The organism is Pseudomonadota bacterium (assembly GCA_039033415.1).
GTDB lineage: Bacteria > Pseudomonadota > Gammaproteobacteria > Xanthomonadales > SZUA-38 > JANQOZ01.
Genome location: JBCCCR010000002.1, coordinates 115,344 through 230,686 on the forward strand (window position 1 = coordinate 115,344; position 115,343 = coordinate 230,686).

Consider the following 115,343-nt stretch of genomic DNA (forward strand, 5'->3'; position numbering starts at 1 on the left):
CCGGCGTTACCGCGGCAGCCACCCTCAGCGCCGTAGCAAGCCCAGCGGCCAGCTTTCTTCACGGCGTCGCAAGCGGTGATCCGACGCAAAGCGCTGTCATCATCTGGACCCGAGTCACGCCTCGATTTAACGAGCTGACGCAGGTCGAGTGGGAAGTGGCGAGCCGAGCTGACTTTGGAGAGGTGCTGCGCAGTGGCACTGTCATCACCAGCAGTGACCGTGACTTTACGGTCAAAGCAGACGTGACCGATTTGCCGGCCGGGCAATCTTTCTTTTACCGCTTCTCGGCGCTCGGCGCTCAATCGGAGGTGGGCCGCACGCGGACCCTTCCGACCGGCAAAGTCGAGGCCTTCACGCTGGCGGTCTGCTCGTGTTCAAACTACCCCGCGGGCTATTTCAACGCCTACCGGCACATGGCGGAGCGGGATGACATCGACCTGGTGCTGCACCTGGGTGACTACATTTATGAATACCCAAGGGGCGGCTACGCGTCCGAAAATGCCGGTGAGCTGCGGCGTGAGTCGCTGCCTGGGCACGAAACGGTCAGCCTAGACGACTACCGCGCCCGCCACGCCCAGTACAAAAGTGACCCGGATCTCCAGGCGGTCCACAGCCAGGTGCCGTTCATGACGAGCTGGGATGATCACGAGGTGGCAAATGACGGCTGGACGGGCGGCGCTCAGAATCACGGCGCAGGCGAAGGCCCGTGGTCACAACGCAAGGCCGCTGCCATGCGCGCTTACTTTGAATGGATGCCGGTACGCGAACCCGCCGGTAGACCGCCGGATCAGTTGTGGCGGGCCGCAGAGATTGGTGACCTGGCGACGATCACCATGATTGAAACCCGACTGAGCAGCCGGGACCGCCCCGTTGACATGGGGGAAGCGATGATTCAGCAGGCCGCCCCGTACGATTTTTCCGATCCCGCTAACCCGGTGCCGGCACGGGAGGGAAGCGATCCGGCACATGTCCGGGAAGTGACGCTGCCGTTCAACATCCAAACAGAGCCTCCGGAACCGATCACCGACTACGCCGAAATTGCCCGCCTGGCGGCCCTTCCCGCGCTTCCGGAAGGCCTGGCCTATTTGCCGGACGGTCGCCGTTTCCGTCGAGATGTCCTTGATAAACCTGGCCGTGAGCTGCTCGGCAATGCGCAGAAGACATTTATCCGCGAGCGGCTGAAACGCTCTAAGGCCAGCCAGAAACCCTGGCAGGTGATTGGCAATCAGACGCTGCTGTCGCCACTGCAGCACCCGAACGTGGCGAACGACTACGACGAGCAAACGCTGCAGCAGGTAGCGCCATGGATCCAGCCGAAGGTTGAGAACTCGCGCTACAACTTGCCGCTTGGAACCGACTCCTGGGACGGGTACGGCGCTGAGCGTCAGTGGTTGTTGAACGCACACGCGTCGGTTGGCAGCAACTTGTTGGTCGTCTCTGGTGATTCCCACGCCGCCTGGGGACTGGAGCTGGAAACCGCCAGCTATCCGGCTTGGCGCGGTGTAGAGCTTGGCACGACCTCGGTGAGCTCCCCAGGGTTCCCCGAAAATCTCGCATTGCCCGCCGAGCTGATCGAAGCTCGCCTAAAGCAAAGCAACCCCCGACTTCGATACAGCAACGTGGCTGATCGAGGCTACCTGACCGTCCGCCTTTCACCGGAAAAGGCGGAAGTCACTTTCGAGCGCCTTACGGGCGTGTCCAGCCGTCAATTCAGGCTGCGCGCGAGCGATGGCTTCACCCTGCGCCCGGGCACAGGTGAGGGCGTAGCCTGGAGCTGAACTTCCCCGATCAGTCGCTGGGCTTTTCGGCGTCCTGATCGATCGCCGGCCACGGCGACCGTGGCGGAGCGAAATGCCCGTTTAGGGCACCGGGCGCTACTGCCTTACAATCAAAGGGTTGTCACGCAAAAATCACTCGCCATACGGGACACTTCGGTGCCGGCGTAAGGCTGGCGGTTACGTGGAAAACGCCATGAGCAAACAAACCAAGCGATGGATTCTGACGGCGACGGTCTGGATCGGCGTGGTGGCGGTCCTGGGCTTCATCAAGTTCAGCCAGATCAGCGCCGCTATCGCTTATGGCGAATCTTTCCCCGAGCCCTCCGAAACCGTCATCTCGACCCAACCGGTCCGCGAAAGCTATGTGCCCCAGACCCGCGCGGTTGCCGAGGTGGTGCCGGTGCGGTCGGTGACCTTGAGCAACGAACTGGCAGGCGCGATTGTTGACGTCGGGTTTGCACCCGGTGACCGGGTCAGCGAAGGCCAGGTCATGATCCGGCAGGACACCTCCGAAGAGCTGGCCCTGCTGGCAGCCGCCAACGCCCGGGAGGCGCTCGCGGAACGCACCCTGGATCGCAACGAAAACCTGCTGGGGGGTAGTGCCGTTTCCCGCCAGGCGGTGGACGACGCGCTGGCGCAGCGCGATGCGGCGCGCGCCGAAGCGCAGCGCGTCCAGGCCATCATCGAGAAAAAGACGATTCGCGCGCCGTTTGCCGCTAGCTCCGGCCTGGAGCGCTGGGAACCAGGCGGCTATCTGGACGCCGGCAGCGTCATCACCATGCTGGTGGGTGAAGGTGACGAGGTTTGGGTAGATTTTTCCCTTCCGCAGCAGCACGCCGCCGTGGCGGTTGGAGACAACGTCACCGTACACAGCGACCACCTCGGTCGCGCCACCGCAACGTTGATTGCACGCGCGCCTCAGGTGGACACAAGCTCGCGGGCCGTCCGCTATCGCGCGGCGCTGGCCAGCCCGGCGCTGGCCGCCGTACCCGGCGCGATCGTCGCGGTGTTTGTGGACACCGGTGCCCCCAGGCCCGCGCTGAAGGTCCCGGCGGTAGCGGTGCGGGAAGATACCTTTGGACCCCACGTGTTTGTTCTGGTGCCCGCTGAGTCGGGCGCTGACGCCAGCTTTCGCGCATCGCGCCGGGCGGTTGAGGTGCTGCGCGTCGACGCCGAGTATGCGTTCCTCAGTTCCGGGGTGGAGCCAGGTGACACCATTGCTGCGCAGGGCTCCTTCAAGCTGCGGGACGGCCTGCTAGTGAACCAAAGCGCCGTTAGGTCAGGACCCGGGTCGTGACCGACACCACCGCCGCGAGGCGGCCCCGCATCACCGATATTTTTGTTGAACGCCCGGTGGTGTCGATTGTGGTGTCTCTGGCGCTGCTGATCCTGGGCGCGCGGGCCGCCCTCAGCCTGCCGATTTTGCAGTACCCAAAGATCGAAAGCGCTTCCCTCCAGGTCAGCACCCCTTACGTCGGGGCGTCCTCGGAAACCGTTGAGGGGTTTATCACCGAACCGATCGAGCGGATTGCCTCCACCATGCCGGGCGTTGACTACGTCGATTCGATCACCACCTCCGGCATGAGTACGGTCAGAGTCTGGCTGAACATGAACGAAGACAGCACGGGCGCGTTGGCCGAGCTGACCGCGCGGCTCAACCAGATTGCCTTCGAGCTGCCGGAGGGTGCCGAGGACCCCGCGGTGACGGTGGTCCGAGCTGACCGACCGTTTGCCGCTTTCTACCTCGACGTGGTGATCCAGCCGCCCTACACCCGCGGCTCCGTCACTGACTATCTGACGCGCGAGGTCAACCCGGTGATCGCGGCAATTCCCGGGGTGCAGCGCGTGGGTGTTGAGGGGGGACGCCAGCCCGCCATGCGCGTTTGGCTGGATCCCGACCGGCTGGCTCAGTACGACCTGAGTACGCTCGATATACAGACGGCGCTGACGCGCAACAACGTGATCTCAACGCTCGGCCGCAGCGAAAGCCGAGATCAGCGGATCAACCTGCTTTCTAACGCGACCCTCACCTCCAAAACGGATTTCGAAGCGTTGGTGGTGCGCGACAGTAACGGTGTACAGGTTCGTCTCGGGGACGTTGCGCGCGTCGAGCGAGGCGAAGAAGAGGGTACGGTCATCGCTCGCCTCACCGACCAGGAGTCGGTGTTTATCTCGATCTGGCCCCTGCCCGGCGCCAATGAAATTGAAATCGGCGATGCCCTTTACGAGGTGCTGGAGAACCTCAAGTCGCGCATGCCGTCCGATCTCACCATCGGTATCGGCTATGACGGCACCTATTACATGCGCAACGCGCTCCGCGAAATTTTTGTCACCCTCGGGGAAACCATCCTGCTGGTCGGCCTGGTGGTAGTGCTGTTTATGGGCTCGGTGCGGACGGCCCTGGTGCCGCTGGTCGCTATTCCCATTTCCCTGCTGGGCGCGATGGCCGCCATGTCGCTTTTTGGGTTCTCGCTGAATCTGCTGACGGTACTGGCGATTGTGCTTTCGGTCGGGCTGGTAGTGGACGACGCGATTGTGGTGGTGGAGAACGTCGCCCGCTACATGCGCGAAGGGAAAAGCCGGCGGGAAGCCGCGCTCGCCAGCTCCCGACAGCTGCTGACGCCCATCATTGGCATGACGCTAACGCTGGCGGCCGTCTACGCACCCATCGGATTTGTTTCGGGTCTGTCGGGTGTGCTCTTCCGCGAGTTCGCTTTTGCTCTGGCAACCGCCGTGCTGGTGTCGGGGGTTGTTGCCATCACCCTGTCCCCCCTCATGAGCGCAACGCTCGCCCCGGAAGGCGGCAAAGAGGGCGCGTTCACCCGGCGGGTCAACGGCATCTTTGACCGGATTCAGGCCGCTTACGTGCGGCTGCTGGATCGCTCGCTGGACGCAAGACCCCAGGTGCTGACGCTCGCTGTGTTGTTCACGCTGCTGGTGATCCCGTTTTACCTGTTCTCCCAAAAGGAGCTTGCGCCGATCGAAGACCAGAGCACCGTGAACGTCGTGCTCGAGTCGGCACCGGAATCCTCGCTTGCCTACACCCGGACCTACACCCGGGACGTAGTGTCCATCATGCAGCAGCTCCCAGGCGCGCAGGACATGTGGCACCTCGTGCAGACAGCTGGCGGCTTCGGCGGCCAGCAGCTGGTGCGGCCCGGCGAGCGTGAGCAAAACACCCAGCAGCTGTTGCAGCGGGCGTTCGGCGAGCTGTCTGGCATTGCGGGCATCAAGGCTTTTCCGTTTCTGCCCGCACCGCTGCCCACCGCCGGCCAGTTCGACACGGAGCTCGTGGTCCGCGCCCCGGAAGACGCCTTGGCGATGCTGCCACTCGCCCGTCAGCTGGTTGACGCGGCCACCCGGAGCGGTCGGTTTTTGTATGCCGACACCGACCTCAAAATTGACCTGCCGCAGTCTCGACTGACGTTCGATCGAGAGCGCATCAGCGACCTTGGCATGGATATGGCGGAGGTCAGCCAGCAGCTGGGCGTGATGCTTTCCGGGAATTTTGTGAATCGCTTTGACGACGACGGCAAAGCGTTTCGGGTGGTGCCCATGCTGGCCACGGTCGACCGGGCGGACCCCAACACGCTACTGGACCTGAAAGTCCGCACGCCCGACGGCGCTCTAGTGCCGGTTCGATCGTTTGCCACCGTCACCAGCGAGGTTGCGCCACGGGCCCGAACGCGATTCGGGCAGTCCAACTCGTTCCGCGTCTATGGCGCAACCATGCCGGGATCCACCAAGGAACAGTCGCTGGCGGCGCTGGAAGAGGCAGCGCAGGAGATCCTGCCACCCACCTACTCCATCGACTACGCCGGCGAGTCGCGCCAGCTCCGCAAGGAAGGCAACACCATGTTTGGGGTCCTGGCCATTTCGCTGCTGGTGGTCTTTCTGGTGCTGGCCCTGCAGTTCAACAGTTTCCGCGATCCGCTGGTGGTGCTTGTCGGATCGGTGCCGCTGGCGCTCTGTGGCGCCATGATGATTTCGTTTCTCGACCTGACCACCATCAATATCTATTCCCAGGTCGGCCTCATCACGCTGGTGGGTCTGGTAGCGAAAAATGGCATTCTCGTCGTTGAGTTTGCCCGCCAGCTCCGCGCTGACGGCGCCGATCGGCTGCAGGCCATTCGCGAGTCAGCCGCCACCCGGCTGCGGCCCGTCCTAATGACCACCGGCGCCACCGTCCTCGGCCACTTCCCGCTGGTGCTGGTGACCGGTGCCGGCGCTGAGGCGCGCAACAGCATCGGCATCATTCTGGTTGTCGGCATGCTGATCGGCACCTTCTTCACGCTCTTGGTTCTGCCGCACGTCTATCTGCTGCTGGCGCCAAAAGACGAGCCGGCTCCGCTCGGGGCTGACCCGCTGCCGGCTGCAGCCTGATCACGCGCACTGTCGGCGGGGCGTCGAGTCCCCCGGCGTTCAGCCTCGGTTCAGGAATGCGGGGGATACTGAATCCCGGCATAACGTCGGCCGTTGAGGCGCTATTCTCATGGTGTTAACCCATGACTTGAGTCACTTAACTTACCGGCGGCCTCCACCCAAAATGCGGGTCATACGATCAATGGGGAAAACCATGAAAACAACCTGGAAATTGGCTACCGCCGCAGCCGCAACGCTGCTGCTGTCCGGCTGCGTCATCGTGACCGATCCTGACGACGACTGGGATCGTTCCAGCAGTGCCTGGGAATATCGGCAAAAGGATAACCACGCTTACATCACCGATCTGCGCCTGGGCGCGCCGATGGAGCAGGTGCGCGCCGAGCTCGGCCGCCCAGACTTTTCCGAAGGCTTCAGCAGCAACGGCAGCGAGGTGATTGTGCTGCGGTATCGCACCCAGCATCGGCATTCTGACGGCGAAACGACCTACGACGAAACGACGCCGCTGGTATTTGTCGACGGCGCTCTGGCCGGCTGGGGTGAAACGGTCGTCCGCGATTATCCGGTGACCCGTTACAGCCAGAACTGACTGAATCTACACGCGTTTTTCGACCGGGCAGGGGCGTTGGTCCCTGCCCGGTTTTTTATGGTCGGCAGGTTCACGAATGTCGTGACACACCCTGCCAAAAGTAGGCTTCGACCAGTACGAATAGGCGCTTCGGGAAAATCTGTTTGTGATCAACGGTGTGCGCCCACATCCTACGGGTCATGAGCAGAGAAAAGCAGAGGGACGCAAACATCATGACGAAAAAACCTGATCTGGACCCAGCCCGCAAGGTGTCGTTGGTGGCGATTGCGGCCCTGCTGCTGGTGAGCCTGGCCCCAACCGCTGGAGCCGGAGCCCTGAAAGGGGTTGCCGAGGTGATCGACGGGGATTCCATGATGGTTCGTGGCGTTGAAGTCCGGCTGCACAGCCTGGACGCGCCTGAGCTGGAACAGACCTGCAAGGACGCCAACGGCAAAACCTGGGCCTGTGGCGAGGCCGCGCGCGACGCGCTCGCGGCCAAGGTGAACGGTCGCCAGGTGGTGTGTCAACGCGCGCTGCTGGCTAGCCTGTACATCGGCGACTGCAAGGTCGACGGCGAGCGCATCAGCGCGTGGCTGCTGGAACAGGGCTTAGCCGTTATCGATCGTCGGGGTTCCCGTCGGTATGCCGGCTTTGAGTCCAAGGCTCGGCGGGCAGGCCGGAACATGTGGGCCGGAGAATTCGAGTACCCCTGGCGCTGGCGCGACGAGCGCGGCGGCTCATCGGGCGTCACCCTGGTGCTGCAGGACCGGCGCACCGTGGCTCGCTAACCGCAGCTGCTCGGGTCACAGCCGCCGCTCAAGTGACAGACGCCTAAGCAGCCCTCGACCCGATCATCTGGAATTGGAATATGAAACGGCCTGGACCCTTCCAGGCCGTTTTTGTTTGCGCGTAGCTTTATTCGAAACTATTCGCGAAAACCACGATGCCGACCGCAATTTGTACCGTGGCCTGCACCGTATCCGTGCCGTCGGTCAGCTCATAGACAAAGCGATCGGTTCCCGAGAAGCCCGCGTTGGGCGTATAGGTAAACCCGCCGTCAGACCTTAAGTCGAGAACCCCGTTGGCGGTATCCGTCAGCACACTGTAGACCGCCGAAGGACCATCCGGATCCGAGTCGTTGCCCGCCACGCTTGCGGTCAGCGCCGTGTCGAGATCGGTAGCAAACTGATCGTCCAGCGCCACCGGCGACTGGTTGACGGAATTGATGGTGATGCTGACCGTCGCGTCGGCACACAGGCTGGGCGCGCCGTCGTCACACACTCGGTAGGTAAAGCTGTCGCTACTGGTCGCGGAACCGTTGTGGGTATAGCTGAAGGTGCCGGCCGGGTCGAGCGACACCGCCCCATTGGTGGGTCCGCTGACCGGCGTGGTCTCCAGCGCCAGATTGTCGCCATCCGGATCGGAGTCGTTGGCAAGCAGCGAGGTCACCCCACCGTTCAGCTGGCTGACCGTGCCACCGACGCTCGTGCTGGCGGTGTCTGACACGGCTACCGGCGCCTGATTCGGTACATCCGTGATCACCACCTGCAGCACCGCGTCGTCGCAGCGACTCGGGCTACCGTCATCGCAAACCCGATAGGTGATGTTATCGGTGCTACCGACCGACCCGGTGTGCGTGTAGCTGAAGGTGCCATTGGCATTGAGGGTGATGCTGCCGTCACTCGGTCCGCTGATGGGCGTGGTCTGGACGGTCAGCGTGTCGTTTTCGATGTCGCTGTCGTTGTCCAGCAGTGAAAGTTCTCCGCCGACCAGCGCCGTTACCGTGCCGCCGACGGTCACCGTCGCAAAGTCGGCGCCGGCGCTGGGCGCGTCGTTGACCGCCAGGATATTGAAGCTGACGGTTGCGATATCGAACTGCGGATCCGGAGCGCCGTTGGTGGTGCCGTTGTCGGTGGCCGTATATTGGAAGCCCGCTGGCCCGGAGAATTCGGGGGTCGGCGTGAACTCCACCGTGGTGCCGTTGATCACCACCGTGCCGCCGTTGGCGTTGCCTACGGCGCTGATCAAAAGCGTCTGCGAGGACTCATCGGTCCCCGCGCTGTCGTCACCTAGCAGCTCGCTAAAGGCGATGACCCGCACGCCGCTGTCCTCGTCGATATCGCTCAGCGTGTCATCGCTCGCAACCACCGGGTCGTTGACCTCGGTGACGGTGATGTTGAGCTGCGCCGACGCGCAGCGGACCGGAACGCCGTCGTCGCACACCTCGTAGACCACCAGATCGGAAGTGGTCTCGCCGCCGTTGTGGGTGTAGCTGAACGTGCCGTTAGCGGCGAGCATAAAGCTGGCGGCGTTGCTCGGCAGCGTTTGCGCTGGGGTGGTGACCGTCAGGTTATCCCCGTTGGTGTCGCTGTCGTTAGCCAGCACGCTGCCGACCGCACCGTCGAGAACCGTGGCGGTGGCGCCTTCGGCGACCGTCAGACTGTCATCGACGGCGGTCGGCGGATCGTTGGGGGCGAGGCCTAGCGTCGGCACCAGGCACCATCGGTTCAACGTGCCTGAGTCAAACCCTTCACCGTCGCTGACCCGAAGATCCCAGTCTCCCGCGAAGTCTTCGCCGATGAGAGCCGCCAGCAGCTCGGTGCCGCGCAGCGTGCCGCCAATCGCGGGTACGCTGGTGCTGCACTGGTCTTCGGCAAGATCGATGGCCGAATCGTCAAAGAGCGTCTGCACATCGTCCTGGTTACAGCCGAATGCACTCAGCGCCGGGCTGCCCGGTCGATCCAGCAGGGTCACGGCGGTTCCGGTGTCGCGATGGGTCAGGGTTACACCAAGATCACCGACAAACGTGTGGCTGATGTCCAGGTACACGTTCATGTCGGCCAGGAGGCTGCTGGTGGCGGTGCTGAGTGTGCTTGTCGTAAAGCCGGGGTCGGGTATGCCCTGTGCGGGCGCAAGACATACCGCGTCGCCCGTGTCGACGGTGATACTGACTGCGGCCGTTGCGCACTGGCTGGGAGTACCGTCATCGCAGACCCGGTAGGTGAAGCTGTCGGTGCCAGTGAAATTGCCGCTGTGGGTGTAGCTGAAGGTGCCGTTGGCATTGAGCGTCACCGACCCATTAGCTGGATCGCTGACCGGCGTGGTCTCCAGACTGAGCCCGTCACCATTCAGGTCACTGTCGTTAAACAGCAGCGATGTTTGGCCACTGTCCAGCACGGTGACGGTGCCGCCGTTAGCCACCGAGGCCGCGTCGGCCACAGCCGTCGGCGGCTGATTCACGGCGATCGACACCACCGCATCGTCACAGAGTGAGGGACTGCCGTTGTCACAGACCCGATAGGTAAAGCTGTCGCTCGTTGCGCTGTTGCCGTTGTGGGTATAGCTGAAGGTGCCCGCCGCGTTGAGAGTGACGCTGCCCGAAGACGGCGCTACCACCGGCGCCGTCTGCAGAGTCAGGCTGTTGCCGTTGGGGTCAGAGTCGTTGAACAGGAGCGACGCCTCACCGCTGTCGAGCGTGGTCACGGTGCCACCCGCCCCGACGCTGGCGGCGTCCGCAACGGCCACCGGCGCCTGATTGGGTACGCCGATCGCAATGTTGAGCACGGCCTGGGCGCACTGGCTCGGAGTCCCGTCGTCGCACACCTCATACGTGACGGCATCGCTCGTAGTTGCCGTGCCGTTGTGGGTGTAGCTGAAGGTCCCGTTGGCGTTCAGGGTGATGCTGCCCGAGCCAGGCCCGCTGACCGGGGATGTCTGGAGTGACAGGTTGTCACCGTTGAGATCGGAATCGTTGAACAGCAACGAGGTCTGGCCGCTGGAAAGCACGGTGACCGTTCCCGCGTTGTCTACGTCGGCGCTATCGTTAACTGCGGTTGGCGGCTGGTTGACGCTGATCGAAACCACCGCGTCGTTGCACGCACTTGGCGTGCCATCGTCGCAGACCCGGTAGGTAAAGCTGTCGGAGGTGGTGGCTGTCCCGTTGTGGGTGTAGCTGAACGTGCCGGCCGCATTGAGCGTGACGCTACCGGAACTCGGGCCGCTCACCGGTGAGGTCTGTAGGGTCAGATTATCGCCTTCCGGATCGGAGTCGTTGAATAGCAGGGACGTCTGTCCACTGTCGAGCGTGGTCACCGTGCCACCGGCCGCGACGCTCGCGCTATCAGCGACGGCGTCTGGCGCCTGGTTGCCGCTAAACGTGACCGCAAAAGCGCCTCGGCCAAGCGAGAACGCGACCAGCCGGTTCTGAGCGGGGTCGTAATCGATATCGTAGATTGGCACGACGGGTAGACCGCTGGCCGCTTCAGCCCACACCGAATAGCCGTCGCTGGCCAGCGCGAGGTAAACCCCCCGGTCGGTGCCCACCGCCAGCGCGTCCCCGCTGGGCCGCTCGAGGAATGCCAGAGTCCGAAGGGTGCCGGGCGTAAAGCCACTGATCAGGTTACCGGTGACGGTGCCAAAGGATGCGCCCCCCGTGGTGGAGCGCTCCACGCCATTGGACTGCAACACAAACGCCTGGCTGGCGTCGGAAGGATCTTGGACAACACCCTGGAGCGACTGAGTAGAGGGACAGTTATAGACGCAGCTCAACGACCCACCGCCGGTGTCTCGCCGGTACAGCCCCCCATCTGAGCCGGAAATGACGTAGAGCAGGTCGGCGTTGGTGGCAGTACCGTAGGCAATGCTGCGCCGACCGCCAGACAGCACCGGGACGGCCGGGGTGAGCTGGGCGATGTTGTCGCCCAGATCAAAAGATTCATACGCTGCGTTGCCGCCGCCGATGATCAAGCGCGAGCCGGCCGACTGATTCACCTCGATCGGCGTGGTGAACTGCGCCGTCAGCGGCGAACCGCTGGTCACGTTCAGCGCCAGGTTGGACGAGCCCAGAAATCCGTTGCTGCTGTTGTAGATGAGGCGCCGCACACCGCCCAGATTCTGCGAGCTGGCAAATCGAATCGACTGATTGGAGCCGGCGAGCGCCAGGATATCCACGGCCACGTCGCCGCCGTCACCGCCCTGGAAGGTCTGCCAGACGGTATTGGCAAAGGTCGACTGACGGGTGGTGCCATTGTCCTGGTTCCCGCTGAACGCAATTTGGGACGTGGCGTCGAAAGCGCCGCTGTGCTGTTCGGTAACCTGCAGGTTACCGTTGACGTCCTCCCAAGCGCCGGAGGCAGAACGAGGCAGCGTGCGCCGATAGATACCGCCATCATCCGTTTCCAGCAGGTTCCCGTCGGCGTCGAACACCATGTCGCGGGAATCGGGGTGGGGCGCTGAGCCGTTGCTGGTGCCGTTGTGGGTGATGGTGTCCCACTGGCTGCCGCTAGGCTGACTGATATCCCCACGAAACAGACGGCCGGAAAAGGACGACGCGCCGATGGCGTTGGGAAAGCCGCCGGTGTCGTTGTTGGCCCTGGGCTGGCGGTCGCCGCCGATGTAAACGATGTCCGAATCCACGGGGTCAGCCACGAGCGACGTATGCAGATTGCCCTGCGTGCCGGGATGGATCCCGGCGCCGCTATCGGTGGTCGGGATGTCCATTTGGGTCCAGCTGGTGCCGCTGTTGGTGGAGTAAAAAACCGCTGACAGCCGCCCGGTGTTGCCGGGCACGAAGGCCGCAAACACGGTGCCGGTGGGGCCAACCGTCAGCTCAACGTGGTCGCTGGTGTTGGCCGCGCCACTGAACTGCGCGTCCATGGTGGCGTTGCTGACTTTGTTCCAGGACGCTCCGCTGTCGGCGCTGCGGTAGATGCCGTCACCGGTGCTGCATGCGTTCCCGAAATCCACCACGCTGGCGTACAGCACCGCGCTGTTAGTCGGATCCTCGGCGAGCGCGTCAGAACCGCCGCTGGCGATGCCGTTGGTAACTCGATCCCAGTTGGTCCCACTGTCGGCGGTCCGCCAGATTCCGACATTGCCGCAGGTAAACGCATCGGCCACGTCCACGGCGGCCACCATCGTGCTGCCCCGACCGACAATCTTGGCGATGTTTTTGCCGATCATGTCGCTGCCCACCTGAGTCCAGGTGGTGCCCCCGTTGGTGGTGCGCAGCACACCCTGGCGAGAGCCACCTCGGCTGGCAAAGCTGCTGAAGCGACCGAAGCTCGCCACGAGCGTCTCGTTGGTGCCATCGGTCGGGTCAAACGCTACGTCACTTGCGGAGCTGCTCAGCTCGCTGTCGGTCTGCTGAACCCAGGTCGGCGAGGTTGCCGTGGCGTTGGTAGTCTTCCAGATGCCGCCATTGACGGCCGCCACATAAATAATGTCGGCGTCGGTGGGATGGGCGGCCACGCCGTGCACCGCGCCGCTGGCCGGATCATCGCCCGGCACGTTGTCCACGTTGCCGATGCCGCGGGTTTCGATGGCGGCCGGACCAATCGGCTGCCAGCTTTGCGGATTGGCCCCGAGCGGAATCAGTGCGGTGAGCAGCACAACGGCCGGATTGATGCGAATCCGACGGGTCCACATCCTGTGGAATGTGCGGCACTTATCCATATTTTGTCCCCAAGCCTGCTAAGCTCATTAAAGTTTTATCGGCATTGTGCGGATTTTCTTGGTGTTTTTTCGTTATCTCATTCTCATTACGGGTATCGCGACAGCGATTTCAGCGCAGGCCAACGACGCGGTGGAGCTGCGTAGCGGACTGCTGATCAATATGCCGGCCGCGCAGGTTTACCTGATGCAGCCAGCCGGGGGCGTGGAGGCGGTCGCCGTGGCAACCGGCGCCACCCAGTGGCGCAGCGACAGTGCCGACCAGCCGCTCTCGCTGCAGCAAAACCAGCTGCTGCTTCAGATCGATACCGAGCTCGAAGGTCGTATGGACCTGGCGTGGATCAACGTCGAAACTGGTCGGTTGGAAAGCACCGAGGCGGTCACTCTGCCCAAAGGCGTCACTCCGCGCGTAGACCAAGGCCTGGGTCAGGAGTTTGATCACCGCCTGACCGCCGCCGGCGACCTGGTGTGGGAGCACCGAAGCCGTCCGGTGCGGGGTATGCCCAGCGAGCAGCCGGCACCGGTGCAGCGTCAGGCAGGTGCCGTCAGCCTGAGCGGCGGCAGCATCGCTGCGCTGGCGCCGCCCGATCCGCAGACGGTATCGGCCCTGTGGCAGGCTCAATCGCCGGAAGTCCCCGCTTCGAGTGCGGGCCAGCGACGATTTCAGGCCGCTGGCGGCGACACGATCCTGGTTTCCCGCGAGGATGCCGATGCGTCGATCTGGGAACGCTACGAGTGGACGGTGCTCAGCGCAGACGGCAAGAGACTCGGGCAATTCCGCAGTCACATGGGTTATTCACCGTTTGTTGTGCTCGATGGCGTGCTGCTCTACGTCACGCAGCCGCTGAGCCGCCAGACTGCTGACCGGGGCCTGGTCAGCGAACCGCTGATGCTGCGGGCGATTGACCTGGCAACGGGTCAGCAGGTCTGGGCGCGCGAACTGCGTGACACCCGCTACCAGGGCCCCTATCCCGCCTGACCCCATTGGCCTTGGGATGATTGCCGTTCTTTGGGCTGAACGCGCCAAGCAGGCATCGTTCCGAGCCGGTTCTGAATCGCTATAATCGCCGTCTCTTAGCGGCGGAAAACCACTATGGATCTTGCTACTCCCGGGTCGACCCAGGCTGTTCGTATGATGCTGCTCGGTTCGGGCGAGCTCGGCAAAGAAGTGGTGATCGAAGCCCAGCGCCTCGGTGTTGAGGTGATCGCCGTTGACCGCTACGCCAGCGCGCCGGCGATGCAGGTGGCTCACCGCAGCCACGTGATCGATATGCTGGACCCGGCCGCGCTTCGCCAGGTGATCGAGGACGAGCGTCCGAGCCTCATCGTGCCGGAAATCGAGGCCATCCATACCCCGACCCTGCTGGAGCTGGAGCAGGAGGGCTTTCGGGTTATCCCCACAGCCCGTGCGGCGAGACTGACCATGGATCGCGAGGGCATCAGGCGGCTGGCCGCCGAAGAGCTGGGCCTGCCGACCTCACCCTATCGTTTTGTCGACACTCAGGCTGAGTACGAGCAGGCGATCCAAGAGCTTGGCTTCCCGTTTGTGATCAAACCCGTGATGAGCTCGTCGGGGAAAGGTCAGAGCACCGTGCGTGATGCCCAGCAGGCTCAGGAGGCCTGGGACTATGCGCAGAGCGGCGGACGCGCTGGTGCCGGGCGCTGTATCGTTGAGGGGTTCGTCCAGTTCGATTACGAGATCACCCTGCTGACTGTGCGCCATCGAGACGGTACCGCTTTCTGCGCGCCCATCGGGCATCGCCAGGAGCTGGGCGACTATCGCGAGTCCTGGCAGCCCCAACCGATGAGCGACCTCGCTCAGCACAAAGCGGAAGACATCGCTAGAACCATTACCGAGGCGCTGGGCGGCCACGGGCTGTTTGGCGTCGAGCTATTCATCCGCGGTGACGAGGTGCTGTTTTCTGAAGTCTCACCCCGACCGCATGATACGGGCCTGGTGACGCTCATCTCCCAGGACTTATCGGAGTTTGCGCTCCACGTCCGCGCCATCCTTGGCCTGCCGATCCCGGAGATCCGCCAGCTGGGGCCCTCAGCCTCGGCCGTGGTGCTGCTGGAGGGTGACGGCGAAGCCCCGGTCTACGGCGGTGTCGACGCAGCGCTGGCGGAGCCCGGCACCGACCTTCGCCTGTTCGGTAAACCGGAGGTCAAAGGTCGGCGGCGGATGGGCGTGTGCATGGCCATCGATAGCTCGATCGAGGCCGCTCGCGCCAAGGCCACCCGCTCCGCCGAAAAGATCAGGCCACTCACCCGTCAAGGTTCACCCTGGCCGCCCTGATGGGCTTCAGCCCGCCACGCTAAGCTCCTCTTCTTCTTCTGCCGCTGTCGTTTCCGGTCAGCAATTTCGCTTACCCGGGAAACCGACAGTGTTAACGGCGCCTTCGGGTCGTTCCATCGACCCCGCTGACGCCTGCAGAAGAAGGAGTCACCCCCATGAATCATCGAAAACTTATCCCCGTGCTCCGGGGCCTGCTGCTCGTTGTGGCCCTGCCGACGGCAGCAGCAGCACAATTCGCTACGGTCACCGCGCCCGACGGTGAGGCTGACGACAGCTTTGGCTACGCCGTGGCCGTCTCGGGTCCGACGTTGGTCAGCGGCGCCTGGCAAAACGACAGCGTGCGGGCCAATGCCGGCGCGGTGTACGTCTACGAGCAGAATGGTGACGGCAGCGCCTGGGAATTCTCGAGCAAACTGATCCCGGACGATGATGACTTTGCCGGCGACCAGTTCGGCGTTGCGGTGGCGATCGACGGCGACTGGCTGCTCGCCGGCGCGCCTTTCGACGACGAAGCGGGCAATGATCGGGGAGCGGCCTATGTTTTTCGCCGAGCGGCCGTCGGCCGCGCCGCCTGGACGCAAAGCTCAAAACTGTTCGCCGACGACGGCGCATTTCGCGACTTCTTTGGCAGCGCGGTGGCGATCTCCGGAAACTTGCTCGTCGTCGGGTCGCCCGAAGACGATGACCTGGGCACGCAGAGCGGCTCGGTCTACGTCTTTGAACGAAACCCCGGTACGGAACAATGGCTCCAAACCGCCAAGCTAACCGCAGGCAACGGCGAGCGGGGCGACCGCTTTGGCAGCGCGGTTGCCATCTCCGGGGACACGGTGCTGGTCGGTGCCGCGGAACACAACCACGAAGGCGTCAACAACCAGGGCGCCGCGTTTGTCTTCCGACGTACGGACAGCGGCTGGCTGGAGGTGGCGACGCTGGCGGCCAGCGACGGTGACGAGCTCGATCAGCTCGGGTTTTCGGTCGCGATCGACGGTGACCTGGCGCTGGTCGGCGCACCTTTCGACGATGACCCCGATCATACCGGCGGTGCCGCCTACGTCTTTCAACGCCAGCCGGGTAGCGATGTCTGGCTGGAAACCGACAAACTTAGCGCCCTCGATGCCGGTCTCGGCGACCAGTTTGGCTTTGCCGTGGCCCTGGGCGGTGGTGAGGCGCTGCTGGGCGCACTCAACGACGATGATAGCGGCGAAGACGCTGGCGCCGCCTACGTATTTCATCGTGAGCTTGGGGGCGATAGCTGGAATCAGGTGGACAAGCTCACGCCTATGGCGGGCACTGCGTTCGACGGCGCCGGGTTTGCTGTGGCCCTGGGCGATGGGCTCGGCGTGGTGGGTGCGCCGGACCACGATCCTGCAGCCGTCGATGAGGCGGGCGCAGCGTTCCTGTTCGCGCTACCTGCCCCCCCATCCGACGACATCTTTCACGATAGCTACGAGGACTAGCAGCACACTAAGAAGGCCAAGGATGGCCGTATGACTGGCTAGCGTTATCCGGTTCTAGCCGGCGATCTGTTACCCTTTGCCGCTGCGTTTGACCCTCCAGGAGTATCGCGTGATCCACCGAAGTGCCATCGCTCTCAGCCTGCTGCTGGTACTGCTGTTCATCGCCAGCTGTACCGACGATCAATCAACACAGACGACAGCTGACGCAGCCGACGCGGCGCCAAAGGCGCCAATGACGGAGTCGGGCTTTGAGCAGGACAGTGAGGCCAATGAGGCCAAGCCGCTGGACCCACGCGCCGATTACCACTCCTATGCCAGGACCCACGAATTCCTAATCCGGCATCTCGACCTCAACCTCGCGGTCGAATTTGGACGGCGGGTCCTGCAAGGCACCGCCACGCTTTCCGTGGAGCGACAGGGAGAGGACGGCACCGAGCTGGTACTCGATACCCGAGACCTGAGCGTGAGCGGGGTCCGAGCTGGGGGTATGGAAGGGCTCACTGAAGTGCCTTTTTCGGTCGGCAAAGCCGACCCGATACTCGGCTCAGCGCTTCGAATTGAGATGCCCGAGGGCGCAACGCTGGTGGAAATCGCCTACGAAACGTCGCCCCGCGCGTCCGGGCTGCAGTGGTTGACGCCGGCGCAAACCGCGGGCAAACGGCATCCTTTTTTGTTCACGCAGGCTCAAGCGATTCACGCGCGAAGCTTTGTCCCCCTGCAGGACACGCCCGCCGTACGCTTTACGTACAACGCCACCATCAGCGTGCCGGCAGCGCTGCTGGCCGTGATGAGCGCCAACAACAGTCCGGAGCGTTCGGCTGAGGGCGTCTACCGTTTTGCCATGCCGCAGCCCATTCCGTCCTACCTGCTGGCGCTGGCGGTGGGCGATCTGGAATTCCAGGCCATGGGCCAGCGGACAGGCGTCTATGCCGAGGCGGAAATCCTGCAGGCGGCCGCGGCTGAGTTCGCCGATACCGAAGCGATGCTGGAGGCCACCGAGGAGCGCTATGGTCCCTACCAGTGGGATCGATACGATCTGCTGATCCTGCCGCCCAGCTTTCCCTTTGGCGGCATGGAAAACCCGCGCTTGAGCTTCATCACCCCAACGGTCATCGCTGGCGACAAGAGTTTGGTTGCCCTGATCGCCCACGAGCTGGCGCACTCCTGGTCCGGCAACCTCGTCACCAACGCGAGCTGGCGCGACCTTTGGCTCAACGAGGGATTTACCACGTATCTGACCAACCGGATCATGCAGTTTGTCTACGGCGACGAGCGGTACCGCATGGAAATGGCGCTGGGTTACAGCGAGCTGGTCGCCGAAATGGCCGGTATGGAAACGCTCGATCAGCTGCTCGCTCTCGACGTTCGGGGCCGCGACCCGGATGAAGCCTTCTCGGGTATTCCCTATGAGAAGGGGGCGCTGATGCTCTATGAAATCGAACAGCAGATTGGACGCGAAGCCTTCGACCGTTTTCTGCTCGACTACTTCAACACCTTCCAATTTCAGAGCCTGAACACCGACGCTTTTCTCGCCCATCTGGACAAAACGCTGCTGGTGGATCACGCCGACCAGCTGGATCGCGAGCGCATCCGGGAGTGGATTTTCGAGCCGGGGTTGCCGGCGGGTTCGCCGGCTCCGGAATCGGATGCCTTCAACCCAATCGACGCCCAGCGCACCGCCTGGCTTGAGGGCAAGCAAAGCGCATCCCTGATCTCCAGCGACGGCTGGACCTATCATCAGTGGAAACACTTTCTGGATGGTATGCCCGAAACGTTGACGGAGTCCCAGCTCACCGAGCTGGACGAAACCTTTCTGCTGACCGAATCGAGCAACAACGAGATTGCTTTCAGCTGGCTGATGATCGCGGTTCGTAACGAGTATGCGCCCGCAGACGCGCGGCTGGAAAACTTCCTCACGACCATCGGGCGCAACAAGTTTTTGCGCCCGCTGTATCAGGCGCTGGTCGACGCTGGCAAGCGCGATGAGGCTGAACGGATCTTTGAAGCGGCCAAGGCCGGTTATCACCCGCTCACGGTGAAACGAAACAGTCAGATTATTAACGCGACGAACTGACCCTTCCCACGAGCACCACGAATGACGGGTGGCTGAGTTGATGCCGCCCGGCCCTCAAGCGCGCTCAACTTTCGACCATCCGCGCCGACATTTGTAAGGGAAATCACGCAAGTTGCTGTGCAGCAAGCAAATGTGAACCTATGTCAGCCGCTCTTGCGAAGCCCTCAAGCCCGGCGCTAGGATCGATGTCAATATGATGAAAACCCTATCGGGCGCCGTCTGACCGGACGCCCAACGAGGCTCGGGGGAGACTCTTGAATACAACAACCTCTGATAAAGATCAGCTGGATCTGGCTGATCGACGCGCCCTTGACGCCGTACATTGGAGCCGACGCTTTGCTCTCTTTCACCTGGCCGTGCTGCTCCCCGGCGTTGCGCTGGGTATCTACGTTGCGGTCACCGGAACGCCACTTTACGGCGGACTGGCGGCGGGCTACTTTTTGGCGCTCTGCGGCGCCGTGCTGGTGTTTCGGGAGCTCGCGAAACGTGACAAGACAGGCCTGCCCGACGTCGACCTCTGGCGCCAGCAGGTGCTCGGGTATGCAATTTGCGCAGGCGTCGGTTGGGGCGCGTGCGGCGCGCTGCTGGTCGAGCCGGGCAGCACGCAGTCGCTGTATCTCGTTTCGGTATTAACTCTCGCGGCCGTGGCCGGCGGCGTGGTGCTGTTGTCGTTCTCTTTCCTCGCCCAGCTGGCTTTTCTGCTTCCGGCCCTGCTGCCGCTGCTGATCCGGGTTTCTGTCGATGATCTGCTAACCAGCCTTGGCGCGGTCGCCACGCTGGCGGCCTTCGGCGTGGTCGCGGTTGTCACGAGCCGGGAGAACGGCCTGTTCGATGAGCGCACCGCATTCAGGCTGAAGACCGAGGACCAGGAGCAGAAGGTACAGACCGCTATGGACCAGATGGGTGAGGCTGAGGGTGCCCGTCATCGCATGGCCCGCGAGCGCGACGCAATTCGGGAGGAAATGGGTGAGCTCAATCGCCAGGCCCAGCAGGCGGCGCTCACCAAAGACGAATTTCTGGCCACTATGAGTCACGAGATTCGCACGCCGCTGAACGGCATTATTCCCCTGCTCGACCTCATGCGAGGCTCCAAGCTGGACGAGGAGCAGCGTGCGCACATGAGCACCATTCTCGCGTCCTCGCGCCACCTGCTGTCGATCATCGACAGCATGCTCGATTACTCCAAGATGCAGGCCGGCAAGCTTGAGCTCGAAACCGTCGGTTTTAATCTGAGCGATCTACTCGATTCCGTCACCAAATTGCTGTCCGGGTCAGCCCGGCGCAAACATGTGGCGCTGGAAAGTCAGCTTGAATCCAACGTTCGGGTGGCCGTACGAGGAGACCCGGTGAGGCTTCGCCAGGTTTTGACTAACCTGGTCAGCAACGCCGTCAAATTCACTGAAGAGGGCAGTGTCCGGATCACCGTGTCAGCGGTGGCCGAAACCGTTGCGGAGTATCGGCTGCGGTTCCGTATCGTCGATACCGGTATCGGCATGGACGAGGCGACGCTGGACAAGCTGTTCACGCCTTTCACTCAGGCGGACGCCTCGGTGACCAGAAACTTTGGCGGCAGTGGCCTGGGGCTGGTGATCTGCAAACAGATGGTGGAGCTCATGGGCGGCGAGATCGGCGTTAAGTCCGCCGTCGGTAAAGGCTCAAATTTCTGGTTTGAAATACCCCTGAAAAAGGCGGTCGGCGACATCGCGCCGGAAGCCCGGCAGCTCGCCGGCATGCGGATGCTGATGGTCTCGAGCGACGACACCTTCAAGGTACGCACCTCCCGCTTTGCCCAGAACAGCGGCTGCAACGTTGATCTTGCGACCAGCGCGAAAGAGGCCGTGGAGAAGGTCAAGAAAGGCCACAAGGATGGTGGCTACTGGGATTTCGATCTGTTGGCGATCGACGCCACATCAGTTGGCCCCCAGGGCTTGGTGCTGGCCAAAAAGCTTGGCACGCATCCCAAGATCGCCAAACCCTGTCTAATCATGAACGCCGGGGGAAAGGTGCCGCCGGCCCTGGAGGAGGTGCCGAAGATTGCGGCGGTCACCTCACACTGCTCCACCGAGGAGCTGGCCGAAGCGATTAGCGGCCTCGTCAAAGCCGCACCGGACAAGCCGGCGACGGCGGCTTCCAGAGCCCTGGAAACGGCTGAGTTCACCGAAGAAGAGCCCATTCGCGCCAAGGTGCTGGTGGTGGAGGACAACCACATCAACCTCAACGTTGCCAGCAGCCTGATGGAGTCGCTGGGGCTGAAGTTCGACGTTGCGCTGAACGGCCAGGAGGCGCTGGCCATGATGGAGAAAGGCGGCTTCGACGCGGTGTTGATGGACTGCATGATGCCCGTGATGGATGGCTATACGGCCGCCAGTAAGTGGCGTGAGATTGAGGAACGCAACGGGCTGAAGCGGATGCCGATTATCGCCATGACCGCCAACGCGATGTCCGGGGACATGGAAAAATGCCTTGGCGCTGGCATGGACGCCTATCTGTCCAAACCGCTGGATCGTCACCTGATCGCCGACACGCTGCGGCGACTACTGGCCGGTGAGGACAGCATGGGCGAGGCTCTAGCCACAAAAGCCCCAGCGACAAAAGCTGCCCCCAAGCCGGCGATACAGACATCTCCCAAGTCAAAGGCGGCGCCAGTCGCTCGGCCTGCGGACGAGCCCGACACCGACCTGGATGAAGGCATTCTGACCAAACTGGAAGAGGTGATGGGAAATCGGGTTGAGGAAGTCGTCCAGTCTTACATCGCCGACTCGCCGGATAACATCGAAAGGATTCGTGAGGCTTTGAGCGGAAGCACCATGGAAGCGGTGGGCGCGTGCGCCCACGAGCTTAAGTCGACCAGCGCGAGCCTGGGTGTGATCTCGGTCAAGAAGCTCTGCCAGTCTATCGAGCTGGCCGCGCGGGACAGCGACGTTGATCAGATCAATAAAATCCTCGAGCAGCTGCCCGAGGCGTTGGACCGAGCCATCCAGGCGCTGCGGGAGTTCAAGCCGGTTGCAGCCTAGCCTGAGCCTAGCCTGCCGCCTCAGACCACTCGTCGGTCAGCTGGATAGGAGCAACCTTCGGGGATACGTAACTGGCCGGCCAAACTTCCCGTGAGCGGCCGCCGGCAAAACTCAAACTCCCGCTCTAGCTCATCGGGCAGGAAACCTAGCCACGCCTGACCGTCAGCCAAAGCGCCGTCTAGCAAACCGCCCTCCGACATTGCCTGACGGTGACTGTGCCCCGCGCCGCTCATGGCACAAGGCTCGTGTTGGCCACCATAAAACCCATCAATGACGCGGCGGTCATGGGACGTGCGTAGCCAAACCCCTGTGCGAGATCACAGCCAAGCTGCCTCAGCAAAATCTGCTGCCGCGCCGATTCGACACCTTCAGCGACCACTTCCAGGCCTAGACTGCCCGCGAGCTGCATCACGCTCTGCAGCGTCTCTTGCTTGAGCGGGTTGGCTTCGATCTCCTGCAGCAGCGAAGGATCGAGCCTAATCGCGCTGAGGCGGAGTTGCCGAAGGACGTCGGTCGAGGTGTGTCCGACACTCACTTCATCCAGCGCAATTCGGCAGCCACGATCAGACAGCACTGTCAGCCGTTCCAAGGCGCCACCGGTCTTCAACAGATGCCTGCCGTCGGTCAGTTCAAGCTCCAGGTCAATGTGTCTCAGACCATTGCCGGCCAGTTCGGTCTGGATAAAGTCAGGCAGCCAGACATCCAGCTCCATCTGATTCGCCGTAACCTTGACGGCGACACGGTCGATCCGGATCCGGCGCTGTCGCATGTCGGCCATATCAGCAAAAGCCTGGCGCAGGACAGCTCGACCCAGCCACACAATCAGCCGGTCCTGTACCGCCTCCGGAAGGAACCGCTCGGGCATCACCAGTTCGCCCTGCTCGTCCAGCAGACGAATCAGCGCTTCCGCGGCAACCGGGCGGCCGGTCTCTACGTCGAATTGCGGCTGGTATTGCACGACCACGCGGTTGTCGTCGATCGCTCGCTTCACGTCCTCCATGCTCATCGAATACGACGATCTGGGCACGGAACGCAGTGCGGTGCTGGGTGATCGTAATGCGTTTACCGGGTTGGCAGCATCAGCCCGCAACAGGTCGGCACTCATATGACCGGCCTCAAAAGTGGTCGGCTTGGGAAACGGTAGGATGTTGTGTTGGTGAGCCATAGCGCTTACGCAGTTTTCTGCCTATCCAACAGGTAGCAAGCGCTATGCCAAAAGGGCCACATCGACCCGATAGCCCTAAAAAGACAAATATTTCAATAGGTTAATGATTTCTCTCGGGCGGCCAACGTAACGTCACACACCATTATTTTGGCTGCAGCAACATTTCGGCGCGGCTGCACCAAAATTCGGGTGTCTGGGAAAAACCGGCGGATGGATAGGCACGCGCGCGCAACGCTAACGAGTCGGAAAGCCTCAGGGTTCCAAGCAGGAGCCTCAATCAGTAGGACTGGCGGGCAGCCATCAGGCGACGGAAGTCATGCGGGCGACCGTTCGGTCCTCGAGGCTGAGCTCCGCCCCGGTAGAGCTGTCGAGAATAACCTTGCCGCTGTCGACCAAACGCGGCAGGTTTTCCTTCATGTCCACAAGGTCTTTTTGGGTGAGCAGCGAAGAGCCGCGGATGCTGACCCAGGCGTCTCGTCCGTTGTTTTTCGCCAGGTAAGCAGCGACATCCGAAGCGGCGACAACCTGTTCCCAACCCACGAGCTCTGGATCGCTTTCGACGAAAGGCATGGCCGTAGCGCCGACGGAGCCCGACAGTGTCGCCGTATCGCCGCTGGGCAGCAGATAGGGGGTATTACAAATCGTCGCTCGCACCTTTTCTGCCAGCGTCTCAATGCCCGCGAAGGTATCGGAATAGCCGAACAGGAGGAACTCATCGCCACCCCAGCGGACCGGCGCGTCGGACGCCCGGCAGCACGCGCTCAGGCGGTCGGATACGGCCTTGAGCACCTGGTCTCCGGCTTCGTGCCCGAAGCGATCGTTGATGGGCTTGAAGCCGTCGAGGTCTACCATGATGACAAAGAGCAGCCGCCCCTGCGTTGACGTGGACTCCGCTGCCGCCTCGTCATGCGGATGGTTCTGGCGCCTGAGCCGAGACAGATCCGTTTCGATGAACCGATGGACAAAGCGCCGGTTGCGCAGCCCGGTTAGCTGATCGGTAAAGCTCGCGTCTTCGATCTGCCGGTTGAGGGATATGAGCTCCTCGTTGCGTGCGGCCAGCTCGCTGGTGCGCTCGCTAACGATCTGTTCCAGGTGTAGTCGTCGCGAGACCTCCTGCTGTTTCTGACGCTTCTGGTTACGGATGAATAGCGCCAGAGTGAGGACTACGACGGTGACGTAGAGGGCATACGCCAGCGGGGTCAGCCAGGGCGGCGGACTGACGGTCAGCATGACCGACGCCCCCTCCTGATTCCAGATGCCGTTGCTGTTGGAGGCCTGCACCTGGAACGTATAGTTGCCCGGCGAGACGTTAGAGTAGATCGCGGTTCGCATCTCCGTCGATTCGTTCCACTCGTTGTCATAGCCTTGGAGCCGGTAGCGGTAGGCGTTCTTGTCGGGAGATACATAGTCGAGCGCCACAAAATCGAAGGCGACGAACGGGTCCCGATAGGATAGCTCGACCTGCGGCAGCTCGGCGGCGCCCGACCTTGCCAGCCGCTCGGTCCGCGAGCGTGCGACCAGATCAATCGCCGGTGGATGGGGGTTAAACGGCAGGTTGCGCGGTGAGAAGGCCACGAGGCCTGCGGTGCCGCCGAAGATCAGCCGGCCTGATTGACTGGCCAGGCGCGCGCCCTGGTTGAACTCGTTGTTGCGCAGACCGTTACTACGATCGAACTTCCGCACGCTCTGGCGTCTGGGGTCAAAGCCAAAGAGGCCACGGCTGCTGCTCAACCAGAGCCGGCCATCTCCGCCTTCGGCGATGCCGTAAATTCCCGACGCCAAACCGTCCGCCAGGCCAAAGCGCTGGAACTTCGGCAAACCCGCCGCCCGATCTCGGAGTGTCCAGCGAAGCAGGCCCTGCGCCATGGTGCCAATCCACATATCCCCGTCCGGGGAGAAATGGATAGCCCAGGGGGTTCCGCTGACGGGGTCGACACCCTCGTTGGTTGCGTATTCCTCGATATCGAAACGTTGGACCTGGCCGCTGGCCAGATCGAGACGGTTCAGGCCGTGGCTTTCCGTGCCCACCCAGAGCAAGCCCTCGGAATCCTGAGCCATGGTCAGCACCCGGTTGCTGCTGATCGATTGCGGGTCGTCGCTGGCATGCTGGAATCGCTCAAAGACGGGTTCGCCGGTTTCGATGCTCATGCGATTCAGACCGCCTTCCCAGATACCGATCCAGAGACTGCCGGCGCGATCGCTAAACAGGCTGGTCACCGCATTGCCGCTGAGTGACCGCGGGTTCTCCGGGTCCGAGCGGTAGCAGGTGAAAAAGTCATCACTCGTGAGCTCGCAAAGGCCGCCGGTGCGGGTTCCAGCCCACACGGTGCCGCTTCGATCGACGTGGACGGCCATCACCCGATCATCGCCGAGGCTGTTGGGATCATCGGGCCGGTGTCGATAGTGGCGAGCGTCACCGGTGTCGAGATTAATCCGGGAAAGACCGCCGCCATAGGTTGCGACCCACACCGTGCCGTCGACCTCCTCGGCGATGTTGGTCACGATGTCGGCATTGAGGAACCCGCCTTCGGTCCCGTACTGCGCAAACGTGTCGCTGACGTAGTTCCACACGCTCACGCCTCCGTGAGTTGCAACCCACAGAACACCGGACGCGTCCTGCATGATTGCGTTGATGCGATCGTTGGTGATGCTATACCGGTTCGCCGGGTCGCGTTTATAGGTCAGAAAAGCGGCCATCGACGGTCGCCATTCCGCCAGGCCAGACTCCGTACCCACCCAAAGCGTGCCGGCGCTGTCCTGGAAAATCGCCGGGACCTGGCCTGCACCGATGCTGTTAGGGTCGTTATCGTCGTGCTGGAAGCGATCGAACTGCTGAGTATCGGGGTTGAAGCGACTGATGCCGCGCTCGCTGGTGCCGACCCACAGCCGGCCTTCTGAGTCTTCAAACAGAGAACGAATCTCATTGTGACCAAGGCTCGTCGAATCCTCTGGGTCGTGGACAAACCGCGTGAACGACCCGGTGTCGCGATTCAGGCGAGCCAGTCCTCCGCCGTCGGTCCCCACCCAAAGGTATCCACGACGATCTTCCGCCATGGCTATCACCCTGTCGTCGGGCAGCGAATCGAAACGCTCGGGGTCGTTGCGGTAATAGCGAATGTCGCTCCCATCACGCTCGATGCCGACCAGCCCGATAGCGACCGTGCCGACCCAGATCCGTCCGTTGCTGTCCTCCATCACATCCCGGATCCGAGCAAAGGCGAGCTGTCCACCAAAAGGCGTTCGATCAAAGGAGTCGGTGGCCGAATCGTAGCGATTAAGGCCGCGCCCCGAGCCGACCCAGAGCTCACCGTCACTGTCCACCATCAGCGCCCGGAGAAAATTGTCGCTTAGAGATCGAGGGTCATCGGGCCGGTGTTCGTAAACCTTCACCTCGTGGCCGTCGTAGCGATTAAGACCCGACTGGGTCGCAAACCAGATGTAGCCCCGTCCATCCTGCACAACGTCGTTTACGAACTCGCTCGACAGCCCGTCTTCGGTAGACAGATTGGCAAACCGGATGTTGCGAGCCGCCGACTCGAGCGTCAGCGCCGCGCTGTAGCTGCTGACCAGCAGCGCAACCAAAGCAAGACCGGCACGAAGGCCGGCGCGGGAGGGAGCGTTCATGATCGATTCTCCTGATCGGCCAGCCAACGCTTGTAGGTCATGGGCGTCACGCCCATCAGCGAAGCGGCGGCGGCGGTGCGGCCACCCACCTTGGATCTGACACAGCGCAAGAGCGTGTGTCTTGAGCGATCCAGCAGGTTTCCGTCTTCCCCTTCTTTCTGACCCCCTTTCTCCACAACCTTACGGATCAGCGGTCTGACGGTTGCCCAGCTGTCCGAACGAACCTGAACACCGTTGGCGGCGTCAGCGCTCGCTTTCTCAAGCTGTCTTCGAAAGGTGGACTCGGGCACCTGAACCAGCTGCGCGGCCTGGCGGGCAACGCTGCCGCAGACCTCGTTCGCGTGCAGGATCAGGTCCTCGCTGAGCCACCGACCCAGCGGCGCCGGTCGACGTTCGTTGTTGGCCACCGCGAGCTCTACCTGACGCTCCAGCTCCTGCTGCAGCGAATGCCACGGGTCACCGGCCGGTATTGGAGCCGCGGCGGTTGGCGCTATGTGGGTCGGTGCGGGTTCGGCTGCTGGCTGGGCGGCCGCCAGGGCAGGCACTTTGGGAAGCACCACCGAGGGCTGTACCGGTAACGGCTCTGGTGAAGCGGAGGGGGCCGGCGCAACCGACAGCGTGCCGCTGGCCTGGAGGTCGATACTCGCTGCGTCCAGCGTGCCCGAATGGTGCGTCAGCACCGCGCGCAGGATGGTGTTCTGCAGCTCACGTACGTTCCCTGGCCAGTGGTGCTGGCGAAGCTTCTGCGCCACGTCTGCGGCCAGCTCGTGCACCGGTTTGCCGTTCTGCGCCGCAAACTTTTCCATGAAGTAATGCGCTAGGGGCAGGATGTCGTCCGGCCGCTCTCGGAGCGGCGGGGCGTCCACGGCGATCACCCGCAATCGGTAGTAGAGATCCGCGCGAAAACGCCCGGCCACCACCTCCTTGTCCAGCTCCCGGTTTGTCGCGGCGACGATACGAACATCGACGCTGCGGGTCTTGGCGCTACCGACCGGCGAGAATTGTTTTTCCTGTACAAATCGCAGGAGCTTGGCCTGAATGGCCAGGGGCAGCTCGCCAATTTCATCCAGGAACAGCGTGCCGCCTTCCGCGCGCGCTATGTGGCCTTCGGAGGCACGGTCTGCGCCCGTATAGGCACCCTTGGTGTGGCCAAACAGCTCCGCCTCCAGCAGCGATGCCGCCACGGCGCCGCAGTCAAACACGACAAACGGCTCATCCCGACGATTGCTCAGCTCGTGTACCGACTGTGCCAATACCTCTTTACCCGTGCCGCTTTCGCCGATGATCAGGACCGTTGCGTCGGTGGGCGCCACGCGGCTGAGCAGCTGGAGTATGTCGTGCATTGCATCCGACTGATAAACCAGCTTGCTGTGGTTCAACGCCTTGCGCAGACCCTGCACCTCCCGACGGAGGCTGCGGCTTTCGCGATCTTTTTCTTCGATCTGGCGCGACGCCAGCTCGGCACGGTCGATGGCCACCGCCATCTGGGAGGCGAGCGCATTGAGGAACACGACGTCGGAAGAATCGATTTTGAGCGTGTCCGCCCGGCCGTCCATAAACAGGCAGCCGAGATTTTGATTGTTGGATACCAGCGGTACCGCGTAGGCCGCCGCGCCGGATCCGTTGGGCAAAGAGCGGGCAACCTGACCGGTTTCGATCGCGTCGGCAACCAGCTTTACGCTGCGCTCGTTAAGCCGCAGCGGCCGACCGGCAACCCGATTATCCGGAGCCGTTTCGTCACGCAAACTGCTCGCCATGGTTTCGAACCCTTCTTCGCCACGTTGCAGCAGTCCGAGCCGGTCGGGCCGGAACGCCACCGCGAGCCGGTCGACAAAAGCAGCAGCAATCGCTGACGGTTCATTTTGGGTCGACACAAGGGCCACCGTGTCCCAAAGCAGCAGCATGTTGCGGTAGTCTTTTTCCGTGTCAGCCGCAAAGATCCCGGTCAAAGGATTCATGGCGGCACGCTCATGGTCCTCCAGCTTGAGACCGGTGACGCGGCTCTGGGCACCGCCGGACAGGCGCGCGCTGTTGAGCGCGGCGTCAGCGCCGTCACACAGCATACGTTCCAGGTCGTCGAAATTTTCCAGATCGTCAGGCAGCGCTACCGCCGCTCCCACGCTGAAGGTCAGCGGCAGGTCGTCATCGAGATAGCCGTGAGAGGAGAGCTCCCGCCGAACCTTTTCAGCGGTGACGCGCGACTGATCCAGGTCGGTCGCCGGCAGGACCGCGGCAAACACGGCGCCGCTGTAGCGGAACAGTCCATCGGTAGACCGGAGCGTCGATTCAAGGCTGCCGGCTATTTCCCGAATCGCTGCATCCCCACGGCCCCGGCCGTGCCGGCAGTTGATCATGGCAAAATCATCGGGGTTGATCAGCATCAGCGAGATCGCCCGGCTGCTGCTGCGCATAGCGCTGATCGCGCGGCGGAGAAAAACCTGCATGTGGGTGCGACCAGGTAAACGGCTCACCGGGTCCAACGTCAGGCTCGACAGGTAATAGACACTCCAGGCCATGCGAAAACACACGCCGGTCAACATCTCCAGCGCCGCCTCGGTACTCGCACCGTCCTCGATATCGTGCTTCAGCTCGGCCACCAGGCGAGCCACCTGCTTGGCGTCGCGCATGCCGATCCAGAGCGCGCCATCACAGGGTGGTGCGGTACGAACCACCGGATCCTGGCGACGCTCACCGCTTTCGCGGCGGGCCGAGATGGGCTGTGGTAGCAGACGTCGGAAAGAAACCCGCAGGAGCGTACCGCCGGCTTCGGCGCTCGCAAACTCCGTTACCGGGTTTTCGTCGGGCTCGGTGCTCAGATGGCTTGAGACAAATTGCCAGGCGGCATCCTCGTCGATCAGCTCCGGCAAGGCCTCCGCATCGCCGGCGTTTGCCAGAAATAGGGATCGGCGCTCCAGGGGCTCCAGGTGCAGCGCCAGCGTCGCCTGGCGGGCGCTGGCCAGGTGGCGGAAAACGTCGAGGAACTCGAGCAGTAGATCAGGTTGCTGCATCGCAGTCCCCTAGCCTTGGGCCGCCAGGCCGTCACGAGCCTCGATCCAGCTCGCCAGACTCTCGCGGGACACCTCACCCAGCGCGGGCGGCAACGCGTCCGGCTCCGGGCTACCGTTGCGGCTCAGCAGCCACTCGGCGGCCAGCACCGATCGCGAAACAATCGTAAGTGGTTCGTTGAACGACTCCGCATGGCTGGCGGCGACAGCGTCCACCACCGGGTCCGGCAAATTCCAGAGCGTCAGCACCATCGAACCCAGCTCACCGTGGGAGATACCAAAATTTTCGCGTTCCAGCCGAGCCAATTCACTTTCATCGCCCGCACAATCGGCCCACATGGGTTGGTAGGTGGCGGATTCATTCTGAAACAGGACGATCAGGCCGATGTCATGCAGCAGCCCAGCCAAAAAACTGTGGCTCGCGTTTGCGCTCGAGCCTTCCTCCAGCCGGCAAATGGCGCGAGCCAGCATGGATACTTCAAAAGAATGGTTCCACAGCATGTCCAGGCGCAGGCCCGGCGGCGGCATGCCGGAAAACAGGTGGGCCGCGAGGACAAGCCCGAGCAGCGTTTCAGCGCCCATCAGGGTGATCGCATCAGCCAGATCCCCTACGGTGCCTGGCCGGGCGTAAAAACCTGAGTTGGCAATTTTGAGCGTTCGGGCGACCAGCGCCGGGTCTCGACCAGCAATTTCCGCCATCTTGGCCGCCGTCCCAGCCGCGCTGTCCAGCTGCTCGCGGATATCGAAGTACAGTACCGGAGGCGAAGGCACTTCCTGGAACCGAGAGATGATGCGCTGCAGCTTTTTGTGTTGAGAGGAGTGCGAGGAAACCTTGGCTGCTGCGCGCAGGCTCATGTGGAGATCACCCAGATCAGCACCCCCCGCCAGAATCTGGTGGGCTCCTTTGACTCGGACGGCGGGCGATTCGGACAGCGCGAGTCGAATGGCGCCCGGCGTGGTGCTTCCCACCTCTGAGAACAGCGACTCACATTCGTCGACATCCCCGAGGCGAGCCAGAACAATATCGCTGGTGCGGTTTTTGAGCTGAGCGAGGGCACCGGACCCGTTGACGCTGTGGAGAATTGACCAGTCGGGCTCGCGCGCGCCGACAAACCGCTGAATGTTCAGCAGCGCCTCGTCGCGTTCTCCCACCAGCAGTAAGTCAGTCACTCCGATTCCCCACAATTTACTGCGCAGACCGAAATAACGGCGCGCGGTGGCAAAAGCTTTAGCCAGTAGCCAAAATTTTGGTTGATGGCGCTTTTGACAGCCGGTCAGGTCTCGATTGAGATTCCGGCGAGCAGTCCCGGTGGGCCGCAGTGACGTTGTTCACAACTTTGGGAGCCATCTTTGGCTAGGGTTCGGACTTTCGATTAAGCAGCAGAACCTTTGATGAGATTTCGTGTGTCATTTTTGGCGGCTGTCCTCTTTATGAGCGTTGCGGATAGCGTCAGCGCCCGGCAGGGAGCGCCGCCAATGAGCCAGAGACAGGCGTTGGCGCCGGCCGCAGAATATCGGCTGCCGGCGCTCGCCGAAGAGGTGCACGCATCGCAGGCGAAGACGCTGCTTAAGGTTCCCGATAAAGATGCTGAGCCGCTAGCATTTGCCGTTCCGGTTGCCACCGACATCTCGGTTGCGACCCATGGCACCTGGACCGCTACGCAGGGCGGCCGGCTCTGGCGCCTTACCTTTCGTTCCGATGGCGCCACCGACCTGAACTTTGGCTTCCGCCGCTTACACCTGCCTCCAGGCGCAACGCTGCACCTGCTGAGCGATACCGACGTGATGCCGGGGTACTACGACGGTGCGTACACGCATCGTGACAACCGTCAGCATGGCGAATTCTGGTCGGCACCGATCCCGGGGCCCGTCGCGACGCTGGAACTTTTTGTGCCCGACGGAGCGGAAGATAAGCTGGCGCTGAACCTCACCCAGGTTGGCGTCGGTTTCCGCGATGTGTTCAAACTCTATGGCGGGCCGGGCCTGCAGAAACAGGGAGCCTGCAACAATGACGTCGTGTGCCCGGAAGGAGAGCCCTGGCGCGACCCGATCCGCGCCGTGGCGGCTTACACCGTCCGGGGTATCGATACCTGCACCGGCACGCTGATCATGGACGCGGAGGGCACCTTTGCGCCGTTTTTTCTGACCGCGTTTCACTGCGGCGTGACGCCGGGCAACGCCGCCTCGGTGGTCACCATCTGGAATTATGAGTCGCCGAGCTGCGGACAGCTTGGCGGTGGCTCCCGACTACAAACGGTGTCCGGCGCCGAGTTCCGCGCCAGCCGGCGCGACACCGACGTGGCGCTGCTCGAGCTCAGCGCAGCGCCGCCACCGTCGTTCAATCCTTACTGGGCCGGCTGGGACCGATCGGAGGACATCCCGCAGGGGAGCGTGGCGATTCATCACCCGGGCGTCGATGAGAAGGCGATCAGTTTCAACACCGACCCGCTCAGCTACGGCAATAACTGTATCGCCAACGGCGACAACACCCACTGGGTTGTCGACAACTGGGAGGACGGAACCACCGAACGTGGCTCCTCGGGCTCGGCGCTGTTTCATCCAGACAATCAAGGTGTCATCGGCTTCTTGTCGGGTGGCACGGCGTCATGTTCGTCTATCACTTTTGACTGCTACGGACGTTTTGGGGCGAGCTGGCTTGGGGGGAGCGGGGACAATCAGCGCCTGCAGCCCTGGCTGGATCCGAACAACAGGGGACCGCTTCGCGTTGCTGGCGGAGATCCGGCGCGCGACGTGTTTCGCGATGGATTCGAAAACTGACCCGCCTCAGGTGGCGTTGACGAGCGCCTCCCAGCGCTTGAGCATTTCCTTCAGCAATTCCTCAAACGCGGGCCTCCCCCGAAGGGGCGCAAAAAACGGATCAAACGACGAGAGGTAGGGGTAGTTAGTAAAGCCCCGCTCCATGGCCGTCCGCAGCCATCGTTCAGCGCCGTCATAGTCTCCGGCCACGGCCAGTCCCTGGGCCAAGGTTCGCGCCAGCATTTCGTTTTCCGCGGCCGCAGCCTCGGTGTGGGGCGCCACCGGGCCTTTGCTTTTGCCGGCGAATAACGCAGCAACCTGCACCGCGGGGTGTCCCATCGCTTCCTCGGGGAACTCCGCAAAGGCCTCCGCCACCTGCTCATGCCTTTCGTTTAGCACGTAGGCCCAGATGCAAAAGAGCCGGGCAAACGGATTGGCAGGATCCATCGTCAGCATTTTCTCGTAGGGCTGGATGGCGGCGGAGAAACGGCCCTGCAGTACCGCTTTCCACCCCGGCATGCAGCTGGTGAGCGGCGTCAGCGGGTCGATCAACAGCAGACGCTCAACATGCGCCTCGCTTTCGTCCAGCATTCCTGCGATCAGCAGGCAGTTGACCAGCAGCGACAGCGAATCGACGTCGTCAGGCTCCGCGGCAATCGCCATGCGCAAGCAGTCGATTGCCTGGGCAACATTTCCGCGTGTGTAGGCCAGCCATCCTTTGAGCTGCAGACCCTCAACGGCAGCAGGGTCCTGATCGAGGATTCGACGGGCACAGGTCTCAGCTTCCGCCAGCGGTTTTTCGCTGAGATCAATGCCCGCCTCCCGGTACTGAAGCCAGGTTCGGCCGAGGGAGCCGAGCAGCTGCGGGTTATATCCGGCAATGTCGATCGCCCGGTGCAGCAACTCCACCGCTCGGTCGATCGCTTCGCGCCGCCAGCGGAAAGCCTCCTGTCGGGCCTGAAACATGAGTCGCCAAGCCACCGTGTCGTCCACAGAACGAGTGGACAGCGAGCGCTTCTGTTCCGGTGTCAGATGGAGTTCCAGCGCATCGACAATTCTTCGCGCGACCTTTTCCTGGATCGAGAAAATGTCTTCCAGCGTGCCGTCGAATGTGGCTGTCCATAGCTGCTCATCGCGGCGAGGCTCGATGAGCCGGGCGGACACCCGTAGCGCGTCACCCGCTACACGCGTTGTTCCTTCAAGAAGATGCGTCACCTTCAGCTGGCCGGCGATCGTCCGGGCCTCACGCTTCACGCCTTTGAACATCATGGAGGATGTCCGGGAGGTCACCCGAAGCTCCGGCAACCCCGACAGCTTGCTGATGATTTCGTCGGTCAGTCCGTCGGCAACGTATTCCTGCTGCTGCTCGCCGCCCACAAATTCAAAGGGCAGGACAGCGATGGATCGCTCGGTATCTTGGGCAACCGCCGTCGGTTCAATAGCGGCAGGGCGTTGATTCAGCTCCCCTCGTCGCTGCCAGGCGTCCAGCTCGCTTTCGTAGGCGTAAACGCTGGCGCGACTCACGTGCTGCTGGCGGTGCACCGGGAGCCCTTCGGTGGCTTCCCAGCGACGCGCGGTGCGCACGCTGCACCCCAGATAACGAGCGATCGCCTTCCAGGATTTGAGGCCGGGCTTTTCCGTTTTTTCTCGCACCGGAATAGTTTACCGGGGGCAGATCAGGACATTAAGGGTCAATAGGGGTCATGGCCGCTGGTGTCGATTGCTCCAGCGCCCCCCCGGAGCAAACCTAGGCCCCAAGCAACTTCGCTTTTGACTGGAGACATCGACATGCAAAACTCATTACTGCTCGGCCTGATCACCCTCACCGCTTGCGCCACAGCAAGCGCCGAACCCCGCCCGCCCTTTTTCTGGGAACAGGGTTGCGACAGCAATCTGGTGCAGTGCGTTGACGTCACGGGTGTTGGCGTGCACCTGTTCTCGACGGCGCAGGTACACTCCCAGGCGCCGACCGATACGGGTTTTATCCAGCGCAGCACCGACATTATCGAGTTGGACGGTGACCTGCAGGGCCGGGTCCTTTACCACCCGGTGTCAGAATTCGACTTCGCCGCCGGAACGCTGGTGAACACCGGGCATCAGGTGTTCTCCGGAACCGTCCTGGGTTCAGAGCCCGTGCTGATTGTCGACAACAGCTACCGCTTTGACGTCGACCTGCAAACCGGGTTGACCGAAGGACGCGTACGATTGGAATTTCCTATCGCCGGACCGCGAATCCAGTGCCGGCTGAACATCTCTGGTGATGGCACGCGAGACGCCAACGGCGACGCGGCTGTTTCCTATACCGGCGTTTGCCGCTTCCAGAACCCACCCAGCGACCAATAGGGCGGGAGGGCCCTGTTCGGGCGGCCTGTGGGTTGCGGGCCGCCTGCTTTTTGGCAGAGCTGGGGTTTAGGGGCTCTCGAAATTGCCTCCCAAAAAGATGACGTCGTTGACGATCGCCTGCTGGTTCTGCGGCATAAGAAAGATGGTGGGGACGTTGGTCTGCTGGTTCGGTATCACCTCAAAGGCGTCTGAAATGCCCGGCTCATAACCCAACTTGTAGGCTTCAAGTACCTCATCTGAAGAGTTCAGGTTAGCGCCGACAAAATCGCCATCTGCATTCGATACCGAAAAGATGCCGGACGGCGCAAACAAGAACACACCTGACAACGGTTCCTCGGTAACAGCATCAATAACATCGCCGGTAAAAACCCCTACCTCCTGGGGCGCGCGACTTCGGTTACCACCAGGAGTGAGAGAAACCTGATAGCTGCCTTCAGCATGACCAGGGCACCCTTGAATGCGCAGAAAATCAGATGATCCGTTCCGCCTGGGAAGCGTTACGGTTTCACCGGGAACGCAGTTCCCCAGAGATATCTGTGTCGGAGGAAAGCCGGCAAACTTATTTTCAAAATAACGCGACACGCGGAGCGCGAGCTCCGGAGCCGGCGTCACGCTCACCGAAAGCTCTTTCCAGGAAATTTGCAGAACCTTGAACTCGTTCTGATCGATCAGGAACCAGTCTACGTCACTCTCACCGCGCAGCTCGCCCTCCAGTTCGAAAGGCTCGGTGATCGGTTCAAACTGTTCGGAGATCGTGGCTGACCCTGGGAGGTCCGCGAGCGGAAACACCGGCAGCTCGGAGTCGTTGAGCTGCAGCGCAACACACCAGTAGTCGAGCTCTAGATCGTCGGCACCCACATTCGCCACATCCAGTTTCCACGGCTTGTCCCCAACCGTCGGGCCGTTGCGAAAACGGGCGAGACTCTGCAGCGGCTCGACGTAGCCGACGAGCCCTTTGCCTACATCGCAGCGCTGCTCGGAAGGCCAGACAAAGGTGTCTGCAAATACGGCGTTCAGATCGGGCTCCGGGCAGCCGTCAAAAGTGACCTCGCCGTTAGAGGAAAGGCCATTTGCCAGTACTGCAGACACGTCGGTCGGCGCCGTAACGGTCAGCGTCAATTCACGAATAGACGGATGCCTGAGCTTTGCCGCGACCAGCGCGTTGCTGACCCGTCGTTCGGGATCAACTGCAGGACACTGTGCGTCCCCAGTCGGGCTACACGACCCAGTCACAGCGAAATCCAGCTCGCTCTCAATGGTCGGTCCCGAATCCCGGTCAGTGCTGCAGCGCACCACCACCTCACCCTGGAACTGCTCACCAATCCTAAGTGCGTCCGGGTCAAAATACTGCAGCGATATGATGGCAGGCGGGCCGGGCTCCGTCAGTCCGTCATCGGCAAAGACCTCAAAATAGGCATCTTGCCCGTTGACGCTCGGCGGCGGAGAACCTGTCATCTCACCGGTATTTGGGTCGATAGAAAAGTGCGGCGGCAGGTCGGGCGCGGTGTAGGTCAACGGCGAAAGCCCGTCGTCGGAAAACAGCGGCGCCAGGTCCAGCGTGGCCGAGTCGTCCACCGGCAGTGTGTGCACCGGGAGTGCGCCAGAAACCAAGGGCGGCAGATTCTCAAGATCTTCGCCAACCACTTCAAAACACAGATTGCTGCCGGTAGCCTCTCCGCGGCAGGTACTGGCGGGGCCAAAGTCTTCGCAGGCGATCCCGGAGATGTTGCCGAGCGTATCTCGGATCGCCCAATCGCGATCCGCGGCGGGCGGCGGCGTGCCGATGAACTGGCGGATTGCCCAGATCGGGCAGCTTTCCGGCGTAGGGCAGGTACCGGGGATATTGACCTGCTGACGCTGGCTGATCGACATCCAGTAGCGGCCCTCGGCGAGCATGCAGCTACCCTCTGGCAGGTCGACCTGAAAGTAGCCGTTGGCGATTTCTGGGCGGTCGACAACAATCTCAATCGCAGTACCAACGTGGCTGCAAACGGGGTCTGACTCGGGAAGGTTATCCTGCTCCCGATAGACTCTGACCCACATGGAGGTTCCGATGACGTCAGCGTTTCCGGAGCCTCTCGCGGCGCTTACGTTCCAGATTTGGCCAGCGGGCACCACAAAGTCATCAGCGCTTTCAACGTTGACCGTTTGCACGAAGAGCCGCCCGAATCGCTCAACCCGAAACGTACTCTGGGCGGGATAGTTCAGGGCGAGCAGGCAGGAGCCGCTACGCTGTGACCAGAGCGACTGAGATTGTGCTGAAACCACCGATGTCGACAGACTCAGGAGGGTCAGAACAGCCCAGCGTCCCCAAATCGCCGGGAAAAAACCTTTACTTTGAATCATATGGAGCTCCCTGCCGTCAGTATAGCGGGTGTATCGGAGCTGGGAGCTAGGGGAACGGCCGATGCAGCGGCCGTACTGCAGACGGTTAGTGAAGCAGTTTTTGAACGCTCATCTTCACCTTGCGCCAATCACGCTGACTCAGGGAGGGGCTCGGCTTATCGGCGACCATGCCGAGACAGACGCTGGCTACCGGCTTGGCGCCGATCGCTTTAGCAGACCATCTTAGCTGGCGTAGCGAACTGAACGCCGGCCGAGCCAGCCAGACGGGCGCTGACGATGAGGCGATGATCACCGCCGGCTTCTGTCGGCTCCTGGCTTTGCGGTAAATCGGCCCGCGTGCGCCCCAGGGCCAGTAGGCATATACGGTCAGCCGCTCCATAAACCGCTTAAACAGCGCCGTCACGGTTCCCATATTGGTGGGAGACGCAAGTACGACCGCGTTGGCTCTTTCGATTTTTTCGATGATCTCGGCCATACCGTCACCGAGCACACAGGCGCCCGGACTGCATCCTTCGCGCTGGGTGCACTCGCGGCAGTTCAGACAGAACTCGATCGGCTCATCTCGCAGGACCACGGATTCAACGCAGGCGCCTTCGTCCTCGAGTTCACGGGTGATTTCGCGCAGCACCTGATCGGTCACGCCGTCCTTGCGGTAAGAGCCGTTAATGGTGACCACTCTCATATCAGCAACTCCTTTGCCAAGGCATCCAGCATGCAGAATTGCTGGGGCGCGGGAAACCGTGGAAAACCGAGAGTCGCATAGCGCTGTGCCCAAGACACAAGGCATAACCCGGTTCCCGCCAAAACGACTGTGCGATGGGCGCTGCAAACTCGTTGGACCTAAAGAGAGCGAGCATTTGCGCAGCAGGAATCAGGCACACGCAGGCTCGCATTTGTTGGCAGCACGATCAATATGCGATGGGAGAAACCATGTCCGGCAAGCTGCTTAGCGCCCTGGCGGCGGGGCTGATTTTCACGACGGCAACCCTCGGGGCCACCTTCAACGTCACACGCACGGACGACCCGCTTCCGGATGGCTGCGCCGTGGGCGACTGCTCACTTCGCGAGGCGATTACGGACGCCAACACGACGGTCGCCTCCGACGACATCAACGTACCGCCCGGCACCTATCTCATCGATTTGGTGGGCAACGACACGCTGGAAACCGGCGATCTGGATATCTCAACGGATATGACGATCACGGGTCCAGCAACGCTGGATGGGCAAATGCTCGGGCGAATCATGGACATTCGAGACGGAGCACAGGTGACGCTGAGCCAGCTACGCATTCAGAACGCCGACACGTCGCTGGCTACCAACGGCACACTCAACGCCGGCGCCGTGCAGATAGACGACGGCAGCCTGACGCTGCGCGACGTGGTATTTATCGGCAATTCGAGTCAGGGACTGGGCGGCGCGCTTTACGCTCGCGGCACCGCCACGCTCGACATTGCCGACTGCGCGTTTGTCGACAACCGCGCAGACAACGGCGCGGGGATTTTTGCCAATGCCAATGTCAGCGTCCGAAACACGCTGTTCAGCGGCAATACGGCATTGCTGCGCGGCGCAGCGCTCTACCTGAGCGGGTCGGATGCCGACACCGTGCTGGAGCAGGTGAGCCTTATCGACAACACGGGCGAGGGTTCCGGCGGCGGCGCGATCCTATTCCTGGCTCGTAGCCTGATGCTGGACGGGGTGGAGGCTACAGACAACCGAACGCTGGGCGGCGCGGGTGGGGTTATCGGCGTGACCGGCACCGGGCACAGCAAGACCGTCACAATTCACAACAGCTGGTTCAACAATAACGCCGCTTCGGACGGAGGCATGATCTCGTTTGTCGACGATGATGACCTGCTCGAAATCGCTCACAGCACCATCTCGAACAACACGGCTGAGGACGACGGCGGCGGAATCTATCTCACCGGCGGAACGATCAACATCACCAACACGACCTTCAGCGGGAACGAAGCGATCGATGACGGCGGCGCCATCTATAACTTCAGCGCGGCGGCCAGCCTGGAACACGTGACCCTGACAGGCAACCTCGCGGATCGTGGCAACAGCATTCGAGTCACCGGTTCGAGCGACGATCTGCAGGCAACGTTCGCCAACACGCTGATCAACGGCGAGTGCAGCATTAACAGTGCGGACAATGTAACCAGTTTGGGTGGAAATCTCGAAGGTCCTGGAAGCACCTGTGAGCTCAACCAGCCGTCCGACCAGGCGAGCATGACACCCTCAGAGCTGGGCATTACGCCCCTTCGAAGCAATCCCGGCGCCGCCCCCACGCATGAGCTAACCGCCGCCAGCCTGGCACGGGAGGCCGGTCTCGGACCAACCTGCGATGCGGTTGCCGTCGATCAACGATTTCAGCCCAGACAGAACCCGTGCAGCGCGGGCGCCGTTGAGTCCAACGACCTCTTTCGCGATGGATTTGAGTCAGTCAGACCGCTGGGCAGCACCGTGACGGTGAATCTCTAAGAGCAGGTCCGGCTGGTCGCCTTGCCGGGAACACTGTGTCATTCTCCAGGGCCTGCACCTTGGGACCCGAGAGGTTCGAATGGCGGAAACCATCGGCAAGCCGTTTGTCGTTCCCTGCGCTGATCTCACCAGCGAGGCTCCTTGGCGCTGGCTCCGCCTCGGCTGGGACGACTGGCGAAGGGCTCTAGGCCTTTCGTTGCTGTTTGGTGTGGTTATCCTCTTGGTCAGCGTCGCGGTATCGGTGCTCGCCTGGTACCTGGGCAGCTTCGCGCTGCTGGCGGTCCTGCTGTCCGGTTTTGTCTACGTAGCTCCGCTGATCGCCGTCGGTCTCTACTGCGTCAGCCGACGGCTTGAAGAGGACCGCAGGCCAAGACTGTCAGAGTCGTTCCTGCTGGCTCGGCGGGTGCTGGGGCAGGCCGGGGTTTTTGCATTGATCCAGTTTGTCATTCTGTTGGTCTGGTCGCGGGCCGGCATGATGCTCAACGCGTTCTTTCCGATCGAATCTGGACAGACTGCGGTGCTGATCCAGTTCCTTGCCGTGGGCAGCGCCATCGGCTCCATTTTTGCCGCGCTCACCTTTGCCAGCGCCGCCTTTTCCCTGCCCATGATCGCCGATCGAAACACCGACATGGTCACCGCATGCGTATCGAGCATCAACGCCGCGCTGCGAAATAAGTGGGTCTGCTTTCAGTGGGCGGCGATCATTGCCGTCCTCACCGGGCTCGGTTTCGCCACGGCCTATCTGGGGCTGGTGGTCATCATGCCGTGGCTCGCCTACGCCGCCTGGCACGCCTATCGGGAAACGCTGGATGCCTCCGGCTGGGAGCGGTTGCCTTAGCGGAATCAGAGGAGCATGGTTAGAAAGTTCGGCAATCGAGCGACCCGAGGGCCGCTGTAACGGCCTAACCGCGGCAATCGTCGACGAAAATGGGCCGAAACCCCGGTTGAGACCATGCACATTGCCGTATAATCTATGCGTATATATGTTTCTCGATTGACTGATTTATCTGGAGTTTGCCCATGACCGCACCCAAATCTGCTAAACGCCGTCAGCTCATCGGCGGCGCCGTGGGCATGGCCCTGACCCCGGTGCTGCCGGCCTTCGGCAAGGCCATTCCCACCTACGACGTGGTTGTGGTCGGCGCCGGTCTCTCGGGGCTGCACGCCGCCACGCTACTGGAAGAAAACGGCCTGACCGTTCAGACGCTTGAGGGAAGAAACCGGATTGGTGGGCGCGTCTACACGCTGATGGATATCCCTGGTAAGCCCGAAGCGGCTGGCGAACTGATCGGCGGCAACTACGCCAGAATGATTCAGGCGGCCAAGAAGATGAACCTGGAGCTGATCGATCCCGATCGGCTAGGCGCCGGGTCGAAGTGGTACTTCCGCATCAACGGTCAGAATATTCGCAGCGAAGACTGGTCGGGGCATGAGCTCAACCCGATGACGGGCAAGGATCGGGAGCTGCTCCCGAGCCGGTATCTGTTCGAGCTTTCCCATCGGGATAACCCGCTCTCCGGTCAGCCTCTGGACGCGTGGATTCGGCCGGAATTTGCTAAATACGACATCCCCCAAAGCCAATACCTGAAGCAATACCTGGGCTACAGCGACGAAACCATCAGGCTGATGAACACGGTGGTCCACACCGATCATCTCGACAATACGTCCGCGCTTCACGAACTGCGACGCTACGCCGTGGGTGAGTTCAACCGTCGCGTCTCAAGCGCCGGGACCGGCAGCCCGCTTACGCTGCAGATCAAAGGCGGCAACTCACGGCTCCCTTACGCCATGGCTCAGAGCCTGGAAAATGGTGTTCTCACCGGCAAGACGGTGTATGCCTTCGAAGATCGCGGATCGGAGGTGATCACCCATTGTGGCGACGGTACTCGTTATCGTTCGCGCAAGGTTGTCTGCTCAATGCCCTATCCGGTGATGAAAAGCGTCAAGTTTCTTCCCCGCCTGTCCGCCCGGATGGAAGCCGCCATCGACGAAATCGACTACGGCATTTCGATCCAGGTTCACTACCTGCTGAAACGCAACTTCTGGGAGGACGACGGCCTGCCGCCCAACATCTGGAGCGATGGCGCGTTCGAACGCTTTGCCGTACTGACCCGCGGCGAAAATGGCGCTCCATCCTCAGCGATTGCGTTTATCAACGGCAATGAGGCCTACAAGTACAACTTCATGACCGATCAGCAGGCGATGGACTACACCACCGCCAAACTGATCGAAGCCCGCCCCTCGATTAAAGGCGCCCTCGAGCCGGTGCTGGTGCAGTCCTGTCATCGCGACGTGCACGGTGCCGGCGACTGGGTCTTCTGGCGACCCGGGCAGGTGACCCAATATGCCGCTCACATGCGGGATGCCCACGGCAATATCGAATTCTGTGGTGAGCACACCGCGCTGCTGGAACGCGGCATGGAAGGTGCGTTTGAGTCAGGGGAACGGGCCGCCATCAGCGTGCTCAGCGCCGCCTGACGTTTTGGAGGCCGACGAATGACCAGAAAATCAGGCCGGCATGCCGCGGTGGGTGCCGCCCTGCTGCTACTGGCTCAGGGCAGCATCGCGGACGACAACGTCAATCGCCACGCGCGCGACCTTAAGATTTTGACCGAATGGTTCGCCGGGGAATTCGACAACGAGGAGCAGCGCTGGTTTGAAAACGACCCGCGCGCGGCGGTCCCGGAGGATGAACGGGAGATTCGGGTCCATACCATCCATCGGCGGATCGACATGCCTACGCTTGGCGAACACGTCTTTTACGTCGAGGAGTATCGCGATAACGATCCGGCCAAGGTGTTTCGCCAGCGGCTGGTGACCTTCAGCGCCAGCGGAGGGTCCGCGACGATCGAAATGCGGCAAGGGTTTTTTAGTAATGCCCAAGCGCTGGTTGGTGCGGCTCGGGAGCCCAGCAAGCTGGCTGACCTGACCGCGGAAGACGTGAGATTCATGAACGACATCGACCCGAGCAGCGACTGTACCGTGCATTGGCGACGTGTCGGCGCCCAGTTTCACGGCGCGATGGCGCCCAAAAAATGTGTGTTTGGCGAAGGCGAAAAGCGCCGCTACTCAATCCACAACCTAGTGCTTTCGGAGGATCACTACTGGCGCGAGGACGGGTCGTACTACCTGGCCAACGACGCCCACGCGGCGGGCAGCAGACGAGGCGCCTACACGCAGATGCGACGCGCCAACGAGTTTGTCTGCCAGGTCACGTTCCGATCCGAAGACGGCAGCAGCCAAACGGTCGAGGACCTTCGCCTCATGAGCCAGGGTGGGACTTTTGAGGTTACCCGCGAATCAGACGGCAAAGTGTTCGCCGCCCTACTGCGCGATAAACAATATCCGTACTACGACGAGCGCCCGGACTTCATCTACTTTTCCTTTCGGGAGAAGGGTGCTCCGCGCTCGCTGGTTTATACCGTCCACGACGTGAACTCTCGACGATTAGGTTTCAACACCCAGGGTATCGGCGCCCACTGCCATCGACGCGGCTATGACTTCCGCGAGCCGATCAATGAGCTGTAGCCGACACCTCTACCGCATCCAGCTCGTGATACGTGAAATCGCCGGCCGCCTCCATGACCTCGTCCGTCTCCGCGTTGACGATTCGGTCGCGAAACCAGAAAGTATCGGGACCTAACAGCACCTGATAGTCGAAGTATCGCTCACCAAACACGCAGGCCTTGGGCGGCATCGTCATGTGCAGTTTTTCTCCCTGAGGACGAATCGTTAGATCGCAGTTATCCGGGAGCGGTGACATGTCCTCAGGAAGGAGGTCGGACAACAGACTCAAGTCTTTCCAGGCACCGACATAACGCTCCTTATCTTTGAAGTACCAGAGCTTGACCGTCACCTGATCCGTCGCCGGATCGGCACCAAGCGTATAGATGCGCTGTCTGAACATCGCGTTGGGGTCGCCATGCTTGGTCTCCTCGACGTACAACACCGCGTCGCCGAAGGCGGGCAGATCCACGTGTCGATAATGCGAGGTGACCTCGATGTGACCCGGCTTGCCGCTACCGTCGGCTCGCCACACAGGCTTGCCGGCCGCAACAAGCCGGCCGATCTGGTTGTCGTTATTGTAGTCGCCGGGCCACCACTCAAGCACCGTCGACGCAACGTCACCGCCCTGGGCCCGAGCCGGATTCTCAAAAACCGAGATAACAAGAGAGGACAGGAGGAGAAGAAAGGTCGCGCAGGAAACGGATTTAGACATCGCAAGACAACTCCAGGTAAGCTTTCAGCCCTACCGCTGAAAGACGCGTCATTCACATTTGAGCATATTATACGCTCATATGTGTTACCTTTCTTTCTGAATTTATCGTCCTGCCGCCGCCATAACGGATTGAATCATGCCCGTAAAAGCTCGCGAAACGCATCAAGCGCCCCCCAGCAACGCCGCACCGACGGGTCGCGTTACCCACCTTGCGACATGCCTTCGGATGGCAAAGACATTGATTTCAGCCGCAGCCATGCTGGTCGTTTCGGGCACCGCGCTGAGCCAAACAGGCGCGGAAGCGGAAGGCAGTTTGACCCGTGATCCGGCGACGCTGAAACGCGGAAAGATTCTGTTTCTGCAGTGCCAGGCCTGTCATTCGCTTGGGGCCGGTGAGGCTCACCGGGTCGGGCCCAACCTGCACGGGCTTTTTGGCCGCAAGGCGGGTTCAGCGGAGGGGTTCAACTACTCCGAGGCCATGAAAGCGACAGGCATCGTTTGGGATGTCGACGAACTGGACGCGTTCATCACGATGCCGTCCACCAAGGTGCCCGGCACCATCATGGCGTTCGCCGGCGTCGCCGCTGAGGGTGACCGAGTTGCGCTGCTGAGCTATCTTAGAAGCCAGACTAATCCTTGAGCGATAGCGCCATGCCCGCCTACATGATTATTGCTGCCAAAATTCACGACCGCGATGGCTTTAAGGCCGGGTATGGCGCTGCAGCGGCGGCGCTGGTGAAACAGTTTGGGGGAGAATACCTGGTGCTGGGCCCCGGCGCTGAGCTTCTTGAGGGCACGCTGGAAGGTTACACCTCTATCGCCATATCAAAATGGCCCGATCGAGCAACGGCCAAGGCGTTTTGGGAGTCGGACGAGTATGCCGAGGTCAAGAAGCTTCGAGAGGGCCTGGTCGATGTCGAAGTGCTGCTGGTCGACACCCCGGCCTAAGCACACCAGCCAACCCAGATTTCCCTCGGCTAGAGGTAGCGCGGTAAGGCTGGCTGGCCCGGGTCGACGAGCAAGCCGATCATCCGCGACAACGCCTGCACGCGCTCCCGCGCTGGCCCGATCCGAGCCGCCATCGCCAACCCCTCTTCTAACCTTCGGTGCCGCGTCAAACCAAAGACCATGTCACGCTGCGCCGCGGCATAGAGGGGTCGCCCGAACAAAACAATGTCGCTGGGAATCTCGCTAAGGACTGTATTCGCCAGCTGAAAGTCACCGGCGAACGCCGCGCTTCCACAAATCTCGTAGTAAGACCACAGCCGCAGCTGTTCCGAAGGCTCTTGCTGAGCAATTTTTGACGCTTCTGGCAGCAGCGCTCTAGCGGCGGTGTGGCGTTTGATATCGGCCATTTCAGAGGCGATCCGACTGATGGCGCGCGCCTGCTGCTGCAATGAACCGGCCTCGCGAGCAGCCGCCACCGCCTCGGAAAATAGCCGGTCCGCGCGGTCGCTTTGCTTCAGCGTATCCATCACCACAGCCGCTTCGCGCAGCGCCCCGGCGACAAAGTAGCCCTCAGACAGGCTGCGGGCGGCGTCCGACGCGGCGGCCAGCGCCGCCAAGAGCTCGTCCTCGCCCGCATGCCCGGCGGCCTCCGCAGCGCTGTGTGCATAACCGACCGCCTGGTAGTACCTGAGCCCGCTGCTTATACCCCCGACAATCGCCGTGGCCGCAGCAAAATCCTCTTGTGCACGAAGTGTGGCCAGCTCTTCGAGGGTTCGCGCACGGTAGGAAGACTGTGTTTCGGTTTCTTCTGGCATCGCGAGGGCCGCCGACAAGACCGACGGGACTCCCTCCATGATGGCCCTTGCCGCAAGCAACCTGCCGAGCAGATCCGACCGTTTGTCGCCCGCTGGAATCTGCTCCAGCGCCCTTTCTGCGGCGCTGAATACGTCAGCGGCGAGACCCTCAGCTTGCTGCAGCGCCAACGCTTCGGCGCCAGCGGTCAGCTGGCTGGCGCGGGATTTTGGATCGGGTTCACCGCCGGCGCGTGCCACCGCTTTGAGCAACAGGGTCATCGCCTCTCGCTTCCTGCCGACCGCGGCCTCGGCCCGAGCAAGCTCCAGCGCCGCATCCACCCAGTCTGCTCTGGACTCGATCGAGGGCAACGCGTCATGCGCCGCCTCAAGCAGGCAATCGGTTGTAACGCCTTCTGAGCACGCGAACGCTGCACAAACAGAGGCGTACAGAAAGAGCGCGGGCAGGAACACCGTTTGAATTCTCATGATCATTGACTGCCATATCGAGACATATATGTTTATGATACATGAACATATAAATATCACCGCGGCAGGCGAAAAGACCCGATGGCACACGATTTTGGCGACCGTAATCTCGCAAACTGGTCTCGAAGACGGACCATTCGCTCACTGGCCGGCCTGGCTGGCGCGGCACTGCTGCCGATACACCACACGCTAGCACAGCCCAAAGGCAGCGACGTATTAATACTCGGTGCCGGCCTTGCCGGCCTAAACGCAGCGCTCATCCTTGAGGAAGCAGGTTTCCGGGTTCAAATTCTCGAGGGCACAAACCGGATTGGCGGCCGGGTGCACACCGCTTCAGCGGACGAGGTGCCGGGTTACCCGGAGCTTGGCGGCAGCGGCATCGGCTCTCAGTACGCTCGGCTGCTCTACGCAGCTGAGAAGTATAAGGTGGGCATGCAGGCGGCGCGCCCGCGAACCGAAGGCCGCCGCGGCAAGCTTATGTACTATGTCGGCGGGCAGTCGATCCTGCCAGATCAATGGCCTGAGCACGCGTCGAATCCGTTTTCGCAGCCGGAACTTCGCAAAACGCCGCTGCACGTCTTTCAGTTCTCGCTTTATGGCGCTCCACATAACCCATTGCCGAAAGGTGATCTCGCCGCATGGCAGAGTGGCCAGTATGCGAAACACGACATCTCGGTTTACCAGCTGATGACTCAGCGCGGCATCAAGCCGCAGGCCATCAAGCTGGCTGCCGGGACCAATATGAGTTACGGCAGCAGCACGCACGATCTCTCGGCCCTGATGGGCTACCAGTCCAGCAATATGGTGCGCACGCTGTACACCGGTCGGGAGCGGGCCGGCGGGCCGCAGGCGGCGGTTGGCGGCAACCAGCGGATCCCGGAAGCGATGGCAACAGGCCTTAAGGCGCCGCCGCTGTTCGGTCAGCACGTGCGCGCCATCGAATCCGACAGCACGGGTATTTCGGTCTCGACCCTTGGAGGTCAAACTTACCGCGCCAAGCTCTGCATTTGCACGGTACCGTTCAGCGCCCTTCGCCATATCCACATTGCGCCTTACCTGGAAGGCGGACAGGCGGAGGCTGTGCGGGAACTCGGCTACACGCCGGTTTTTCAAGCCCACTTCCTGCCGACCAGCCCTTACTGGGAAGAAGACGGGCAGCCGCCCAGTATGTGGACCGACCGGCTGCCGGGACGGTTCATGGCGCTGCAGAACGACCCGGAACAGCCCGACCGCATCACCAGCTGCCTGTCGTTTGTCAACGGCGAGATGGCGCGGTATCTGGATCGGTTTGAGCCGCAACGCGCGGCACAAATGATTGTGGAGGAGCTGGCTCGGATACGACCGAGCACCCGAGGCAAGCTCAAACTCCTCAAGGTCCTATCTTGGAATCGTTCACCCTTTTTTGGGGGCGCCTACGCCTACTGGAAGCCCGGTCAGATCACGCGGCTGTCCAAAGTGATGCGTGAACCGTGGCAGCGAGTACATTTTGCCGGCGAGCATACGGCCGTCATGAATCGCGGTATGGAGGGCGCCATGGAGTCCGGCGAGCGTGCGGCTTTTGAAGTCCTGGGCAGGCTGGGCTAAGTCATGAGTCACTCAATCGTGAGCAGCACCGCCCTGAACCGACCCGCCTTGCCCTAAGAGGATCCCTCGCCATGGAAGATATTTTTGTCCCAAAGACCAGCGGTGAAGACCCGCTCGTCAGGCAGCTACATACGGTGACCTATGTCACCGCTGAGCCGGACCGGGTGGCGCAAATCCTCGTGGAGGGTTTTGGCCTCAGCCCGGTTGAGTCGTTACCTCGAGGCAGCTCCCACCCGAATGCTGCCACTGGTCACCTGGGCTTTTCGTCCGAAGATGCGTGGGGCGCGACGATTTTTCGGAAGACCGGCGAAGGCGAGAATGTTCAGGTGCGGCTCCTGTCGGTTGAGCCGCAGCAGGCCCAGGTGAGGCGGGATCACAGCGGTCGAGACCTCGGCGCTGTCACGCTGAGTTTTCCGATGCGGGACCTGCTGGCGCACGAACAGTCCATGCAGCAACTCGACGTGTCATCGACCATCGGCGTCAAAGAGATGGAGTTCGCCAGCCCCGACGGACAGACCTATATTTCGGCAGAGATTCTCTATAAAGCCCCGGAAAACGTTCTGCTGCTCGGCGTCAGGCGCCCCGAGCAGTTTGTGCCGGTTGGTCCAATTGATCCGGCAACCGGGCTCGGTGGCCCGGCTTACTCTGCGCGGTGCGTGGCCAACCCAGACAGATTGATTGAGGTGCTGCAGGAGGTCATGGGTTTTGAGATTCGCCGGGATGCGGTGTTCACCATCGGCGAACGTTCGGGCCTGCTGCTTCCCGAAGGTACGCAGGAACGCTTTATCCAAGCGTTTGCGCCGGGTGCTGCAACCGGCTACCTGATTTTGATGGATCATTTTGACATCGCGCGAAAGCCTGCGGCGCCCACGGCGCCACCAAACCGTGGGCTGGTGATGTGGAGCTTCGAAACGTCAGACCTGGACGAGGTGGTCCGTCGTGCTGAAGCGCTCGGCCTGACGATTTCCTCGCCACCAGGTCAGCACAACAGCCCGGGCCTGCCGACAGGTCGAACAGCGGTTGTCGAGGACAGTGAGGGTTTCCCGCTTGAGTTTTTTGAGCGCTGAAATCGAGGCCGACTGCCGAGATGAAGGATCAACGGAAGTCACAACCACGGGTTTTCGGGAATGACCGTTAAGCATATGGCAAAAGCAAAGCGCACCCGGCGAATGTTTGTCGACGGCGACTATGGCCAAATCCACCTCAGGCTGGCGTCACCAGAGAACCCCAGTGAACCACCCCTGGTCCTGCTTCATATGTTTCCTCAGTCAGGCCGAAACTTTTCCGCGCTGATCGAAGCGGTCAGCCGGCAGCGGCTGGTGATCGCACCCGACTTCCCCGGTCACGGCGAGTCCGATCCGCCACCGGAGCCTATTTCAGCCTCAGACTATGCGCGCAGCATCTGGCAGGTCGTTGATCAGCTCCAGATGCTTCAGCAAACGGGATTTGTCGACCTGTTCGGCATTCATGCAGGCGCAAAACTCGCCGCCGAGGTCACGTGGCAGCGCCCGGAACACGTCGGCCGGCTGGTCCTGTCGTCGGCTGCCGCGCTGGCGCCCTCGGAGGTGCAGAAAATCCGAGGTGCCATGAGGCCCGTAGCGCTTGACCACGAGGGTCGCCGTTTTGCCCGACTGTGGGCGATGCTGCAGCAAAACCGCGGCGAGGGGACGGATCTCGAGATGTTGGCCCAGTCGTTCGCGGAAATGATCCGCTGGGGCAGTCGAAACAGCTGGGGATCCCAGGCGGTTTTTGACTATAACGAGCGATTTTCCGACGTGATCAGCAGGCTCACTCACCCGATCACCTTACTCAATCCCGGAGATGACCTTTATGAACTGACGCCGCGCACTCTGCCGCTTTTGAGGAACGGAACCTTCGTCGATCGGCCCAACTGGGGACACGGATTCCTGCAGTCTTGTGCCGGGGAGCTCGCGGGATTTATCGAACAAGCTCTCGCTACGGCAAGTGACGGACCGACGCACGGAACGGTTCAGTCGTCATAGTGATCCGAAAAAGAACAAAGTTTGCGACGGCCGCCTCAGTGACAGCCATCAGTGTCCCGCGAGTGTTAGCGATCTACGGAGCTGCCCCTTTCCCGTCAGTACATTCGCCGCGCCAAATCCCGCTATGATGCAGCGACCGATCCACGCTGAGCGTTTCATGTCAGATAAGACCATCAAATCCGTTCGTCGCGTTTTTGAAATCCTGGAACTTTTCGACCGCCATCGGGCTCCGCTTGCCGCCAAAGAGATTGCTCGAGAATTGGACTACCCCCTCACCAGCGCTCACGCCCTCCTGAAAAGCATGCACGACCTCGGCTATGCCAACTACAACGCTGAGGACTGGACGTACACACCCTCTCGAAACCTGGTGGCGAAGATCGAGTGGGTCCGCGAATACCTGGAACGCGACAGTCGAATGCTCGACATGATCAACCGGCTGAACGAAGAGACTCGGGAGACGATCAACCTCAGCCGGCTGACCGGAGACCAGGTCAAAATTGTTCACGGCCTGGAGTGTCGGCACCCGGTTGGGGTCAGCGTTCGCGAAGGCCTGCTGATGCCTGCCGTTGACTCCCTTACCGGCCTGACCGCGCTGTCGGCCTTAGCCGGCGAACGGCTGGATAACTTTCTGCAAATCTATCGTCCCGAAGCGGGGAATCTCGAGATGCTCGAGACGGTGAGAACCGAGCTCCAGGAGCGCGGAACCGTCGCGATCATGGATCTGTTTATCCAGGGGATTGGCGCGGTTTGCATGCCGGTTAAAGGCATGCTGTCGGAGGATATCTTGGTCATTGGGGTTGTCGGGCCCAGCGAGCGAATCCGAGAAAAGCAAAGACAACATCGGCAGACGCTGAAACGACTCACTCGACAATTCGGCGTAAAACCTCATTTCGCGCTCCGCAATCCACGCTGATTGGCGCCTGTGCTGGCTGACGTGACGCCTAACCCAAGCCTCTCAAATTGGGTGAGGGCATCCCGGTGATGAAACGGCTGGTAGCGTTGCTGCTGCTCTGGACTCTGGCTAGCTGCACAACACCAACAGAGGATCCCACTGCACTAGCGATTACCAACGTTACGGTGATCGACGCGGTTCACGGCAGACGCGACGCACAAACCGTGGTGTTTCGCGATGACCTTATCGTAGCGGTACAGCCAACGTCCGCACCGCCGCCCAACGCCAGCCGGATCATCGACGGCACCGGGCGCTACCTGATTCCCGGACTGTGGGACTTTCACGTCCATCTGACCTACCTCGATGAACTGACGGCCGCCATGCCGGAGCTTTTTCTGCGTTACGGCATCACCAGCGTCAGAGATACCGGCGGGACGCTGGAAAAACTGCTGCCCGTCGTCGAAGGCATGCGCGCCGTGGACGCCCGGGCGCCAAGAGTTTTTTTCTCGGGCCCGCTGCTTGACGGAACACGGGTTGTCTATGACGGCGTCGGCCGTGAGCTGCTAGGAACGGCGATCGGATCTACCGATGATGCCAGGCAAACGGTGGCAGTGCTCAAACGCGCTGGGGCAGACTTCATCAAAATCTACGAACTGGTCTCGCCCGAGGTGTTTCAAGCGTTGGTGGATGCGGCAAGAGATCTGGGCATGCCCATCGAGTCTCATGTGCCGCTGGTGATGCTGGCGCGCGACGCGGGGCCGATGGTCGACGGCATTCAGCACCTGCGAAACATCGAGCTGGACTGTGCCGCCGATGCCGAAGCGCTGCTCGAACAGCGGCAGCGTTTCGCCGAGCGGGACCAGACCATGAGCGGCTTTGACCTTCGCTCGGCCGTTCGCGAAAAGCAGATTCTGCCGGCAATCGCCAACTATGATCCGCAGCGGTGCGAGGAAACGATGGCGGCGCTGCGAGGAACGCTTCAGGGCCCGACCCTCCGGCTGAACGCCTACGGTCTCTCACCACCCTATACCCGCCCGGACTGGGAGAGCGCCCTCAGCCTGGTACCCGAGCCCGTTCAGAGCCAGTGGCGAGAGTTTGGCGAGAGGCAGCTTGCCAATCCGCGGGAGCGCGATCTGCGTGGTGCTCGCTTCAGCCTGTTTCTCACCGGTGAGATGTTTCGTCGAGGTGTCCCCTTTGCAGCCGGCACCGACACCCCGATCGGCTTTGCCGTCCCAGGCTATAGCCTGCATCGGGAGCTCGAACTGCTGGTTGAGTCCGGTCTGACACCGCTTCAGGCGCTCGGCGCGGCAACGCTGGAGCCAGCAAAATTTTTCGGGCTTGAGCAGGAGATGGGCAGTATCAACGTGGACCAGAAGGCGGACCTCGTACTGCTGACCGCTGATCCCCAGGTTTCCATCAGCAACACCAAACAGATCGCGATGGTCGTCGCAAAAGGGCGGGTGGTTTTCGAAGCCGAACCGTGAACTCAGCCCTTGCTTCACTTAAGTTCCGACCGTTGCGGCCGAAAGGCCGTAACAATGGGCAGGCAATCAACATTCATACAGCCGGCAGGTGATCAAAAGCCGCTTCGGTCGCTGAAACGGCCAGCGTGGCGTCTGCTGGACCCAAATTTTCAGACGAACGCGTCGTTTTACGCCGCGCAGTGCATGCTCGCGACGGTCACCATTTTTGCCGTGCTTCTCGCGCTGGATTCGGTGACGCAAACCGTACTAGTTGCGTCCCTTGGCGCCAGTTCGTTTATTGCGTTCACGATGCCGCACGTGGAGGCATCCAGACCCCGCTATCTTCTCGGCGGATATCTGATGGGAACGCTCACGGGCTGCACGTTCTCGCTGCTCGGTGCTGGTTCTTTTGCCACCCTCCCATCTGCCGGCCTCGTGCTCGCCGCGCTGGCTACGGGCAGCGCAATCTTTTTGATGGTGATCACCGATACCGAACACCCGCCCGCGGCAGCGCTCGCCTTGGGCTATGCCCTCAATGATTGGAACGGCCTTACTGTCGGTGTGGTTTTTGCGGGCATTGTCGCCATTGCGCTCATTAAGGAGTGCGGCAAGAGCAACATGAAAAACCTGCTTTAGCGCCGACCACTGACCTTCCGCTACACTCAGGGGATGAGTCAGGCAAGACTGCTCGTACTGTTGCTGGTGGCGGTCACCCTTTCGGCGAACGCTGGCCGGGGCATCCCGCTCGACCCTTTTGAGCGCGACCGCGGGCCTTTCCACGGTGAGTTCACCAGCCTGCTTGATGGTGTCGAACAGATCCACTGGTTTCATTCCAGCGTTGATCAGGACTGGTATGTCCTCGACGTATTTCAGGGCGAACCTAACATCATTGAAATCGAGGAACTCGTTCCGCCGGGCCGTAATCTTCCGGAGCTGACGCTGAACGTGCGGGTGTTTGACGCCGGAGATTACTGTCTTGTGCCGCTGCCCACCCTAGGTTGCGTCAACGTGCCCCTGATCGAGCGCAATCCCTGCGGCACCCGTCCCCCTCCTCCGGTCGGATCACCCGTTGCGCCAATCAATCTGGTGGGACGCACCGGCGCGGTCGCCAGCAGCGTTTATATTGTGGTCCGAGACTGTTTCGGCGCCCGGGGTGAAGACCGCTCATACCGAATCGAACTGCAGGACCGCGGCCCAGCGCCACCGTTTCCCGAATGTCAGGTGACCGACGACTGTTTTCCCCGGTCGCAGGCTGCCAACGTCACGGGCTCGGTTACTCTCGACGGCAGCGGTGAGCCGGTGGGTTTTGTGATCATTCAAACCAGCACCAACGCCACGACCTTCAGCAATCCCGTCAACGGCCAGTTCAAGGTCCTGGTGGAGGCCGGGGGTGACCCGATAACCCTGGGCGCGAACGGACAGTTTCTGGAAACCCTGTCGGTTGCTCCGCTGACGCTCGGCCCCTTTGCCGAAGGCGAGACGTTCGACGGCGTGCAGGTGATCATGTCGCCGTCCGACGTGATCTATGCGCACGGTTTTGAGCCTTAGCCAGAGAGCAACTCCGGACCTCAACATAACCCCAAAATCACCGGCAGCAGGCTGACCAGGTATTTGTAATTTGTCCTGCTTTACTTTTAGTCAGAATCAATTAGCGTGTGTGACTAACGCCCGGTACGAAAAGAAAATTTAACAGACGTATTGCGGCGAGGTCGGGGCAAGAAAACCTCTGGGGTCAGAGTTGTGTCCATGAGTCAGCGCTGATGAAAAGCGCCAATGAATAGCGTCAGGTCCGACAGCCTTCGACTGACCAATAAGGAGAGCGCTCGCTACCTGCTGGTCAGCTCGATCACCGTTGCTGTGGTCATCATTTGGGGTTCGATTGTGGCCTTCGTCAACGGCTACCCCAGCCTCCTCTGGTTTGTTATTCCGCCGGCTATCGCCTGCTTGGTTGCTCCGATTTACGTTCGCCGGGGTGGACGGACGCGTGTTGCTGAACATCTCCTTTTGTCCTGCAGCCTGGCATGTGTGCTGGGTCTGGGCCTGGCAACCGGCGGTCAGCATCTCGGCGGGTTGATGTGGGCCATTTTTATTCCGGCGCTTGCGGTTGTCATTCGAGGTCGTAAGTCAGGCGTCGTTTACGGGTCGATTACCCTGAGCGCATTGATTGCCATAACGGTGATACATCGACTGAACATTCCAACGCTCATTGCCTATCCGACCGGCTATGCGGTTACCGACTTCTTGTACAAGGCATCGTTAGCCATGTGTGCGGTCACGATGCTGGCGATGGGCGTCCGAGCCAGGCTCGAGGCGCACCACAACGCGCTGGCCAAACGAAAGCAGTTTGATCTCATCGGTAAGATGACCGGCAGCGTCGCTCACGACTTCAACAATCTGCTCGCCGTGATTGTGGGCAACCTGGAGCTGCTGGATGAGCTGCTGGATGATAAAGCGGCCGGCAAGCAGCTGGTGCAGGAAATCCGGGGCGCCGCCATGAGCGGGTCGGACCTCGTTCGAAACCTACAGGCGCTGTCACAGCAGCGACGGCTGGACCCGCGACCTGTACCGATCGCCAAACAGGTCGAGGAAAGCCTACCGCTCATCCGCCGAACGGTGGCCAAGGACGGTATCGAACTTCGGCTCACCGACCGGTCTGAGGGAGCTGTTGCGGTCGTGGATCCAGCGCAGTTCGATAGCGTGCTCCTCAACCTGTGCATGAACGCTCGGGACGCGCTGCCGGACGGCGGCGATATCGAAATCGTACTGCGTTCGGAGGATTCCGCCTCGCGGGGCGGGAAGGTGGTGATCGAGGTCTCCGATAACGGCCGAGGCATGTCCGAAGAGGTGCTCAACAACGCCCTGCAGCCTTTCTTTACCACCAAAGCGGTAGGCGACGGGTCCGGTCTGGGCCTGGCAATGGTCCACACGTTTGCCGAGCGTGCCGGCGGCGACGTGACGCTGCATTCAAGGCCGGGAGCAGGTACTCGCGTTGCGGTCAGCCTCCCGAGCATGGCACCCACCTACCAGCCGGCGGAGGATCCGGTATCCGGACCCGCACCCGGCGGTGATGAGCATGTGCTGGCCGTCGACGACGAACCGGGGCTGCTGAAAGCATGCAAACAGATGCTCGAATCGTTGGGCTACCGTGTAACCCTTGCCGCCAACGCGCGCGAAGCTCAGGAGATCCTCACCACGGATCCGACGATCTCAGCGGTCTTTACCGATCGGGTGATGCCGGGCAGCAGCGATGGCTACCAGCTTGCCCATTGGGTCAAAGAAACCTACCCCGAAATAGCGGTCTTGATGACCTCAGGCTTTGCGGGCCCCAAGCCCGGCGATCGGACAATCCCCCTGCTGCACAAACCCTACAGCCGCCAGGATCTTGCCAGCGGCCTGCGCCGGGTCATCGACGGGGGAGAAGGCAGCAGAATCGCCATAAGCTGAGGGGGGTTACTCGGCTGCGGGCGGTGTGGTCATTCGGGCAAACAGCCACCCACCCACCAGCCCTGCCGCCCCTTGGGTCAGCAGCCCCGCAAGGCTCCGCGCGGCGGCGATCGGCGTAATGTCAAAGGCCCAGTTCATGATCAGGTTGGCCGCCAGCACCGACCCAAAACCGGCGGCGATCATCAGAAGATAGCGCCCGGCACGCCACCAGCGCGACAGCAGACCGGCCATGAGCAGCGCCACGGCAAGACCCACAGCCAGTATCGGCAAATAGAGCTGCGCCATGCCCAGCAGGTCCTGACCGGTGGTTGTCGCGCGCTGCAGTGGGCTCACCGGCAGGCCAAGGTCCACGATGCGCTGCAGCGCAAACTGCGTCGCGGCGACAGTGGCCAGCACGTAGGTCGCCAGCGCAGCCACGAGAAAAGCGGCCGCACGCCGCAGAAGCCAGCGCCAAAACATCTCTTAGCCAGACCCTCGGCCCGCTGCGGGCATCGCTCGAATCACCCGCCCCGCAGGCTCGTCGGTCAAGAGATACACGGCACCCTCGGGGCCTGTTCTGACGTCTCTGATGCGAGCATCGAGCTCGCGGAACAGCGTCTCCTGACCCACCACCGCCCCCTGTCTGACCTCAATACGCCTCACGCACTTGTCCTTCAGTGCGCTGACGAGCAGGTCGCCCTGCCACTCGGGGAACAGGTCCGCTTGATAAACGGTCATGCCGGAGGGTGCAATCGACGGCGTCCAGTGCAGGATGGGCTGCTCCATGCCCTCCCACTCGGTGTAGGGAGAAACCCGGGCGCCGCTGTAATCCAGACCATACGTAATCGCCGGCCAGCCGTAGTTGTTGCCGGCCACGAGGATATTGATCTCATCGCCACCGGCCGGACCGTGCTCGTGCACGTAAACCGTACCGTCGGAGGCAACGGCCAATCCCTGCGGGTTGCGATGGCCAAAGCTGAAGACGCGGGGGGCCTTGGGGAATGGATTGTCCGACGGTACGGTGCCGTCCCGGTTGACCCGCAGCACCTTGCCCAGCTCGCTGGCCAGCGCCTGAGCCGCTTCGCGATAGTCAAAGCCGTCGCCGGTTGTCAGCAGCAGCGAGCCATCAGCCAAGAAGGCCATCCGTCCCCCGTAGTGCACCGGGGTATCTTTGACCGGACTGACTTCCAGCAAGGTTTCAAGCTGCTCCAGCCGATCGCCTACGAGTCGCGCGCTGACGACGGTGGTCGCGTTGCGCTCAGGGTCACCCCCGGCAAAAGAAAGGTAAAGTCGTTGATTGGCGGCAAACTCCGGGTCGAGCAACACGTCGAACAATCCACCCTGGCCCGCCACGTAAACCTGGGGCACGCCGCCAAGCGGCTCGCTGACCTTTCCGCCTACGCTGACCCGCCGCAGGGTGCCCGGTCGTTCGGTTACCAGCAGCTCACCGTCCGGCAGAAAGGCAAGGCTCCAGGGAAAGGTCAGGTTAGCCGCCACGGTCTCGAGTTCGTACTCTGCTGCCAGGACGCCTGGAGCGATTACCAGCAGCATGGTCATGACCAGAACTTTCATGGTTTGAGTTTAGCGCAGGAACGGCAAAAGCCCGCGTGATAACGTAGCGTGCTTTACGATGATTGAGGAGCGCCCGACATGACAACGGTGCTGATAACCGGCGCTAACCGAGGCTTTGGCCTGGCGCTCGCCGAGCAGTTTGCGCTGCGCGGGGATGGACCGGTAATCGCCTGCTGCCGAAACCCGGCAAAAGCCGATGCGCTGCGCGCTCTGGCCGACCGGTTTCCGCAGATTGAGGTGATGGCGCTCGACGTCAGCGATCACGCGGCGATCGAGGCACTGGGGCAGCAGCTCGGCCAGCGTCCTATCGACCTGCTGATCAACAATGCCGGGATCTTCGGCAAAAACCCACCGGCAACCACCGGCTTTGCCGATCAGGTTTTCGGCAATTCCGACTTCCCGGAAGACTGGATTAAGCCATTTACCATCAACGTGATGGGACCCATGAAGCTCATCGAAACGCTGGTCGATAACGTGGCGGCATCGCAGCAGAAAAAGGTGGTCATCATTACCAGCATCGTCGGTTCGATCGCCAGCGCCATGGGGCAAATGTTTGGCTATGCGGCCTCCAAGGCGGCGGCCAACATGACGGCCCGCAACCTGTCGGTCGCGCTAAGAGACCGCAACATCATCGTCAATCCACTGCATCCAGGCTATGCCAAGACCGATATGGGCGGCGATGCGGCCCACGTTGAGGTGGCTGACGCCGTCGCCGGCATCATGGGGCAGATTGACCAGATGTCGCTCGACGCCAGTGGGCAGTTCCTGTCCTTCGACGGTGCGACCCTGCCCTGGTAAAGCCCCGCTTGTCCGAAGCGGCCCAAGCCGGCGCTCGCTCGTCGGTGTCGCAACGCTACTTGCCTGTTCGATGGAGGAACTCGCCCAGGTAAAGCTCATCCCGCATTCGACCGATAAGGAAATGCTTATCGTCAATTAGCAGGACCAGACAATCAGGCACTTCCTGACATACGGCAGCCATCACGGCGTTTTGGCCGGCGAGGCCGAGCTGCGGCCCGGCGGCAGGTTGCGCCGCGCGCCGGCGCTGGCTCGCGACTGGTCGCTGCTGTTTGTAGCCCTGTGCCTTGTGCTTTGCGTGCCGAGAGCAGTCCAGGCCCAGGAAAACGGGGCGCCGCTGCCGCCTTTCCGGGTTTACGCCACCGCTGACGGCATGTCGCAGGCGGAAGTTGGCGTGCTGGCCCAGGATCAGAGCGGTTACCTGTGGATGGGCACACTCCGGGGTCTGAACCGGTTCGACGGCAGCCGGTTCACCAGCTTTACCATCGCTGAGGGTTTGCGTCAGAATCACCTGACGGCTCTGATTGTCGACGGCCGAAACCGCGTCTGGGTCGGGGATGCCCAGGGTGGTGTCAGCATGGTGGCGGATGACGCGGTTCGCCTGACGATTCCACCGCCGCCAGGCCCCGTATCGGCCGTCGCAGGGCTCTACGAGTGGCGCGATCAGCTGCTGGTTGCTACCCAGGGGAACGGGCTATGGATTGTGACCGTTCCTGGAACCGGAACCGACGCAGACCCGACAGAAGCACCCGATTGGATCAAGCTGGAAGGGCTGCCCGAGAATATCGATCAGCTGCTGGGAGATCGACGCCAGCTCGCTCTGCGAAGCGGGACGCAGGTCTGGTCCGCGGACGTGGGAACCAACCCGACCTTTCGCCGGCTTCAGGTACAGGGTACGCAGCTTGCGCGCAGCCAGACCGGCGCGATCTGGTCAGCAGGAGTCGACGGGAAACCGTTCAACCTGTCCGAGGCAACGGATGCCCAAAGCCAGCTGAATGTCGCGTTTAAGCGCTTTCTGCCAACACCTGAGGGGGAGCTGTGGCAGATTGTTGGCGACCGTTTGGTGGCGCCTGACGGACAGCAGCGCACCCTGCCCACCAGCGACATTCTCACCATGTTCAGGGATCGGGAAGGCACGCTGTGGCTCGGCAGCTCCAAAGGATTGATCCGATTTCTTGGCTTCCGATTCGACCATTTTCCCCTCGGCGACAGCCGCGACGGACGATTGGTTTGGAGCATTGAGCGAGACCTCGACGGCCGCTTTTGGTTTGGCACCGACAACTCGCTCCTGACCCTGAGCAATGGTTCGGTCGAAATACAGAACGGCCGACTCCAAATTCCGGACGGCCCGGTCAGGGATCTGCTGCTGGATGACACCGGCGCGTTGTGGGTCGCCGTGCGGGGAATAGGACTGTTTCGCGTGGCCGTCGATCGGATGACGGCCAGCATCGTGTCAGGAACCGAATCGTTGGAGATCCTCGATCTTACGCTCACCGACGATGGCGGGCTGTGGCTCTCCACGTTCAGTAATGGCGTCCTGCGCCTGAACCCAACCAATGGCGAATTGCTTCGCAGCGACCTGCCCAGAAATGCCGGGATCTATACCATCACCGCCAGCGGGGCCGCTGGCGTTTGGGCGGGCGTTAGCGGCGTTGGCGTTATAGCGCTGAGCTACGACAAGCAACGCGGTATCACGCAAAGCCGACTGGCCGACCGCGGTCAGCTCAACAGTCCTTTTATCGGCCAGATCGCCATGACCGGCAACGACTCTGCCTGGATCAGCACGGCAGGCGGAGGCATCTATCGCTATCGTGACGAGGTGCTGGAGAACCTTGGCGCGGGGACTCCGCTGGCGAGTCAAAACGTCTACCTGATCGAGCCGATCGATGAACGGTCGCTGCTGGTCGGCGGCGACGAAGGGCTTTATCAGTTTGATCTGACCACGGGTGCGGTGTATCGGCACCACGCGCTCAATGGCTTTATCGCGACCGAACCCAATGTTCATGCCACTTACCGCGCCAGCGAGGACAGCCTGTGGATAGGGACGGTGTCAGGCGTGACACGCATGGATCTGTCGCTGCCGCTTTCAGACGTGGCTGTGCCAAAGACGGAGATCGTCTCCTTTCGCACAGGCTCGGGTCGGGAGCTCAAAGGGTCCGTCGACCCGCTGCGCCCGCAGGACGGTGGCATCGTAGCCTCGTTCCGGGCCGTCTCTCTGCTGGAGCCGGATCAGCTGGAATTCTCCTATCGCCTCACGGGCTTTGACGCCGACTTTCAGGCAGGCGACGAAAGCGGTATCGCGCAGTACCTTGGTTTGAGCGACGGCACCTACGAGTTTCAGGTGAGAGCGCGCATCGCTGGAAACCCCTGGGGGCCCGTAGCTTCGCACCGCGTCGCTATCCTGCCGCCGCTCTGGCAGAGACCCGCCTTTATCCTCCCGGCCGTGCTGGTGCTGCTGCTCGTGATTTACGGTGTGGTGTGGTTCTGGACACGACAAATTGCCCGGATCAACCAACGACTCAGAGAGGAAGTGGCGGAGCGAACCCGTTCCATCGAACAGGCGCGGCTTCGCTTGGAACAAACCAACGAGCTCCTTGAGTACCAGGCCAACTATGACGAGCTGACAGGGCTGATCAACCGTCGGTCGTTTGAGTCGAAGCTGATGGAAGCCTGGTCAAAGCCGGCGAGCGATGATCGATTCAGCTACCTGATGTGTATGGATCTCGATCAATTTAAGGTCGTGAACGATACCTGCGGGCATGCGGCGGGTGATCAGCTGCTGTGTCAGGTTGCGGACCTCGTCAGCGGTCAGCTGCGCGACGGTGACATTATGGGGAGACTCGGTGGCGACGAGTTTGGCCTCATCATCCAGGACTGCACCCGCGAGGAGGCGCTGGAAGAGGCAGAGAAGGTGCGGGCCGCCGTGGAAGAGCTGCAGTTTCCCTGGGAGTCGGAAGTGTTCCGCATCGGCGTCAGTATCGGTGGGCTGCCGATCGACATAGATATCGGCGACGTCAACGAGCTCCATCAGATGGCTGACGCAGCCTGTTATTCAGCCAAGGAAGCCGGAAGAAACCAGGTGCACCTGGTGCAGGGCGACAAGGATCTGGCGCTGCAGCGGCGCGGCGAGATGCGCTGGGTCCAGCGCCTTCATGACGCCATGGAACACAACCGCTTCGCCCTTTACGGGCAGAAAATTGCGCCGGTAGACCCGAAAGTCAAAGAGCCGGAGCGGATGGAAGTGCTGCTTCGCATGCGCGATATGGAAACCCGCAAACTCATCCCGCCGGGGGCCTTTCTGCCCTCAGCAGAGCGGTATGGACTCAGTATCAAGCTGGATGAATGGGTGGTCACCAACCTTCTCAAATCGCTGTTTCTGCACGAGTCCTTCAATGCCGGCGGCCGCCACTACTGGGTGAACCTGTCGGGCGCCAGCGTCGGTGATCCCAAGTTTTGCCAGAAGCTGCTGAACCTGATGAAAGACTCGCCGCTGCCCCCAGGCATGGTGAATTTTGAAATTACCGAAACCGCGGTGATTCGGAGCGTCAACGAGGCCGCGCGCCTGATCTCGGCACTCAAGGAAATGGGCTGTGCTTTTGCCCTCGATGATTTTGGCAGCGGGCTGTCGTCTTTTGGGTATCTCAAGAAGCTTAAGGTGGACTACCTGAAGATCGACGGGATGTTTGTGCGCGACATTGTCAGCGACAAAACTGACCGGATTTTTGTCAAATCCATTATCGACATTGCCCACACCCTTAACATTAAGGCGATTGCTGAATTTGTCGAGGATGACGAGATTCTGGAGGTCATCCGATCTCTGGGCGCCGACTATGTACAGGGCTACGGGGTCCACAGACCGGAACTGCTGGCGCCGAGTTTCCCCGCCAGACAAATGCCGCCGGGAGGTCCGCTCGCGGATCTCATGAAGGCTGGAGTGAACTGATGAACGCGCATGCACCCGCCAGCGTCCTGGCTGAAACCCTGAACCATTTACCCGCACTCCCGGAGGTGGCAAGCGAGATTCTGACTCGCCTCAACGACGAGTTCGTGACCGGCAAGCAGGTGGCAGAAGTGGTGGGCAAAGATCCGGGCATCTCCGCCCGGCTGGTGGCGTTGGCCAACTCTGCCTATTTTGGACTGAGTGAACCGGTCGGCAACCTGGAGCAGGTTGTTAACCGGGTGCTGGGCGTCGACAACGTGCGCTCCCTTGCCCTGGCGCTGGCCGCCGGTCACGTGCTGGATACGTCCAGCTGTGACGGTTTCAACACGCGGCGGTTTTGGGAGAATGCGCTGCTCATGGCCGACGCCACGGCCCGGATCGTCGCCGACGAGAAGAAAGCGACGCAGGCTGACAAAGATCTTGCGTATCAGACCGGCCTCTGCCACAACATCGGGCTGCTGGCGCTTGCGGCACTGAAGCCGGAAATGACCAGCGACATTCTCAGCCTTCGGGACGCGGAACCCGACGCTAAAAAGGCCTTGGCTCCGCTGCTGCGAGCGGCTTTTGGCGTCGATCACCGCGAGCTCACTCATGCAGTCGCCTGCGCCTGGAAGCTGCCGGAGGCCTCGGTGCTGGCTTTTGAGCCCGTTTCCACATCTTCGTCGATGCTGCATTACGCCCTGGATGTGGCCCGCATGGCGGTCGCCGATCCCATCGAGCCAACGGTTGCGCCCGACCAGCAGGATGACCGTCTGTCCGTGGCCGAGGCGATTGCGCCGTCAGCGCGCTACCGTCAGCGCGTCGCCGCGATGGTAGAGGGCATAAGCGCAGACTAAGCGGTCGGGGTGCCGTCGGGCAGCCAAAAAGGACGATCGATCGGCGCTCACATGCAGCACATCGTAAAGGTCGGTAAGGTGAGCGCTCCCCAAAACCGAGTGGCGCCGATGATCGGTGCTAACGAAAGATCGATGTCTTACCGCCGACCATGGCTCATCGCCGCCCTCTGCATCCTGACGCTTTTCTGGCAGCCGGTCGTTGCGGCTGAATGGCTGACCCCGGAGAACGAAAAAAATGCCGCGCAGGCGATGCTGTCGCGGCTGCAGAGTACGGGGCTGGAGCTCGAAGGTGAGCCCGCGGACCAGCTGGCTGGCGCCGTGCTGGCCATTCGCAGTATGGCCGGTCGAATCGATGCCTGGGGCATCGATCAGATCCTGGCCCAAACGCCGCGCTTTACCGAACCCGCGCTGCCCGACCTGGGCAATCCAACCGTTCAGGCGATCGCCGCCTATGGCACCTGCTCCCTGACGCTGCACCCCGGTCTCGCCGAGACGTCGGAGGAAAAGTATTTTGTCGCTGCCGGAGAATTTGCCGTGCTGCTGCTCTCAGGGTTTCTCCGGCAGCACTACCTCAGCGAAGGCGGCACTGACGAGCAGCTGGCTGAGCTTCTTACCGGCAGCGCGATGTTGAAGTACTCGCACGCCGTGCAGGCCAATCAGGAGCAGATGAATCGTGCCCTGAAGGAGTGCCAGCACTTCTACCGCCGCGTGGTTGGGCAGGCCCACTAGGTTACAGTGGGCCGTGCGGAAAGTTCTGTCACTTCAGCGAGCGTGTCAGGCGTTAGGCCAAGGCGATTCGTCGGGGTCATAGCCATAGCTATGGCCGCGGCGGATCAACGCCGGCATAGCGCCTGACGAGCTCGCCCTTCGGGTCCATCGCTGGGCACGCCTGGCGGCGTTGCGAGCCTTGCCAAGGGCTACGGCCATTGGCAAGGCTAGCGCCTTGCCAGACGAGCCCAGCGATGGACTGAAGGCACAGAACTTTCCGCACGGCCCACTCGCCTTCCCCTATAATTGCGGGTTTACCAAACCGGCAAGTACGGGTGAAAGCGCAGGGTCCCAATCGGCTGATCGCCGAGCTCACAAGACGAGGCGTCATCAAGGTGGTTGGGAGCTATCTCGTCTTGCTGTGGCTCCTGGCCCAAGGCTTTGCTGATCTATTCCCCGCCTTCGGCTTTCCGCCCTGGTCCGTCCGCGCGTTTGTCTTCGCCGGCATTGGGCTGACGCCCGTCGTATTTTTTCTGGCCTGGCGCTATGACCTGACGGCCCGCGGGATCGTTCGGGACGTGAAGGACCAACCGCAGGAAACGCCGCCCAGCGAGCCAGCGCGCAACCGGGAACGGGAGCGAGAGCACAAAGCTGAGGTGGGGTTTATCGAGGCGGCCTGGACCGAGGAACACGGCGATGGGACCAACGCCCAGTTTTTCTCGGAGCTGGTGGTGGGGCGCGACGCGGGCGTCGACATCCGCCTAAACGACCGCCTGGTGAGCCGCCGCCATGCAATCATTTTTCCCGAGCGCGGCAGCTGGTATATCAACGACCTGGGCAGCTCCAACGGAACCTTTGTCAACGGTGAGCGCGTGACCAAGGCCCGACTCCCGACTCATTCGACTGTTCGCTTTCACGAGGAAGGTCCGAGCATTACCCTCAAGATCCGGTTTCTGGAAGAAACGCTTTCAACACCGGCGGCAAACAGCAGCATCCGGCCCAGCTGATCGCCTGGTGGTAGAGCCAGCGACGGCTCTATACACGACCGACACAGAGAACCGCTTGTGGCGGCGGTTGGCGCAGCGTAACATCGTCCCTGCATTTGCTTTAGTTATAAAACAAATCGCCTACGGCGTCCTCGAGGGGAGGAACACACGCTGGAAAACTCTGCGCTTGGCCTGACAATCTTTGGCCTTTACCTGGTGGTGGTGATCATCATCGGGCTAGTCGCATCGCGTCATCAGGAATCGGGGGCCGATTTCTGGGTGGCCGGGCGCCGCTTTGGCCTGCCAATTATGATCATGGCGAACATGGCGGCCATCATGCACGGCGGCGCTATCCTCAGCGGCGTTGCCTTCGCCGGACAATTTGGCGGCGTTGCGATCTTGCCTTACATCTCTTTTGTCGGCGGCGCCGCAATCATCTTTTACGTGTTCGCCAAGAAGCTGCGCCGTTCCGGCGGCTTTACCATCCCGGACTACATGGGCGACCGGTTCGACAGCCGCAGCCTGCGCGCGTGGAGTGCGCTGGTGGTCGCGGTATCGAGCATTGTTTACCTCATCGCTCAGCTGCGAGGCATGGCGTTTATTCTCGAGCAGCTGCTCGGGCTGGATTTTATGGTCTGCCTGGTAATCGGTACGCTGATTTTTGTGGGTTACGTGGCCCTAGGGGGTCTGCTGGCGGTGGTCTGGACCAACGTCGCACAGTTTCTTTTTATGTGGATCGGGCTCCTGATCCTGGTGCCCTTTGTCTTCAAAGCCGCGGGCGGCTGGACGTCCGTACTGACCCAGGTTGAAGCCGTTGCGCCAGGCTGGACGTCTCCCACGGGCGTCGACTGGTCGGTGAGCTACATGATCAGCTGGTACCTGATCTGGTTTGTGGCCTACAGCACCCGCATCGAGCTGGTCACCAAGATGTTTGCTGCGCGAGACGACCGGATCGCCCGACTGTCGATTCCGATCACCATCGGTCTGGTGATGATCTTTCTGCTCTATGGCAATTTTTACCTCGGCGCCGCAGCCCGCGTGCTGGTCTGGGATCAGATTGCGTCGCCGGATCAGGCATTCCCCACCCTCGTCAGCCAGCTGTTAACCCCAGCGCTGGCCGCTGTGGCGCTCACCGGTATCGCGAGCGCCGCCATGTCGACCACCGATTCGCTGCTGCTGATGTCGGGCTCCGCCATCGCTCACGACCTGGTGCGCCGATGCTGGGACGAGCCGCGTGGGGTGCAGCGCGACGAGCGTCAGTACCTGCTCATTTCGCGGCTGGCCATTGTGGTGGTCGGCGCGACCGCGTTTGTGCTGGCTATCCCGGACATTGCGCTTATCCTACGCATCGTCTCGTTTGCGATCGCGTTGGTGGGCTCGGCATTTTTCCTGCCTCTGCTGGTTGGCCTTACGTCGAGAAAGCTCAGCCGTCAGGCAGCCCTAGCGTCATCCGTGGGCGGCACCCTCGCGTGCGTGGTTTGGATTGTCGGAACGCTGACGGGTGCCAGCTGGACGAGCGGCCTTCATCCGGGCGTCGCCGGCCTGGCTGTGGGTGGCGTGCTCATGGCGATAGTTGCCATGTTTACCCCGCCGGTGGACGATAAGGCGGTGAGCAAATATTTTGAGGTCACGACATGATCCTTGGACTGCCGACAGCGAGTTTCTGGCTGCTGCTGGGTATCCCGTCCATCATGCTGGGGTTTCTGCTGTTTGAATGCTGGCGCATCTGGACCGGCCGTAAAGACTGAAACTGGGAGATACCATGAATAAATCCTCCGCCCTTTCGCTTTTCTGCACCGCTCTGCTGACAACGCTGAGCGGCTGCGCCAGCGACACCGCTGTCGACACTGCAGTCGACAGCGAGCAGTCCATCACGATGAAGTCTGCGTCCATGGTGCCCGCCGGCCCCTGGCCAGACGGGGATCAGCGGGGGATGGCCAACACGCTGGGCGCAGGCACCTGGTCGCGTTGCGCACACTATCTGGCGGATGGGGGCGCTCAGTCCTACGAGCTGTCTCACGTTCGATCCAATGAGATGACGCAGTCGCCCTTCGGCGTTCCGCTGCAGTATGAGTTCCGACCCACCGTCGGTATTCCCGGGACCAAACACGCATTCAACGGCGAACAGATCGCAACCGGAGAGCCGGGCGCGCAGGGCACCCAGATGGACGCACTGGGACACTTTGCTTTTCTCGACACGCCCTGGGACGGCAGCGAACCGTTTCCCGCCGACGGCGCCAGCTATTATAGCGGTTACAGCCAGCAGGACGTGAAGCCCACAGCGGACTCGCCGCTGCTTAAGCTCGGCATCGAGCAGGTGCCGCCGATTGTCACCAGTGCGGTGCTGCTGGACGCTCGCTCGCACCTCGGCGGCGGCGACGCCCTCAAAGCGGGGCAGCTGATTACCGCTGACGATATCCAGGCGATGCTCGAAGCCCAGGGCCTGGGATGGCGGGGTTTGATGGCAGGAGACGTGCTTTATATCTATACCGGATGGAGCGATATCTGGGATACCGACGAGTATTACACCAAAGGCCCGGGTATCTCTTACGACGCAGCCCAGCTCATCGAAGACAGCAAGGTGGTGCTGGTCGCGCTGGACAATCCGTTTACCGACCCGGTGAACGAAGGTGCTCTGGCGGGCCAGGCCGGCCCGCCCGAAGGCACGCCACCTGGCCTGCCGTTTGCCATCCACCATTACAACCTGACCCAGTCGGGTATCCACCAGATTCAAAACATGAAGCTGGACGAGCTGGCCGAGGACCAAGTATGGCTGTCCTGCACCATGATCCTGCCGCTGCGCTCACAGGGCGGTTCAGGCTCTCCAGTGCGCCCCGTGGCAATCGGCGCGTCACGAGGTTAGCGGAGAAGGCTACTAGCTGTAGGTGCCGCGAATCGGGTAGTTATTCTCCGGCTTTCGGATCCACTCGAGGCCTGACACGAGCGTCTCAAGGTCGGGTCTTGCAAATGGGTTATTCGACTCGTCCGCGACCTGCAGCTCGCCGTCTCCGTTGATGACGAACAGACCTGGCTCCGCAAAGTTGTGGTCGGTCTCCTGTTCGGAGCGTGGAATGGAAATATAGAGACCGAGCTCCTGCATCTGCTCAAGCGTCAGTCCGTGGAACAGCGGGAAGTTGACGTCGAGGCGAGACTGATGCTCCTCAAGCTGCGCCGCGCTGTCTGCTGACACCGCCGCCACATCAACGCCAATAACCTGCAAACGCTCACGGAAACCCGCCAGATTGTTCAGAAATTTGGTGCAAAGCGGGCAGTGACGACCTCGATAGACCACCACCATCTGCCAGTCCGCTTTGCCGGTCGGTTTGCTGATGTCGATCGTCTCGCCCTCTGGGCTTTGCACCCGAAGCCTTGGAAACGCAGCGCCGGCGTGAAGTTTTTCGGTTTTCATGGGATTCCTCAGAAGTGGGTCGACAGGTGTTCGTGAAACCGCTCAAAGTCGCTTTCGATGTTCGGATTCTTCAAAACGTCAAAGCAAGCGAAGGTGGGCAACGGCTCCATGTCGAAGAAGCGAAAATTCATGTGCATCGGAAAAAACAGATCATCGATGCTCTTGCCCTGAAACAGAAATTGATCTGAATCATCAAAAGCTTCAGCGGGCGCGTTGAGGGTCAAGGACATCATGTAGCGCGTGCCGGCCAGAGTCCCGCCAGAACCGTACTGCTTGGAAGCATCGGATCGAGACCGACCGTCACCGTCGCAGAGTTGCCCGGACATACCGGCACTGTAGACGTCATCCATATATTGCTTAAAACGCCACGGAATACACATCCAGTTGACCGGTGACTGCAGGAAAACGACGTCAGCCCACTGGTGTTTCTCCAGTTCCGTCGGGATGTCCCAATCCTTGAGCACGTCGGTGTGCTGGAGCTCGTAGCCCTTTTGTTCGAGAAAGCTACCGGCTTTCTCCGCCAGCGATCGGTTGAGCCTGCCGCTGGAAAAGTCACTCGGATGGTGGGCATTAATGATAAGTGCCGTAGGCATGACGCAGGGGACCTCTAAAGTTACTGATCAGATCAAAATGGTGAGGAACATAGGAACCTATTTCAACCAGTATACTTTTAGTAACCTATTGGTTTGGTGATTCCGGTCGAAGCAGTTGCGCTCAGATTTCGACGGTGATGGGGTTGTACTCCATCACCTGGTCCAGCCCCGCCGCGGGTGGTTTACTTCGCTCCGCCGGATCGTCACTCATGTAGCGTTCGGCCCGTTCCAGGCTGATCCGTTGCATCAGCTGTCCGCGAGGCAAACGGGCTCGCTCATACCGGGCGAGGCCCTCGGTCGAATCATCCGGGCAGGCTTCCAGACACCTTGCCAGGATGTATCCATCTTCGATCGCTAGGTTGGCGCCCATGCCGTAGAACGGCGTCATCGGGTGTGCGGCATCGCCGAGTAGCGCCATGCGGCGGGTCACCCAGCGGTCCAGCGGCTGTCGCGTGTAGAGGGCCCAACGCATGCACCGCTGAGAAGGCGTGGCGCTGATGATTTCCACCACGTCCTGGTGCCAGCCGTGGAACTCCGCCAGCACCTCAGAAACCTCTGCGCTGCTATGCCAGCTTTCGGTGGTGAAATCGGGTTTGCGGGCAATGGCGACGTAGTTAATGAGCGAGCCGTGACGCACCGGATAACGGGCAAAGAGCTTGTCGGGCGATGCAAACGCGGCAAAGTGTGGATCGAACGTGAGATCCGGCAGAGCCCGACTCGGCACCAGACCGCGCCAGGCCACATAGCCGGTGAAGTGGGCAGGTTCCGCGCTAAACATCAGCTGGCGAACGGTGGACTTCAGACCATCGCAAGCCATCAGGAGGTCATACTCGGCGCCCTCGCCGTTCGCAAACTGGAGCACCACACGCTCGGGCGTTTCGTCAACGCCAGTTAACTCGTGCGCTGGGCGCAACCAGTCCCCGGGCAAGGCCTCCAGCAGCAGCCGGTGTAAGTCCGCGCGATGCACATGCCGGGTGACCGAGCCGTATCGCTCACGATAGGCGTCGAGATCGCGTTGTTCGTAGCTCAGCCTCTTCCCGGTCTCAAAGTGCAAGGCACCCAGGCTCGGTGTGGGCGGCTCTAGCGCCTCAAGCCCTGGCCCCAAACCCAGGGCCTCGAGCACTAGGCTGGCGCGAGCGTTGATCGTCAGGCCGGCACCCACTTCTCCGAGCTCCGCCGCCTGTTCATACACCGAACAGTCGAATCCCCGCTGACGCAACGCAACGGCCGCCGTCAACCCACCGATGCCAGCACCGATGATCGCAATTCTTGGGTGGCTTGCTTTCAGCGCCTGCTCCCAGCGGTTATGTGAGGGAAAGTCGTCGTCACCGATTCCTAGTGGGCTGTGCAGCTATAATCGCCAAAACGATTATGGTGCTTTCCGGCAGCGACCAGCAAGGCGTCGATCGCAGCGCAGCAACCTCTAGGGAGCTTAACCAATGATTTTGATTACCGGCGCAACCGGACGCGTTGGCGGTGCCGCCAGCGCCGCGCTCTCCCGGGAGGGAACTGCCCATCGAGTGTTGGTCCGAGATCCCGGCAAATTCACTGCGGCTGACGGCGCGGCGGTGGAAGTGGTTCGCGGCGCTATGGAGAATCCGGACGAGCTTCGCGAGGCGCTGCGGGGCACCACCGGGGCCCTGCTGGTCATGGGCAATCATCCGAGCCAGCCAACGCTGGAAAAACAGTTTGCCAGCCTGGCGGCCGAAGCAGGGGTGAAGCACCTCGTCAAAGTCTCTTCGATGGAAGCGGGGCCTGAGTCAGTTGCGGCATTTCCGAAACAGCACTTTGAAACGGAAGAACATATCCGTTCTTTGGATGTGGACTGGACCTTTCTACAGCCCAACTTCTTCATGCAAAACCTGCTGATGTACGCCGGTTCGATCACCGGCGCCGGCGTGTTCGCACTACCGTTGGGTATGGCGCGGACTGCTCCGGTTGATACGCGAGACGTCGGCGCCGTGGCTGCCGCCGTGCTCTCCAGTGACCAGTGGCGAAACCAGGCGCTGCGGCTCACGGGCCCCGAACTCATGCACTTCGAGCAGGTCGCGGACGTGATGTCGACCGTGCTGGGCAAGCCGATCAAATATGTGGCGCAATCGCCGGAAGCGTTTCGCGAGGTGCTGTCAGGCTTTGTGCACGAACCCTGGCAGCTCAACGGCGTATGTGAGCTGTTCGCCGAGATTGCGAATGGCTCGCTGGACGAGAGAACTGATACCGTCAAACAGGTGCTCGGCCGCGACCCGATCAGCCTGGCACGCTTTGCCGCTGACCATACGACGGTATTCACCTGAGCGTGGAGGCCTTGGCGATGAGCCAAGGCTAACGCCAGCCAAATACGACTTCTCTTCGTGGGCCGCGGCGTGGTGCGGCGATTCTGGCGGCCATCAGCAGGCGTACTACGCGAAACGCCTGGCCGGCAAATGGCGAAAGCAGCTCTACCATCCGTTCATCTGTTCCGCGCGCCTCACCCGCCAAAGCCCAGCAGACCGTATTGGGCAGATGCAAGTCCTTGAGGATGATCGGATCGGGTCGCCCCAGTCGCATCCCGAGCGCAGACGCGGCGGTCCAGGGGCCTATCCCCGGAATACATTGAAGGAGCGCCATCGCCTCGTCCGTTGGCAGGATTCGAGCCTTTTCGAGCCGGCTGGCGGCAAAAGCGACTTCGAGCAATGTTTTGGCCTGGGCTCTCGCCATACCAAAACGCATCAGCTGGCTGACGCTGGTTCGGCCCAGCGCTCTGGGGGTTGGCGGAAGGGTCAGCCCGGCAGGGCCTGGCGCCGGTTCACCGAGTGCTTCGCAGAGGCGTCGCCAGGCGAAAGCCGCTTCGTTCCACGTGACCCGCTGCTGCAGAGTGGTCACCAGCAGCGATTCATAGACGTTTGCCGCGTTGGCCAGCATAAGTCCGGCGTGCGCTTTGCGAAGGCGATCGAGCAGCCGGTGCGGCGGCATCTCATCATCCGTATCGGCAAACCCCAGCCATAGCGGCAGCACCGACTGCGCCGCCGATGCCCCATCGCCGTGGGCCTCAACCGCCAGACCTCCCTCGCCTGCCACGCGAACACGGACTGTCACCGCCTCACCTTCAACCCAAGCGCAGCGCCAAAGCCCGTCGTTTTCTCGTCGCAGAGTCGGGTCGCCGCCACCGGTGCGCAGCAACCGAGTCGATTCAAAAAAATCGTAGCTCGGCGGCGTGTTTAGCTTGAACTCCATGGCCGCCATAGTAAACGCGAGTGCGGTCAGCTTCGTCCGTTCACGCTGACGAGCTGATCGGCTCCCCCGGCAGTCGCTCTCGGTTATGCGGTTCGTCATAAACCAACGTCGGCCCGGCCGGCACAATACGGGTTGGGTTTACGCTTGGATGACTCACGTAGTAGTGCTTTTTGATGTGCTCAAAATTGACGGTGGGGCGGATCTTTGGGTGCTGGAAGATTTCGCGCGTGTACGCCCAGAGGTTCGGGTAATCGATGAGGCGCCGCAGGTTGCATTTGAAGTGCCCAACATAGACGGGATCAAAACGAATCAGCGTGGTGAACAGCCGGATATCGGCCTCGGTGAAACGGCTGCCGACCAGATAGCGTCGATTTGCCAGCAGCTCTTCCAGCCAATCCAGCGTCTCAAAAAGCGGGAAAACGTTCTCTTCGTAGGCCTCCTGCGTGGTCGCAAAGCCGGATTTGTAAACGCCGTTGTTGAGCGTCGCGTAGACCCGCTCGTTAATCTGGTCGATTTCGCTGCGATGCTCTTCCGGATAGTAATCACCCGCCGCTGCGCCGAGATCGTCGAAGGCCGTATTAAGGATGCGAATGATCTCCGACGACTCGTTGCTAACGATCGAGCCCGTCTGTTTGTCCCATAGAATCGGTACCGTGACGCGACCGGTGAAGTCAGAATCCGCGGCGGTATAGACCTGATGCAAAAACTCGGCGCCGTTGATGGGATCGGCCACGACACCTTCTCCCTCAGCAAATGTCCAGCCAGAATCGGCCATATGCCAATGAACCACGGAATAGGGCAAGAAGTCCTCCAGCCCCTTGAGCGCTCGCATTATGAGCGTGCGGTGAGCCCACGGGCAGGCGAGCCCCACATAGAGGTGGTAGCGATCGGGTGCCGCCGCATAGCCGCCCTCGCCGGACGGCCCAGGCGATCCATCCGCCGTGATCCAGCTTCGAAAAGCCTGCTCCTGGCGCTTGAACCGACCACCGGTTGATTCAGTGTCGTACCACTGATCCTTCCATTCGCCGTCCACCAAAAGGCCCATCGCGTCACTCCATATGTGTTGCATAACTGGCTCAACAGTATGCGGGCGGGCGGCCCGGGTAGGAAGCTAGCTTGCGTCCAGCAGGCCGGGATCAGGCGCTTCCGCAGTGGCGATCCCAGACGGGTGTACGGGCAAACGTTTCGGCTAGAAAATCGATGAACGCGCGAACCCGATGAGATAGGTGCCGAGTCGGGGGGTAGACGGCCCACGCCGGCGTTGCCGGCCATTGGTATTCCGTCAGCAGGGGCACCAGCTCGCCGCTCGCTACGGCAGCGCCCGCAATGAAGGTTGGCTGCATCGCAATACCCCGCCCCTCCGCCGCCAGGGCGCAGATCAGGTCTCCGCTGGAGGCCGCCATCCAGGGATTGACCTCTACGGTGATCGGGACACCGTCAGCGTCCCGGCACTTCCAGCGATTGGGGTGCGCCAGGTTGCTGTAAACGAGGCACCGATGACTAGTCAGTTCTTCAGGCGAGGTTGGCACGCCGCGTTCCGCGAGGTAGCTGGGCGAGGCCACAATCACGGTCCGCGCGTCAAACAGGCGCCGCGCAATCATCGTCGAATCTTCAAGATGGCTGATCCGCAGGGCCAGGTCTGCCCCTTCCTCGAGCAGATCGACGCGCCTGTCATTCAGATCGAGGTCGAAGCTCACCTTTGGATGCATGCGCGCGAACTCACCAATGGGTTCAGCCATGTGCCTCAAACCGAACGATAGCGGCAGTGCTACCTTGAGTCGGCCACGCAGCTCACCCTGGGACTGCGCCACTGCCGATTCCGCTTCGTCCAGGTCGGCCAGGATGCGGGCGGCCTGATCGTAAAACCCCTGCCCGGTGTCCGTGAGATTCAGCCGCCGCGTAGTCCGGCGAATGAGCTCAGCGCCAAGACGTTGCTCGAGTCCGGTGAGCCGACGACTGACGGCCGACTTTGCGATGCCCAAGCGATCCGCTGCCTGCGTGATGCTGCCGGCTTCCACCACCGCCACAAACGCTTCGAGATCGTCGAATCGATTCATATTGTTGCTATTTGGAGAACAATATTGTTCTTGGATTCATGTTTATCCCTTTCAGATCAATAGTCAAACTATTGCTCAATCGTTAGGAATTGTTTTGCAGGAGATGCTCCATGACCCACTCACTCAACATTCTGGAAGTCAGCGCAAGCGGCCGCCGCGGCGACTCTGTCAGCCGGCAGCTGACCGCAGACGTGGTTGGCGCACTCGAGGATCGCTACAGCGGCGCCTCAGTTGTGCGACGAGACCTCAATGAGGGCATCGGCTTTGTGGACGAAAGCTGGATCGCCGCTAACTTTACGAACGCAGAAGATCGGACCCAATCGCAGCGTGATCGGCTCGCCGAATCTGACGCACTCGTCGCGGAGCTAGCGGCGGCGGACGTGATTGTGATCGGTGCCCCGATCTACAACTTTGGCGTGCCGGCAACGCTCAAGGCTTGGATCGATCAAGTCGCCAGAGCTCGGCTGACGTTCCGGTACACCGAAAACGGTCCGGTGGGACTGTTGAAGGGCAAGAAAGCCTATGTCGTCGTCGCCTCCGGCGGCGTACCGGTCGACGCTGCCGTCGATTTTGCCACTCCCTATCTGCGTCACGCGCTCGCCTTCCTGGGTATTCAGGATGTCGAAGTAATCGCCGCAGATCAGCTCAATAGCCGCGGCGCTGACGCGATCAGTGAGGCTCGACGCGACATCGCCCAACGAATCCACACCTCGCCGAGCCTCAACAGCGCGACTGCTTAAACCAACAATTAGTCATTACCCAGGGAAAAATCACTATGAACAACCAATCTCAATACGCGGCCACCATTCTTCGCGTCGCCGTCGGCGCCATGTTTCTGGCCCACGGGCTGCTCAAGCTGCTCGTCTTTACGCTGCCGGGCACCGCTCAGTTCTTCGATTCCGTCGGCTTCCCCAGCGCGCTCGCCTACGTCGTAACGTTTGCTGAGATCGGCGGAGGTGTCCTGCTGCTGGCCGGCGTTTACGTTCGCGCGGTCAATCTCGCGCTGCTGCCAGTCTTGCTGGGCGCCACCATCGTCCACTGGAGTGCCGGCTGGGTATTCAGCAACCCCAACGGTGGCTGGGAGTATCCGGCATTCCTGATCGCAGCAAGCCTCGCCTCAGCGCTGCTGGGCCCCGGCAGGTTTGCGCTGAAGGTGCCGAGCTTTTCCGCTGGAAACGCGCAGCCGAACGCGGCCTAACCGCGTAGGACCGCCGCCGGAATAAGCCGGCAAACCAAGTTCGACCCGTTAGCCTGGCCAGCTCCGCTCGCCGGGCTAACGACTGTACAAGCTATACCGGGTTTCCACGACCTAAAGAGCCAGCCACTGACCTGCCGACTTGGCGCACAACCGCTGGCGGTTAGTACGGCGGAATCTCAAGAGGGTTGGTGTGGAAGCGTTCGATCACCCCACGCTCGAAGGCCACCGGGTCTTCGAGGATTCTTGACTTCATGGCGGCTGAGCCCGCACCAGCAAACACATCCGTATGACCCTCAGCCATGGCGTCGAGCACCTCTCTGGCATGCGCTTCCGGTGAAGCCCCGCCATTCATACCGGCTGCAGACATCCGAGTCTGCACGCCGCCGGTGAACACACCGGCGACCATGACGGGTTCCCGGTCCAGCTCCGCACGCAGACCGGCGGTAGCGATAGCCGCCGCCGATTTTGACATGCTGTAGCTCGTGTATTCCGGCAAGCAAAACCAGGCCCCAACAGAAAGTATGTTGGTGATAGCTCCGCCGCCGTTTTTCAAAATGATGGGTATGAACAGTCGAGCGATCTCCGCCGGCGACCAGCAGTTTGTCTGCATGACAAACTTGGCGTCATCCAGTGACGAAGCGGAAGCGATGCGTCGCTCCTCCCTGGTAAAACTGCCCGGCGTGCCGGCGTTGTTGATCAGCCACGTGACGTCAGAGGCGGCCATGGCTGATTCCAGTCGCTGTGTTTCGTTGTTGACGTCCAGCTCCAGGCCGACCACGCGATCCGGGTCCAGCGCAACCACATCCGGCAGGTTAGACGCTTTGCGGGCGGTGGCGTAAACCCGTCTGGCACCACGCTCAAGCAACACTTTGACGAAGCCAAGGCCGATTCCTCGATTGGACCCCGTGACCAAAATCGTCTGACCCTCGACCTGTATTTTCTTCTTCCCCGGAGAGTGCGAATTCTGTTGCCCGGCTTTGCCCGGCGACCCCGGTGTCGGATTGAGCGGCTGAGCCAGCGCCGATGGCGCTACGCCGCCGGCAACTGCGGTAGCCACACCGCCCAGCATGGTTCGTCGATCCATAGTCTGCATCCTGTATCTATCGCCGCCATAGATTACTTTGCTACCGCCACATCGGATACCGCAGGCTACCGATCGTCACACTGCTGGCTCTGGAAGGTGATCGAGTGGAACGTTGCACTGCCATGGCCAGAGACTCCGATCCCATAGCGGAGGGTTCTAGCGGTACGCGGCACATACTGATCAACACAAATCTGTCTTTCCATGTCGCCCTCCCACGTCGCCGGCTCGGCGGACAGCAACCCTTTAGTGGTGGCGCTTTCCAATACAACCTGGATCGTCGGGGTTCCCTCAAACCGCGCCCGAACGACTACGCTGGCGGGCTTCCCGAGATATCGGTGGGACGACAGGTTCTGAAAGAAAAACGCGGTGTTTCCATCATCGCAACGCCAACTCATGTCCACCTTGCCACGGAGCTCGTTGGTCTTGTCGACCTCGGTTGCCGGCGTATGGTCAACCAAAAACTCGGGACAGCCTTCTGAAGCGCGTGTTTCCCAGCCCAGCGGCAGCCCGGTGGGTTCATCGTCATGAAAGTCTGGATTAACGACCTTGCGATGAATCTCGTTGTAGCCCGCCAGCGGCGTATCGTCCGGGACGATTTCGATTTCGAATTTGTCCCCCCAGGTTGTGCCGGGTCCAACCTGCTGGAAACCGTAGCGGATTGATCGGGACGGAACTGGGACGTCCAGGATCAGCGACAGCTGCTGCCAGCCGTCGATCGACAAATCCATCGCTTGTTCAGACCAGCCGTACACCGACTGCGAAACCCTTCCGCTCTGAGATAAAACCTGCGCGTACATGACTGATGGTTGCTGCAACCCCTCAGATCGCAGGTAACCAGAAAGACGAATCCGCTTACCGCGATAGTCGGCTGCGCCCTTCCGCGTAAAAACCAATCCCGCCTCGTTAGGCTTCGCCTTCTCAGAAGTGAGTCGCAAACTGGTAGGGCCGCTCAGCTGATATTGCCGGTCCGAGTCAAACTTAAACGTCCTGCGATCTTCAACGCTCAGAAACCACCGCTGGCGCGACTGACCGGCCAGCGACAAACCCGTAATGGCCACGAGCGCGACCAAACCACCGATTCGGAGAAATTCCAGACGTGACGACATGGAAAAAATCCTAACACGGAGAGACCAGAACTCAATCGTCGTCTCTGGCTGCCGACCTCGCGAGCTTTCGAAGAATATTGTCGGCGATGCCGGGGCGGGACCACGGGCAGTGCACGATGCAGATACCGCAGCCGAAGGTTTCGCCGAAATACGGGATACATTTATCGAAATCGACATACCATTTGTCGACGCCCCGAACCGTCTGCTTTTCCTCAAAGATCGCGTCCGGAGGACAGGCGCGTGTGCAGGCATTGCAGCGGGTGCAGTAGTCGTCGATGCCAAACTCGTCCGGCTCGTCGGACAACAGTGGCATCGTGGTAGTGACGGCTGACAAGCGGAAACGGGAACCAAGCGTCCGGTTGATGATCGAGCCATGTTTGCCGAGCTCGCCAAGTCCGGCGGCCAGCGCGGCGGGGATCATATTTAGCGCTGAAGCATAGGGGCCGGGCCAGGCCTTGGCCGGGTAGCCGGCCTCGAGGATAAAGTTCGCCAGCTTTTTACAGGCACGCGACGCGCGGTTGTATTCCTTACCGACGACAACCGCGCCAACGGGGTTTTCAAAGGTAGCCGGCGTCTGCGCCAGCTCCTCGTAGTCCATGCCGACACCCACGACAATCACCCACGGTTCGGTGATCTCATAACCATCGAACACAAACGCGGGATCCATCCTGGCGATACCGACGAGATCCGCCTCGTTAGTCAGAGCGAACGCTTTTACCCGCTCGGACCAGTCCTCTGCGCTTCCCGACTCCACTTCGGTTGCCTGTTCGACCGTCGCGGGACCGCGTCCGCCGGGCGGCTTGGGGGAAAACACCTCCGCCACCTCAGGGCACGACTGCAGGTAATCGATCACATCTTTCTGCAGCGCGGCGTGCGTTTGGCGTTTGGGTGGATGCCAGAAGAACGGCGACGCCTGGCGGACCTCCGTCTCGCCAAGCCCGTTCACGGCGTTGCCGGAGGTTTCCGGCATCGCCTCCACGAACCGTGCCATGGGGACATGAGGCTGGCGCTTTTTCATCAGCCGGCCATCACCGCGCTAAGCCAGCAGGTGGTCTGCGCTGCGCGCCGCCAGGGCCTGTACGGTGAAGGTAGGATTAACGCCGGCGCTGGTGGGAAACAGCCCGGGCCCTGCCACCACCAGGTTGGGAATATCGTGGCAGCGGCCGTAGCTGTCGGTGACCGAAGTCGCCGGATCGTCCCCCATGATGGTGCCACCCATAATGTGCATGGCGCCCTGCGGGCCGGTCCAGACCTCCGTGGCACCCGCCGCCTCGAAGATTCCTTTGCCCTCGTCCAGCGTGGCTCGCCACAGGGCGTTGGTCGGTTCGCTGGTGGTATGCGTCGCTAGCGCCAGCGGCACTCCGTGGTCGTCGCGGCGATCGCTCAGGGTGACACGGTTGTCCGCCACCGGCAGATCTTCGACCACGGCAGTCATACCCGCAAAGCCCCGCGCGGCTTTGCGCATAAAATCACTGATCGCCTCCCCGAACAGATCGGGGCGTGTCGTCGCGATACCGAGCAGATCGTTGGGCCGCACGGCCTGCGCAATCATCCACTGGTAGCTGCCGAAGGCGCCGCTCGCCGCATGACTGTCTTTTGCGTAGTGGTCCTGATTGACCAGCTGGCCACCGAACGGGCCACTCGTGGGCTGCGTCTCTTGATCAAAAAGCCCAGAAACCAGGCCTGCCGAGTGCGACATGAGGTACCGGCCCAGCACACCGCTGGCATTACCGAGTCCTCCCGGATGATCGGTATTCGCTGAGGCTAACATGAGCCGCGGGTTCTGCACGGCAAACGTTGCCAGCACGACCGTGTCCGCCTGCACCTGCTGGCGCTGGCCGTCCGCGTTCACTACCTCAACGCCCGTCGTTCGGCCGCCCTTCGTGAGGACTTTGACCACCGGTGTTTCCGTCGCCAGTGTAGCTCCGGCGGCAATGGCCTTCGGTAGATAGACGGTGGCTGGGTTAGCAAGCGCGCCAATGGGGCATCCCGAATCGCACCAGCCGTCCCAGAGGCACACGGCCCGACCGTTGTAGGGCTGAGTGTTGACCGCCAGCGGCAGGGGCGCCGTGTTCATCCCCTTGGCTTTGAAGCCTTCCGCAAGGACCCGCCCCTGCCCAAACAGCGGCACGGGCGGCATCGGATAAGGTTCTCCGGCCGGCCGCCAGTTTTCCTGCTCAGCGTCGCCGCTGATGCCGGCCTCTCGCTGCACCAAGTCGTAGTACGGTTGCAGCTCTTCGTAGCTGATCGGCCAGTCCAGGCCACGGTCGAAATCAGTCCGCATGCGGAAGTCGGTGGGGTGCATCCGCGGCCAGACGGCGTAGTGATGCATGGCGCTGCCGCCGACACCCATCCCGGCATTGAAGTTGTAGCCCACCGGATTGGCGCCGTCTTCCAGCACCGGAGCACCATTCCATTTCAGGCGGCGCGCCCAGATGCCCGAGCTCACCATGTCGACGGGCGATCGCTTGGGCCCGGCTTCCAGAATCAGCACATCTGCGCCGCCCTCTGCGAGTTTGGCTGCGATAGTGCTGCCGGCTGCGCCGGAACCCACCACAATGACGTCAGCGCGCGACGGCAGACTCATGCTATCCATCCGTCGGGTGGGACAATGTGGGCAGCAAAGGGCAGGCCGAGGCGCTCGAAGCCGGCCTGCGTGCCGTAGACCACATCAATAGCGTCGCTGCGCAGGACAAAATAAAACAATCCGGCGGGCGGCCCCTGCCAGGGTTCGATGCTCCCACCCGCCAGGGCCGCGGCCAGCTCACCGGCGAGGTCCGAGGACAGGTCTACATAGTCCTGACCATGGTTCGCCTGTGCTGCCGCGTTTACCCCGGCCAGACCATCACGGTAGAGGCCGTCCCAGGGCGCAGGCACGCCAAGATACTTCACCATGAGTACCTGCTCGTCCGGTGCTGCCGCCAGCTGGTGATCAATGAAGTGAGACAGTCCAGCTTCAGCGGCGCCAGGCACCAGCTGTTCACCGAGCGCGTCGATTAAATCGGCCTGGGATGAACTAAGCGTCTGCAGGTCCGCACCGGCTTCTCGAGCCTGGCCCGGCGTCATCTCCCGCTGGCACCCGCCGACGACAAACGTCAGCAGACCTGCGCCGCTGGCGCCGACAAAGCGGCGTCGGCTGCTGCCCATCAGGCGCTCACGGTGGGCATGGGTTGGCGCAGGCCCATGCGTTCCAAGCGGGGCATTACCTCGTCCCGGAAGTAGGGAAACTCTTTGGCGTAGTCGACAAACGACAGGGTGCAGCCCGCAAAGCCGGCGTCGCTGATGCGCTTGAGTTCCGCGGCCACCGTATCGGGGTCACCAACCAGCGGCAGCGTGCCGTGGCCAGCGGCAAAGCGTCCGCGCAGCATCTCCAGCGCCTCGGCCGGGAACGACTGGGCGTGCATCCCCTGCAGCCTCATCAGATTATCAACGGCTTCCCAGTCAGCGTTTTCGTCGGCGTAGTACCGGAGGTATTCCTCGGCCTCGGCCTGAGTCGGGCGACATACGACGTGCGCCAGTGTGAACACCCCGGTGTTGCGACCATGCGCCTTGCCGCCCTCCTGGATGTCGATGACCTCTTGCCGGGATTCGTCCGGATCCACCGAGATGCAGAACAGGAAGTCGGCGTTGCGGGTGGCAAACTCCCGACCCTGCTTGGAGCCGGCGGCGTTCATGATCGGCGGCGTCCCGTCGAAGGGTCGCGGAAAGCCGTAAACGCCCTTCAGATTAAAAAACTTGCCGTCCCAGTCGAATGGGCCCTCGTGGCCCCAGATGGCGTTGACGACGTCAAACCATTCTTGCGCCAGCGCGTATCGATCCTCGTGCGCTTCCGGCAGGTCGACACCAAAGGCGTCGTACTCAGGCTTGTTCCACCCGGCGACAACATTGAGACCGAGCCTTCCCCCGCTGAGCTGATCCGCCGTGGCAAGCTGCTTTGCCGCGACCACCGGATGAATAAACGCCGTGTGCACCGTGGCGAAGACGTTGATCCGTTTGGTGTTGGCGAGCAGCCCCGTGGCCCAGGTGACGGTTTCCAGCACGCTGCCGTGGAAATCGGTCTCTCCGCCGTAGCCAATCCACCGGGCGATCGGCAGGACAAACTCAATCCCCGCCTCATCACCCAGCTGGGCCAGCCGGATGTTGTTTTCCCAGCTGTTAACCCAGCGTTCCTCGACCTTCGTCACGGCCATGCCGCTAGAGCAGTTCGGTGAGAAGAACCCCAGCTTCAGCTTGTTTTCGCCCACAATGGGCGACTGTTGATGTCCCACTGTGTCGTCCCCTGGTCAGCCTTATTAGAAGAACGACCAGCGGGCGCTGAGGCCGACAAAACGCGGCGGCTGATAGGCCACCTCGTTGCAGCCGCAGAGTGTCGCCAAGTCAAAGCCCTGGATGCCGATGCGCTCATCGGTCAGATTGTTGATGTCCAGAGTTACGCTCAGACTGCCCTCAGCGTTGGTCCAGCCGAGCGCCGCGTTCACCAGCGTGTAGGAATCGAACTTGTCGGCGTCGAAGTTGCGCAGGTTGTAGAAAAACTCGTCTGAATAGCTGACGTCACCGCGTACATGCATCATGCCGCCCAGGGCCTCCCACTCGTAGCGCGCCAGCGCGGTGGCCTGAAATTCTGGTGCGTAAGTCGGGTCCACGTCACGCGGCGGCAGGGGTGAGCCGTTGCGCAGCAGCACGTCTTTGACCGTTGCGTCGAAGGCAGACACGCTCAGCAGGAGGTCCCAGCCCTCAGCCGGGGAGGTGACAAACTCCAGCTCAGCGCCGATGTTGTCAGCATCCGCGTTGATCACCACACCGCCAACGCCGACAAACAGGAAGGCCTGGTAATCGGTGTAGTCGTAGTAGAAGAACGTGCCGTTCAGCCGGCTGCGGCCGTCGCCGAAGGTGGCCTTAAAGCCCGTTTCGAAGGCGGTCAGCTCCTCTTCAGCGTAGGGCAGCGCTTCGTTACCGCCGGAGCCGAGGAAGGCGCCGAGCAGCGGCGCGTTATAGCTCGCAGCCTTAACCCCGCGGTTGATCCCGCCGTAGATCAGCAGATCGTCATTGACCCGAAAATCCAGCTGCGCCTTGCCCGCCCAAAGCGTGTCGGAAATCGAATCGTTAAAAAAGTAGGGGGAGCCAGCGCCGAAAGCGTTAGGCAGAAAGTCTCCCTGGTTAACGGTGAAGTTGCCCTGCGAGAGGAATACGCCGATACCGGTGCTGAAGTCTTTTTCTTCGCGGATAGCGCGCAAACCAAAAATGCCCGTCAGGCGATCTGTGAAGTCATATTCCACCTGGCCAAACAGGCTGTAAGAGTCGGTTTCCAGGTCCGCGACGACGCCAATGTCCACCGGCGCAAACGGGGGGCTGCCCGCGATGCTGTTGGCCGGCGCTTTCAGACCATTGTCGGAGCTGGAGTCGATATTGAGATAGTAAAAACCCGCGACCCAGCGCGTGCGATCGGTTTCCCAATTGAGCCGGATTTCCTGGGTCAAGCTGCTGGATTCCACGCCCGCATAGTTTGCCAGCTGGTTCACCGGGGCCGAGTCGACGTCGATAAACAGGAGCTTCTCGTAGTCTTTGTAGTCGGTGATAGAGGTCAGCAGCATGCCGTTATCCATCTCGTATTCGAACCGACCGTTGATACCCCAGGTTTCGGTGAATCCCTGGTCCTGGAAGGCGAAATCGCTGCTGGTGTCGAAGTCGTCACCATCCGGGTCCAGGTAGCCGAAGAAATCGCCGCCTGGTAAGGGCCGCCCGGGAAGGCCGATGCCGCCGCCCGGCAGGAACTGATCGCCGTCGATGGCGTCGGCGCCACCGTCCATATCACCGAAGATCGTTAGACGCGTTTCGTTGGGCGGCGTATCGATGACGTTGACCAGCTCACCGTTCGCGTCGAGGACGCCGATCGTGGACTTGGACTGGTAGGGCCCGGTGGCAACGTCGCTGTCGGCGTAGTTGGCCGACACGCGAAACAGCAGCTTTTCGCTGATCTGAAAATCGAGCGTGCCGCGAAGGGCAATCGTTTCGTTGTCGCCCATATCTGCGCCAGCGCCCGGTCCTGGCGACGCAGAACCCGGGCCGCCCGGAGGCGCGGCGAAGGGATACAGGTTATTCAAATACCCGCCGATGTCGTTGTACATGAAGGCGGCGCGGCCCGCGACGCGATCGGAGAGCGGTCCGCCGACCGCCCCCTCAACGCGGATCTGGTCAGCGTCGGCGTTGCTGTCGAACTGCCCGTAGGTCACGTCGAGAAATCCGGAGTTTTCTTCGAAGCTGGGCTTCCGCGAAAGGTAGTGCACCAGGCCGCCGGTGGCGTTCCGACCAAACAGCGTGCCCTGAGGGCCTTTCAGGATTTCGACGCGGTCAACGTCGAAGACGGCAAAGGTTTGGGCCTGGGCTACCGCGATGTAGCCGTCGTCCAGATACACCGCGTTGGGCGCCTCAACAATGTCGTTGAAGTCGTTTTGGGTAACACCGCGAATGGTGAACTGCGTGTTCTGGCCAGCCAGGTTTCCTGAGATATGAACACCCGGCGAGAAGAGCGCCACATCAAAACTCTCCTCGACGCCCAGCGCCTCGAGCTGAGCGCCGCTGAATGCGGTAATGGCGATACCAACATCCTGCAGGCTTTGCTCCCGCTTCTGGGCTGTTACGACAACCTCCTCTAAAACCTGCGCCTGCGCGGCTCCCGCCGCAATCAGGCTGACAAGCAAAGCAATACCGCACGTGCGAACGTTCCACTGGCCCATTTGATGTCCCCTCAGATTGGTCAGTTAGTAGGTGATTCGGTTTTTAACGTAAATTTAAGCATAATGTTAACCGTAAATTTCTACAAGCAAAGCGAATAGGTCGCGCGATGAACACCAAGAAAAACCAGGCTGGAGACCAGCTGCGCCGACTCGATAAACACTGGCATCTGGCCACCGATGACGCGGAGGTAGCGCTGACGGAGCTCGAGTTTTCGCTCATCCGAGTATCCGCTGCTTTCGAACGGTGGCAGTCCGACTGCCTGGCCTGCTGCCACGGCAGCGCTTTTTCCGGTTCGGACACCGCCGTCATGCACGTGATTCGCATGCACGAGCGTCCGAAAAGCATCTCCGAGATTGGCCGACTGCTTAATCGGGATGATCAGGCCAACCTGCAGTACAGCGTGCGCAAGCTGCTCAAGGCCGGGCTCATCGAGAAAACGACCGAAACCGGCAAGAAGGGTGTGACCTACCAGATGTCCGACCTGGGTCAGCAGGTCACCGACCGCTATGCAGAGTTTCGGCAGGAGCTGCTGACCTCGCTCACAACCGGCGTCTTCGCCAATGCCAGCCTGGAAAGTGCCGCAAAAACCCTGAACCTGATGGCGGGGGTTTACGACCAGGCCTCCTGTGTGGCGGCCACGCATCGGGTGCCGGCCTGACGCGACGCCGTGGTTCCGTAGTATCGTTGGCGGGTGAACAGCACCCAGCCAGCGTTTAGGCTCGGCCCCTGGCGGATTGATCCTCGAGAACTGACCCTCACCAGGACCGGCACAGACCCTAAAAACAGCAGCCTGCAGGCGCGCAGCATGGAGCTGCTGGTTGAGCTGCACCGTCATTTGGGCAGCGTGGTCAGCAAGGACCAGCTCGCCGCCGAGGTTTGGGGCCAGGACGGCGCCAGTGACGAGCTGATCGCCCGCCACATCTCCATGATTCGACAGGCTTTGGGTGATGATGCCCGCAGCCCCAGCTACCTGCAGACGGTGCCCCGACGCGGCTACCGCCTGGTGGAACCGGCAACCAGCAAACGCTTTGGACTGCCTTACCTCGCCGCTGCTGCCGTTTTCCTAATAGGCGTCATTGTCTGGGCAGTCGGGCAGCGGAAATCAATGCCCGGCCCTCCATCGGCGTCGGATGAGTCAACACGGATGCTGGGCAGCTCCGAACCGATGCTGACCGCGGGGCCTTTCCGGGCGGACATCAGCGTGTCTCCGGCAGCGCCGGATATCGCGTTCATCCAGGGCGACAGCGTTGACCTGGCGGGCGCCCTGATGGTGCTCGACTCACAGACCGACAACCTCGTTCACCTTGCCGATGGCCTCAATCGCTTTCCCAGCTTCAGCCCGAATGGCTCGCAGCTTGCGGTGTTCCGTGAGGACGATGGCTGCCACCTGGTAATTGTCGATCGCAACACCGGGCGGCCAGTCCACCGCACACCCTGCGGCGGCCAGGTGTCGTCCCCGGCAGCCTGGCTTGCGGACGATCACCTCTGGTTTGCCGTTGATGACGACAGCCATTCCCGGTTGCTGAGCTGGCGACTCAGCCACCCGCAAACTGAGGCGTTGTGGACTGCCCCACAGGGAGAGCTGCTTCGCTTCCCCGTGACCGCCGGCGAGCGCCAGTTTGCGCTGCTGCGCCAGGCGGGAAGCGACCGGCTGCTGGAGCTGAATCGATTTGGAACCCCGATCGGTACGCTCTACGGTGACCCGCAAACCCGCATACGCTGGCTGAGCGCCGACCCGTCGGACGATCAGCGGCTTCTGCTGGTTAAGTTCGACGACGTTGATCAGTTTTCGCTCTTTGAAGCGCAGCTGGACCGGGGAACGGTCACTCTGATCAGCAATCGACATGCGGTGCAGAGTGCCGCCTACGAACCGACCGGCGGAGGCATTATTCATAACGCCTCGCGTCACCGCAGCCAGCATCAGGCATTTCGCTTGTTGCAGGGGCGGCTGGAGCCGGTGGACCTACCGCCGCTGGAGGATGGCGCGGTGCTGCAGGCGCTGGTTGATCCCGCCGGCAGCAGGCTACTGATGCTAAAGCGGGCCGGGAGCGGCGTTGAGCTTCACCTGCTTGACCTTCGCCTCGGCCAGACTCGACAGCTACGCCCAGGCGTCAGCGGCCAGCGCCTGTCCTTTCCAAGCTGGTCCCCTGACGGACGGCGCATCACGATTGCCAGCAGCCAGCCCCGCGCCCTGCTCCTGGTGGATGTCGCTGATGGCGCCGAGCTCGCGCGCTATGAGCTGCCGTTCATGCCAGGCGCCAGCACGATCGATGAACGGGATGGTCTCCGGGTGCTGGGTCGATCCGATGGCACCATCAGCTTGTTTGAGCTGGACCCGGCGAGCGAGGAGTGGGTGGCCGGTGCCAGCTACCCGGCGGACTGGGGCCAGTTCGGCGCTGACGGGAAAACCCTGTACCTGGTGGACCGGCGGTTTCGCTTTGGCCGGGTTACCAGCGGCTCGCAGGAGCCTGAATGGCTCTTCACCGTAGGATCGCTCAGCGGCTGGCAGGTGGTCGGAAATCGACTGCTCGCAGCATGCCCGGACAAACCGTCCCAGGCCGCGCTGCTCTGCGAGTTCAACCTGGATAGCCGGGAGGTGCTGATCCATCCCGAGCTGACGTTTTACCCGTCCCACCTCTCCATCAGCTCGAATGCTGGCTGGCTCGTGCTGCCGCGTTTACCCCAGCTGGAGCTGGATCTGATGGCGGCAAGCTGGGCTGTCCCCGGCCGCATCGCGGCGCCCCGGTAGGGCCAGACTTTGCTGCCCGACGGTTTGACCGGCGGCGCTAGGGCCCCCGGTTGATGCTGTCGCCACAGGAAGAAACCAGCAGCGCGCCACCGAGCTCAGAATTCATGTAGCTGGAATTGCTCGCCACCGGCGTACAGCCTGGGCTCATCCGATCGTGATGAGTTTCCTGCGTATGGCGCGTGCGATCCTGATACTCCTCCTGCGTCATGCAGACCTTGGTCATCAGATGGGTTCCAACCCGACGATGGCGGCGGCAGACCACGTTCTTGCCGACTTCCAGAGCGGTCACCGAGGGATCACTGAAGTACGCCATCACCCCAGGTGAGGCGACCAGGTCATAGCCGTTGAGACTGGAGTCCAGGGGCACAGATTTACATCCGGAGAGCAAAACGAACAGCGCTAGGGCCATAGCAACACCCAGCGGACGCGGGGAAAACTGACTCATGAAATCACCTCGGCGGTACAAAAGGCGGCAGTATCGCCGGCGCCGACACAATTCCCTTGAACGCCGCTTGAACTGACTCAGTTCATAACGAGTTCAAGGAGATTTTTGCTGTTTAGGCATGCTCTTAGAAGGCCAGAGCTAGCACCATGGAAACCCCACTTGTCGCGACAGGCTCGTTAGCGACCCACAGCTCGAGTTACCCTAAAAGTAACCGACCCAGAACCAAACCGACGGCAAGCCCGAGCCCCATAACCGTATTGTTGCCGCGCTGGAAGCGACGCCGCATCTCAGTGAACGGCATCAGGTGCTTTTGTGAAAGCATGAAGCCGGGCATTTCCACCAGCCCGCGGGAGAGCTTGTGCAGCCCGAGCTGAAAAACGAACCGCATCATCCACAGCTTCAGACGTAGCGGGTCCTGGTTGTATTGATAGGGATGAACCCGTCGGACGAGCTGCACCAGCGCCTCGCTTTCCGGTACGCGCCCCTCAGCGTAGTTTGCGCTGGCTTTCGCCGTTTCGTCGCTGGCGACGTTCAGCGCCTGGTTGAGTTCGAACAGGTCCTCCAGCGCCGAGTTGACGCCCAGCCCGAGGTCAGGCGGAAACGCGTGCGCCGCGTCGCCGATCAGCAGCGCCTGCTGCCTGCCCCCGTCAAACTCGCTGTGAATTCGCCGGGTGTACTGCGGCGCCGGAAATTGACCGGGCTTGAGGGCAGCAAATTCTTCCATTTCTCTATCCGGCACCAGCTCATCGATCGCCAGCTGCGGAAAGCCTTCCTTGAGATACGCCGTAACCGCTTCCGCGCTCTTCAGCTGCCAGAATTTGTGCTCTGGCTTCAGAATAATGTTGATGGTGCGCGGGTCCTCGGCGCTGGCCACCGGCAGGGCAAACAGCGCGAGCTTCTCGTCGGGTGCGCTGTAGTTCGAAATAAAGGCGTAGGCCATGGCGTGATCGTGGACGCCTTTTGGATCGGTCCGCACGGGAAACTGCGGCGGCAGGTTGAGGACTTTGTAGGTCAGGCCCGTGCTGGGTGAGGGGAATTGCAGCATGTCGAAAGCGTTAGCGTCATCCGCCAGCTTGGCCAGCGCCTCGCGGACTCGTGAGCGCAAGCCATCACAGCCCAGGAGCAATTCAGGCTCATAGCGAAGCATGGCATCATCGCCGTCGCGGACCTGAGCCACCAGGCGCCCATCTTCGATCTGCTCAAGCCCCTCGAAGCTGTGGCCGTACAGCAGCCGGATTGCCCCATCCGTATTCGTTTTTTCAATATGCTGGTGGAGCATGGCGAGCAGCCGGTTGCGCGTCATCCAGTAGGGCGTCTGCCGGTCCGGCACGAGGATCGGCGGCTGCACCACCTTGACCTTTCCATCGGCCAGAAAATTGGTCAGCGTGAAGTGATCATTCGGCAGGCCGAATTGCTCCAGCGTTTCAGGCCCGATATCCAGCTCGCTGAGCAGCCGCTGACCCCGACCGTCGAGCTGATAGTTAAACGCCTTGCTGCGCTCGAACTGATCCGGCGTCGGCCGGCGCTCCACCACCACAATGTCGCGCCAGCCTCGCGCCTGAAACATCAGCGCTGCAGCCAGCCCACTGGGGCCGCCACCACAGATCAGTACTTTGCACGACAGGTAGTCGGTCATCACGCTCTCCACAGCCAGCCGGGAGAATAACCACTATCCATCGCGCGACCCAATAGGCATATTGAATAGCACCATTGCCAAGATGAGATCGACAAACATGGACGCAGCGTTTTGGCACGATCGTTGGCAGCGCGGGGCGATCGGTTTTCACGAGCCCGAACCCAACGGTCTGCTGACGACACACTTTCCACAGCTTTTGCGCCTGATGGTCGGAGGAACGCCTAGCCGGGTGTTTCTGCCGCTCTGCGGCAAAACCCGCGACATTCCCTGGCTGTTGAGCCAGGGTTGCCGGGTGGTTGGGGTGGAGCTCAGCGAACTTGCGGTCCGCGAGCTGTTTGAGGCGCTCAGCGTTCAGCCCGAGGTCGCAACCGTCGACCGCCTGAAGTGCTACAGCGCGGAAGGCGTGGACGTTTTTGTTGGTGATCTGTTTGATCTGTCAGCGGCGCAGCTGGGCGACGTTGCTGGCATCTACGATCGGGCGGCGTTGATCGCACTGCCGCAAGAGATGCGAGCGCGCTACGCCGAGCATGTGCAGCGGATCACCCACAACGCGCCGCAGCTGCTTATTGTGCTGGTCTACGACCAACGTGCGATGGACGGACCACCGTTTTCCCTCAGCGACGACGAGGTGAGCGCTCACTACGAGGCCGGCTACACGGTAGAGCTGCTAGAGAGTCGGCGGGTGCCCGGTGGCCTCAAGGGCGAATGCGCGGCTGACGAAAAAGCGTGGCTGCTTGCTAGACGTTAGCTGCTGGCAATCACCAGCAGCGGCCCGGCTGAGACAACCACCCCGCCCGGCTGCTCGAGGGTCAGGGCAAACGCTTTCGGCCGGATTACCTCCAGCTTGGCGTCGATCGCCACCAGGTTTTCACCCTCGGTGATGTTAAAAACGCCGCCGTCGATCGGGTTGCTGTCGCGCAGCGGATCAACGATCCACAGCTGGTACTGCAGCTCGGTCGGATCATTGACCGGCAGACCGGTCAGGCGCATCACGCCCTGCTGCGTTGCGTTGTCCCAGCGAACGTAACCTACAACGCCGTCGAAGGCCGGATCGCCCATACCCTGCCAGCTCAACTCTACCGCGTCGGCATTTCCTGCCAGCGCCGCATCCAGCTCGAGCGGTGACGAAACGCCGTCATCCGCAGGACCGAGGGTAATGCCCAACGCCAGAACCAGACAGGCAATCGCCGCGCCCCAGGCCGGCAGCGGGTTCTGCCACCAGCGCAGCGAGCGCTTGCGTTCGGGCTGGTGCGTGGGCGGCGACACAAAGCCACTGACCATTGCCTCGCCTTCATTAATCACCTTGGCCGCCAGTTCGGGGGGCAGCGGCGGCAGCGGCGTGGCGTCTTCCATTAAGCGGTCGAGCGCTGCCGCGGTGTATTCATCAACTTCATTCATTTTCTGCGTATCGTTGTCCAGTGTGTCCTTGGGTTGGCTCATAGCGCCTCCTCCCTGGCCAGGTTCAAGACCCGCCTGACTTCATCCATGCCCCGCCGCAGCAGGGTTTTTGCCGTGCCAAGCGGCAGTTTGAGCCGCTCGGCGATTGCCGAGTGTGAAAAGCCGCCGTAGACCGCCATCACAATTACCTCTCGCTGGGGGCTATCGAAAGTCTTCAGCACCTCGCTGATGCTGGCGGCTTCAGCCGAATCCTCGGCGCTGGCGAAGCCGCCACCCGCCGAGACCTGCTCGAGGTTCGGCATGTCCTCAAGCGAATCGACCGGGGCCGGGGCTCGTCGCAAGCCGTCGATCATTCGCCGGCGGGCGATCATGGTCACAAAAGTACCCTCTTCCGCCTTTCCGGGATCGAAACGGTGCGCTGATTTCCACAGCGCAAAAAAGATCTCCTGCACTGCGTCTTCGGCATCAGCGGGGGTGGCGCTGAAGCGTCGCGCGATCGACCAGACGCGGGCGCCGTAAACCACCACACATTCGCGGACCGCGCTGGTGTCGCCGGCGCCGATCCGCTGCAGAATGCTGCTAGCCATCTTGCGCCTCCCGAGCGTCCGCCGTCGGGCGAAAAGTCAACACCACAGAACCCAGTTGGGCAGGCCCGTGGTGGTGAGATGGTGAGGGGTTGTGGCCCGCAGAGTCTGCGGGCCACAGTGCTTGAAGCGTCATGCGCAAAATCAGTTGGCGGACAGCTGCATCGGCATGTTGTCATCATACACAGCGTCGATTGCGTCGCGCATGATCCAAGCCCGGCTGCGGGCGTTGTGGGTCCGCTCAGAACGTGCCATTGCGCGGCTGAGGATCCGACGGTTTTCGTCGCTCAGTGAACTATCGAGCGCCAGGACGCTGGCGACCGTCATCTCGTAGACATCAGAGCATGCCTGGGCATTGCCGTGGTTGAACAGCGGTACACCGCGGCTGATCGCCATCTGAAACAGCTCGCGTGACTGCCCGCTGAGCGGCTGGTCGGCCGGCGGCAGCAACACCTTATCGATCACGTGGATCACGCCGTTGCTGGCGGGAATGTCCACCTTCACGATGTTGGCGCCGTCGATTTTGACCTGACTGCCGTTGACCGAAATTGCCGGCTGCTTGCCGTTCAGCGTTTCGATCGTATCGCTGGCTACAACGTCGCTGGCCTTCAGGCGTGCCGGGGCAACGTGGTACGTCAAGATCGCCACCAGCTGTTCCTTGTTCTCCGGCTCCAGCAGGCTCTCCACGGTGCCCTCGGGCAGCGCGGCAAACGCCTCATCGGTGGGTGCAAAGACGGTCAGCGGGCCTTCGCCGGTGAGCGCACCGGCAAGTCCGGCAGCCTTAGCGGCGGCGATCAGCGTATTGAACTGACCGGCGCCCTGCGCCACTTCAACAATGTTTCCGGTGGTTTTGTGGCCCGCAATCGCGGCAGGGCCGCCCAGGCTCAGGCCCAGCAGCAGCGGGGCAAGTGCAAATCTCATCAACGTCATTTTTTTGTGTCTCCTGACAGCTTTTGTAGGGAAAGTTTGGGTGTGCACAGATGGTTATTCGCAGCGGCGTGCCATTTGGATTCAAAAAATCGGAAATATCCGGAAAAAACCTGATCCGACCTGTCGTCTGCCACGCCGGCTTACGTAAGCTCGAATGAGACCGTGTGTATTGGAGAAACGGTATGTCTGTCGGAAGAGTCGGGGCTTTTTGGCTGGGGCTGACCCTGTGCACCGAAGGGCTGGCGCTCGAACTGAGCCCAGACGATTTTCGCATTACGGAAGCCGGCCCGGCGCTGGATGAGGGGTACGTGGCGGTCAATCCCGGGATCACCTACAACGCCACCGCCAACGAATTTCTGCTGGTCTGGTCGGGCGATTCGCCGGCAGATGCCCCCGTCCTTGAGGATGAGATTTACGCCCAGCGAATCGACGGCACCACCGGTAGGAACATCGGCTCACCGGTTCGGGTCAGCCGCATGGGTCCGGACGTGCTCAATTTCTCCGCCGGCAAGAGGGCTCGCGACGACGAGTCAAAAGGGCTCGGGTTTTTTGAGGCACTCAATCCCGAAGTGGCGTGGAACTCCCAGAACAATACGTATCTGGTGGTCTGGTGGGGTGACGACAACACGGGCACCTTGGTAGACGACAAGCGTGAGGTGTTCGGGCGCCGGCTGGCCGCGGACGCCAGCCCGCTGGACGAACAGTTCCGGATCAGCTTTATGGGCATGGAAGGGGATACCGATGCTGAGGGCAAGACGCCGGCGGTCGCCTACAGCGCCAGCCAGAACGAATTTTTTGTCGCCTGGGGCGGGGACAACATCGTCGACGTCACGATGGATCAGGAAACCGAAATCTGGGGTCAGCGGATCGCCGGCGACAGCAACCTGCTGCTGGAGCGGGTTATCCGCATCAGCGACATGGGAGCTGTCGACGGCAACCCCAGCTTTACCGCGGCCGATTGCGCCATTGCGGTCGATGAATTGAACGGAAACTACTTTGTCACATGGGAGGGCGACGATGATTCCGCCACTGGAGTGAATGGCGATGTAGAGGTCTACGGTCAGCTCATCGACATGGCGACCGGTGACGAGGTGGGGCCGAACGATATCCGCATCAGCGCGCTTGGTCCGCCAGGCGACACACGCTTCGACAGCACCAACGCATCCCCGGCCTACAACCCACTCACCAATGAATACCTGGTGGCCTGGAACGGCAGCGATGACAACGGCGGTTCCGTGCGAAACGACATGGAGATCTGGGTCAAACGCATCGGCGCTGACGGCTCACTCCTGGAGGCGTCGCGGAGAATTACCTCGATGGGCCCGGATGGGAGTGACACCTACTGGGCGCTCAATCCCATACTTCGTGTCGACCCGGTCGACGGAACCTATCTACTCGTTTTCCGCGGCGAAGATGACGCGGGCATGCTGGTCAACAACGAGTTTGAGGTTTACGGCCACCGGCTGAATCCCGACGGCACTCGCGACCGGGAGCGTGAGCGCCTTAGTCAGATGGGACCCGACGGCAACTCCCAGTACGGCGCCGGCCGGGGAGACATGGCCTACAACTCCCAAACCCGCCAGTTTTTAACCGTTTGGGACGGCAACGACGACCGAGAGGATCTGGCATTTCGTGAGGTGGAGGTCTTCGGACAGTTTCTGCTGCCGGGCCTGCTGTTTTCCGACAGCTTTGAGCAGCAGTGAGAGGCGCGTGGCGTTGAGCTACATTTCGTTTTCCAGCGGCAGGTGCGAAAGCATCCAGTCTTCCAGCCGCTGCATAAAGGAACCCGCCGGCTGGGAGTCAAGCGTTTTCTCGCTTGAGGTCCAGCGGACCCGGCCGTTGTCCTCCAGGGTCAGGCGCCAGGCGTTGGCCAGGGAAAAATCGCCCTCCAGATCCCGGCGGAGCTGCTGGTTGAGCGACTCGCTGGTGATCAACAGCCCCATTTCGGTGTTGATCCGCAGCGAGCGAGGATCGAGATTGGCGCTGCCGATAAACACCTTGTCTGAGTCGAATAACAGGGCTTTTGCGTGGAGAGCGAGCTCCTTTGAACCGACGGGCTGAAGCATATATTTGGGTCGATCATTCGCATCGACCCGCACCTCGTGAAGCGCAGCGCCAACGCCCAGCAGCTCTTCGAGATGATTGCGGTAAGCGCTGTGGGCGGCGAGGTGGTTATTCGACCGGATCGAGTTGGTCAGCATTCGCACCGCGACGCCGCGTGCCCTCGCCCGCTCAATGGCGCCCTCCAGCTCGGGCGTCGGGATCAGATAGGCGGAAACCATCACAATTTCCTGCTCGGCGTTGTCGAACAGCTCGATTAAGCGATCAGCCACCGCCACCGGCGCGTCAGCAGGACTGGCGGGGTTGTCCCGGGCCGGTTCATCGACAATCAGTTCGGCCATGCCGTCGTGTGCAGATTGCGCGAGCGAGAGCCAGCGATCGAGGCGTTCCGCCGGAGTATCCTCTTCGTAGAGATCGCTCAAGCTTCTTCCTTCCGATCTAGCTTCGTTTAGGGCCTCCATCGACGCCTGACCGTGCGACAGCCGATCGATGGGAAACGACCAGCGATCGTTCCAGTAGTCGTCAAACGCTTCGCTGATCTCCTGCACCACATCACCGCCGGCAATGAGCTCGAGATCCCGAAAGTTTGCCTCGTCGTCCAGGCCAAAATACTCGTCAGCGATATTACGGCCGCCGACGATCGCAACCCGGTTGTCCACCACCATCGCCTTGTTGTGCATCCGGTGATCGAGGCGATGAAACTCAGCCAGATTCAGCAGCTGGCGTGTCGCCAGCCCTCCGCCCCGCCGCTTGAACGGGTTGTACACCCGATACTCAAGGTTCGGGTGTTCGGCCAGCGCCAGCAGCAGACGGTCCTGATGTACCAGGAACGTGTCGTCGACCAGCACCCGAACCCGCACGCCGCGGTCTGCGGCTGCCAGCAGTCGATCCAGCATGAGCGAACCCGCGGTGTCGAAATGCCAGAGAAAGGTTTGGAAGCTGAGACTTTCGGTGGCCGAGTCGACGGCGTGCAGCCGCCAGTCGAGGGCCGCCGGGCCGGTGTTGAGCAGCTCATACCAGCTTCCGTCTCTTGCCGACGCCACCTCGCTCCAAACCGGAGCCTCCGCCGGGGGCGGCGTGAACTCCGGCGCCAGCGAAACCGGCTGGAGGCTCGCACACCCGGCAAGCAGGAGCGAAGCGCAGAGCCGTAAAACCAGTTTCACTGTCGGGCGTCTAGAGGAGTGTGCAGGCTGGCGGGCCACCTTTGGGAAGCGCTGCGGGCTGAGCGGGTGGCGTTTCGAAGCCGTCCCGGAAGCGGTAGTTAATCGTGAGCGGCACCGACGCCGAGCAGTTGTTGGCGGAGTTGCTCTCGCCGTCGACCGTGTCCACGCACGCGCCGAAGAAAAAGCTGCCGTCGCTTTCCGGGGCCTGAATGGAAGAAGTATTGGGCAGGGTCTGCCCCGCCATGATGCCGGCGATCATGCTGCTGCCAATCTCGGTATCGCTGGTATCGATTGTGGCATCGTTTGAGAGGTAGAAGCGCAGCGCGGTTGCTGGTGAGGCACCGGCACCGCTGTTGCTGATTTGGGTGGTCACGCTAAACGACTCACCAAAGAACAGCTCGTTGGAACTCGTGTTGAGACTGCTGATGGTCAGGTCTGAGTCCATGCTAACCCCCTCTGGCATCAGTGTGATGTCGCAGGGCGTGGTTTCCGACTGCACTAAATTGAATTGAACATCACGGGTGATGTAACCCTGACGAACTACGCTAGCCGTTCCGCCGGTAACTTCGGCAGCGAGGCCTGAATAGACGCCGGTGGCCGGATTACTGTAGGCAGTCAGGCCAACATTATTTCCAATGATTGCGGCTAAAGGCACCGGCTGCATTGTGACCGCGTCCGTCACGGTGCCAGTAAGCTCGCCTGCCTCGAATCCCGTTGGCCGGAAGATGTGTAGCCCAAAGCTGGGATCTTCTGGAATACAGTATTCCTCGTTGTCCGCAATCATGTTGCTGTTAACGTCGAGACCTTCGTTTCGACATTGACTAAGCGAGATGGCGTAGTCGCTCGTTGTATCGAAACGGAATTCGATGTCGAACGGCTCAAATATGCAGCCCTGATCAATCAATTCCAGTGTTCCCGGGTCTCCCGCCGGGGGGACAATTTCCGTCAGATTGCTGCCATCGACCTGAAAAATACGAATGAAGAGGCCGGCGCCTTCAAATGGCGCACTCGTGGTCATCGAGATTCCAGCACCAAACGGGGGGCTCCTAAAGCGCAGCGGGTAAATGTTGGCGCTACCCAAAAAGTCAAAAGCTCGGAAGAAAAACCAGTCCACGTCGGTATCGTCACTGAAGTTCTGCACCTGCGGCAGCAGTGTGTACGGCGCAATCGGAAAAGCCGTTTCGAAGGTGTTATTTGGCTCGAACGCATCCGGGGCCGGCGGCGTCACCCCGTCGCAGAAACCGGCTGATGGGCCCGCCTGCGCGGCCCCGACAGTCAAAGCCAGGGTCAGCAGCGCGGCCCCCTGCCGCGGAAATTTAGCGATTCGCTTCAAACCAACGTCATCCCGTCTTGTGCCCAATGCCAACCATACGCAAATTTCCCGGCAAGCGGCAGGCCTATGCGGAGCACGATTTCCCGGATGTTTTAGGCAGATCGTCGCGTTAGTCCGAGCCTGAATCGTGTTACGGGCTCTCAAATCCGTCCAGAAAAAGAGGCGTTTCCAGCATGACCGAGACGGAGCGCGAAATCGGTAGCGAAACCTCCTGATCCGAATCCGTGGCGTACACAGCCACGTTATGGACACCCGATTCGGTAAACAGTGGAGCAATGTTGCCACGGTAGCTCCCGTCAGGCTCCTGTGTAAGAGCCCGAAAACGAGCTGGTCCGCAGCCGGCCAGGTTCACCAGCGCCAACACCTGGCTAATTGGTCCGGTTGAGGTAATCGAGGGGACCACAAGTTCCAGCGGTCCCTCGCCGGCGTAGGAGTCCGCTACAGAAAACGCCGGAATAGTGGGTCCATCCCCGGCCAGCAGGACCCCAGAGCCCAGGGTATAGGTCTGGGCCAGCTGGCCGTCCAGCAACTCGTTACCAACCCCATTGGCGTTATCGTCCAGCTGTGGGGTCTGACATTGATCCGATTCATAGCGAATGGCCTGCCGGGCCAGCTGGAAAGCTTCTCGCGTTGTGGCGCCGGAAAGGGCCTGGGTCCAGAAGAAGCGGGAAAAGCTCACCGTGCCATCCACCAGCAGCGCAGCAAAACCATCGTCGGCTGTACTGGTAATGACAATGCGCTCACGATCAGCGGGAGGCGTAAGCTCGTCGACAAAGCTCCCGGAAAGGTCAGCGTCGATGACCACCACCACAGTCCCAGCGATAGTGCCCTGCAGCTGGTCCAACCAGCCGTCAAGCTCGATGGCGCTGAGAAGTTGGCCATCACCCAGATTGAATTGGTTCGAACTTCCTGGTCCAACCAGGTAAAGCACCAGGTCCAGCCCGGAATCGGCGGCACCGCTGATGACCGCATCTTCCAGAGCCAAAAGGTCAGGGACGCCGTCCACACCCGGCCCTGGGCTCGGGTTCAGGTAGACGATATCGTCGCAGTCATCGCTGGCGCAGTTGACGCCGTCCGGGCCGTACCCCTGCTCAACCAGTGCGAGATACGCCAACTCTGCGTTGTCATCATAGGCTGGTCGCAGCACATCGCTACGGTCACCGCCGGCAACAATGATCGCCTTTCTGCGCACCGGGCTGTCTACGGTGACGGTGCTCACTACCGGGGTTGCCGGCGTACCAAAACTGTCGATCGCGTTGACCGTGATCACGTAGGTACCGGCGGCGGTGAAGATATCGGTGACGGCGGAAAAATCTGCGCTGACTCCCTGCCGGCTAAGGTCGATGGTTGGCAGGTCCTCGATCGGTGAATCGGGTGACGAGGGAGCAAAACCTGGTGGCTGCAGCACAGCCCAAACGCGACCGATACCATCGTTGTCCAGAACAGCGTTGGCAACAATGCTGGCCTCACTGCCAACGTCGATCACGCTGGGTGTTACGCCGACGCTGCCAATAGTGGGACGATCCCCGACCACCACAACGCCATTGCCGATCGTGGCGCCGGAAAGCGCGGAGCTGGGCGCATCCTCACCGTCCACGTTGAGCTGGGGCGTCTGCTGCGAAAAGCTGCTGGTGATCGCCGATGACGCCACGTCAAACGCCGCCTGTAAATCTGCGCCGGCAAAAATCTGGGTGAAGAAGTAGCTGGAGAACGACAGTGCGCCGCCGGATACAAAGTAAGCGTTTTGATCCCCCGCCGAGCTGGCCAGGACGTTTCTGGAGAATGCCGGATTGGCCAGGTCGTCCACAAAGCTGCCGGACTGGCAGGCATCGTAAATCACCGTAACCGGGCTTCCGGTGGCGGTCTGCCAGGCATCGACCCAGTTGGCCAGGTCCGACGCCGTCAGGATCTCGGTCTCATTCATGCGAAATGTGTCGTTGCCACCGTGGTCGACCAAGTAGATCACCAACTCATCGGCGTCTGCGGCAAATCCGGAAACCGGGTCCAGCGCCGCCATCAGGTTGGCCAGCGTGGCCGTAGCATCCACATCGTCGAAGGCACCGTTGCCGTCCAAGTCCGCTTCAGGGTCTTCGGAAAGATATTGAACGGCAGTCTTGTCGAGCCCCTGAAACTGCATTGCACGATAGGCAAAGTTCGCGTTGAGGCGCGTCGCGTCCCACAGACTGTTGCCAGGGTAAGGCCCACCGCCGGCCACTATGATGGCTTTCTGTTGTCTCGGGGGCAGGTTTGGTGAAAACACCTGTATCCGGTTGTTGGCTCGTTCAACGACGTACATCAGACCCTGACTGTCGAAGGCAACCGTGCGGGCGTTATTGAGCTGTCCCGGTTCAAATCCCCTGGCGTTGTACTCCGATAGAAAGTTGCCCTGCCGGTCAAACTGGTTGATCCGCCCTCGATGGTCGTCGAACAGACTGTTGACGATCAGATTGTCGAACGGGTCCACCGTGATACCGGTGATCTGGCGCGACAGCGTACCCGGGCCAAAGCCCGGCGCACCAAACTCATTGACAGGATTTCCCTGAGCGTCGGCCGTAATCACCTTGCTCAACGGCAGCGCAGCGGCCAGGTGAAGCTGCCCCTGGCTGTCCACAGCGACATCGGCAATCAGGTCGGATTGACCAAAACCCTCTCCAAGGAAATCAAACGTCTGCAGATGAGTCCCGTCAGGCGCAAATTTCTGCACGCCGGAAATGGTGTTGGGGCCAGCACCCGGCGCATCGCTGTAAGCCGCGTAGAGATTGCCCGCCTGGTCAACGCTCATACCAAAGATCTCAACCTCGCTGGACACGCCGTCAAGAAAGAAGGTAGAGACAAAGGTGCCATCAGCCAGGAAGTGCTTGATCCGGTACTCAAACGGTTGCGGAAACAGGCGTAGCTCAGCGACATAAACGTTTCCGTCAGGCCCGGCAGCCACCGTAACCGGCGAGCTGTCTTCGCCAGGCGCATCGGTGTCCCAGAGGCGGGTGAAACTCCCGTCGGCCGCAAACTCCTGCAGCCGAGCGTTGCCCCTGTCGGCGACGAAGACCCGCCCCTGGGTAACAGCAATATCCGATGGAATGTTCAGAAACCCGGGTGCAGAATCGGCGCTAGTCCAGCGGGCCGTGGGCACGCCGCTGGCGTCATACACCTGGATGGTGCCGCTGAAAGCGGAAAGCTCCAGCACAAAACGAAACCCCCGATTGTCAATGGCCACGGCCCTCATGGGCCTGGGGAAGTCGGCATACTCCGAAAGAAACTGGCCCTGCGGATCAAACACCTGAATTCGATTGTCGGCGACAACATGAACGTTGCCGTCGGGGGCCACGGTGAGTGAGTAAATGGTCCGAAACTCGCCGGCGCCGCCACCGAAACCAGGCGTACCAAAGGCCAGTAGGAAATTTCCCTCAGCGTCAAACTTCTGGATCCTGGAGGCACCGCCATCAACAACAAAAATGTTTCCCTGCGAGTCAATATCCAGGTTCAGGGGACAATTGACGGCGCACTCCGGAGCAGTCGATATGCCCGGCCCGGGAGCAAACTGCCCGTCTCCCAGCCCCTGCTCGCCAAACTGGGACAGCAGTTGACCGTCGGCTGAATACCGGCTGATGGCCTGGGAGTTCAGATCGTTGACGTAGATGGTGCCGTCGGGAGCGGTCGCCACGTCAGCAAAGTCCTGCCCAAAAAACCCGAACCGCTGGTCGTTGCTGTCCAGGCTTCGAACGCCGTCGCGTCCCGCGGTAGTGAGGGTATTGTCAGGCGCGACGTCCAGGTAACCGCCTATCCCGGGGATCGCCGAAATCTGTTGTCCGTTGACGCTGTATTTGCGGACCTCAAACCGATCCACGCTGCTGAAATAGACGTCACCGGACTGGTTGACAGCAATGCTGAAGGGCTGGAAGTACCAGGGGGCCTGCAGCGGCGGCCACAGGCGTTCGAACCGATAGTTTTCCAGCAGAGTCGGCTCCGGGCCAGCAACCGCCGGGTTGGCAAGGAGTGTGATAATCGCAAGCAAACATTGCCTGAATTTTTGCACGATCTCCCCCCAGTTCAGGCCCGCACCCCTTCAGTTTAGACCGTTTCGGAGAAAACGCCCCAAGCGTGGGTATCACGCCAAGACCCTGATTCGTCGCGCTTTCAAGGGTCCGTCACGACTCCGTTAGGAAATATTCAAGCCTTTTGCGTCATCGGCAGCCATGCTCGAGGCTGATCAGCTATCGGGATACCAACATGATCAAGCAGTTTTCGTTCAAGCGGACTCGGCGCGGAAAGCTCGCGTGCGCTGCCGTGTTTGTCGCCTGTGGCGCCTTGGCCCAAAGCGGTGGTGGCTTTGACATTCGGCGCAGCGTGATCGCCGGCGGCGGGGGGCAGGCCGCGGGGGGTGATTTTTCTCTGACCGGCACGGCGGGGCAGCCAGCAACGCAGGAGTCTGCCGGCGGGGATTTTGTGGTGCGCGCCGGGTTCTGGGCTCAGGAAAACGTCGTGCGCCCGGAGCTGATTTTTGCGAACGGATTTGAATAAGGAGGGATAACGATGAAACGGAATTATCTTTGTCTGATCGCCGGGCTGTGCATGCTGAGTTCAGTGTCCGGGGCACCCCTGGAGACCGCTTTTACCTATCAAGGCCAACTCAATCAACTGAGTCGTCCGGCCAACGGCACCTTTGATTTTGAGGTCGCCGTGTTTGACGTGGCCGAAAACGGTTCAGCCCTGGCGCCCGCCGTTGTGGTCGAGGATGTAATGGTTGTCGACGGCATTTTTTCCATCGAGCTGGACTTTGGGCTCACGGGGATCAGCGATGAACAGCTTTGGCTGGAAGTCGGCGTTCGCGACGGCAGGCAGATCGCGCTTTTTACGCCACTCACGCCGAGGACCAAACTCGCACCCTCTCCCGCCAGCCTCTACGCACTGAGCGCTGGCGTGGCCGAGACGCTGGCCATCGGCAATCTCATTACGGTGGCAACGGTCGGCGGGGATTTCTCATCCGTTGCTGCAGCGCTGAACAGCATTTCCGACGCCAGCCCGGAAAACCCCTATCTGGTGCAAGTCGGTCCTGGTGAGTTTACGGAGACCGACCTGGTAGAGGTGCCGGGCAACGTGCACCTGCGAGGCAGCGGTATCCAGGCGACCACCCTTGTCAGCGAGCGAACTGCCAGTCAGAACAACCCGGATGCCGCGACGCTGCAGCTGCTCGACGCCGCCCAAGCCAGCAATCTGACGGTGAGAAACCGCGGCGCCTCGGCAATCTCTCTCGGTGTATTCATGTCCAACGACGTAACGCTCAGCACCATCCTGGAAGACGTGAACGTCATCCTCGACGACAGCGGCGGCCTTGGCCATACGGCGATTTACCTGCTGGACGCTTCGCCCACGATCCGCAACGTCCGCGCCCAGGCCAGCGGCGCTACAGCCGTGAATGCGGGGCTCGCCAGCATCAACAGCACTGCCGGATTTCCCCGGGCGTTGATCAGAAACTCAGTCTTTCTTGGTGCCGAAGTTTCAGAACTCTCCTGTAGCGACAACTCTGGTACCGGTATCGGTATGTTTTTGTCCGAGTCCTCGCCTGAGGTTTACGACAGCATCATCTGCGGTGATCATCGCGGAGTGCAGCTCTCGATCAACGGCAATCCCCGCTTTCAGCGTTCGCAAATTGCCGTCAGCACTGCTTCAAACGCTTTTCTGCTCGAATCTTCCGGCGGATCGATTGGTATTGCCAACTCCCAGCTGCGCTTTTTTGACAACAGCAGCAAGCTGACCGGGTCCGGCGGGTCGCTCATCTGCCTGGACAACTACGACATCAATTTCAGATCGCTGGTCGACGGATTCGGGACGGGGACCGCCTGCAACCAGTAGCACCAGTGGGGTGTCGCCGGTCTTAGCCCTCCCGGCTGGCGGCGCCTCACTTTTTCTTTCGATGACGGTCCCGGGCCGGCGGCGGATTCAGCCGGCTCAGATTCAGCCGCTGGCCGCACACCCAGGTTTTCTTGAGCGATCGAAAAACCTCACCGGGCATACCGGAGGGCAGGTCGACGGTCGAGTGATCCTGCTCGATATTGATGCGTCCGATGTAACGTGAATCCAGCCCCGCCTCGCTGGCGATAGCACCAACGATGTTGCCCGGCTTAACGCCGTGCTGGTGCCCAACGTCGATCCGGTAGCGGTCCATGCCCTTCTCCGGCTTGTCGCCGTCTCGCCGGCCTTTGCCGCCGGAACGACGCGAATCTTCGCGAGGCCCTCGCGCTTTGTCGTTCCCTTTTTGCCCCCGCGGTTTGTCTCCCTTGTGCCGGCTGCGTTGATCCCGCTCTTTGAAAGCAGGCGGATTCGGTTCGTCCTTCAGCAGCAGCGGCTGATCCCCAAGCGCCAGCTTGGCCACCGCAGCGGCGATATCGAGGGCGGGCACGTTGTGCTCCTGCTGGTACTGCTCGAGCAGCGACCGAAGAAACTCCAGCTCGCCGGCGGCCAGGGTATCCGTAATGCTTTGTTTGTAGTCCGCCATCCGCTTGTTGTTCACCATCTCGGTGGTTGGCAGCTCGAGCCGGGCGATGGGCTGGCGCGTGGCGCGCTCTATCGTTTTGAGCATGCGCCGCTCGCGCGGGGCGACAAACAGGATCGCCTCACCCTGGCGGCCGGCACGGCCCGTCCGGCCGATGCGGTGGATGTAGGCCTCTGCGTCATAGGGGATGTCGTAGTTAACGACGTGCGTGATCCGGTCGACATCGAGCCCCCGGGCCGCCACGTCCGTGGCTACCAGAATGTCCAGCGATCCGCGCTTCAGACGATCGATCACCTGTTCGCGGTTTTTCTGCACCATGTCGCCGTTGATCGCCGCCGCGGCGTGGCCCCGAGCCTCCAGCCGCTCCGCCAGCTCGGTAGTCGCAATCTTGGTGCGCACAAAAATGAGCGTGGCGTCGAACGGCTCAACCTCGAGCACCCGGGTCAGGGCGTCCAGCTTGTGGAGGCCGCTTACCACCCAGTAACGCTGATTGATGGTATCGGCGGTGGCGGTCTTGGCTGCGATTTCGATCGTCGCCGGGTCTTTCAGATGGCGCCGCGCGATCCGTTCAACTTCTTTTGGCATGGTCGCGGAGAACAGGGCCATCTGCCGCTCCCCCGGCGCCTGTTCCAGGATCCACTCCACGTCGTCGATGAACCCCATGCGGAGCATCTCGTCAGCCTCGTCCAGCACCAGCGCCTTGAGGTTTTCCAACTTGAGTGAGCCACGCCGCATGTGGTCCATGACCCGCCCCGGCGTACCGACCACCACCTGCACGCCTCGGCGGAGCTGGCGAAGCTGCTGGCCATATTCCTGGCCACCGTAGATCGGCAGAACGTGAAAACCCGGCATTTTGCTGGCGTAGCGCTGGCAGGCCTCTGCGACCTGAATCGCCAGCTCGCGCGTGGGCGCCAGCACCAGCAGCTGCACCGCTTTGGACTTCAGATCCAGCCGGGCCAGGAGCGGCAGGGTAAAGGCCGCGGTTTTGCCGGTGCCGGTGGGCGCGTGACCCAGCAGGTCGCGTCCTTCCAGCAACACCGGAATCGATTGCGCCTGAATTGGGGTGGGGTTTTCGTAGCCGACGGCGTCTAGCGCCTTCAGGAGACTGTCTGGCAGCTCGAGCTCAGCGAAGGTTAATGGCGCTTTTGGAGAATCGTTCATGAGCAGTTCCGGCGTCAGACCGGGCATAAGGGGCGCGCAGTATACCCGCCTCGCGGCCATATGGCGGTGTCGGGTTCCGCTGAGCCACTGCGTATCCCCTGTATGAACCAAGTCAGGGGACACACCATGAAACACGGAACGTTGCTGATTTTTTTGCTGATTTTCCAGGGGATTGCGGGCGCGGCACCGCTGGAAAGCGCCTTTAGCTACCAGGGTGAGCTGCAGCAGGGAGGGCAACCGGCGAACGGCCAGTTCGACTTCTCGTTTGCTTTGTTCGACGTAGATACCGGCGGCTCGCCGCTCGGCTCAGCGATTGAGCTACAGGACGTTTCGGTGGTCAACGGCATCTTCACCGTGCAGCTCGACTTCGGCATCTCACCGTTTGCCGGCGATCAGCTGTGGATGGAGATCGAAGTGGGCCCTGACGTTTCGGCTCAGCCACTGGAACCGCTCCTGCCTCGCCAACCCGTCAGCGCCGTTCCGTATGCACTGCACGCCGAATTCGTCGCCATGGGTTCGGTGGGCTCGGGCGAAATCGCCAGCGGCGCGGTGGGGAGTGCGCAGATCGACGAATCTCAGGTGCAGCAGCGGATTCAGGGCACTTGTAACGCGGGTACGGCGGTGACCGCCATCAGCGAAAGCGGCCAGGTGACCTGTCAGCCGACCGGCGACAGCGACTGGTCAGTCAGCCAAAACTTCGTCACCACCGACGGTGGCGCCGGCGTGGGCGGCGCTACGGGCCCAGTGGGCTCGGGGACGTTTGTGGTGCAAGACTACGACGCAGACGATCTTGATGCGTTCGGCGGTATGTACGTTGATGTCGACAAGCTGGCGGAGGAAAAACCTTTTTACGGCTACGCCGTGGCGGGACAGCCGCGGGCGTTTACGGAATTCGATGAGCAGACCGATCAATTTCGGGTCTGGAACGGCGCCTATACGCTGATCCTGGATCGGGAGGCTCGGCTGGGTGTGGGTGGCGCCGTTCCGGAACAGGCGCTGCACGTGAGGGGAAATACGCGCATCGAAAGCCTCAGCCACTTTGGGACAGTCAATCGGGCGGTGCTCGCCAACGTCGACGGGGACCTGGTTCTGGGGCCTGAAGTGGAGAGTAGCCGAGTCAAAGCTATTTCACACACGGCTTTCGATCTCGCAGACCCCACCGCCAGTGCAGAGCGCGTTCAGGACTTCCAAGGCGTTTACCTGGAAAAGGCCAGCGGTTTTTTCGCCGATCTCTTTGCACCTCTGGACTTGCCCAACGGCTCGGTTATCACGGCACTGGAGTTCTTTTACGTCGATGACTCGGCCGGCCAACTGACCTTGCAGCTACGTCGAAATGAACATGCAACCAATAGCTCGACTCCGATTCTGAGCGGACAAACATCCAGTGCATCCGCAAACGTGAGGACGCTGGCGTTTCTAGATCAGAACATTGTTGTAAATAATCAGGTGGGAACGCTGTATCTTGCTGGCTCGGTGTTCACCGCCAGCGACTTTAACCTACAGATCCGATCAGCCAGGGTCACCTACGTTGAGCCATAATTCGTCGGGGCGCTAGCGCGTCATCCAATGGGATGGGCCCAGGTCCGCGACCAGCTCATCGCGCAGCTGGTCCGCCAGGTTACTGTTGAAGGCGCAACGAGCGCTGGCCATCTCCCAAAGCCGGTAGCTTAAGCTAGGCGGCTCTGGGCGCAGAACCTCAGTATCCTCGTTCAGGGTGCACGACTCCCGAAGCTGCGCGATGCGGGCCTCCATCGAATCGGGTGCCGCTGCACTGACTTCTGCAGCTGTGGCGCCAACGGCCAACAGCCAGCGCGCCCTGGCCTGGCCAAGCGCTCGTGCGGCGCTGGTACTCGAAGGTGGTGGGGACCGATCGTATTTGGCCAGCAGGCCCGTCGCCATATTCAGTCTGCCGACATCCACGGCGAGGAGAATCTGCTCCGCCGCCAGTAGATGTTCCATCCGCTTTCCTTGGGGAATAACCAGTGTCGCGGCTTCAGCCAGCCGTTCACCGGCAGGGGCAAAATCTCCCTGCATCCGATGGATGGTCGCCTGCCGTATGATGGCGAACGACGCTAAGAAGGGCTCGCCGTCGGTGCTGGCCCGAACTGCGGCCTCGGCCTCTCGATACCGCTTCAGCGCCTCGCGGACTCGGCCAAGGTCAAGCGCGCGGGTGCCAAGAACCACCTTTTCCCTGACTTGAGCCGTAGGACGACCTGGAAAGGCAGCCATGACCGCCTCATGCATCTGGCTAGCCAGCTCATAGCGGCGTTGGTCACTTACAGCTACCCGGCTGGCCATAATGGCGATGAGGCCATAAGCGTTCAGCTCACTTTCACTCGAGATGTCTTTGATCGAATTCAGGTACGGATCGGTTAGCTGACTGACCCGCTCGTTTTCCCCCTGCTCGGCAAGCGCCCAAGCGAGTCGCCCTAAAGCTCCGAGCTCCAAATCGAATGGAATGCTGTCTCGAGACTGTTTGGCCAGATCGAGAGCGTCGCCAGCGAGCCGCGCCCCATCCTCGAGGTGGCCGTTGTCGATCGCGCCTTCAGATAGTGCCAGCAGCGCGTTGACGTGCTCAGCACCGCCCCGTAGCTCACTTTCTTCAATGAGAGGCAGGGCCCTGGCCATCGCGTCCACAGCGGGCATCGCTTCGCCCCTATAGTCCAGCGCCGAACTCAACAGCCTCAGGATCCGAACCTGGGCTACCGGATCTCTAATTTCATCAACCTCGTCGACCGCCTTGTGCAGGAACTGACCGACCGTCGGCGACGTGCTGTAGTCGGAATTGAGGCTTGTTAAAGACCGCTCTAGAAAGCTCAGCATACGGTTTGCACGCGCTGCCTCGAGTTCCGCCAGGTCACGCTGCTCGCGGATCTCGCTTTTCTGACCGACGTAGACACCGGCGCTGCCCAGCATCCCCAGCAACAGGACCCCCAGCACGGCGCTTGCGGCCCGGTGCCGCGCAACAAGTCTCGTGAGGCGGTATCGCCAGCCGCCGGCCCGAGCCTTGACTGGCTGTCCCCTGCGGAAGGCATGCAGGTCTGCTTCGAGGGAGTCGATGCTGGCGTAGCGTTCGGCAGGATCCTTTCGCAGACACCTCTGGATGATGGCAGCGAGGTCGGTCGGAATACTCGCCGGGAGCTTGGGCTCTGCCCACAACACCTGCTCAAACTGTGCCGAGACATTGTCCGCACTGACCGGCGGGCGGCCGACGGTCGCAGCGAAGAGCAACGCGCCAGCCGCATAGATATCGGTTGCCGTGCCGGTAGGCCGCTGGTCGATTTGCTCTGGCGCCGCGAACGCAGGCGTGTACGCCGAGTGGGTCTGTTCGGTGTGATCTGAGGTGTCGTCCAGCAAACGCGCAACACCAAAATCCAACAGCCGAACTCCGTCACCTTGCTCAAGCATAACGTTGCCGGGTTTGAGGTCCAGATGGGCGATCAGCCGCTGATGTGCATGGGACAGAATTCCACAAAGGTTAATCACCAGGTCGGCAGCGGCGCGCGGCGGCAGCACGCCGTGCTTCAATCGGTCAGACAGGGTTTCACCGTCGACCAGCTCGACCACCAGCCAGGGGGAGCCATCGTCGAGGACACCACCGTCAAGCAGCGTAGGAATGCCGGGATGATCCAGGCTGGCGAGCAGCCGGCGCTCGCGCTTGAAGCGACGCAGCGCGTCGTCGTTGGCCAACCGGCCGACCAGCACCTTAAGCGCGCCACGCTGCTGAAAGCCCTCGCCGCTGCGGGTGGCATGAAAGACCATCCCCTGACCACCGCTGCCCAGCCGGTCGCCGATGCGCCAGGCGCCGATTTGATCCAGGCTAGCGAGGGCGCCGATCAAAGACACTTACCTAGCGTCTAGCTTGTTAAGCGGGCCCACCTATTGAACCATCCAGTGCGCCGCGCCCAGCACTCTGACCAGGTCGTCACGCCTTTGGCCTGCCTCGACAGTCTCACCGGCACAGCGCGCGCTGGCCATTTTCCACAGCCGGTAGCTGAGACTTGGCAGGTCAGAGGCCTGCGGCTCGGGCTCTTCGACAAGACTGCAGGACTCTCTCAACCCCGCAATACGGGCGGTCAGTGAACCGGGCGCTGCCGCCATCACGGCTTCAGCCGACTCGCCCTTAGCCAACATTAGGCGCGCCTTTGCCTCCCCCAGCGCCTGCGCAGCGCTGGTGCCAGGGTTAGGCCACGACAATTCCTGGTCAGCCAGTAGCTTTGAGGCTTCGTCGAGTTGGTTGGCGTCCACGGCCAGCAGAATCTGCTCTGCCGCCAGCAGCTGCACCATGCGCTGGCCCTGACTGCTCGTCAGTGGCTCCGCCACGGCCAGCCGTTCAGCGGAACGCGTAAAGTCACCCTGGGTTCGGTGAATGGCCGCCTGCTGCATGATGGCGTAGGACGCCACAAATGGTTCGCCGTCGGTGGCGGCCCGAGCAGCGGCCTCCGCATCCTCAAACAGCTTCAGCGCCTCGACAACGCTGCCAAGCGCCAGCGCCCTTCGACCGAGGACCACCTTCTCCCTCACGTGGGTCGCGGGGCGATCGGGGAATGCTTCGAGCACCGCGTCATGCATCTGGCTGGCAAGCTCGTAGCGACGCTCATCGCTTTCCGCTACCCGCCCCGCCATGATCGAGAGCATGCCGTACGCGTTGAGCTCCTCATCGTTGGCGATGTCCTGCATGGCGTCCAGATAAGGGGTGGTGAGCTCTCTCACCCGATCGTTCTCACCGTTTTCGGCCAGGCCCCAGGAAAGCTGCCCGACCGCGGCGAGCTCGTACTCGAGCGTCACGGGACTGTTTTCCATTCGGGCCAGGTCCAAAGCTTCCTCAGACAGTCGGATGGCTTCCGCGGTCCGCCCATTGGCAATCGCCTCGTCCGAGAGCGCTAGGAGTGCATTGACGTGGAGATCCCCGCCCCTCAGTTCGGTACTTTCCAACAGAGGCAAAGCCAGGGCCATAGCCTCGGTAGCCGCGGCCTTTTCGCCCTGACCATGCAGGGCCAGGCCCAGCAGGTTCAGGAGGCGAGCCCGGGCTACGGGATCACTGATTTCCTCCGACTGATCCACCGCTTGACGCAGGAACTGTCCCACCGTCGGTGACGCATTCAGGTTCGAATCCAGCCCGGCCAGCGCTTTTTCCACAAAATCGAGCATGCTGTTTGCGCGCTCTGCCTCAAGCTGCGCCAGGTCACGCTGCTCGCGGATTTCACTTTGCTGACTGACATAAACGCCCGCGCTGGTCAGCACCCCCAGCAGCAGGAGGGCCAGCGCCGCGCTCGCCGCTCGGTGCCGGGCCACGAGCTTGCCGAACCGATACCGCCACCCGCCGGCTCGTGCCGTAACGGCCTGGCCATCACGAAAGGCCTGCAGGTCTGCCTGCAGGGCGTCGATGCTGGCGTAGCGCTGTGCTGGCTCCTTGCGTAGGCAGCGCAGGATGATGGCACCCAGGTCGGTTGGCACACTGGATGGCAGCTCAGGCTCTTCGCGCAGAATCTGTTCCAGCTGGGCTGAAACGTTGTCCGCGGAAAACGGTGGGCGACCAGTCAGCGCAGCAAGCAGCACCGCTCCGGCGCCATAGATGTCCGTGGCCGTGGTGGCTGGCTGCTGATTGATTTGCTCTGGCGCGGCAAAGGCGGGGGTATAAGCGGGGCCGGTTTGCGCGAGCGCGTGAGATGCGTCGTCGACCAGCCGGGCAATTCCAAAATCCAGCAGCCGAACCCGGCCACCTGAATCCAGCATGACGTTGCCGGGCTTGAGATCCAAATGCGCAATCAGCTTCTGATGCGCGTGTGAGAGGGTGTCGCAGAGGCTGATCCCGAGATCGACAGCCTCATCCTGCGGCAGCGGGGCCTGCCGTAGCCGGGTGGAAAGCGTTTCGCCCTGCACCAGCTCTACCACCAGCCACGGGGAACCGTCTTCGAGAACCCCTCCGTCCAGCAGCGTCGGAATGCCCGGGTGATCCAGGCTCGCCAGCAGCCGGCGCTCTCGCTCAAAGCGGCGTAGGGCACTCGGATTGGCCAATCGGCTGTTGAGCAGCTTCAGGGCGCCGCTTTGCTCAAAGCCTTCCCCGCTGCGGGTGACGGCATAGACGGTTCCCTGGCCACCGCTGCCGAGCGGCTTTCCGACACGCCAGGCGCCGATCTGCTGGTACTCATCGAGGGCCTCAGCTTCCTCCAGGTCTGCGAGTACGCCGCCAGGCGTTAAGGACTCCAGCGCGCCACCTTGCCGCGCCAGCGCTCCCAGCAGCGCCTCAACCTGCCCAACCACTTCGCTGTCGTACTGCGCCGTGATCGAACGCAGCCAGTCTGCGCGTTCTGCCTCGGGAAGATCGAGCGCCTGGTCCAGCAGCGCCTCGATATCAGCCCAGGAACTCAGGCTGCGCCCCTTCCATGCCCATCGCGAGCAGCGCTTTGGCCTTCTGCCAGTCGCGCTGGGCCGTGCGTTCGGTCACGCCGAAGATGTCGGCACATTCCGCTAGCGTGTAGCCGCCAAACACTCGACACTCCACCAGCTCCACGAGGCGCTCGGAGTGGCCGGCGAGCCGCTTCAACGTGTCGTCCACGGCGAGCAGCGACTCCACCTGATCGGAGACCAGCCCGTCAGCCGTGGCTGGCTCCGGCGGCGTCCGCTTGCCGGCTTTGCGCGCCCTGATCCGGTCGATCAGGATGTTGCGCATGGTGCGGGCACACAGGGCGTAGAAGCGGTTTTCATCGGACGTGTCGAGCGAGCGGCTGGCCACCAGCTTGAGAAAAAGTTCATTGACCAGCGCGGTGGTGTTGAGCGTCGGCGAAGGTCCCACAGACCGACGCGCTGAGGCCGCCAACTGGTGCAGCCGGGCATAGGCCACCGGCAGCAGATCGTCCAGCGACAAATCGGCCGGCAGTCCTGAAGCCAGATTGCTTGCGTTGTCCGCGGCCGGGTCGACGTCCTCGTCTGCCCCATCGGCCTCTCCAGGGCGACCAGCGCCCGGCGGTGTGCGATCCATGCATGAATATTACCACCGGTGGCCGGTCCCAAACGTGAATCCATCGATGACAAAGGTTGCCGATTCGATCGAGTTATCCAAACCAGGGCTACCGGTGCGCCTATTCGAAACTGTCGGCGAACAAAACGTCGTCATAGCCGTAGAAAAAGGCGGCGCCCGTGCGCACGTCGTTGGCGTCTTCCGCGGTGATGTCGCCGGCCACGGTCAGGATCTGTCGCCCACCCTGGCGCACCGCCAGAGCTGCGCTGAACCCGTACTCACGTACGTTGCTGGGCGCTGGAAAGGTGGGTACCGGGTTCCGATCCACTTCTCGCCAAAGGCCGCTGCTGCGGGAAAACAGGTAACCGGCGTCCTGGGCACCGGCCCACAGGAGGTTGCCGACCAGCCCAATCGATTGGCCAAACGAGCTGATGAATTCCGGCTGGCTGGGAAGCAGATTGATCGCCTGACCCCAGTTGTCCACCCCGCCGAGGTTACGTTCGAAAATCAGAATCGATCCGTCGTTACTCACCGAGGGCGTCTCATCACCGCCGCCCTGCAGGTCACCGACAGCGACAACGCTCTCGGTCGCCGCCACCGCAATGCCGAAGCGGGCCACGCTGACGTTTTCAGAGCGCTCAAGGGTCCGGCGGAGCATCCAGCCGGTTGGGCCATTTTGATAGATGTAGGCCCGGCCTACCTCACCCAGATCCGCAACCCGATAACCCGGTAGACCAACCACTAGCACGTCACCGCTGATCGACACTCGAGCCCCAAAACCGGCCAGCCGCTGGACGTCCGGCGCCGGGATTTCCAGCACCTGGCTCAGGCCCCAGTCGGCTCCGTTTAGCTGATAAAGCAGCACCTGGCCCACGTCGTTGCCGTCATTGCTGCCGAGATCAATCCAATCGGTCCGCCCCGCGCCGATCGCCATCCAGTTGCCGGAGATGGACACATCGTTATCCAGATCTCTGTCCCGGCGGTCGGCGCTGTCTTCCAGCACTACCTGCTGACTGAAGCCCCAGTTGTTTAGTCCGCCGGCGTTTCGCTGATACAGCAATGTGCCGACATTGTTGCTCGCCACCGCCAGCCAGTCGCCGTCCAGCGCCAGCCGAGCGCCGAGGCGACGAAGATTACGGGGCTCCGCCGCGCGATCGAGCGTCTTTACAAAGCGCCAGTTGGGTGCCGGACCTTCCTCATACCGCAGCAGGTAGACCTGCCCTTCCTGGCTGAAATGGAGAGACGCACCCACCATGGCGAAGTCGCCGTCCATGACCACAGCGTTGGCGAAACCCTGGGCGGTGCCGGGCAGCAGGTCGATATCGCTGCGAAAGATCTCGTCGGTAGCGGCTAGATCCTGCGCCCGAAGGCTGCTGGGGTGTAACGTCAGCAGCATCGAGCCCAGGATCAGCGTCGAAAAAACACATTTCATGATGGACCTCAAACACGGGTTGCATGCTTAAGGTACGAATCGCGGTGGGAAAACCCGACAGCCGGAACGGAGCACCGGCTGCCGAGGTGACAATCTTTTGGGTTATTCGCTCGAGTCTGTGCTGAGCCAGCGGCTTTGCTCATCCATCAGCGTTTTCATATCCGCCCGAGTCTTGGGCAGCTTCTCGGCCGGAATATCGAGATGGTTGAGCGGCAGCTCCTGCTGGTATTGCTCAAACACCGGCGCCACCACCTCCAGCGGATAGCGCGGGATATAGCGACCCTCGCGAAACTCCGCGATCGGAATCTCGGCCTGAATGATGGTTTCGTTGTTGGTCGGGTCCTCGGCAAGCACCTTGCCGTCCGGGGCGACGATCAGCGATCCGCCGCCATACTTGGCGTAGGGGCCGTCCGGCGGGAACGTAATGTTGGACATCGCCGAGTAGAAGCGGTTGAAAAACGCGGTAGCCCGCACGTCCTCTTTGGAGAAAAGGGTTGAGGTCCGGAACATGATCTCAACGCCGCGCATGGCGTAAGCCGCGAAGACAAACGGATCGAGCTGCACCGTGCTCACCGCAATGTTGCCGTATTCGGTACGCAGCACCGGGAACATGGCTTCGGTCCCGTACATTTCCTGGTAACGATCGCGTACGTTTTCGATAGTGGTTGTCGGGATCTCGCCGTCGCTGCCCAGGCGCTTGACGTTGCGGGTCTTCCAGTATCGCTCGGCAACCTTCCCGTCTCGGCCGATGACCGCGTTGATACTGAGGATATGGCCGGGCCAGTCGTTATCGTTCGCGTAGCTGCCAAAGATGATGTACGTGTCGCAGTCTTTTGCCACCTCGCCGAGCGCGTCGGTCTCGGGACCTGGGATCTTGATTGTGAACTTCAGCTTCTCTTCCCGGGTCCCGGTCGAATAGCCCGTCAGGGGAAACTCGTTGAACAGCAGAAAGTCCGGCTTCATCCCGGTGCTGCAGGCCTTTTCCGACAGCTCCACCATGCGAGCGAGGTTGGTCTCCAGCCCCTTGGCCACCGTCTCAGCTTCCTGGAGGTTCTGCACGCCGTGCTGAATGACTTTCACCACCACCGAGTCTTTTTCCAGGGGAACGGTCGGATAGCTGCCGTCTTTGTTTACCAGCGTCGGGACGGCTGAGTCCTGCGCCATAGCAGCCGTCACGAAAAGGCTCAGCAACAGGCCAACGACGAGGGTAATGGCGCGAGGTGCGCTCAGAGGCAAGGGTGAAGGCTTCATAAGCGTGGTTTCCATAGGTTTGATGGTAACTTTCTCGTACTGGCGACTACTACAGCGGTCGATACTGATTGTTGGGACCCGGCGTGGCGTACATGATCTCGCTGGGCTCCAGGATATCGACGCGGTGCCAGGTGCCTTTCGGCACAATCAGGCCGTTGCCCGGCGTCATTTCGATCGGCGGTTGATCCGTATCGAGCAGCACAACCCGCACGCGGCCGGAAATCAGGTAGAGCGTTTCGTCGCCGTCGGGATGCATCTCACCCGCGTGCGGCGAGTTTTCCGACATGCGGGCAATGCCGATGGTCAGGCCTTCAACCGGGATCCCCGGATCATGCTGGGCCGGATGGACTTGGGCCTCCAGGCCGTGCGTGAGGCCCACCACCGCAGTCGCGGGATCGAACATTGTGGCTTTGCTGATCATGAGTTGCGCCGTGGTTCCACCGGATCCTTAGTGTAAGCCCACCTGGCCAGGGGGCAGAAGCATCCTGTCTAAGAAAAATACTTACGGCACACTTCTGCCGGGTCGACTATGCTTGTGCACCCAAAGTTGGGCAGGTCTGGAGGAAATCATGAAAATTGTGTTCTACATCATCATCATTCTGGTGGCTCTCATCCTCGGCTCATCGGTCTACATGGCCTTCAGCTCGCGCAGCAACCCACCGGCCCTCGGCATCACCAACAATCAGTTTGCCGCCTGCCCGGACAGCCCTAACTGTGTGTCCAGCGACGCGGAAGGGCCCGACCACGGCTTTCCCACCCTGGCTTTGACCGCAGACGCCGAGTGGAGCGCGATTGTCGCTCAGGTGAAGCAAACGGACGGCGTCACCGTGACCGAAGAATCCGCTGACTACCTTCGCGCGGAGGCACGCACCCCGCTGTTTGGCTATGTCGACGACCTGGAGCTGCATCACCGCAGCGGCCAGCTGGCGCTGCGCTCCTCTTCCCGTGTCGGACACTCTGACATGGGCGCCAATCGGAAGCGCCTGACCGACCTGCAGGATCGACTCAAGGCAGAGGGCCTGATCCAGTAAGCCGTCCGAGTTTCGACAATCATGACCCAGAAGGATCTGGCCCGGTGTGAAACCGCCATGGAGCGGGCGCTCACCTTTGAGGAGTGGCGGCAGGCTGCCGGCGAGTTCGACGAGCTTGCCGGTCACAACGAGTGGAAGCGCGAGAAGGAGTGCGTGCTCTACGACTACCGACTGATCGCCGCTCGGACGTCGCTGCTCCGGCGCTTGCGTCGCGAAAATGAGATTGACCGTCTCACCTTCTACCTGCGGGAGGAGCTGCACGGAAACCTCGGCAACATCGCCAACCCGGCGCTTTACCAGGTGGCGCGGGTTGGCACCAAGAAGGCGATTACCGACTACCTGGACGAGGTCGTGTCAGCGCTCGACCATCTGTGCGACGGGCGCTTCGAAGGTTTGAGCGAAGACAGCAAGCGGGTCTTCTTCAAGCGGGCGGCGCAAAGCTTCGGGCGCTCGGCGCTGCTGCTCAGCGGCGGCGCTACGCTCGGGCTGTTTCACCTGGGCGTCATTCAGGAGCTATGGCTGCAGGGGTTGCTGCCCCGCGTTCTGTCTGGCTCCAGCGTCGGCAGTATCATCGCCGGCGTGGTCGGCTGTCATACGGATGAGGAGCTTGGCGACCTGTTCGACCCGGCCTACCTCGATCTCGAGTGGTCGCGCATCATGAAGCTCCAGCACATCATGAAGGGCCAGGGCGTGCTCGACCCGGCGGTCCTGCAGCGCTCCATCGACCGCAACATTCCCAAGATGACGTTTGAGGACGCTTACGCCCGGACCGGCCGCAAGCTGAATATCTCGGTCTCACCCTCAGACCCGCATCAGTTTCCGCGCCTGCTCAACTACCTGACCGCACCGCATGTTTTTGTCCGGCGCGCTGCGCTGGCCTCCAGCGCCATTCCCGGGCTGTTTCCGCCGGTGGTTTTGACGGCCCGAAACTTCAGC

At 61.6% G+C, this 115,343-nt stretch carries 85 protein-coding genes (2 of these 85 cut by a window edge); 45 read left to right on the forward strand and 40 right to left on the reverse strand.

Annotated features, from left to right (window positions below; all coding sequences use genetic code 11):
• From AAF358_02140 to AAF358_02160, 5 genes are all read left to right on the forward strand, one after another.
• Positions 1-1,778, forward strand: partial view of an alkaline phosphatase D family protein gene (locus AAF358_02140; GenBank protein ID MEM7704318.1) — the 3' portion only. It extends 43 nt beyond the left edge of the window; only the last 1,778 of its 1,821 coding nucleotides appear in the window; its start codon lies off the left edge, out of view; its stop codon occupies positions 1,776-1,778.
• Between the two features lie 193 nt (positions 1,779-1,971).
• Positions 1,972-3,075: an efflux RND transporter periplasmic adaptor subunit gene (locus tag AAF358_02145; protein MEM7704319.1), complete on the forward strand. Its 1,104-nt coding sequence runs from the start codon at positions 1,972-1,974 to the stop codon at positions 3,073-3,075.
• Positions 3,072-6,161 carry an efflux RND transporter permease subunit gene (locus tag AAF358_02150; protein ID MEM7704320.1) on the forward strand — a complete coding sequence of 1,030 codons (3,090 nt, stop codon included), beginning with the start codon at positions 3,072-3,074 and terminating at the stop codon, positions 6,159-6,161. Before AAF358_02145 ends, AAF358_02150 begins: the two co-directional genes overlap by 4 nt.
• Positions 6,162-6,354: 193 nt before the next feature.
• A complete protein-coding gene (locus AAF358_02155) occupies positions 6,355-6,747 on the forward strand; it encodes a DUF3192 domain-containing protein (protein MEM7704321.1) in 393 nt (130 codons plus the stop codon).
• Between the two features lie 212 nt (positions 6,748-6,959).
• Complete coding sequence (locus tag AAF358_02160; GenBank protein MEM7704322.1) at positions 6,960-7,514, forward strand: thermonuclease family protein; 555 nt, start codon at positions 6,960-6,962, stop codon at positions 7,512-7,514.
• Positions 7,515-7,641: 127 nt separating this feature from the next.
• On the opposite strand, the gene AAF358_02165 is transcribed toward AAF358_02160, so the two are convergent.
• Positions 7,642-13,179, reverse strand: coding sequence for an Ig-like domain-containing protein (locus AAF358_02165; protein MEM7704323.1), 5,538 nt, complete (start codon positions 13,177-13,179; stop codon positions 7,642-7,644).
• Positions 13,180-13,240: 61 nt separating this feature from the next.
• Here AAF358_02165 and AAF358_02170 point away from each other — a divergent pair, with 61 nt between their 5' ends.
• From AAF358_02170 to AAF358_02190, 5 genes are all read left to right on the forward strand, one after another.
• Positions 13,241-14,155 (forward strand): hypothetical protein, encoded by a 915-nt coding sequence (locus AAF358_02170; protein MEM7704324.1) that lies wholly within the window; start codon positions 13,241-13,243, stop codon positions 14,153-14,155.
• 114 nt (positions 14,156-14,269) lie between these two features.
• The gene (purT, locus tag AAF358_02175) at positions 14,270-15,472 is read left to right on the forward strand and encodes a formate-dependent phosphoribosylglycinamide formyltransferase (protein MEM7704325.1); all 1,203 of its coding nucleotides are present in this window, start codon (positions 14,270-14,272) and stop codon (positions 15,470-15,472) included.
• 155 nt (positions 15,473-15,627) lie between these two features.
• Positions 15,628-16,929, forward strand: a complete 1,302-nt coding sequence (locus tag AAF358_02180; protein ID MEM7704326.1) for a hypothetical protein — start codon at positions 15,628-15,630, stop codon at positions 16,927-16,929.
• 109 nt (positions 16,930-17,038) lie between these two features.
• Positions 17,039-19,003 carry a M1 family metallopeptidase gene (locus AAF358_02185; protein ID MEM7704327.1) on the forward strand — a complete coding sequence of 655 codons (1,965 nt, stop codon included), beginning with the start codon at positions 17,039-17,041 and terminating at the stop codon, positions 19,001-19,003.
• Positions 19,004-19,257: 254 nt separating this feature from the next.
• The gene (locus tag AAF358_02190; protein ID MEM7704328.1) at positions 19,258-22,017 is read left to right on the forward strand and encodes an ATP-binding protein; all 2,760 of its coding nucleotides are present in this window, start codon (positions 19,258-19,260) and stop codon (positions 22,015-22,017) included.
• 229 nt (positions 22,018-22,246) lie between these two features.
• Here AAF358_02190 and AAF358_02195 read toward each other — a convergent pair whose 3' ends face one another.
• The 4 genes from AAF358_02195 to AAF358_02210 form a co-directional block, all read right to left on the reverse strand.
• The gene (locus AAF358_02195) at positions 22,247-23,182 is read right to left on the reverse strand and encodes an EAL domain-containing protein (GenBank protein MEM7704329.1); all 936 of its coding nucleotides are present in this window, start codon (positions 23,180-23,182) and stop codon (positions 22,247-22,249) included.
• A 300-nt stretch (positions 23,183-23,482) separates the two neighbouring features.
• Positions 23,483-26,806, reverse strand: a complete 3,324-nt coding sequence (locus AAF358_02200; GenBank protein MEM7704330.1) for a two-component regulator propeller domain-containing protein — start codon at positions 26,804-26,806, stop codon at positions 23,483-23,485.
• Positions 26,803-29,814 (reverse strand): sigma 54-interacting transcriptional regulator, encoded by a 3,012-nt coding sequence (locus tag AAF358_02205; GenBank protein ID MEM7704331.1) that lies wholly within the window; start codon positions 29,812-29,814, stop codon positions 26,803-26,805. The genes AAF358_02200 and AAF358_02205 overlap by 4 nt, the downstream gene beginning before the upstream one ends.
• A gap of 9 nt (positions 29,815-29,823) precedes the next feature.
• Positions 29,824-30,981 (reverse strand): HDOD domain-containing protein, encoded by a 1,158-nt coding sequence (locus AAF358_02210; protein MEM7704332.1) that lies wholly within the window; start codon positions 30,979-30,981, stop codon positions 29,824-29,826.
• A 306-nt stretch (positions 30,982-31,287) separates the two neighbouring features.
• On the opposite strand from AAF358_02210, the gene AAF358_02215 reads away from it, so the two are divergent.
• The gene (locus AAF358_02215) at positions 31,288-32,589 is read left to right on the forward strand and encodes a hypothetical protein (GenBank protein MEM7704333.1); all 1,302 of its coding nucleotides are present in this window, start codon (positions 31,288-31,290) and stop codon (positions 32,587-32,589) included.
• Positions 32,590-32,595: 6 nt separating this feature from the next.
• Here the strand turns inward: AAF358_02215 and AAF358_02220 are convergent, their stop codons facing one another.
• Positions 32,596-34,221: a tetratricopeptide repeat protein gene (locus AAF358_02220; protein ID MEM7704334.1), complete on the reverse strand. Its 1,626-nt coding sequence runs from the start codon at positions 34,219-34,221 to the stop codon at positions 32,596-32,598.
• A gap of 135 nt (positions 34,222-34,356) precedes the next feature.
• Here AAF358_02220 and AAF358_02225 point away from each other — a divergent pair, with 135 nt between their 5' ends.
• Entirely contained in the window at positions 34,357-34,911 is a 555-nt protein-coding gene (locus AAF358_02225; protein ID MEM7704335.1) for a hypothetical protein, read from the forward strand.
• A gap of 66 nt (positions 34,912-34,977) precedes the next feature.
• Here the strand turns inward: AAF358_02225 and AAF358_02230 are convergent, their stop codons facing one another.
• Both AAF358_02230 and AAF358_02235 read right to left on the reverse strand, forming a co-directional pair.
• On the reverse strand, positions 34,978-37,257 hold the full coding sequence (locus AAF358_02230) for a hypothetical protein (GenBank protein ID MEM7704336.1): 2,280 nt from the start codon (positions 37,255-37,257) through the stop codon (positions 34,978-34,980).
• A gap of 85 nt (positions 37,258-37,342) precedes the next feature.
• The gene (locus AAF358_02235) at positions 37,343-37,939 is read right to left on the reverse strand and encodes a flavodoxin family protein (GenBank protein ID MEM7704337.1); all 597 of its coding nucleotides are present in this window, start codon (positions 37,937-37,939) and stop codon (positions 37,343-37,345) included.
• A gap of 248 nt (positions 37,940-38,187) precedes the next feature.
• Between AAF358_02235 and AAF358_02240 the strand changes: the two genes are divergently transcribed.
• From AAF358_02240 to AAF358_02255, 4 genes are all read left to right on the forward strand, one after another.
• On the forward strand, positions 38,188-39,738 hold the full coding sequence (locus tag AAF358_02240; protein ID MEM7704338.1) for a choice-of-anchor Q domain-containing protein: 1,551 nt from the start codon (positions 38,188-38,190) through the stop codon (positions 39,736-39,738).
• A gap of 79 nt (positions 39,739-39,817) precedes the next feature.
• Positions 39,818-40,576, forward strand: a complete 759-nt coding sequence (locus tag AAF358_02245; GenBank protein ID MEM7704339.1) for a DUF2189 domain-containing protein — start codon at positions 39,818-39,820, stop codon at positions 40,574-40,576.
• A gap of 182 nt (positions 40,577-40,758) precedes the next feature.
• The gene (locus tag AAF358_02250; GenBank protein MEM7704340.1) at positions 40,759-42,216 is read left to right on the forward strand and encodes an NAD(P)/FAD-dependent oxidoreductase; all 1,458 of its coding nucleotides are present in this window, start codon (positions 40,759-40,761) and stop codon (positions 42,214-42,216) included.
• 18 nt (positions 42,217-42,234) lie between these two features.
• Positions 42,235-43,266 (forward strand): chromophore lyase CpcT/CpeT, encoded by a 1,032-nt coding sequence (locus AAF358_02255; GenBank protein ID MEM7704341.1) that lies wholly within the window; start codon positions 42,235-42,237, stop codon positions 43,264-43,266.
• Here AAF358_02255 and AAF358_02260 read toward each other — a convergent pair.
• Positions 43,253-43,957, reverse strand: coding sequence for a chromophore lyase CpcT/CpeT (locus tag AAF358_02260; GenBank protein ID MEM7704342.1), 705 nt, complete (start codon positions 43,955-43,957; stop codon positions 43,253-43,255). The two genes, AAF358_02255 and AAF358_02260, sit on opposite strands and share 14 nt — an antisense overlap.
• Before the next feature lie 238 nt (positions 43,958-44,195).
• On the opposite strand from AAF358_02260, the gene AAF358_02265 reads away from it, so the two are divergent.
• Positions 44,196-44,597 carry a cytochrome c family protein gene (locus AAF358_02265; protein ID MEM7704343.1) on the forward strand — a complete coding sequence of 134 codons (402 nt, stop codon included), beginning with the start codon at positions 44,196-44,198 and terminating at the stop codon, positions 44,595-44,597.
• Complete coding sequence (locus tag AAF358_02270) at positions 44,594-44,905, forward strand: DUF1330 domain-containing protein (GenBank protein ID MEM7704344.1); 312 nt, start codon at positions 44,594-44,596, stop codon at positions 44,903-44,905. Before AAF358_02265 ends, AAF358_02270 begins: the two co-directional genes overlap by 4 nt.
• Before the next feature lie 29 nt (positions 44,906-44,934).
• Here the strand turns inward: AAF358_02270 and AAF358_02275 are convergent, their stop codons facing one another.
• Entirely contained in the window at positions 44,935-46,185 is a 1,251-nt protein-coding gene (locus AAF358_02275) for a hypothetical protein (GenBank protein MEM7704345.1), read from the reverse strand.
• 81 nt (positions 46,186-46,266) lie between these two features.
• Here AAF358_02275 and AAF358_02280 point away from each other — a divergent pair, with 81 nt between their 5' ends.
• From AAF358_02280 to AAF358_02315, 8 genes are all read left to right on the forward strand, one after another.
• Positions 46,267-47,769, forward strand: a complete 1,503-nt coding sequence (locus tag AAF358_02280) for an NAD(P)/FAD-dependent oxidoreductase (GenBank protein MEM7704346.1) — start codon at positions 46,267-46,269, stop codon at positions 47,767-47,769.
• 71 nt (positions 47,770-47,840) lie between these two features.
• Positions 47,841-48,836: a VOC family protein gene (locus AAF358_02285; GenBank protein ID MEM7704347.1), complete on the forward strand. Its 996-nt coding sequence runs from the start codon at positions 47,841-47,843 to the stop codon at positions 48,834-48,836.
• A 75-nt stretch (positions 48,837-48,911) separates the two neighbouring features.
• Positions 48,912-49,772 (forward strand): alpha/beta fold hydrolase, encoded by an 861-nt coding sequence (locus tag AAF358_02290; GenBank protein ID MEM7704348.1) that lies wholly within the window; start codon positions 48,912-48,914, stop codon positions 49,770-49,772.
• A 157-nt stretch (positions 49,773-49,929) separates the two neighbouring features.
• Positions 49,930-50,685, forward strand: coding sequence for a helix-turn-helix domain-containing protein (locus tag AAF358_02295; protein ID MEM7704349.1), 756 nt, complete (start codon positions 49,930-49,932; stop codon positions 50,683-50,685).
• Positions 50,686-50,753: 68 nt separating this feature from the next.
• Positions 50,754-52,148, forward strand: coding sequence for an amidohydrolase family protein (locus AAF358_02300; GenBank protein MEM7704350.1), 1,395 nt, complete (start codon positions 50,754-50,756; stop codon positions 52,146-52,148).
• Positions 52,149-52,202: 54 nt separating this feature from the next.
• Positions 52,203-52,763: an HPP family protein gene (locus AAF358_02305; GenBank protein ID MEM7704351.1), complete on the forward strand. Its 561-nt coding sequence runs from the start codon at positions 52,203-52,205 to the stop codon at positions 52,761-52,763.
• A gap of 33 nt (positions 52,764-52,796) precedes the next feature.
• A complete protein-coding gene (locus AAF358_02310; GenBank protein MEM7704352.1) occupies positions 52,797-53,675 on the forward strand; it encodes a hypothetical protein in 879 nt (292 codons plus the stop codon).
• Between the two features lie 225 nt (positions 53,676-53,900).
• Complete coding sequence (locus tag AAF358_02315) at positions 53,901-55,571, forward strand: ATP-binding protein (protein MEM7704353.1); 1,671 nt, start codon at positions 53,901-53,903, stop codon at positions 55,569-55,571.
• A gap of 6 nt (positions 55,572-55,577) precedes the next feature.
• Here the strand turns inward: AAF358_02315 and AAF358_02320 are convergent, their stop codons facing one another.
• Positions 55,578-56,030, reverse strand: a complete 453-nt coding sequence (locus AAF358_02320; GenBank protein MEM7704354.1) for a hypothetical protein — start codon at positions 56,028-56,030, stop codon at positions 55,578-55,580.
• Between the two features lie 3 nt (positions 56,031-56,033).
• Positions 56,034-57,122 (reverse strand): PQQ-dependent sugar dehydrogenase, encoded by a 1,089-nt coding sequence (locus AAF358_02325; GenBank protein MEM7704355.1) that lies wholly within the window; start codon positions 57,120-57,122, stop codon positions 56,034-56,036.
• 78 nt (positions 57,123-57,200) lie between these two features.
• On the opposite strand from AAF358_02325, the gene AAF358_02330 reads away from it, so the two are divergent.
• The 7 genes from AAF358_02330 to AAF358_02360 all read left to right on the forward strand — a co-directional run bounded on the left by AAF358_02330 (position 57,201) and on the right by AAF358_02360 (position 67,250).
• Entirely contained in the window at positions 57,201-57,920 is a 720-nt protein-coding gene (locus tag AAF358_02330) for an SDR family oxidoreductase (protein MEM7704356.1), read from the forward strand.
• Between the two features lie 190 nt (positions 57,921-58,110).
• Positions 58,111-61,860, forward strand: coding sequence for an EAL domain-containing protein (locus tag AAF358_02335; protein ID MEM7704357.1), 3,750 nt, complete (start codon positions 58,111-58,113; stop codon positions 61,858-61,860).
• Positions 61,860-62,693, forward strand: coding sequence for an HDOD domain-containing protein (locus AAF358_02340; protein ID MEM7704358.1), 834 nt, complete (start codon positions 61,860-61,862; stop codon positions 62,691-62,693). The genes AAF358_02335 and AAF358_02340 overlap by 1 nt, the downstream gene beginning before the upstream one ends.
• 51 nt (positions 62,694-62,744) lie before the next feature.
• Positions 62,745-63,422, forward strand: coding sequence for a hypothetical protein (locus AAF358_02345; GenBank protein MEM7704359.1), 678 nt, complete (start codon positions 62,745-62,747; stop codon positions 63,420-63,422).
• 314 nt (positions 63,423-63,736) lie between these two features.
• Positions 63,737-64,408 (forward strand): FHA domain-containing protein, encoded by a 672-nt coding sequence (locus AAF358_02350; protein ID MEM7704360.1) that lies wholly within the window; start codon positions 63,737-63,739, stop codon positions 64,406-64,408.
• A gap of 195 nt (positions 64,409-64,603) precedes the next feature.
• Positions 64,604-66,025, forward strand: coding sequence for a hypothetical protein (locus AAF358_02355; protein MEM7704361.1), 1,422 nt, complete (start codon positions 64,604-64,606; stop codon positions 66,023-66,025).
• 124 nt (positions 66,026-66,149) lie between these two features.
• A complete protein-coding gene (locus tag AAF358_02360; protein MEM7704362.1) occupies positions 66,150-67,250 on the forward strand; it encodes a cyclase family protein in 1,101 nt (366 codons plus the stop codon).
• 12 nt (positions 67,251-67,262) lie between these two features.
• Here the strand turns inward: AAF358_02360 and AAF358_02365 are convergent, their stop codons facing one another.
• From AAF358_02365 to AAF358_02375, 3 genes are all read right to left on the reverse strand, one after another.
• Entirely contained in the window at positions 67,263-67,796 is a 534-nt protein-coding gene (locus AAF358_02365; protein MEM7704363.1) for a redoxin domain-containing protein, read from the reverse strand.
• A gap of 8 nt (positions 67,797-67,804) precedes the next feature.
• On the reverse strand, positions 67,805-68,389 hold the full coding sequence (locus AAF358_02370) for an NAD(P)H-dependent oxidoreductase (GenBank protein MEM7704364.1): 585 nt from the start codon (positions 68,387-68,389) through the stop codon (positions 67,805-67,807).
• Positions 68,390-68,510: 121 nt separating this feature from the next.
• A complete protein-coding gene (locus AAF358_02375) occupies positions 68,511-69,740 on the reverse strand; it encodes an FAD-dependent monooxygenase (GenBank protein MEM7704365.1) in 1,230 nt (409 codons plus the stop codon).
• Positions 69,741-69,828: 88 nt separating this feature from the next.
• Between AAF358_02375 and AAF358_02380 the strand changes: the two genes are divergently transcribed.
• On the forward strand, positions 69,829-70,683 hold the full coding sequence (locus AAF358_02380) for an SDR family oxidoreductase (GenBank protein ID MEM7704366.1): 855 nt from the start codon (positions 69,829-69,831) through the stop codon (positions 70,681-70,683).
• A gap of 28 nt (positions 70,684-70,711) precedes the next feature.
• Here the strand turns inward: AAF358_02380 and AAF358_02385 are convergent, their stop codons facing one another.
• The 3 genes from AAF358_02385 to AAF358_02395 all read right to left on the reverse strand — a co-directional run bounded on the left by AAF358_02385 (position 70,712) and on the right by AAF358_02395 (position 73,659).
• Positions 70,712-71,701 (reverse strand): DNA-3-methyladenine glycosylase 2 family protein, encoded by a 990-nt coding sequence (locus AAF358_02385; protein MEM7704367.1) that lies wholly within the window; start codon positions 71,699-71,701, stop codon positions 70,712-70,714.
• Positions 71,643-72,647 carry a glutathione S-transferase family protein gene (locus AAF358_02390; protein MEM7704368.1) on the reverse strand — a complete coding sequence of 335 codons (1,005 nt, stop codon included), beginning with the start codon at positions 72,645-72,647 and terminating at the stop codon, positions 71,643-71,645. The genes AAF358_02385 and AAF358_02390 overlap by 59 nt, the downstream gene beginning before the upstream one ends.
• A 91-nt stretch (positions 72,648-72,738) precedes the next feature.
• Positions 72,739-73,659, reverse strand: coding sequence for a LysR family transcriptional regulator (locus tag AAF358_02395; protein MEM7704369.1), 921 nt, complete (start codon positions 73,657-73,659; stop codon positions 72,739-72,741).
• 110 nt (positions 73,660-73,769) lie between these two features.
• Here AAF358_02395 and AAF358_02400 point away from each other — a divergent pair, with 110 nt between their 5' ends.
• A complete protein-coding gene (locus AAF358_02400; protein MEM7704370.1) occupies positions 73,770-74,399 on the forward strand; it encodes an NAD(P)H-dependent oxidoreductase in 630 nt (209 codons plus the stop codon).
• A gap of 35 nt (positions 74,400-74,434) precedes the next feature.
• Positions 74,435-74,857, forward strand: a complete 423-nt coding sequence (locus tag AAF358_02405; GenBank protein ID MEM7704371.1) for a DoxX family protein — start codon at positions 74,435-74,437, stop codon at positions 74,855-74,857.
• A 160-nt stretch (positions 74,858-75,017) separates the two neighbouring features.
• Here the strand turns inward: AAF358_02405 and AAF358_02410 are convergent, their stop codons facing one another.
• The 7 genes from AAF358_02410 to AAF358_02440 form a co-directional block, all read right to left on the reverse strand.
• A complete protein-coding gene (locus AAF358_02410) occupies positions 75,018-75,941 on the reverse strand; it encodes an SDR family NAD(P)-dependent oxidoreductase (GenBank protein ID MEM7704372.1) in 924 nt (307 codons plus the stop codon).
• Positions 75,942-76,006: 65 nt separating this feature from the next.
• Complete coding sequence (locus tag AAF358_02415; protein MEM7704373.1) at positions 76,007-77,047, reverse strand: hypothetical protein; 1,041 nt, start codon at positions 77,045-77,047, stop codon at positions 76,007-76,009.
• A gap of 31 nt (positions 77,048-77,078) precedes the next feature.
• Positions 77,079-78,065 carry a 4Fe-4S dicluster domain-containing protein gene (locus AAF358_02420; protein MEM7704374.1) on the reverse strand — a complete coding sequence of 329 codons (987 nt, stop codon included), beginning with the start codon at positions 78,063-78,065 and terminating at the stop codon, positions 77,079-77,081.
• Positions 78,066-78,083: 18 nt separating this feature from the next.
• Positions 78,084-79,634, reverse strand: a complete 1,551-nt coding sequence (locus AAF358_02425; protein MEM7704375.1) for a GMC family oxidoreductase — start codon at positions 79,632-79,634, stop codon at positions 78,084-78,086.
• Positions 79,631-80,194 carry a gluconate 2-dehydrogenase subunit 3 family protein gene (locus AAF358_02430; GenBank protein MEM7704376.1) on the reverse strand — a complete coding sequence of 188 codons (564 nt, stop codon included), beginning with the start codon at positions 80,192-80,194 and terminating at the stop codon, positions 79,631-79,633. Before AAF358_02430 ends, AAF358_02425 begins: the two co-directional genes overlap by 4 nt.
• Entirely contained in the window at positions 80,194-81,315 is a 1,122-nt protein-coding gene (locus AAF358_02435) for an LLM class flavin-dependent oxidoreductase (protein ID MEM7704377.1), read from the reverse strand. Before AAF358_02435 ends, AAF358_02430 begins: the two co-directional genes overlap by 1 nt.
• A gap of 24 nt (positions 81,316-81,339) precedes the next feature.
• The gene (locus tag AAF358_02440) at positions 81,340-83,781 is read right to left on the reverse strand and encodes a TonB-dependent receptor (GenBank protein MEM7704378.1); all 2,442 of its coding nucleotides are present in this window, start codon (positions 83,779-83,781) and stop codon (positions 81,340-81,342) included.
• Positions 83,782-83,888: 107 nt separating this feature from the next.
• On the opposite strand from AAF358_02440, the gene AAF358_02445 reads away from it, so the two are divergent.
• A complete protein-coding gene (locus AAF358_02445) occupies positions 83,889-84,440 on the forward strand; it encodes a winged helix DNA-binding protein (GenBank protein MEM7704379.1) in 552 nt (183 codons plus the stop codon).
• Between the two features lie 33 nt (positions 84,441-84,473).
• Positions 84,474-86,531 carry a winged helix-turn-helix domain-containing protein gene (locus tag AAF358_02450; GenBank protein MEM7704380.1) on the forward strand — a complete coding sequence of 686 codons (2,058 nt, stop codon included), beginning with the start codon at positions 84,474-84,476 and terminating at the stop codon, positions 86,529-86,531.
• A gap of 37 nt (positions 86,532-86,568) precedes the next feature.
• Here the strand turns inward: AAF358_02450 and AAF358_02455 are convergent, their stop codons facing one another.
• Positions 86,569-86,976, reverse strand: coding sequence for a hypothetical protein (locus tag AAF358_02455; protein MEM7704381.1), 408 nt, complete (start codon positions 86,974-86,976; stop codon positions 86,569-86,571).
• A 196-nt stretch (positions 86,977-87,172) separates the two neighbouring features.
• On the reverse strand, positions 87,173-88,612 hold the full coding sequence (locus tag AAF358_02460; protein ID MEM7704382.1) for an NAD(P)/FAD-dependent oxidoreductase: 1,440 nt from the start codon (positions 88,610-88,612) through the stop codon (positions 87,173-87,175).
• Positions 88,613-88,709: 97 nt separating this feature from the next.
• Between AAF358_02460 and tmpT the strand changes: the two genes are divergently transcribed.
• Positions 88,710-89,360 carry a thiopurine S-methyltransferase gene (gene tmpT, locus AAF358_02465; protein ID MEM7704383.1) on the forward strand — a complete coding sequence of 217 codons (651 nt, stop codon included), beginning with the start codon at positions 88,710-88,712 and terminating at the stop codon, positions 89,358-89,360.
• On the opposite strand, the gene AAF358_02470 is transcribed toward tmpT, so the two are convergent.
• The 3 genes from AAF358_02470 to AAF358_02480 form a co-directional block, all read right to left on the reverse strand.
• A complete protein-coding gene (locus tag AAF358_02470; protein MEM7704384.1) occupies positions 89,357-90,052 on the reverse strand; it encodes an anti-sigma factor in 696 nt (231 codons plus the stop codon). The two genes, tmpT and AAF358_02470, sit on opposite strands and share 4 nt — an antisense overlap.
• Positions 90,049-90,597, reverse strand: coding sequence for an RNA polymerase sigma factor (locus AAF358_02475; protein ID MEM7704385.1), 549 nt, complete (start codon positions 90,595-90,597; stop codon positions 90,049-90,051). Before AAF358_02475 ends, AAF358_02470 begins: the two co-directional genes overlap by 4 nt.
• Positions 90,598-90,738: 141 nt before the next feature.
• Entirely contained in the window at positions 90,739-91,524 is a 786-nt protein-coding gene (locus AAF358_02480; protein MEM7704386.1) for a fasciclin domain-containing protein, read from the reverse strand.
• A gap of 182 nt (positions 91,525-91,706) precedes the next feature.
• Here AAF358_02480 and AAF358_02485 point away from each other — a divergent pair, with 182 nt between their 5' ends.
• Positions 91,707-93,227: a hypothetical protein gene (locus AAF358_02485; GenBank protein ID MEM7704387.1), complete on the forward strand. Its 1,521-nt coding sequence runs from the start codon at positions 91,707-91,709 to the stop codon at positions 93,225-93,227.
• Between the two features lie 18 nt (positions 93,228-93,245).
• Here AAF358_02485 and AAF358_02490 read toward each other — a convergent pair whose 3' ends face one another.
• From AAF358_02490 to AAF358_02500, 3 genes are all read right to left on the reverse strand, one after another.
• A complete protein-coding gene (locus AAF358_02490; protein MEM7704388.1) occupies positions 93,246-94,748 on the reverse strand; it encodes a phospholipase D family protein in 1,503 nt (500 codons plus the stop codon).
• Between the two features lie 10 nt (positions 94,749-94,758).
• Complete coding sequence (locus AAF358_02495; GenBank protein ID MEM7704389.1) at positions 94,759-96,081, reverse strand: CARDB domain-containing protein; 1,323 nt, start codon at positions 96,079-96,081, stop codon at positions 94,759-94,761.
• 130 nt (positions 96,082-96,211) lie between these two features.
• Positions 96,212-100,093: a C13 family peptidase gene (locus AAF358_02500; protein ID MEM7704390.1), complete on the reverse strand. Its 3,882-nt coding sequence runs from the start codon at positions 100,091-100,093 to the stop codon at positions 96,212-96,214.
• Positions 100,094-100,308: 215 nt separating this feature from the next.
• Here AAF358_02500 and AAF358_02505 point away from each other — a divergent pair, with 215 nt between their 5' ends.
• Positions 100,309-100,599 carry a hypothetical protein gene (locus AAF358_02505; protein ID MEM7704391.1) on the forward strand — a complete coding sequence of 97 codons (291 nt, stop codon included), beginning with the start codon at positions 100,309-100,311 and terminating at the stop codon, positions 100,597-100,599.
• Between the two features lie 12 nt (positions 100,600-100,611).
• A complete protein-coding gene (locus tag AAF358_02510; GenBank protein ID MEM7704392.1) occupies positions 100,612-101,931 on the forward strand; it encodes a hypothetical protein in 1,320 nt (439 codons plus the stop codon).
• A 46-nt stretch (positions 101,932-101,977) separates the two neighbouring features.
• Here AAF358_02510 and AAF358_02515 read toward each other — a convergent pair whose 3' ends face one another.
• Positions 101,978-103,732 (reverse strand): DEAD/DEAH box helicase, encoded by a 1,755-nt coding sequence (locus AAF358_02515; protein MEM7704393.1) that lies wholly within the window; start codon positions 103,730-103,732, stop codon positions 101,978-101,980.
• A gap of 126 nt (positions 103,733-103,858) precedes the next feature.
• Here AAF358_02515 and AAF358_02520 point away from each other — a divergent pair, with 126 nt between their 5' ends.
• Positions 103,859-105,271: a hypothetical protein gene (locus AAF358_02520; protein ID MEM7704394.1), complete on the forward strand. Its 1,413-nt coding sequence runs from the start codon at positions 103,859-103,861 to the stop codon at positions 105,269-105,271.
• Between the two features lie 12 nt (positions 105,272-105,283).
• Here the strand turns inward: AAF358_02520 and AAF358_02525 are convergent, their stop codons facing one another.
• The 6 genes from AAF358_02525 to AAF358_02550 form a co-directional block, all read right to left on the reverse strand.
• Entirely contained in the window at positions 105,284-107,572 is a 2,289-nt protein-coding gene (locus AAF358_02525) for a serine/threonine-protein kinase (GenBank protein MEM7704395.1), read from the reverse strand.
• Between the two features lie 39 nt (positions 107,573-107,611).
• Positions 107,612-109,996, reverse strand: coding sequence for a serine/threonine-protein kinase (locus AAF358_02530; GenBank protein ID MEM7704396.1), 2,385 nt, complete (start codon positions 109,994-109,996; stop codon positions 107,612-107,614).
• 91 nt (positions 109,997-110,087) lie between these two features.
• Complete coding sequence (locus AAF358_02535; GenBank protein MEM7704397.1) at positions 110,088-110,714, reverse strand: ECF-type sigma factor; 627 nt, start codon at positions 110,712-110,714, stop codon at positions 110,088-110,090.
• A 100-nt stretch (positions 110,715-110,814) separates the two neighbouring features.
• Positions 110,815-112,125: a hypothetical protein gene (locus AAF358_02540; protein ID MEM7704398.1), complete on the reverse strand. Its 1,311-nt coding sequence runs from the start codon at positions 112,123-112,125 to the stop codon at positions 110,815-110,817.
• 102 nt (positions 112,126-112,227) lie between these two features.
• Entirely contained in the window at positions 112,228-113,376 is a 1,149-nt protein-coding gene (locus AAF358_02545) for a nitrilase-related carbon-nitrogen hydrolase (protein MEM7704399.1), read from the reverse strand.
• Between the two features lie 49 nt (positions 113,377-113,425).
• The gene (locus tag AAF358_02550) at positions 113,426-113,797 is read right to left on the reverse strand and encodes a cupin domain-containing protein (protein MEM7704400.1); all 372 of its coding nucleotides are present in this window, start codon (positions 113,795-113,797) and stop codon (positions 113,426-113,428) included.
• A 148-nt stretch (positions 113,798-113,945) separates the two neighbouring features.
• Between AAF358_02550 and AAF358_02555 the strand changes: the two genes are divergently transcribed.
• Together AAF358_02555 and AAF358_02560 are read left to right on the forward strand one after the other, a co-directional pair.
• Complete coding sequence (locus AAF358_02555) at positions 113,946-114,407, forward strand: DUF1499 domain-containing protein (GenBank protein MEM7704401.1); 462 nt, start codon at positions 113,946-113,948, stop codon at positions 114,405-114,407.
• 21 nt (positions 114,408-114,428) lie between these two features.
• On the forward strand, positions 114,429-115,343 hold the 5' portion of the coding sequence (locus AAF358_02560) for a DUF3336 domain-containing protein (protein ID MEM7704402.1). It continues 519 nt past the right edge of the window; only the first 915 of its 1,434 coding nucleotides appear in the window; its start codon is at positions 114,429-114,431; its stop codon lies off the right edge, out of view.

What these genes read in the sequence shown, in the direction of transcription:
- AAF358_02365 (MEM7704363.1), bottom strand. Translation starts at nt 67,796, where the DNA reads ATGAAAACCGAAAAACTTCACGCCGGCGCTGCGTTTCCAAGGCTTCGG.
- AAF358_02360 (MEM7704362.1), top strand. Translation starts at nt 66,150, where the DNA reads ATGAATAAATCCTCCGCCCTTTCGCTTTTCTGCACCGCTCTGCTGACA.
- AAF358_02340 (MEM7704358.1), top strand. Translation starts at nt 61,860, where the DNA reads ATGAACGCGCATGCACCCGCCAGCGTCCTGGCTGAAACCCTGAACCAT.
- AAF358_02345 (MEM7704359.1), top strand. Translation starts at nt 62,745, where the DNA reads ATGCAGCACATCGTAAAGGTCGGTAAGGTGAGCGCTCCCCAAAACCGA.
- AAF358_02485 (MEM7704387.1), top strand. Translation starts at nt 91,707, where the DNA reads ATGTCTGTCGGAAGAGTCGGGGCTTTTTGGCTGGGGCTGACCCTGTGC.
- AAF358_02320 (MEM7704354.1), bottom strand. Translation starts at nt 56,030, where the DNA reads ATGTTTTGGCGCTGGCTTCTGCGGCGTGCGGCCGCTTTTCTCGTGGCT.
- AAF358_02420 (MEM7704374.1), bottom strand. Translation starts at nt 78,065, where the DNA reads ATGAAAAAGCGCCAGCCTCATGTCCCCATGGCACGGTTCGTGGAGGCG.
- AAF358_02535 (MEM7704397.1), bottom strand. Translation starts at nt 110,714, where the DNA reads ATGGATCGCACACCGCCGGGCGCTGGTCGCCCTGGAGAGGCCGATGGG.
- AAF358_02240 (MEM7704338.1), top strand. Translation starts at nt 38,188, where the DNA reads ATGTCCGGCAAGCTGCTTAGCGCCCTGGCGGCGGGGCTGATTTTCACG.
- AAF358_02370 (MEM7704364.1), bottom strand. Translation starts at nt 68,389, where the DNA reads ATGCCTACGGCACTTATCATTAATGCCCACCATCCGAGTGACTTTTCC.
- AAF358_02395 (MEM7704369.1), bottom strand. Translation starts at nt 73,659, where the DNA reads ATGAATCGATTCGACGATCTCGAAGCGTTTGTGGCGGTGGTGGAAGCC.
- AAF358_02310 (MEM7704352.1), top strand. Translation starts at nt 52,797, where the DNA reads ATGAGTCAGGCAAGACTGCTCGTACTGTTGCTGGTGGCGGTCACCCTT.
- AAF358_02330 (MEM7704356.1), top strand. Translation starts at nt 57,201, where the DNA reads ATGACAACGGTGCTGATAACCGGCGCTAACCGAGGCTTTGGCCTGGCG.
- AAF358_02475 (MEM7704385.1), bottom strand. Translation starts at nt 90,597, where the DNA reads ATGGCTAGCAGCATTCTGCAGCGGATCGGCGCCGGCGACACCAGCGCG.
- AAF358_02515 (MEM7704393.1), bottom strand. Translation starts at nt 103,732, where the DNA reads ATGAACGATTCTCCAAAAGCGCCATTAACCTTCGCTGAGCTCGAGCTG.
- AAF358_02215 (MEM7704333.1), top strand. Translation starts at nt 31,288, where the DNA reads ATGAGCCAGAGACAGGCGTTGGCGCCGGCCGCAGAATATCGGCTGCCG.
- AAF358_02445 (MEM7704379.1), top strand. Translation starts at nt 83,889, where the DNA reads ATGAACACCAAGAAAAACCAGGCTGGAGACCAGCTGCGCCGACTCGAT.
- AAF358_02305 (MEM7704351.1), top strand. Translation starts at nt 52,203, where the DNA reads ATGGGCAGGCAATCAACATTCATACAGCCGGCAGGTGATCAAAAGCCG.
- AAF358_02160 (MEM7704322.1), top strand. Translation starts at nt 6,960, where the DNA reads ATGACGAAAAAACCTGATCTGGACCCAGCCCGCAAGGTGTCGTTGGTG.
- AAF358_02440 (MEM7704378.1), bottom strand. Translation starts at nt 83,781, where the DNA reads ATGGGCCAGTGGAACGTTCGCACGTGCGGTATTGCTTTGCTTGTCAGC.
- AAF358_02545 (MEM7704399.1), bottom strand. Translation starts at nt 113,376, where the DNA reads ATGAAGCCTTCACCCTTGCCTCTGAGCGCACCTCGCGCCATTACCCTC.
- AAF358_02480 (MEM7704386.1), bottom strand. Translation starts at nt 91,524, where the DNA reads ATGACGTTGATGAGATTTGCACTTGCCCCGCTGCTGCTGGGCCTGAGC.
- AAF358_02555 (MEM7704401.1), top strand. Translation starts at nt 113,946, where the DNA reads ATGAAAATTGTGTTCTACATCATCATCATTCTGGTGGCTCTCATCCTC.
- AAF358_02255 (MEM7704341.1), top strand. Translation starts at nt 42,235, where the DNA reads ATGACCAGAAAATCAGGCCGGCATGCCGCGGTGGGTGCCGCCCTGCTG.
- AAF358_02380 (MEM7704366.1), top strand. Translation starts at nt 69,829, where the DNA reads ATGATTTTGATTACCGGCGCAACCGGACGCGTTGGCGGTGCCGCCAGC.
- AAF358_02145 (MEM7704319.1), top strand. Translation starts at nt 1,972, where the DNA reads ATGAGCAAACAAACCAAGCGATGGATTCTGACGGCGACGGTCTGGATC.
- AAF358_02280 (MEM7704346.1), top strand. Translation starts at nt 46,267, where the DNA reads ATGGCACACGATTTTGGCGACCGTAATCTCGCAAACTGGTCTCGAAGA.
- AAF358_02400 (MEM7704370.1), top strand. Translation starts at nt 73,770, where the DNA reads ATGACCCACTCACTCAACATTCTGGAAGTCAGCGCAAGCGGCCGCCGC.
- AAF358_02245 (MEM7704339.1), top strand. Translation starts at nt 39,818, where the DNA reads ATGGCGGAAACCATCGGCAAGCCGTTTGTCGTTCCCTGCGCTGATCTC.
- AAF358_02550 (MEM7704400.1), bottom strand. Translation starts at nt 113,797, where the DNA reads ATGATCAGCAAAGCCACAATGTTCGATCCCGCGACTGCGGTGGTGGGC.
- AAF358_02505 (MEM7704391.1), top strand. Translation starts at nt 100,309, where the DNA reads ATGATCAAGCAGTTTTCGTTCAAGCGGACTCGGCGCGGAAAGCTCGCG.
- AAF358_02470 (MEM7704384.1), bottom strand. Translation starts at nt 90,052, where the DNA reads ATGAGCCAACCCAAGGACACACTGGACAACGATACGCAGAAAATGAAT.
- AAF358_02295 (MEM7704349.1), top strand. Translation starts at nt 49,930, where the DNA reads ATGTCAGATAAGACCATCAAATCCGTTCGTCGCGTTTTTGAAATCCTG.
- AAF358_02430 (MEM7704376.1), bottom strand. Translation starts at nt 80,194, where the DNA reads ATGGGCAGCAGCCGACGCCGCTTTGTCGGCGCCAGCGGCGCAGGTCTG.
- AAF358_02540 (MEM7704398.1), bottom strand. Translation starts at nt 112,125, where the DNA reads ATGAAATGTGTTTTTTCGACGCTGATCCTGGGCTCGATGCTGCTGACG.
- AAF358_02155 (MEM7704321.1), top strand. Translation starts at nt 6,355, where the DNA reads ATGAAAACAACCTGGAAATTGGCTACCGCCGCAGCCGCAACGCTGCTG.
- AAF358_02460 (MEM7704382.1), bottom strand. Translation starts at nt 88,612, where the DNA reads ATGACCGACTACCTGTCGTGCAAAGTACTGATCTGTGGTGGCGGCCCC.
- AAF358_02455 (MEM7704381.1), bottom strand. Translation starts at nt 86,976, where the DNA reads ATGAGTCAGTTTTCCCCGCGTCCGCTGGGTGTTGCTATGGCCCTAGCG.
- AAF358_02285 (MEM7704347.1), top strand. Translation starts at nt 47,841, where the DNA reads ATGGAAGATATTTTTGTCCCAAAGACCAGCGGTGAAGACCCGCTCGTC.
- AAF358_02385 (MEM7704367.1), bottom strand. Translation starts at nt 71,701, where the DNA reads ATGACGAACCGCATAACCGAGAGCGACTGCCGGGGGAGCCGATCAGCT.
- tmpT (MEM7704383.1), top strand. Translation starts at nt 88,710, where the DNA reads ATGGACGCAGCGTTTTGGCACGATCGTTGGCAGCGCGGGGCGATCGGT.
- AAF358_02235 (MEM7704337.1), bottom strand. Translation starts at nt 37,939, where the DNA reads ATGAGAGTGGTCACCATTAACGGCTCTTACCGCAAGGACGGCGTGACC.
- AAF358_02275 (MEM7704345.1), bottom strand. Translation starts at nt 46,185, where the DNA reads ATGAGAATTCAAACGGTGTTCCTGCCCGCGCTCTTTCTGTACGCCTCT.
- AAF358_02325 (MEM7704355.1), bottom strand. Translation starts at nt 57,122, where the DNA reads ATGAAAGTTCTGGTCATGACCATGCTGCTGGTAATCGCTCCAGGCGTC.
- AAF358_02415 (MEM7704373.1), bottom strand. Translation starts at nt 77,047, where the DNA reads ATGTCGTCACGTCTGGAATTTCTCCGAATCGGTGGTTTGGTCGCGCTC.
- AAF358_02165 (MEM7704323.1), bottom strand. Translation starts at nt 13,179, where the DNA reads ATGGATAAGTGCCGCACATTCCACAGGATGTGGACCCGTCGGATTCGC.
- AAF358_02195 (MEM7704329.1), bottom strand. Translation starts at nt 23,182, where the DNA reads ATGGCTCACCAACACAACATCCTACCGTTTCCCAAGCCGACCACTTTT.
- AAF358_02510 (MEM7704392.1), top strand. Translation starts at nt 100,612, where the DNA reads ATGAAACGGAATTATCTTTGTCTGATCGCCGGGCTGTGCATGCTGAGT.
- AAF358_02205 (MEM7704331.1), bottom strand. Translation starts at nt 29,814, where the DNA reads ATGCAGCAACCTGATCTACTGCTCGAGTTCCTCGACGTTTTCCGCCAC.
- AAF358_02300 (MEM7704350.1), top strand. Translation starts at nt 50,754, where the DNA reads ATGAAACGGCTGGTAGCGTTGCTGCTGCTCTGGACTCTGGCTAGCTGC.
- AAF358_02290 (MEM7704348.1), top strand. Translation starts at nt 48,912, where the DNA reads ATGGCAAAAGCAAAGCGCACCCGGCGAATGTTTGTCGACGGCGACTAT.
- AAF358_02520 (MEM7704394.1), top strand. Translation starts at nt 103,859, where the DNA reads ATGAAACACGGAACGTTGCTGATTTTTTTGCTGATTTTCCAGGGGATT.
- AAF358_02410 (MEM7704372.1), bottom strand. Translation starts at nt 75,941, where the DNA reads ATGGATCGACGAACCATGCTGGGCGGTGTGGCTACCGCAGTTGCCGGC.
- AAF358_02180 (MEM7704326.1), top strand. Translation starts at nt 15,628, where the DNA reads ATGAATCATCGAAAACTTATCCCCGTGCTCCGGGGCCTGCTGCTCGTT.
- AAF358_02230 (MEM7704336.1), bottom strand. Translation starts at nt 37,257, where the DNA reads ATGATTCAAAGTAAAGGTTTTTTCCCGGCGATTTGGGGACGCTGGGCT.
- AAF358_02260 (MEM7704342.1), bottom strand. Translation starts at nt 43,957, where the DNA reads ATGTCTAAATCCGTTTCCTGCGCGACCTTTCTTCTCCTCCTGTCCTCT.
- AAF358_02250 (MEM7704340.1), top strand. Translation starts at nt 40,759, where the DNA reads ATGACCGCACCCAAATCTGCTAAACGCCGTCAGCTCATCGGCGGCGCC.
- purT (MEM7704325.1), top strand. Translation starts at nt 14,270, where the DNA reads ATGGATCTTGCTACTCCCGGGTCGACCCAGGCTGTTCGTATGATGCTG.
- AAF358_02405 (MEM7704371.1), top strand. Translation starts at nt 74,435, where the DNA reads ATGAACAACCAATCTCAATACGCGGCCACCATTCTTCGCGTCGCCGTC.
- AAF358_02425 (MEM7704375.1), bottom strand. Translation starts at nt 79,634, where the DNA reads ATGAGTCTGCCGTCGCGCGCTGACGTCATTGTGGTGGGTTCCGGCGCA.
- AAF358_02315 (MEM7704353.1), top strand. Translation starts at nt 53,901, where the DNA reads ATGAATAGCGTCAGGTCCGACAGCCTTCGACTGACCAATAAGGAGAGC.
- AAF358_02225 (MEM7704335.1), top strand. Translation starts at nt 34,357, where the DNA reads ATGCAAAACTCATTACTGCTCGGCCTGATCACCCTCACCGCTTGCGCC.
- AAF358_02390 (MEM7704368.1), bottom strand. Translation starts at nt 72,647, where the DNA reads ATGGGCCTTTTGGTGGACGGCGAATGGAAGGATCAGTGGTACGACACT.
- AAF358_02200 (MEM7704330.1), bottom strand. Translation starts at nt 26,806, where the DNA reads ATGAACGCTCCCTCCCGCGCCGGCCTTCGTGCCGGTCTTGCTTTGGTT.